The organism is Pseudomonas sp. PP3 (assembly GCF_905336995.1).
GTDB classification, from domain to species: domain Bacteria; phylum Pseudomonadota; class Gammaproteobacteria; order Pseudomonadales; family Pseudomonadaceae; genus Aquipseudomonas; species Aquipseudomonas reinekei.
The window spans coordinates 1,024,945-1,140,287 of the sequence record NZ_HG995459.1 but is presented as its reverse complement, the minus strand read 5'-3'; the positions used below and the strand labels follow the sequence as shown (position 1 = coordinate 1,140,287).

The 115,343-nt window shown below is 60.2% G+C and carries 103 protein-coding genes, 1 other RNA gene, 1 pseudogene and 1 riboswitch (2 of these 106 only partly in view); of the genes and pseudogenes, 46 read left to right on the top strand and 59 right to left on the bottom strand.

The window, feature by feature from the left end:
- Positions 1–1,068, bottom strand: partial view of a polysaccharide deacetylase family protein gene (locus KHO07_RS05250; protein ID WP_212626625.1) — the 5' portion only. 57 nt of this gene lie to the left of the window's left edge; 1,068 of the gene's 1,125 nt are visible here — the first part of the coding sequence; its start codon is at positions 1,066–1,068; its stop codon lies beyond the left edge, outside the window.
- 170 nt (positions 1,069–1,238) lie between these two features.
- Here KHO07_RS05250 and yaaA point away from each other — a divergent pair, with 170 nt between their 5' ends.
- The 16 genes from yaaA to KHO07_RS05170 all read left to right on the top strand — a co-directional run bounded on the left by yaaA (position 1,239) and on the right by KHO07_RS05170 (position 21,608).
- Positions 1,239–2,018, top strand: a complete 780-nt coding sequence (gene yaaA, locus KHO07_RS05245; protein WP_212626624.1) for a peroxide stress protein YaaA — start codon at positions 1,239–1,241, stop codon at positions 2,016–2,018.
- 810 nt (positions 2,019–2,828) lie between these two features.
- Positions 2,829–4,145, top strand: a complete 1,317-nt coding sequence (locus KHO07_RS05240) for a nucleotide sugar dehydrogenase (RefSeq protein WP_150733829.1) — start codon at positions 2,829–2,831, stop codon at positions 4,143–4,145.
- A 169-nt stretch (positions 4,146–4,314) separates the two neighbouring features.
- Entirely contained in the window at positions 4,315–5,799 is a 1,485-nt protein-coding gene (gene alg8, locus KHO07_RS05235) for a mannuronan synthase (RefSeq protein WP_191635235.1), read from the top strand.
- A gap of 36 nt (positions 5,800–5,835) precedes the next feature.
- Positions 5,836–7,005 (top strand): alginate biosynthesis protein Alg44, encoded by a 1,170-nt coding sequence (locus KHO07_RS05230; RefSeq protein WP_150733831.1) that lies wholly within the window; start codon positions 5,836–5,838, stop codon positions 7,003–7,005.
- Between the two features lie 9 nt (positions 7,006–7,014).
- Positions 7,015–8,526 carry an alginate biosynthesis TPR repeat lipoprotein AlgK gene (gene algK / locus KHO07_RS05225; protein WP_280519538.1) on the top strand — a complete coding sequence of 504 codons (1,512 nt, stop codon included), beginning with the start codon at positions 7,015–7,017 and terminating at the stop codon, positions 8,524–8,526.
- Positions 8,523–10,013: an alginate export family protein gene (locus KHO07_RS05220; RefSeq protein ID WP_150733833.1), complete on the top strand. Its 1,491-nt coding sequence runs from the start codon at positions 8,523–8,525 to the stop codon at positions 10,011–10,013. The genes algK and KHO07_RS05220 overlap by 4 nt, the downstream gene beginning before the upstream one ends.
- Positions 10,014–10,039: 26 nt before the next feature.
- Positions 10,040–11,629: a mannuronan 5-epimerase AlgG gene (gene algG, locus KHO07_RS05215; protein ID WP_212626622.1), complete on the top strand. Its 1,590-nt coding sequence runs from the start codon at positions 10,040–10,042 to the stop codon at positions 11,627–11,629.
- A 10-nt stretch (positions 11,630–11,639) separates the two neighbouring features.
- Entirely contained in the window at positions 11,640–13,091 is a 1,452-nt protein-coding gene (locus KHO07_RS05210) for an alginate O-acetyltransferase (protein ID WP_075945593.1), read from the top strand.
- Positions 13,092–13,099: 8 nt separating this feature from the next.
- Positions 13,100–14,212: a mannuronate-specific alginate lyase gene (locus KHO07_RS05205; protein ID WP_212626621.1), complete on the top strand. Its 1,113-nt coding sequence runs from the start codon at positions 13,100–13,102 to the stop codon at positions 14,210–14,212.
- A 207-nt stretch (positions 14,213–14,419) separates the two neighbouring features.
- Positions 14,420–15,985: an MBOAT family protein gene (locus KHO07_RS05200; protein WP_212626620.1), complete on the top strand. Its 1,566-nt coding sequence runs from the start codon at positions 14,420–14,422 to the stop codon at positions 15,983–15,985.
- 11 nt (positions 15,986–15,996) lie between these two features.
- Entirely contained in the window at positions 15,997–17,172 is a 1,176-nt protein-coding gene (locus tag KHO07_RS05195; protein WP_150733837.1) for an alginate O-acetyltransferase, read from the top strand.
- A gap of 17 nt (positions 17,173–17,189) precedes the next feature.
- A complete protein-coding gene (locus KHO07_RS05190) occupies positions 17,190–17,846 on the top strand; it encodes an alginate O-acetyltransferase AlgF (protein WP_150733838.1) in 657 nt (218 codons plus the stop codon).
- Between the two features lie 148 nt (positions 17,847–17,994).
- Positions 17,995–19,446, top strand: coding sequence for a mannose-1-phosphate guanylyltransferase/mannose-6-phosphate isomerase (locus KHO07_RS05185; RefSeq protein ID WP_150733839.1), 1,452 nt, complete (start codon positions 17,995–17,997; stop codon positions 19,444–19,446).
- 288 nt (positions 19,447–19,734) lie between these two features.
- On the top strand, positions 19,735–20,199 hold the full coding sequence (locus KHO07_RS05180; protein WP_150733840.1) for a multidrug transporter: 465 nt from the start codon (positions 19,735–19,737) through the stop codon (positions 20,197–20,199).
- A 45-nt stretch (positions 20,200–20,244) separates the two neighbouring features.
- Complete coding sequence (locus tag KHO07_RS05175; protein ID WP_212626619.1) at positions 20,245–21,069, top strand: SDR family oxidoreductase; 825 nt, start codon at positions 20,245–20,247, stop codon at positions 21,067–21,069.
- Between the two features lie 140 nt (positions 21,070–21,209).
- On the top strand, positions 21,210–21,608 hold the full coding sequence (locus tag KHO07_RS05170) for a DUF4440 domain-containing protein (protein ID WP_212626618.1): 399 nt from the start codon (positions 21,210–21,212) through the stop codon (positions 21,606–21,608).
- A 123-nt stretch (positions 21,609–21,731) separates the two neighbouring features.
- Here KHO07_RS05170 and KHO07_RS05165 read toward each other — a convergent pair whose 3' ends face one another.
- The 4 genes from KHO07_RS05165 to KHO07_RS05150 all read right to left on the bottom strand — a co-directional run bounded on the left by KHO07_RS05165 (position 21,732) and on the right by KHO07_RS05150 (position 26,663).
- Complete coding sequence (locus KHO07_RS05165) at positions 21,732–22,595, bottom strand: HlyD family secretion protein (protein ID WP_212626617.1); 864 nt, start codon at positions 22,593–22,595, stop codon at positions 21,732–21,734.
- Positions 22,596–22,605: 10 nt separating this feature from the next.
- A complete protein-coding gene (locus tag KHO07_RS05160) occupies positions 22,606–22,806 on the bottom strand; it encodes a DUF1656 domain-containing protein (protein WP_056853182.1) in 201 nt (66 codons plus the stop codon).
- Complete coding sequence (locus tag KHO07_RS05155; protein WP_212626616.1) at positions 22,796–24,988, bottom strand: FUSC family protein; 2,193 nt, start codon at positions 24,986–24,988, stop codon at positions 22,796–22,798. The genes KHO07_RS05160 and KHO07_RS05155 overlap by 11 nt, the downstream gene beginning before the upstream one ends.
- A gap of 175 nt (positions 24,989–25,163) precedes the next feature.
- On the bottom strand, positions 25,164–26,663 hold the full coding sequence (locus tag KHO07_RS05150; protein WP_212626615.1) for an efflux transporter outer membrane subunit: 1,500 nt from the start codon (positions 26,661–26,663) through the stop codon (positions 25,164–25,166).
- Positions 26,664–26,935: 272 nt separating this feature from the next.
- Between KHO07_RS05150 and KHO07_RS05145 the strand changes: the two genes are divergently transcribed.
- The 7 genes from KHO07_RS05145 (at position 26,936) to KHO07_RS05115 (ending at position 37,381) form a co-directional block, all read left to right on the top strand.
- Positions 26,936–27,904, top strand: a complete 969-nt coding sequence (locus KHO07_RS05145) for a LysR family transcriptional regulator (RefSeq protein WP_212626614.1) — start codon at positions 26,936–26,938, stop codon at positions 27,902–27,904.
- Positions 27,905–28,976: 1,072 nt separating this feature from the next.
- The gene (locus KHO07_RS05140; RefSeq protein WP_150733847.1) at positions 28,977–30,137 is read left to right on the top strand and encodes an efflux RND transporter periplasmic adaptor subunit; all 1,161 of its coding nucleotides are present in this window, start codon (positions 28,977–28,979) and stop codon (positions 30,135–30,137) included.
- Entirely contained in the window at positions 30,134–33,247 is a 3,114-nt protein-coding gene (locus KHO07_RS05135; RefSeq protein ID WP_212626613.1) for a multidrug efflux RND transporter permease subunit, read from the top strand. Before KHO07_RS05140 ends, KHO07_RS05135 begins: the two co-directional genes overlap by 4 nt.
- Positions 33,248–33,255: 8 nt before the next feature.
- A complete protein-coding gene (locus tag KHO07_RS05130) occupies positions 33,256–33,933 on the top strand; it encodes a heavy metal response regulator transcription factor (RefSeq protein ID WP_150733849.1) in 678 nt (225 codons plus the stop codon).
- On the top strand, positions 33,923–35,287 hold the full coding sequence (locus tag KHO07_RS05125) for a heavy metal sensor histidine kinase (RefSeq protein WP_212626612.1): 1,365 nt from the start codon (positions 33,923–33,925) through the stop codon (positions 35,285–35,287). The genes KHO07_RS05130 and KHO07_RS05125 overlap by 11 nt, the downstream gene beginning before the upstream one ends.
- A 176-nt stretch (positions 35,288–35,463) precedes the next feature.
- The gene (locus tag KHO07_RS05120; protein WP_212627589.1) at positions 35,464–35,682 is read left to right on the top strand and encodes a hypothetical protein; all 219 of its coding nucleotides are present in this window, start codon (positions 35,464–35,466) and stop codon (positions 35,680–35,682) included.
- A gap of 214 nt (positions 35,683–35,896) precedes the next feature.
- Complete coding sequence (locus tag KHO07_RS05115; protein WP_212626611.1) at positions 35,897–37,381, top strand: GGDEF domain-containing protein; 1,485 nt, start codon at positions 35,897–35,899, stop codon at positions 37,379–37,381.
- A gap of 91 nt (positions 37,382–37,472) precedes the next feature.
- Here the strand turns inward: KHO07_RS05115 and lpxC are convergent, their stop codons facing one another.
- The 18 genes from lpxC to rsmI all read right to left on the bottom strand — a co-directional run bounded on the left by lpxC (position 37,473) and on the right by rsmI (position 57,022).
- Positions 37,473–38,384, bottom strand: coding sequence for a UDP-3-O-acyl-N-acetylglucosamine deacetylase (gene lpxC, locus KHO07_RS05110; protein ID WP_075945611.1), 912 nt, complete (start codon positions 38,382–38,384; stop codon positions 37,473–37,475).
- Between the two features lie 112 nt (positions 38,385–38,496).
- On the bottom strand, positions 38,497–39,690 hold the full coding sequence (ftsZ, locus tag KHO07_RS05105; RefSeq protein ID WP_053154973.1) for a cell division protein FtsZ: 1,194 nt from the start codon (positions 39,688–39,690) through the stop codon (positions 38,497–38,499).
- Between the two features lie 71 nt (positions 39,691–39,761).
- Complete coding sequence (ftsA, locus tag KHO07_RS05100; protein ID WP_056853192.1) at positions 39,762–41,021, bottom strand: cell division protein FtsA; 1,260 nt, start codon at positions 41,019–41,021, stop codon at positions 39,762–39,764.
- Between the two features lie 15 nt (positions 41,022–41,036).
- Positions 41,037–41,903: a cell division protein FtsQ/DivIB gene (locus tag KHO07_RS05095; RefSeq protein WP_150733852.1), complete on the bottom strand. Its 867-nt coding sequence runs from the start codon at positions 41,901–41,903 to the stop codon at positions 41,037–41,039.
- 4 nt (positions 41,904–41,907) lie between these two features.
- Positions 41,908–42,864, bottom strand: coding sequence for a D-alanine--D-alanine ligase (locus KHO07_RS05090; protein ID WP_075945614.1), 957 nt, complete (start codon positions 42,862–42,864; stop codon positions 41,908–41,910).
- Positions 42,861–44,321, bottom strand: coding sequence for a UDP-N-acetylmuramate--L-alanine ligase (gene murC / locus KHO07_RS05085; RefSeq protein WP_150733853.1), 1,461 nt, complete (start codon positions 44,319–44,321; stop codon positions 42,861–42,863). The genes KHO07_RS05090 and murC overlap by 4 nt, the downstream gene beginning before the upstream one ends.
- The gene (murG, locus tag KHO07_RS05080; RefSeq protein ID WP_212626610.1) at positions 44,314–45,384 is read right to left on the bottom strand and encodes an undecaprenyldiphospho-muramoylpentapeptide beta-N-acetylglucosaminyltransferase; all 1,071 of its coding nucleotides are present in this window, start codon (positions 45,382–45,384) and stop codon (positions 44,314–44,316) included. Before murG ends, murC begins: the two co-directional genes overlap by 8 nt.
- Positions 45,374–46,585, bottom strand: a complete 1,212-nt coding sequence (ftsW, locus tag KHO07_RS05075) for a putative lipid II flippase FtsW (protein ID WP_191635236.1) — start codon at positions 46,583–46,585, stop codon at positions 45,374–45,376. Before ftsW ends, murG begins: the two co-directional genes overlap by 11 nt.
- A gap of 2 nt (positions 46,586–46,587) precedes the next feature.
- Positions 46,588–47,934: a UDP-N-acetylmuramoyl-L-alanine--D-glutamate ligase gene (gene murD, locus KHO07_RS05070; protein WP_212626609.1), complete on the bottom strand. Its 1,347-nt coding sequence runs from the start codon at positions 47,932–47,934 to the stop codon at positions 46,588–46,590.
- A 6-nt stretch (positions 47,935–47,940) separates the two neighbouring features.
- Positions 47,941–49,023, bottom strand: coding sequence for a phospho-N-acetylmuramoyl-pentapeptide-transferase (mraY, locus tag KHO07_RS05065; protein ID WP_008005012.1), 1,083 nt, complete (start codon positions 49,021–49,023; stop codon positions 47,941–47,943).
- Positions 49,023–50,390: a UDP-N-acetylmuramoyl-tripeptide--D-alanyl-D-alanine ligase gene (gene murF / locus KHO07_RS05060; protein ID WP_212626608.1), complete on the bottom strand. Its 1,368-nt coding sequence runs from the start codon at positions 50,388–50,390 to the stop codon at positions 49,023–49,025. The genes mraY and murF overlap by 1 nt, the downstream gene beginning before the upstream one ends.
- A complete protein-coding gene (locus tag KHO07_RS05055; RefSeq protein ID WP_150733858.1) occupies positions 50,383–51,846 on the bottom strand; it encodes a UDP-N-acetylmuramoyl-L-alanyl-D-glutamate--2,6-diaminopimelate ligase in 1,464 nt (487 codons plus the stop codon). The genes murF and KHO07_RS05055 overlap by 8 nt, the downstream gene beginning before the upstream one ends.
- Positions 51,846–53,585, bottom strand: coding sequence for a penicillin-binding protein 2 (locus KHO07_RS05050; RefSeq protein ID WP_191635237.1), 1,740 nt, complete (start codon positions 53,583–53,585; stop codon positions 51,846–51,848). Before KHO07_RS05050 ends, KHO07_RS05055 begins: the two co-directional genes overlap by 1 nt.
- Positions 53,585–53,878, bottom strand: coding sequence for a cell division protein FtsL (gene ftsL, locus KHO07_RS05045; RefSeq protein ID WP_075945622.1), 294 nt, complete (start codon positions 53,876–53,878; stop codon positions 53,585–53,587). The genes KHO07_RS05050 and ftsL overlap by 1 nt, the downstream gene beginning before the upstream one ends.
- On the bottom strand, positions 53,875–54,816 hold the full coding sequence (gene rsmH, locus KHO07_RS05040) for a 16S rRNA (cytosine(1402)-N(4))-methyltransferase RsmH (protein WP_150733938.1): 942 nt from the start codon (positions 54,814–54,816) through the stop codon (positions 53,875–53,877). The genes ftsL and rsmH overlap by 4 nt, the downstream gene beginning before the upstream one ends.
- Positions 54,817–54,818: 2 nt before the next feature.
- Positions 54,819–55,274 carry a division/cell wall cluster transcriptional repressor MraZ gene (gene mraZ, locus KHO07_RS05035; RefSeq protein ID WP_007917012.1) on the bottom strand — a complete coding sequence of 152 codons (456 nt, stop codon included), beginning with the start codon at positions 55,272–55,274 and terminating at the stop codon, positions 54,819–54,821.
- A gap of 446 nt (positions 55,275–55,720) precedes the next feature.
- Positions 55,721–56,074, bottom strand: an RNA gene (gene rnpB / locus KHO07_RS05030) — RNase P RNA component class A.
- Between the two features lie 75 nt (positions 56,075–56,149).
- The gene (rsmI, locus tag KHO07_RS05025) at positions 56,150–57,022 is read right to left on the bottom strand and encodes a 16S rRNA (cytidine(1402)-2'-O)-methyltransferase (protein WP_150733862.1); all 873 of its coding nucleotides are present in this window, start codon (positions 57,020–57,022) and stop codon (positions 56,150–56,152) included.
- Between the two features lie 209 nt (positions 57,023–57,231).
- Between rsmI and KHO07_RS05020 the strand changes: the two genes are divergently transcribed.
- The 4 genes from KHO07_RS05020 (at position 57,232) to KHO07_RS05005 (ending at position 60,675) form a co-directional block, all read left to right on the top strand.
- On the top strand, positions 57,232–59,043 hold the full coding sequence (locus KHO07_RS05020; RefSeq protein WP_212626607.1) for a penicillin-binding protein activator: 1,812 nt from the start codon (positions 57,232–57,234) through the stop codon (positions 59,041–59,043).
- Positions 59,043–59,405 (top strand): YraN family protein, encoded by a 363-nt coding sequence (locus KHO07_RS05015; protein ID WP_150733864.1) that lies wholly within the window; start codon positions 59,043–59,045, stop codon positions 59,403–59,405. Before KHO07_RS05020 ends, KHO07_RS05015 begins: the two co-directional genes overlap by 1 nt.
- A 101-nt stretch (positions 59,406–59,506) precedes the next feature.
- Positions 59,507–60,100 (top strand): phosphoheptose isomerase, encoded by a 594-nt coding sequence (locus KHO07_RS05010; RefSeq protein WP_007904374.1) that lies wholly within the window; start codon positions 59,507–59,509, stop codon positions 60,098–60,100.
- The gene (locus KHO07_RS05005; RefSeq protein WP_008147477.1) at positions 60,097–60,675 is read left to right on the top strand and encodes a BON domain-containing protein; all 579 of its coding nucleotides are present in this window, start codon (positions 60,097–60,099) and stop codon (positions 60,673–60,675) included. The genes KHO07_RS05010 and KHO07_RS05005 overlap by 4 nt, the downstream gene beginning before the upstream one ends.
- 99 nt (positions 60,676–60,774) lie before the next feature.
- On the opposite strand, the gene KHO07_RS05000 is transcribed toward KHO07_RS05005, so the two are convergent.
- From KHO07_RS05000 to rplM, 7 genes are all read right to left on the bottom strand, one after another.
- Positions 60,775–61,188, bottom strand: coding sequence for a ClpXP protease specificity-enhancing factor (locus KHO07_RS05000; RefSeq protein WP_212626606.1), 414 nt, complete (start codon positions 61,186–61,188; stop codon positions 60,775–60,777).
- Between the two features lie 17 nt (positions 61,189–61,205).
- Entirely contained in the window at positions 61,206–61,823 is a 618-nt protein-coding gene (locus tag KHO07_RS04995) for a glutathione S-transferase N-terminal domain-containing protein (protein ID WP_056853210.1), read from the bottom strand.
- Between the two features lie 150 nt (positions 61,824–61,973).
- Positions 61,974–62,756 (bottom strand): cytochrome c1, encoded by a 783-nt coding sequence (locus tag KHO07_RS04990; RefSeq protein WP_212626605.1) that lies wholly within the window; start codon positions 62,754–62,756, stop codon positions 61,974–61,976.
- Positions 62,756–63,967 (bottom strand): cytochrome bc complex cytochrome b subunit, encoded by a 1,212-nt coding sequence (locus KHO07_RS04985; protein ID WP_150733867.1) that lies wholly within the window; start codon positions 63,965–63,967, stop codon positions 62,756–62,758. Before KHO07_RS04985 ends, KHO07_RS04990 begins: the two co-directional genes overlap by 1 nt.
- The gene (petA, locus tag KHO07_RS04980; RefSeq protein ID WP_150733868.1) at positions 63,967–64,560 is read right to left on the bottom strand and encodes a ubiquinol-cytochrome c reductase iron-sulfur subunit; all 594 of its coding nucleotides are present in this window, start codon (positions 64,558–64,560) and stop codon (positions 63,967–63,969) included. Before petA ends, KHO07_RS04985 begins: the two co-directional genes overlap by 1 nt.
- 268 nt (positions 64,561–64,828) lie before the next feature.
- On the bottom strand, positions 64,829–65,221 hold the full coding sequence (gene rpsI / locus KHO07_RS04975) for a 30S ribosomal protein S9 (protein WP_003228056.1): 393 nt from the start codon (positions 65,219–65,221) through the stop codon (positions 64,829–64,831).
- A gap of 14 nt (positions 65,222–65,235) precedes the next feature.
- Positions 65,236–65,664 (bottom strand): 50S ribosomal protein L13, encoded by a 429-nt coding sequence (gene rplM, locus KHO07_RS04970; RefSeq protein ID WP_007917032.1) that lies wholly within the window; start codon positions 65,662–65,664, stop codon positions 65,236–65,238.
- Between the two features lie 245 nt (positions 65,665–65,909).
- Here rplM and KHO07_RS04965 point away from each other — a divergent pair, with 245 nt between their 5' ends.
- Positions 65,910–66,950, top strand: a complete 1,041-nt coding sequence (locus KHO07_RS04965; protein WP_212626604.1) for an NADP(H)-dependent aldo-keto reductase — start codon at positions 65,910–65,912, stop codon at positions 66,948–66,950.
- Positions 66,951–67,052: 102 nt separating this feature from the next.
- Here the strand turns inward: KHO07_RS04965 and KHO07_RS04960 are convergent, their stop codons facing one another.
- Complete coding sequence (locus KHO07_RS04960; RefSeq protein WP_212626603.1) at positions 67,053–68,189, bottom strand: acyl-CoA dehydrogenase family protein; 1,137 nt, start codon at positions 68,187–68,189, stop codon at positions 67,053–67,055.
- Between the two features lie 146 nt (positions 68,190–68,335).
- Here KHO07_RS04960 and KHO07_RS04955 point away from each other — a divergent pair, with 146 nt between their 5' ends.
- The 5 genes and pseudogenes from KHO07_RS04955 (at position 68,336) to KHO07_RS04935 (ending at position 74,861) form a co-directional block, all read left to right on the top strand.
- Positions 68,336–69,331: a GlxA family transcriptional regulator gene (locus tag KHO07_RS04955; protein WP_007989851.1), complete on the top strand. Its 996-nt coding sequence runs from the start codon at positions 68,336–68,338 to the stop codon at positions 69,329–69,331.
- 189 nt (positions 69,332–69,520) lie between these two features.
- The gene (locus KHO07_RS04950; protein ID WP_212626602.1) at positions 69,521–71,467 is read left to right on the top strand and encodes an FAD-dependent oxidoreductase; all 1,947 of its coding nucleotides are present in this window, start codon (positions 69,521–69,523) and stop codon (positions 71,465–71,467) included.
- Positions 71,468–71,676: 209 nt separating this feature from the next.
- Complete coding sequence (locus KHO07_RS04945) at positions 71,677–72,564, top strand: nitrilase family protein (RefSeq protein ID WP_150733872.1); 888 nt, start codon at positions 71,677–71,679, stop codon at positions 72,562–72,564.
- A gap of 17 nt (positions 72,565–72,581) precedes the next feature.
- A complete protein-coding gene (locus tag KHO07_RS04940; protein WP_212626601.1) occupies positions 72,582–73,787 on the top strand; it encodes a hypothetical protein in 1,206 nt (401 codons plus the stop codon).
- A 78-nt stretch (positions 73,788–73,865) separates the two neighbouring features.
- Positions 73,866–74,861 (top strand): annotated as a pseudogene (locus tag KHO07_RS04935) (asparaginase).
- 168 nt (positions 74,862–75,029) lie between these two features.
- On the opposite strand, the gene zapE reads toward KHO07_RS04935, so the two are convergent.
- The 3 genes from zapE to KHO07_RS04920 form a co-directional block, all read right to left on the bottom strand.
- Entirely contained in the window at positions 75,030–76,124 is a 1,095-nt protein-coding gene (gene zapE, locus KHO07_RS04930) for a cell division protein ZapE (RefSeq protein ID WP_212626600.1), read from the bottom strand.
- 90 nt (positions 76,125–76,214) lie between these two features.
- Entirely contained in the window at positions 76,215–77,570 is a 1,356-nt protein-coding gene (locus KHO07_RS04925) for a tryptophan--tRNA ligase (RefSeq protein ID WP_212626599.1), read from the bottom strand.
- A 24-nt stretch (positions 77,571–77,594) separates the two neighbouring features.
- Positions 77,595–78,224, bottom strand: coding sequence for an alpha/beta fold hydrolase (locus KHO07_RS04920; RefSeq protein WP_150733877.1), 630 nt, complete (start codon positions 78,222–78,224; stop codon positions 77,595–77,597).
- A 144-nt stretch (positions 78,225–78,368) separates the two neighbouring features.
- On the opposite strand from KHO07_RS04920, the gene KHO07_RS04915 reads away from it, so the two are divergent.
- Positions 78,369–78,803, top strand: a complete 435-nt coding sequence (locus tag KHO07_RS04915) for a DUF1043 family protein (RefSeq protein ID WP_047533043.1) — start codon at positions 78,369–78,371, stop codon at positions 78,801–78,803.
- Between the two features lie 85 nt (positions 78,804–78,888).
- Here the strand turns inward: KHO07_RS04915 and KHO07_RS04910 are convergent, their stop codons facing one another.
- The 8 genes from KHO07_RS04910 to KHO07_RS04875 all read right to left on the bottom strand — a co-directional run bounded on the left by KHO07_RS04910 (position 78,889) and on the right by KHO07_RS04875 (position 88,247).
- Positions 78,889–80,274, bottom strand: a complete 1,386-nt coding sequence (locus tag KHO07_RS04910; RefSeq protein ID WP_212626598.1) for an aspartate aminotransferase family protein — start codon at positions 80,272–80,274, stop codon at positions 78,889–78,891.
- An 11-nt stretch (positions 80,275–80,285) separates the two neighbouring features.
- Positions 80,286–81,758 carry an NAD-dependent succinate-semialdehyde dehydrogenase gene (locus KHO07_RS04905; protein WP_212626597.1) on the bottom strand — a complete coding sequence of 491 codons (1,473 nt, stop codon included), beginning with the start codon at positions 81,756–81,758 and terminating at the stop codon, positions 80,286–80,288.
- Positions 81,759–81,897: 139 nt separating this feature from the next.
- The gene (locus tag KHO07_RS04900; protein ID WP_212626596.1) at positions 81,898–82,377 is read right to left on the bottom strand and encodes an Lrp/AsnC family transcriptional regulator; all 480 of its coding nucleotides are present in this window, start codon (positions 82,375–82,377) and stop codon (positions 81,898–81,900) included.
- A 131-nt stretch (positions 82,378–82,508) separates the two neighbouring features.
- Positions 82,509–83,510: a N(2)-acetyl-L-2,4-diaminobutanoate deacetylase DoeB gene (gene doeB / locus KHO07_RS04895; protein WP_212626595.1), complete on the bottom strand. Its 1,002-nt coding sequence runs from the start codon at positions 83,508–83,510 to the stop codon at positions 82,509–82,511.
- A gap of 3 nt (positions 83,511–83,513) precedes the next feature.
- Positions 83,514–84,704 (bottom strand): ectoine hydrolase DoeA, encoded by a 1,191-nt coding sequence (doeA, locus tag KHO07_RS04890; protein WP_212626594.1) that lies wholly within the window; start codon positions 84,702–84,704, stop codon positions 83,514–83,516.
- A gap of 42 nt (positions 84,705–84,746) precedes the next feature.
- On the bottom strand, positions 84,747–85,739 hold the full coding sequence (eutC, locus tag KHO07_RS04885; protein ID WP_212626593.1) for an ectoine utilization protein EutC: 993 nt from the start codon (positions 85,737–85,739) through the stop codon (positions 84,747–84,749).
- A 36-nt stretch (positions 85,740–85,775) separates the two neighbouring features.
- The gene (eutB, locus tag KHO07_RS04880; protein ID WP_212626592.1) at positions 85,776–86,747 is read right to left on the bottom strand and encodes a hydroxyectoine utilization dehydratase EutB; all 972 of its coding nucleotides are present in this window, start codon (positions 86,745–86,747) and stop codon (positions 85,776–85,778) included.
- A 105-nt stretch (positions 86,748–86,852) separates the two neighbouring features.
- Complete coding sequence (locus KHO07_RS04875; RefSeq protein WP_212627588.1) at positions 86,853–88,247, bottom strand: PLP-dependent aminotransferase family protein; 1,395 nt, start codon at positions 88,245–88,247, stop codon at positions 86,853–86,855.
- A gap of 290 nt (positions 88,248–88,537) precedes the next feature.
- Between KHO07_RS04875 and ehuB the strand changes: the two genes are divergently transcribed.
- The 4 genes from ehuB to ehuA all read left to right on the top strand — a co-directional run bounded on the left by ehuB (position 88,538) and on the right by ehuA (position 91,658).
- A complete protein-coding gene (gene ehuB, locus KHO07_RS04870) occupies positions 88,538–89,395 on the top strand; it encodes an ectoine/hydroxyectoine ABC transporter substrate-binding protein EhuB (RefSeq protein WP_212626591.1) in 858 nt (285 codons plus the stop codon).
- A 75-nt stretch (positions 89,396–89,470) separates the two neighbouring features.
- Positions 89,471–90,130, top strand: a complete 660-nt coding sequence (gene ehuC / locus KHO07_RS04865; protein ID WP_212626590.1) for an ectoine/hydroxyectoine ABC transporter permease subunit EhuC — start codon at positions 89,471–89,473, stop codon at positions 90,128–90,130.
- Positions 90,127–90,783, top strand: a complete 657-nt coding sequence (gene ehuD / locus KHO07_RS04860; protein ID WP_212626589.1) for an ectoine/hydroxyectoine ABC transporter permease subunit EhuD — start codon at positions 90,127–90,129, stop codon at positions 90,781–90,783. The genes ehuC and ehuD overlap by 4 nt, the downstream gene beginning before the upstream one ends.
- A gap of 80 nt (positions 90,784–90,863) precedes the next feature.
- Positions 90,864–91,658, top strand: a complete 795-nt coding sequence (gene ehuA, locus KHO07_RS04855) for an ectoine/hydroxyectoine ABC transporter ATP-binding protein EhuA (RefSeq protein WP_244858300.1) — start codon at positions 90,864–90,866, stop codon at positions 91,656–91,658.
- 125 nt (positions 91,659–91,783) lie between these two features.
- Here ehuA and KHO07_RS04850 read toward each other — a convergent pair whose 3' ends face one another.
- The 7 genes from KHO07_RS04850 to KHO07_RS04820 form a co-directional block, all read right to left on the bottom strand.
- Complete coding sequence (locus KHO07_RS04850) at positions 91,784–92,515, bottom strand: OmpA family protein (protein WP_150733878.1); 732 nt, start codon at positions 92,513–92,515, stop codon at positions 91,784–91,786.
- Between the two features lie 104 nt (positions 92,516–92,619).
- Entirely contained in the window at positions 92,620–93,261 is a 642-nt protein-coding gene (locus KHO07_RS04845; protein WP_075945654.1) for an MBL fold metallo-hydrolase, read from the bottom strand.
- Positions 93,262–93,348: 87 nt separating this feature from the next.
- Entirely contained in the window at positions 93,349–96,087 is a 2,739-nt protein-coding gene (locus tag KHO07_RS04840) for a LuxR C-terminal-related transcriptional regulator (protein ID WP_212626588.1), read from the bottom strand.
- 279 nt (positions 96,088–96,366) lie between these two features.
- Positions 96,367–97,731 carry a DUF1329 domain-containing protein gene (locus tag KHO07_RS04835; protein WP_150733881.1) on the bottom strand — a complete coding sequence of 455 codons (1,365 nt, stop codon included), beginning with the start codon at positions 97,729–97,731 and terminating at the stop codon, positions 96,367–96,369.
- Between the two features lie 28 nt (positions 97,732–97,759).
- Positions 97,760–99,646 (bottom strand): DUF1302 domain-containing protein, encoded by a 1,887-nt coding sequence (locus KHO07_RS04830; protein WP_150733882.1) that lies wholly within the window; start codon positions 99,644–99,646, stop codon positions 97,760–97,762.
- A gap of 336 nt (positions 99,647–99,982) precedes the next feature.
- Positions 99,983–101,665 (bottom strand): fatty acid--CoA ligase, encoded by a 1,683-nt coding sequence (locus KHO07_RS04825; protein ID WP_212626587.1) that lies wholly within the window; start codon positions 101,663–101,665, stop codon positions 99,983–99,985.
- Positions 101,666–101,835: 170 nt separating this feature from the next.
- Positions 101,836–102,465, bottom strand: a complete 630-nt coding sequence (locus KHO07_RS04820; protein ID WP_150733884.1) for a LysE family transporter — start codon at positions 102,463–102,465, stop codon at positions 101,836–101,838.
- Positions 102,466–102,556: 91 nt separating this feature from the next.
- Between KHO07_RS04820 and KHO07_RS04815 the strand changes: the two genes are divergently transcribed.
- The 3 genes from KHO07_RS04815 to KHO07_RS04805 all read left to right on the top strand — a co-directional run bounded on the left by KHO07_RS04815 (position 102,557) and on the right by KHO07_RS04805 (position 105,392).
- Complete coding sequence (locus KHO07_RS04815) at positions 102,557–103,522, top strand: 2-hydroxyacid dehydrogenase (protein ID WP_150733885.1); 966 nt, start codon at positions 102,557–102,559, stop codon at positions 103,520–103,522.
- A 33-nt stretch (positions 103,523–103,555) separates the two neighbouring features.
- A complete protein-coding gene (locus tag KHO07_RS04810; RefSeq protein WP_150733886.1) occupies positions 103,556–104,554 on the top strand; it encodes a class I SAM-dependent methyltransferase in 999 nt (332 codons plus the stop codon).
- A gap of 40 nt (positions 104,555–104,594) precedes the next feature.
- Positions 104,595–104,717, top strand: a riboswitch (yybP-ykoY riboswitch).
- A gap of 90 nt (positions 104,718–104,807) precedes the next feature.
- Entirely contained in the window at positions 104,808–105,392 is a 585-nt protein-coding gene (locus KHO07_RS04805) for a TMEM165/GDT1 family protein (RefSeq protein WP_212626586.1), read from the top strand.
- 65 nt (positions 105,393–105,457) lie between these two features.
- Here KHO07_RS04805 and KHO07_RS04800 read toward each other — a convergent pair whose 3' ends face one another.
- From KHO07_RS04800 to KHO07_RS04785, 4 genes are all read right to left on the bottom strand, one after another.
- Complete coding sequence (locus KHO07_RS04800) at positions 105,458–106,276, bottom strand: M48 family metallopeptidase (RefSeq protein WP_150733888.1); 819 nt, start codon at positions 106,274–106,276, stop codon at positions 105,458–105,460.
- Positions 106,277–106,455: 179 nt separating this feature from the next.
- The gene (locus tag KHO07_RS04795; protein WP_150733889.1) at positions 106,456–107,079 is read right to left on the bottom strand and encodes an SOS response-associated peptidase; all 624 of its coding nucleotides are present in this window, start codon (positions 107,077–107,079) and stop codon (positions 106,456–106,458) included.
- A 35-nt stretch (positions 107,080–107,114) separates the two neighbouring features.
- Entirely contained in the window at positions 107,115–107,375 is a 261-nt protein-coding gene (locus KHO07_RS04790) for a DUF2007 domain-containing protein (RefSeq protein WP_212626585.1), read from the bottom strand.
- Positions 107,376–107,384: 9 nt separating this feature from the next.
- Positions 107,385–107,567: a CPXCG motif-containing cysteine-rich protein gene (locus KHO07_RS04785; RefSeq protein WP_150733890.1), complete on the bottom strand. Its 183-nt coding sequence runs from the start codon at positions 107,565–107,567 to the stop codon at positions 107,385–107,387.
- A 139-nt stretch (positions 107,568–107,706) separates the two neighbouring features.
- Here KHO07_RS04785 and KHO07_RS04780 point away from each other — a divergent pair, with 139 nt between their 5' ends.
- Positions 107,707–108,873 carry a 1-acyl-sn-glycerol-3-phosphate acyltransferase gene (locus tag KHO07_RS04780; protein ID WP_150733891.1) on the top strand — a complete coding sequence of 389 codons (1,167 nt, stop codon included), beginning with the start codon at positions 107,707–107,709 and terminating at the stop codon, positions 108,871–108,873.
- 60 nt (positions 108,874–108,933) lie between these two features.
- On the opposite strand, the gene KHO07_RS04775 is transcribed toward KHO07_RS04780, so the two are convergent.
- Positions 108,934–109,212 (bottom strand): hypothetical protein, encoded by a 279-nt coding sequence (locus tag KHO07_RS04775; RefSeq protein WP_212626584.1) that lies wholly within the window; start codon positions 109,210–109,212, stop codon positions 108,934–108,936.
- 193 nt (positions 109,213–109,405) lie between these two features.
- On the opposite strand from KHO07_RS04775, the gene KHO07_RS04770 reads away from it, so the two are divergent.
- Positions 109,406–109,612, top strand: a complete 207-nt coding sequence (locus KHO07_RS04770; RefSeq protein WP_034149566.1) for a hypothetical protein — start codon at positions 109,406–109,408, stop codon at positions 109,610–109,612.
- Positions 109,613–109,698: 86 nt separating this feature from the next.
- Here the strand turns inward: KHO07_RS04770 and KHO07_RS04765 are convergent, their stop codons facing one another.
- A complete protein-coding gene (locus tag KHO07_RS04765; protein WP_046818977.1) occupies positions 109,699–110,283 on the bottom strand; it encodes a YajG family lipoprotein in 585 nt (194 codons plus the stop codon).
- A 204-nt stretch (positions 110,284–110,487) separates the two neighbouring features.
- Here KHO07_RS04765 and KHO07_RS04760 point away from each other — a divergent pair, with 204 nt between their 5' ends.
- Both KHO07_RS04760 and mqo read left to right on the top strand, forming a co-directional pair.
- Positions 110,488–110,721, top strand: a complete 234-nt coding sequence (locus KHO07_RS04760) for a hypothetical protein (RefSeq protein ID WP_056853252.1) — start codon at positions 110,488–110,490, stop codon at positions 110,719–110,721.
- 738 nt (positions 110,722–111,459) lie between these two features.
- Complete coding sequence (gene mqo, locus KHO07_RS04755) at positions 111,460–112,968, top strand: malate dehydrogenase (quinone) (RefSeq protein ID WP_150733893.1); 1,509 nt, start codon at positions 111,460–111,462, stop codon at positions 112,966–112,968.
- A 175-nt stretch (positions 112,969–113,143) separates the two neighbouring features.
- On the opposite strand, the gene KHO07_RS04750 is transcribed toward mqo, so the two are convergent.
- The 4 genes from KHO07_RS04750 to KHO07_RS04735 all read right to left on the bottom strand — a co-directional run bounded on the left by KHO07_RS04750 (position 113,144) and on the right by KHO07_RS04735 (position 115,144).
- Positions 113,144–113,431: a PA4642 family protein gene (locus tag KHO07_RS04750; RefSeq protein WP_150733894.1), complete on the bottom strand. Its 288-nt coding sequence runs from the start codon at positions 113,429–113,431 to the stop codon at positions 113,144–113,146.
- A gap of 63 nt (positions 113,432–113,494) precedes the next feature.
- Positions 113,495–113,980, bottom strand: coding sequence for a hypothetical protein (locus KHO07_RS04745; protein WP_212626583.1), 486 nt, complete (start codon positions 113,978–113,980; stop codon positions 113,495–113,497).
- Between the two features lie 129 nt (positions 113,981–114,109).
- A complete protein-coding gene (locus KHO07_RS04740; protein WP_212626582.1) occupies positions 114,110–114,583 on the bottom strand; it encodes a WbuC family cupin fold metalloprotein in 474 nt (157 codons plus the stop codon).
- Between the two features lie 3 nt (positions 114,584–114,586).
- The gene (locus KHO07_RS04735) at positions 114,587–115,144 is read right to left on the bottom strand and encodes a hypoxanthine-guanine phosphoribosyltransferase (protein ID WP_056853257.1); all 558 of its coding nucleotides are present in this window, start codon (positions 115,142–115,144) and stop codon (positions 114,587–114,589) included.
- Positions 115,145–115,308: 164 nt separating this feature from the next.
- On the opposite strand from KHO07_RS04735, the gene upp reads away from it, so the two are divergent.
- Positions 115,309–115,343 carry the 5' end (the start) of a uracil phosphoribosyltransferase gene (gene upp / locus KHO07_RS04730; RefSeq protein WP_150733896.1) on the top strand. It continues 604 nt past the right edge of the window, so only the first 35 of its 639 coding nucleotides appear in the window; it begins with the start codon at positions 115,309–115,311; its stop codon lies off the right edge, out of view.

The window sequence follows — 115,343 nt, the reverse complement described above, 5'->3', positions numbered from 1 at the left end:
CATCAGCCAAGGCAGCGCCGTTTTCACGCCGTCCTGCTTCACATTGAAATCGATCACACCATGACGCCACAGCAGCATCAAGGTCAGTACCCGTTGCGCGCTCTGACTGGCCTTGAGTTTGCCGGCGCCGTCTTGTGCGTCGATATCCCATAGTGCCACCTGCAAGCCCTGGCCCTCGAAGAAACCTTCGGCATCGGAGCGACGCTGGCCATCGGGCGGGCGAAACAGCGGCACATAGTTTTCCGGCAGCTTGCTCTTGATCAGCTCGACGCTGCGCCGCACTGAATCCTGCCAGTCCTGCCAGTGGCTGTGGGAACGAAATTCCCAGCCTTGCACACCCACACACTGGGCCGAGTAAGTTGACTGCAGGCTGGCCACCGAGCGCTCCGTCAGGCGCGCCTGGATGTCCTTGCCGAGCACGAAGAACGTGCCGCTCATGTTTGCCTTGCGCAGGAATTCGCTGACCCAGGCCGTGTTATCCGGTAGCGCATTCGCGGCACTGTCGAAAGTCAGTAGAAAAAGCCGGTCATGCATCGCCTCGCCGTTGCGCTCATAGTCGCCAAAACGATCGACTTCACTGCTGGTCTGCGGGAACAGCGCAGCCTTGCGCAGTTGTTCGTCCAGATACTGGCTATGGAACAGGCGGCTCGGTTCGGCCCAGCGGATGTAATAGCTGTCTTCGCTGATCTGGAATTTGCCGGCCTGTTCACGCAGGGTCGGCATGTCCTCGACCAGAAAACAGAAGGACGCATCCTGATCGCAGCTCTGCTGGGCGAAGTTGTAGTTGGCCAGCAAGCGTTGCCACAGGCGTTGGCGAACCCTGTTGATCGACTCCATGTTGATCGTGCGCAGCCCCAAGCGCTGGGCCAGCGCCGGTTCGTCCAGGGATTCGCTGGCCAGCAGCACGCGGGCAAACATGAGGATTTCCGCGCGCGAGGCGACATCGAATAGCGTCGGGTTGCCGAGTTGTTCCGGCCAGGTGCTGCGATCGAGCGTGGCCACGTCCCCCGGTGCCGCCATGGCACCGAAGCTCAACAGCCAGGCCGATAATAGAAAAACGATGCGCAATGGGATGTCTCCATAACAAAACCCGCGCGGCACTATAGCCGATCCGACCGCAACTCCCGCAGCCACGCCGAACTCATTGTGGCAAACCACCGATCACCTATCACCTTGATAGCTGGAGTCATCGGGAACAACCCCCTAGAATCGCCGCCACGATTAAAGGAGACGACTTCATGCTGATGGTGATTTCCCCCGCCAAGACCCTCGACTACGAAACACCGCCGGCGACGCAGCGCTTCACCCAGCCGCAGTATCTGGATCACTCCCAGGAACTGATCATGCAGTTGCGTGACCTGACGCCGGCGCAGATCAGCGAGTTGATGCACGTCTCCGACAAAATCGGCGGTCTCAACGCAGCCCGCTTCGGCAGCTGGACGCCCGCCTTCACCCCGGAAAACGCCAAGCAGGCATTGCTGGCCTTCAAGGGCGACGTGTACACCGGGCTGAATGCGCAAACCTTCAGCGAAGCCGATTTCGATTACGCCCAGCAACACCTGCGCATGCTGTCCGGCCTGTACGGCTTGCTGCGTCCGCTGGACCTGATGCAACCGTATCGTCTGGAAATGGGCACCAAACTGGCCAATGCCCGCGGCAAGGACCTGTATGCCTTCTGGGGCACGCGGATCAGTGAATGGCTGAACGAATCCCTGGCCGATCAGGGTGATGACGTGCTGCTCAACCTCGCGTCCAACGAGTATTTCTCGGCGGTCAAACGCAACGCCCTGAACGCGCGCATCATCAATACCGAGTTCAAGGACCTCAAGAACGGTCAGTACAAGATCATCAGCTTCTACGCAAAAAAGGCCCGGGGCATGATGAGCCGCTTCGTTATAGAAGAACGCATCAACGACCCGGCTGCGCTTAAAGCGTTTGATGTGCAGGGCTACCGCTACAGTGCCGAGCAGTCGAAACCGGACAGCCTGGTGTTCCTGCGCGATCACGCACCAGAGTGATGCAACTGCACTGCGCATGAGGAAGAACCCCTCGTGCGCGGCTCACCTGATCGTCCGACAATCCCTCTCCAGATTGCCAGTCTATTGACGTCAAAAAACCATCGATCATTTATCTAACGTTAGTTTCACTCGACATCAATCATTTTTTTACGTAGTGGCACTGACTTTTTTTAACAGTAGTGGCACAAAAATATCCCTCTCGACGATCCGCCTATATATAAAGGGCGAAACGGCAAGTGCTATCAAAATGAAAGCAGTGCCATCTTTCTCAATATTTCAAAAAATTTCAGATTTGGCGATGGGCGGACTGGAACTATGTCCAAATGCACCGCTCATACCACCGGTAACGATTCTCGCCGAGGTTGTACGAGATAACTTACGCAGAGAAGTGATTCATGTAGCAAAGTTGTAATACAAACTTTAGCTAACTAATCCCTGATTTGGACAACATCGAACGGACAGGAGATAACGCATTAACACTATCCCCTACAAGGCCATGGCCGCGCCCCTATAAACGTGCTCACCCGAGCACCCAACCGCTTGATCCACGGGCCTTACGCCTGACATCAAGCGCGCAGAACCAGTGCACGAACATTCTCTGGAAAAGAGGATTGGCTGCATAACGGGGCAAGTCATAACAACAAGGCCTAGTTGCGCACACCTTGAGTGCACTTATTTAGACACTCGGAACTTATATGCCAGCACACGGCAATGTCGCGCCTGTAAGCCGCACTTCCGAGTGCACTATGACCGCTGAACACCATTAACTCCGGCCATGTAATGGCTTGATAAAACACAGAGGTAATTGCGATGCGCATCAGCATATTTGGTTTGGGTTACGTTGGCGCAGTATGTGCCGGTTGCCTGTCTGCACGGGGCCATGACGTCGTTGGCGTCGATGTTGCCAAAGACAAGATCGATATGATCAACGCCGGCAAATCGCCCATCGTTGAACCAGGCCTGGGTGAACTCCTGGCGCAAGGTATCCAGACGGGTCGCCTGCGTGGCACCACCAACTTCGCCGAGGCGATTCGCGACACCGATCTGTCGATGATCTGCGTCGGCACGCCGAGCAAGAAGAACGGCGACCTGGAACTGAACTACATCGAAGCCGTGTGCCGCGAAATCGGTTTTGTCCTGCGTGACAAATCCACTCGCCACACCATCGTGGTTCGCAGCACCGTGCTGCCGGGTACGGTCGCAAACGTTGTCATCCCGATTCTCGAAGATTGCTCCGGCAAGAAGGCCGGCGTCGATTTCGGCGTTGCCGTAAACCCTGAGTTCCTGCGCGAAAGCACCGCCATCGCCGACTACGACCTGCCGCCAATGACCGTCATCGGTGAGTTCGACAAGGCTTCGGGCGACGTTCTGCAATCGCTGTACGAAGAACTCGACGCGCCGATCATCCGCAAGGACATCGCCGTTGCCGAAATGATTAAGTACACCTGCAACGTTTGGCACGCCACCAAGGTGACCTTCGCCAACGAGATCGGCAACATCGCCAAGGCTGTCGGCGTCGACGGTCGTGAAGTGATGGATGTGGTCTGCCAGGACAAGACCCTGAACCTGTCCCAGTACTACATGCGCCCAGGTTTCGCATTCGGTGGCTCCTGCCTGCCGAAAGACGTGCGTGCCCTGACCTACCGCGCAGGCTCCCTGGACGTGGAAGCGCCGCTGCTCAACTCGCTGATGCGCAGTAACGAGTCCCAGGTGCAGAACGCCTTCGACATCGTCGAAAGCCACGACAAACGCAAAGTCGCCCTGCTGGGCCTGAGCTTCAAGGCCGGTACCGACGACCTGCGCGAGAGCCCGCTGGTTGATCTGGCGGAAATGCTGATCGGTAAAGGTTTCGACCTGCGCATCTACGACAGCAACGTCGAGTACGCCCGTGTCCACGGCGCGAACAAGGACTACATCGAGTCGAAGATCCCCCACGTTTCATCGTTGCTCAACGCTGACTTCGACGACGTGATCAACAACTCCGACGTGATCATCCTCGGCAACCGTGACGAGAAATTCCGCGCCCTGGTGCAGAACGTTCCTCATGGCAAGCAAGTGATCGACCTGGTCGGCTTCATGTCCAAGGCCACCAGCGTATCGGGCCGGACTGAAGGCATTTGCTGGTAACCGGCAGGTTGTAAGCGCTTCGCGCTGATCGCCGGCAAGCCGGCTCCCACAGGATCACCGCAAACCTGTAGGAGCTGGCTTGCCAGCGATGGCGCTCCTGAGATCGCCATCGCCGGCAAGCCGGCTCCTACAGAGGGGCGCGAGGCTTTCAACTGACTTTAGGATTCCGATTATGCACAGGCTAAAGCACGGCCTACTCCAGGCCGCCGGTTGGCTGTTTTATCTAAGTTTACTGATGGGCATCGCCATGGTGTTGCCTGCGTCCACGTTCGACTCCGAGTCGAAGGACTTCATTTTCCTGATCGGTATCGTCGGTATCTGGCGCTACTCGATGGGTGCCACGCACTTCCTGCGCGGCATGCTGTTTCTGTACGTGGTCTACCCGCACCTGCGGCGCAAAGTGCGCAAGCTGGGCAAAGCGGCGGACCCGTCCCACGTCTTCCTGATGGTCACCAGTTTCCGTATCGACGCCCTGACCACCGCACAGGTCTACAGCTCGGTCATTCGCGAAGCGATGGAATGCGGCCTGCCAACCACCGTGGTCTGCTCCATCGTGGAAATGTCCGATGAGTTGCTGGTGAAAAGCCTGTGGAAGCGGATGAACCCGCCAGCGCACGTGAAACTCGACTTCGTGCGCATTCCCGGCACCGGCAAGCGCGATGGCCTGGCCTACGGTTTCCGCGCCATCTCCCGTCACCTGCCGGATGACCGTGCAGTCGTTGCGGTGATCGATGGCGATACCGTGCTCGCCGAAGGTGTCGTGCGCAAGACCGTGCCGTGGTTCCAGCTGTTCGGCAACGTCGGCGGCCTGACGACCAACGAGTTCTGCGAAGTACGTGGCGGCTACATCATGAGCGAATGGCACAAGCTGCGTTTCGCCCAGCGTCACATCAACATGTGCTCGATGGCCCTGTCCAAGCGCGTGCTGACCATGACCGGACGCATGTCGGTATTCCGCGCCTCCGTGGTGACCAACCCGGAGTTCATCGCCGACGTGGAAAGCGACTCGCTGCAACACTGGCGACTGGGCCGCTTCAAGTTCTTGACCGGTGACGACAAGTCGAGCTGGTTCAGCCTGATGCGCCTGGGCTACGACACGTTCTACGTGCCGGACGCGGCGATCCACACCGTGGAGCACCCGCCCGAGAAGAGCTTCATCAAGGCCAGCCGCAAACTGATGTTCCGCTGGTACGGCAACAACCTGCGGCAGAACTCCCGCGCCCTCGGCCTGGGGATCAAGCGCCTCGGCGCCTTCACCTCGGTGGTGCTGTTCGATCAGCGCGTATCGATGTGGACTTCGCTGCTGGGCCTGACCGTAGCGATCATCGCCAGCTTCAAGTACGGCACCGCGTTCATCCTGGTGTACCTGCTGTGGATCGGCATCACCCGCCTGATCCTGACCCTGCTGCTGTCCTGCTCCGGTCACCGGATCGGCCCGGCCTACCCGGCGATTCTCTATTACAACCAGATCGTCGGTGCGCTGGTGAAGATCTACGTGTTCTTCCGTCTCGACCAACAGTCCTGGACTCGCCAGCCCACTTCCCTGACCCGTGATCTCGCCAGCTTTCAACGTTGGTTCAACACCTGGTCGTCTCGGACCATGACCTTCTCCGCCGGCAGCATTTTTGTCGCCGTGCTGCTGATGATGGTCTGACCGCCCCCTTATTGAATTAACAAGGAAATCGCCCCTATGAATACCGCCGTCAACGCCAACGTAGTCCATGAATCCGAAGCACAGCGCCAACACGCCCGAGTGAAAATCCCGGCCAAGCTGCGTTTCTTCGGCCCCGACCGCACGCCGGTCGAAGCGCGAGTGATCGACCTGTCCGCCGGTGGCCTGGCGTTCAACGCCGGGCAGTTGCCGCTCAAAGTGGGCGATGTGTACAAGGCCCGTCTGCAATTCGTGATCGACAACCTTGGCCTGGCCATGGACGTCGAATTGCAGGTCCGTTCCTTCGATCGCCAGACCGGCCGCGCCGGTTGCCAGTTCCAGAACCTGGAACCACAGGACATCTCGACCCTGCGCCACCTGATCACTTCGCACCTGGCCGGCGACATCGTCAGCATTGGTGAAATGTTGGCGACGCTGCAGCGCGATAACTTCACCAAGGCGCGCAAGAACAAGGACGGCGGCCACGGCATGAGCGCGTTCGGCCGCATGAAAGCCGTGACCTTCAGCATCGGTATTTTCATCGTTGGCCTGGCCGCCTTCGGTTTCATCTTCAAGTCGGTGTACGGCATGTATTTCGTCAGCCACGCCCAGGCTGGCCTGGTCAGCGTGCCGGGCGTGAACATCACCATGCCCCGCGACGGTACCGTGCAGAGCCTGGTGAAATCCGACGGCGTGGCCGCCAAAGGTGCACCGCTGGCGACTTTTAGCACCAGCATGCTCGACGTACTCAAGGGCCATCTGGAAGACGACCAGTTGTCGCCGGCCAAGGTTGAAGAACTGTTCGGCAAGCAAATGACCGGCACCCTGACTTCGCCATGCGATTGCACCGTGGCCCAGCAAATGGTCGCCAACGGTCAGTACGCCAGCAAGGGCGACGTGATCTTCCAACTGGTCCCGCGTAACACCGAAGCCAACGTTGAAGCCCGCTTCTCCTATCGCCAGTTCGGTGACGTGCTGCCAGGCACTGCCGTGCGCTTCCAGATCGCCGGTGAAGACAAGACCCGCACCGGCAAGATCGTCAGCAGCACCAGCCTGAAAAGCGCCGACCTGTCTTCCGACATCCGCGTCCTGATCCAGCCTGACGAAGCCCTGGACAGCACCCTCGCCGGCCGCCCGGTTGAAGTGAACAGCGACCGCGGTCCGAACCTGAACTGGCTGATCGACAAAGCCATGGCTGCTGGTCTGTAACCGGAGGACATGCCTGTGACCATCATCAGTCTTCTCAGAACTCCGCGATCCCTGTGGGAGCTGGCTTGCCAGCGATTGGATCACTGCGATGTTACTGAAAAACCGCGTCAAGCGGATCGCCGGCAAGCCAGCTCCTACAGGGGTCATATGGTGTGCTCGCTGGCTTTGGCAGTCAGCCTCGCCGGTTGCGCCGGCCTGCCCGATCAACGCCTGGCCAACGAAGCGCTCAAGCGTGGCGACACCGCCACCGCTGCGGCGAACTATCAGCAACTGGCGGACCTGGGTTACAGCGAAGCCCAGGTCGGTCTGGCCGACATTCAAGTTGACAGCCGTGACCCGGCGCAGATGAAACAGGCCGAGGCGACTTACCGCGCCGCCGCCAGCGTTTCACCGCGTGCCCAGGCGCGACTCGGCCGCTTGCTGGTGGCCAAGCCTGGCTCCACCGAAGCCGAGCAACATGAAGCCGAAACCCTGCTCAAGAAAGCCGCCGCCGCTGGTGAAGGCAATACCTTGATCCCGTTGGCGATGCTGTACCTGCAATATCCGCACAGCTTCCCGAACGTGAATGCCCAGCAGCAGATCAGCCAATGGCGCGCCGAAGGCAAGCCGGAAGCAGGCCTGGCACAGGTGCTGTTGTATCGCACCCAGGGTACTTACGATCAGCATCTGGATGACGTGGAAAAGATCTGCAAAGCCGCGATCAACACCACCGATATTTGCTACGTCGAACTGGCCACGGTCTATCAGAAAAAAGCCCAGCCTGAACAACAGGCCGAGCTGATCAAGCAGATGCAGGCTGGCCATGCACGCGGCACTGTGTCCGCTCAACGTGTAGACAGCGTCGCCCGGGTCCTGGCCGACTCGACCCTCGGCACACCGGATGAGAAAACCGCGCAGTCGCTGCTCGAACCTATCGCCCCGGGTTACCCGGCGTCGTGGGTCACCCTGGCGCAACTGCTCTACGACTTCCCCGAACTGGGCGATGTCGATCAGATGATGAAGTACCTGGACAACGGCCGCGCCGCCGACCAGCCGCGTGCCGAGCTGTTGCTGGGCAAGCTGTACTACGAAGGCAAGATGGTTCCGGCAGATGCGAAGGTCGCCGAAGAACATTTCCAGAAAGCCGTCGGCCGCGAAGTGGCCGCCGATTACTACCTCGGCCAGATCTACCGCCGTGGCTATCTGGGCAAGGTCTATCCGCAGAAGGCGCTGGATCACTTGCTGACCGCTGCGCGCAACGGCCAGAACAGCGCCGACTTTGCCATCGCCCAATTGTTCTCCCAAGGCAAAGGCACCAAGCCTGACCCGCTCAATGCATACGTCTTCAGCCAACTGGCCAAGACCCAGAACACCCCGCAGGCCACCGAGCTTGCACAAACACTCGAAGCCCAACTGCCGCCTGCGCAGCTGGCCGAGGCCCAACGCCTGTTGAAACAGGAACAGGCCGTTCGCGGCAACTTGAGCCAGAACACGCTGCCACTGCATGCCCTGCAAGAAGAAGATGGCGAGGAATCCCTATGAAATTGAATCCATTCATGAAGGCCGGTATCGGCCTCACCTTCGCGCTGATCTGGTCTTGCCCGACACTCGCTGCGATGACGGAAGAAACCAAGAATTTCGGCCTGGACGTGAAGATCACCGGCCAGTCCGAAGACGACCGTGACCTCGGCACCCAGAGTGGCGGCGACGTCAACGGCGTCGGCCTCGACCTGCGCCCGTGGGTCTATGGCGAAAGCGGTGCATGGAGCGGCTACGCGATGGGTCAGGCGGTGACGTCCACCGACATCATCGAGACCGACACCCTGCAGCAAGCCGGCAGCGACGGCACACAGAACACCGAAAACGATGACCGCAAGACCAAGAAGAACTACCTGGCGATGCGTGAGTTCTGGGTCGGCTACAGCGGCTTCACGCCTTACCCTGGCGAGATATTGAAGTTCGGTCGTCAGCGCCTGCACAACGACGACGGTCAATGGCGCGACACCAACATCGAAGCCCTGAACTGGACCTTCGACACCACCCTGCTGCGCGCCAATGTCGGTATCGCCGAACGCTTCAGCGAGTACCGTACTGACCTGAAAGAGCTGGCCCCCGAAGACAAGGATCGCCTGCACGCTTTCGCCGATGCCGAGTATCAGTGGACCCCGGGGCACTGGGCCGGTATTCGCGGTCATCACACCCACGATGACGGCAAGCTCGACTATGCCGAACCCGGCGTTCCTGCCGACACACTGGACAAGAAACAAAACGGCGACATCAGCTGGCTAGGCCTGCAGGCCAACAGCGACGCCTACAACTGGCGCAATACCAACACGGTCAATTACTGGGGCAGCATCACCGGCATGAGCGGCGACCGCGATACGGTCAACCCATTGAATGCTGATGGCACCGCACCCGCCGAAGCCAAGCGCAGCGGCGATGTAGACGGTTGGGCCACTGACCTCGGTGTGCGCCTGCGCCTGGATCCGCAATGGCAAGTCGGTGCCGCCTACGCCCGCGCCAGCGAGGATTACGAACAGAACGGCCTGGAAAGCAACCGCTCGAACTACACCGGTACCCGCTCGCGCGTGCACCGTTTCGGCGAGGCCTTCCGTGGCGAAATGAACAACATGCAATCGGCCACACTGTTCGGTTCGTGGATGCTCAATGACGAATACGACGCCAGCCTGATCTACCACAAGTTCTGGCGCGTCGACGGCAACAAACCGGTCGGCAGCAACGGCATCGATGCCGTGCAGAACAACACCGACGACGTCACCGGCGCCATCCTTTCCAGCACCTCCCTGCCACTGAACGATGGTGAAAAAGACCTCGGCCAGGAGATGGATCTGGTGGTCACCAAGTACTTCAAGCAAGGCCTGTTGCCGGCCGCGTTGAGCCAGAAGATCGATGAACCTTCGGCCCTGGTGCGTTTCCGTGGTGGCGTGTTCAAGCCGGGTGATGCGTACGGCAAGGAAGTCGACTCGTACATGCACCGCGCGTTCATCGACGTGATCTGGCGCTTCTGATGCACATTGCGAAGGGAGTCTCCCAGATGAATCATCAAGCCCGAAAAGGCTCGATCAGCCTGTTGGCCGGCGCGATGCTGCTGGCCAGCGCGAGCGCCTTCGCCAATGTCGAGCCGGCAGCGCCTCAAGCTGGCAAGCAGGCGACCGTGACCAAGGAACTGCAACAGGCCAAGACCTACACCGTCAGCAGCGCACCGACCGCGCCGCTGGAACTGGCCACGCCGAAACTGCCGGACGTGTCCGGCTACACCGCCGAAGCCATCGCCGCAAAAGTCGTGCGCAGCAAGGCCGGCAAAATCAGCGTGCGCCGGATGATGCAGGAAGACGCCCTGAAGGACTTCATCGGTGGCGATAACAAGATGGCCGAGTGGGTGGTGCGTCAGCACGGCATCCCGCAGGCGATCTTCGTCGACGACGGCTACATGAACCTCAAGGACCTGGCGAAGAAGCTGCCCAAGCAGTACTTCAGCGAAACGTCGCCAGGCGTATTCCTGGCGAAGTTGCCGATTGTGGTGGGTAACAAGGGCATTCTGGAAATCGACAAGCAGACCCAGGAACTGCGCCTGTCCCAAGAGGCCGGTTCGTTCCTGGTCAACGACGGCCAGCTGTTCGTGCGTGATACAAAAATCACTGGCTGGAGCGAGAAGGCAAATGGCCCGGCAGCGTTCAAGTCGCCCAAGGAATTCCGTCCGTTCCTGCTGGCCTGGGGCGGCACCGAGACCTACATCGCCAACAGCAAGATCGCCAGTTTCGGTTACGCCAACAGTAAGTCCTACGGCGTGAGTATTTCCCAATACACGCCGAACATGGCCAAGGTGCTCAAGCGTCCCGAGCCGACCGGCTGGATCGTCGGTTCCGAGTTCTCGGACATGTGGTACGGCTTCTACTGCTACGAAACCAGCAACTTCGTGGTCAAGGGCAACACCTACAAAGACAACATCGTCTACGGCATCGACCCCCACGACCGTTCCCACGGTCTGATCATTGCCGACAACACGGTGTACGGGACCAAGAAGAAGCACGGGATCATCATTTCCCGTGAGGTCAACGACAGCTTCATCTTCAACAACCGCAGCTACGACAACAAGTTGTCGGGCCTGGTGATCGACCGTAACAGCGTCAACAACATCATTGCCCACAACGAGATCTACCAGAACCACACCGACGGCATCACCCTCTACGAGAGTGCCGACAATTTGCTGTGGGGCAACAAAGTCGTGAGCAACCGCCGCCACGGCATCCGCATTCGTAACAGCGTGAACATTCGCCTGTACGAAAACATCGCCATGGCCAACGGCTTGACTGGCGTCTACGGCCACATCAAAGACCTGACCAATACCGACCGTGACATCAAGCTCGACCCGTTCGACGCCCAGGTGTCGCTGATCGTGGTGGGCGGTGAACTGGCGGCCAACGGCAGCGGCCCGCTGTCCATCGACTCGCCGTTGAGCGTCGAGCTGTATCGCGTGTCCATGCTCGCACCCACCAAATCCAGTGGCATCAGCTTCTCGGGGATTCTCGGCGAGCGCCAGGATGAAATTCTCGACCTGCTGGTGCGCCAGCAGAAAGCCGTGCTGATCGACCCTGTCGAACGCCAGACCGAAATGCAGGACTGAGGATAATTTTATGCACCCACACTTGATCAAATTACTCAGCCTGTCGGCCCTGACCGCTGGCATTCTCGCGGCCAGCGGTGGTGTTCGCGCCGACGAAGTGCAAGCGCCAAAATTCAGCGCCGAACCCTGCTGCAGCCTGTGCCCGGCGGCTCACGACGCGAAGAACTACACCACGCGTTATCAGCAGAACTTCACCACGCTGGTGCAGGCCCAGGGCGACTGGCTGTTCCGTACGCAGGAAGACTTGCGCACCGAATTCGACACCACGCCTGCCGGCTACAAACGCATGAAGCAACTGCACGATGCGTTCAAGAGCAAAGGCGTGGAACTGGTTGTGGTTTATCAACCGACCCGTGGCCTGGTGAACCGCAACAAGCTCAACCCTGCCGAGAAAGCCAGCTTCGATTTCGACAAGGCCCTGAGAAACTACAAGACCATGCTCGGCCGTTTCGCGCAGATGGGCTACGTAGTGCCGGACCTGTCGCCGCTGACCAACGAGCAACTGCCCGATACCCTGCCCGCCCACGATTTCTACTTCCGTGGCGACCAGCACTGGACCCCGTACGGCGCACAGCGCACAGCGAAAATCGTCGCCGAAAAGGTCAAGCAGATCCCGGCCTTCGCCGACATTCCCAAGCGTGAATTCGAGACCCATAAGTCGGGTCGCATGGGCAAGACCGGAACATTGCACAACATGGCCGGTCAACTCTGTGGCACCAGCTACGCGATCCAGTACATGGATCAATTCACCACCGAGCCGAAAGGCGAAGCAGGCGATGGCGATCTGTTCGGCGATTCCGGCAATCCGCAGATCACCCTGGTCGGCACCAGCCACAGTGGCAAGAACTATAACTTCGCCGGTTTCCTCCAGGAGGCCATCGGCGCCGACATTCTCAACGTGGCGTTCCCCGGCGGTGGCCTGGAAGGTTCGATGCTGCAGTACCTGGGCAGCGACGAGTTCCAGAAGAACCCGCCGAAAATTCTCATCTGGGAATTCTCGCCGCTCTATCGCCTCGACCAGGAAACCATCTACCGCCAGATGATGGCGCTGCTGGACAACGGTTGCGAAGGCAAGGATGCACAGATGTCCGGGAGCACCACCCTGAAGCCGGGCAAAAACGAATTGATGGTCAACAGCAAAAACCTCGACCTGCGTAACGGCAGTCACCAGGTCGACATCCGCTTCGCCGACACGTCGGTGAAAACCCTGCAAGCCACCCTCTGGTACATGAACGGTCGCCACGAGGACATCAAGATCGACAAACCGGAAACCTCCGACACTGACGGACGTTTCGCCTTCGAGTTGCGCACGGACGAAGACTGGGCCTCGCAGAATCTGCTGGCCGTCGAAATCCAGGGTCCTGAGAAAACGGATGCCGCGCCACAGAAAGTCGAAGCGAAAATCTGCAAACGCAACGTATTCCCGGGCGCTGAGCAACGTACCGCTTCAGCCGGGCAATGAGGTCTGCTATGCGAAATCCGAAACTTGCAACACTGACGCTTTTGAGCCTGGCGATGTTCGCCGGGGCGACCCAGGCTGCGGCGCCACTGCGCCCGCCACAGGGTTACTTTGCGCCGATCGAGAAAGTCAAAACCGGCGACAAGAGCGAAGGCTGCGATGCGATGCCGACGCCGTACACCGGCTCGCTGCAATTTCGCAGCAAGTACGAAGGCTCGGACAAGGCCCGTTCGACCCTGAACGTGCAATCGGAAAAAGCCTTCCGCGACAGCACCGCCGACATCACCAAGATCGAGCGCGGCACCAGCAAGCGCGTCATGCAGTTCATGCGTGACGGTCGCCCGGAACAACTGGAGTGCACGCTCAATTGGCTGACGGCGTGGGCCAAGGCTGATGCGTTGATGTCCAAGGACTTCAACCATACAGGCAAGTCGATGCGCAAATGGGCGCTGGGCAGCATGGCGTCCTCGTACATTCGCCTGAAGTTTTCCGACTCTCATCCGCTGGCCAACCATCAGCAAGAGTCGCAGCTGATCGAAGCCTGGTTCAGCAAGATGGCCGACCAGGTGGTCAGCGACTGGGACAACCTGCCGCTGGAAAAAACCAACAACCACTCGTACTGGGCCGCCTGGTCGGTGATGGCAACTTCCGTCGCCACCAACCGCCGCGACCTGTTCGACTGGGCGGTGAAGGAATTCAAGGTCGGCGCCCATCAGGTCGACGCCCAGGGCTTCTTGCCCAACGAACTCAAGCGCCAGCAACGCGCCCTCGCCTATCACAACTACGCCCTGCCGCCGCTGGCGATGATCGCCAGTTTCGCCCAGGTCAACGGTGTGGATCTGCGACAGGAAAACAACGGCGCGCTGAAACGCCTGGGTGACCGGGTACTCGCCGGGGTGAAAGACCCGGACGAATTCGAGGAAAAGAACGGCAAGGAACAGGACATGACCGACCTCAAGGTCGACTCGAAATTCGCCTGGCTCGAACCGTTCTGCTCGCTCTACACCTGCACCCCGGATGTGCTGGAGAAGAAGCATGACATGCAACCGTTCAAGACTTTCCGCCTCGGCGGCGACTTGACCAAGGTCTATGACCCGGCCAATGAAAAGGGCAAGGGTTCCTAGAACAACGCATCCCCCTGTAGGAGCTGGCTTGCCAGCGATGCGATGTGTCAGTCGACATCATTCTCGGATGTGCAGACGCCATCGCTGGCAAGCCAGCTCCTACAGGGATCGCTGTGGCTTTGAATGCAAGACATCCCCCGGTTTTCGGTGGGGGGTTTGGGGGGGCCGTTGGCCCTTGACTGTTGGTTCAAACAAGGAGAGATCGGGATGGTATTTTCGTCCAACGTGTTCCTGTTTTTGTTCTTGCCGATCTTTCTCGGCTTGTACTACCTGAGCGGGCAACGCTATCGCAATTTACTGCTGCTGATTGCCAGCTACGTGTTCTACGCCTGGTGGCGTGTGGACTTTTTGGCGCTGTTCGCAGCGGTCACCCTGTGGAACTACTGGATCGGCCTGAAAGTCGGTGCCGCCGGTGTCCGGACCAAACCGGCACAGCGCTGGCTGCTGCTCGGCGTGGCGGTGGACCTGTGTATCCTCGGCTACTTCAAGTACGCCAACTTCGGCGTCGACAGCATCAACGCGATGATGACGTCGATAGGCCTGGAGCCCTTCATCCTGACCCACGTGCTGTTGCCGATCGGTATCTCGTTCTACATTTTCGAGTCCATCAGCTACATCATCGACGTCTACCGTGGCGACACCCCGGCGACCCGCAACCTGATCGACTTCGCGGCGTTCGTGGCGATCTTCCCGCACCTGATTGCCGGTCCCGTCTTGCGTTTCCGCGACCTGGCCGACCAGTTCAACAACCGCACCCACACCCTCGACAAATTCTCCGAGGGCTGCACGCGGTTCATGCAGGGTTTCATCAAGAAAGTCTTCATCGCTGACACCCTGGCGGTGGTCGCCGACCATTGCTTCGCCCTGCAAAACCCGACCACGGGCGATGCCTGGCTGGGTGCGCTGGCCTACACCGCGCAGTTGTACTTCGACTTCTCCGGCTACAGCGACATGGCCATCGGCCTGGGCTTGATGATGGGTTTCCGCTTCATGGAAAACTTCAAGCAGCCGTACATCAGCCAGTCGATCACCGAGTTCTGGCGCCGCTGGCACATCAGTCTGTCGACCTGGTTGCGTGACTATCTGTACATCACCCTCGGCGGTAACCGTAAAGGTACGCTGACCACCTATCGCAACCTGTTCCTGACCATGCTGCTCGGTGGTCTGTGGCACGGCGCGAACATCACCTACATCGTCTGGGGCGCCTGGCACGGCATGTGGCTGGCGATTGAAAAAGCCATCGGCCTGAATACCGCGCCACGCAGTTTCAACGTGCTGCGTTGGGCCTTCACCTTCCTGCTGGTGGTGATGGGCTGGGTGATCTTCCGCGCAGAAAACCTGCACGTCGCCGGGCGCATGTACGGCGCGATGTTCAGCTTCGGCGAATGGTCGCTGTCGGAACTCAACCAGGCCAGCCTCACCGGCCTGCAGATCGCAACGTTGGTGGTGGCCTACGTGACCCTGGCGTTCTTCGGCCTGCGCGACTTCTACAGCAACCAGCCACCAGCCAAGACCCAACCTGCGGTGAACGTCGACAGCGATGGCCCTGCTGCCAGTGAACCGGGCCTGATCAAAGCCGCGCCTGGGGATAACCCGACGAGCATCCATCAGCCCGGCTACACCGTTGGCGTCGACGCCCAGGTGCAACCGGCCTATTGGACTGCTGACTGGTCCCGTTACGCCATGCGTGCGCTGGTGCTGCTGCTGTTCATCGCCTCGATTCTCAAACTCTCGGCGCAAAGCTTCTCGCCGTTCCTTTACTTCCAGTTCTGAGGGATCTGACCATGACCCGCTCATTACGCATTTTCTACATCGCACTGTTCCTGGTGACGCTGCTCGGCCTCGGCCTGTGGTCGGTTCGCAGCTTCATGGGCTTCAGTACCAACGCCGATGCGACGGTGCTCAACGGCCGCTGGACCAAGGCTGTGGAAACTCACTACGACGAAGAGTTTCCGATCAAGCGCCTGGGCACCAACCTCTGGGCGGCGCTGGATTTCAAACTGTTCAACGAAGGTCGTCCGGGCGTTGTGCTCGGCCGCGACCAGTGGTTGTACAGCGATGAAGAATTCCACCCGACCGTCAACGAAGAGCTGAACCTGCAAGGCAACTACGCGCTGGTCGAAGGCGTGCGCCAGACCCTCAAAGAGAAAGGCGTGAAACTGGTCATGGCCGTGGTGCCCGCCAAGGTGCGTCTGTATCCGGAGCATCTGGGAGAAGTGAAACCGGCCAGCATCCACGCCAATCTCTACCAGGATTTCCACAAGCGTCTGGCGGCCGATCACATCCTCGCCCCTGACCTGCTCGGCCCGTTGGAACAGGCCAAGCAGAACGGTCAGCAGGTGTTCCTGCGCACCGACACCCACTGGACACCGCAAGGTGCCGAGATCGCAGCCAACCGTTTGGCCAAGACCATTGCCGACAAGTACCCGCTGAGCGGCGAGCCACAGCGCTTCGTCACCGAGCCTGCGCAAACTGTTACGCATAAGGGCGACCTGCGACTGTTCCTGCCACTGGACCCGCTGTTCGAAAACCTGATGCCCAAGCAAGAACCTTTGCAGAAGCGCAACACCGTCGCGGCTGAAGATCAGCCGGCCGGTGACGACGCCCTGTTCGCCAACACCGAAGTGCCGGTGGCCCTGATTGGCACCAGCTACAGCGCCAACCCCAACTGGAACTTCGTCGGTGCACTCAAGCAAGCGCTGAACAGCGACGTGGTCAATTACGCCGAAGACGGCCACGGCCCGATTCTGCCGATGCTCAGCTACCTCAAGAGCGACGCTTTCAAGAACAGCCCGCCACAAGTGCTGATCTGGGAGTTTCCTGAACGATATCTGCCTGTGAATAACGAAATCGGTGACGCCGACCCGCAGTGGGTCGCAGAGCTTAAACAAGCCGGCGCCCGCCAACAAAACGTAGCCGCAAACACTAAATCCGAGACGCCCGACCGGGCGCAAAACTGAAAGAGAGAGGTACTACCATGACTTTCAAGACAACTCCTCGCCGTCTCGCCAAGACTTTTGCTCTGGTTGCCGGCATGACCGCGCTTTCGATGCAAGCGTTCGCCGGTGGCGATGCCGCGCTGTACGGCCCGACCGCACCGAAAGGCTCGTCCTTCGTGCGTATCTACAACGCCAGCAACGCCGAAGTCAGCGCCACCGTCGGCAGCACCAGCCTGAGCGACGTCGCGCCACTGTCCAGCAGTGACTTCAGCTTCATGCCGGGCGGCGACTACAGCGCCAAGGTCGGCAGCCAGACGCTGCCGGTGAAACTGGCCGGCGATCACTATTACACCCTGGTCAACAACGCCAGCGGCGCGCCGCAACTGATCGAAGAGCCACCGTTCAAGAACAAGCAGAAATCCCTGGTGCGCGTGCAGAACCTCAGCGACAAGCCGCTGACCCTGAAAACCGCCGATGGCAAGACCGACGTGGTGCCGAACGTTGCGCCCAAAGGTCGTGGCGAACGTGAAATCAACCCGGTCAAAGTCAGCCTGGCGCTATACGATGGCACCACGAAAGTCGGCGACGTGAAACCGGTCGCCCTGGAACGCGGCGAAGCCGCGGTGCTGTACGTCACCGGCAACGGCAGCAGCCTGTCGCCAGTCTGGGTCAAACGCCCGGTCTCGACGCGCTAATTAATTTCCCGAACTGCCCCGGCTCTCTGTGGGAGCCGGCCTGCCGGCGATGCAGGCCACTCGGTTTTACGCTGTACCGAGGTGATGCCATCGCTAGCAGGCTAGCTCCCACAAAGGCCTAACCAAACGAATTTCAAGGAGTAACAATATGATTCCGGTGATCTTGTCAGGTGGTAGTGGCTCACGTCTTTGGCCGCTTTCCCGTAAGCAGTTCCCTAAACAGTTCCTGGCCCTGACCGGCGAACACACGCTGTTCCAGCAAACCCTGGAGCGCCTGGTGTTCGAAGGCATGGACGCGCCGATTGTGGTCTGCAACAAAGACCACCGTTTCATCGTCAACGAGCAACTGACCGCCCGCAATCTGGACACCCAGCGCATCCTGATGGAACCCTTCGGCCGCAACACCGCGCCGGCCGTGGCCCTGACCGCGATGATGCTGGTCAATGAAGGTCGTGACGAACTGATGCTGGTGCTGCCGGCCGACCACGTACTGGACGACCAGAAAGCCCTGCAACGCGCCCTGGCCCTGGCCACCGTGGCAGCGGAAAACGGCGAAATGGTGCTGTTCGGCGTACCGGCCACCAAACCGGAAACCGGCTACGGCTACATCAAGTCGACCAACGACTCGCTGCTGCCTGAAGGCGTCAGCCGTGTTTCGCACTTCGTCGAAAAACCCGACGTGAAACGCGCCACCGAGTTCGTCCAGTCCGGCGGTTATTTCTGGAACAGCGGCATGTTCCTGTTCCGCGCCAGCCGCTTCCTCGAAGAGCTGAAAAAGCACGATCCGGACATCTACGACACCTGCCTGCTGACCCTCGAGCGCAGTGCCCAGGACGCCGACAGCGTGACCTTCGACGAAGCGACCTTCGCCTGCTGCCCGGACAATTCCATCGACTACTCGGTGATGGAAAAAACCCAACGCGCCTGCGTCGTTCCGCTGACCGCCGGCTGGAGCGATGTCGGTTGCTGGTCGTCGCTGTGGGAAGTGAATGAAAAAGACGCCAACGGCAACGTCACTAAAGGCGATGTGGTCATCCAGGACAGCAAGAACTGCATGATCCACGGCAACGGCAAACTGGTGTCGGTGATCGGCCTGGAAAACATCGTCGTCGTCGAAACCAAGGACGCCATGATGATCGCCCACAAGGACAAGGTCCAAGGTGTGAAGCAGATGGTCAACACCCTCAACGAACTGGGCCGCACTGAAACCCAGAACCATTGCGAAGTCTATCGTCCGTGGGGCTCCTACGATTCGGTGGACATGGGCGGCCGTTTCCAGGTCAAGCACATCTCGGTCAAACCGGGCGCCTGCCTGTCGCTGCAGATGCACCACCACCGTGCCGAGCACTGGATCGTCGTCAGCGGCACCGCCGAAGTGACTTGCGATGAAAACGTGTTCCTGCTGACCGAAAACCAGTCGACCTACATTCCGATTGCCTCGGTCCACCGCCTGCGCAACCCGGGCAAGATTCCACTGGAGATCATCGAAGTGCAATCGGGCAGCTATCTGGGTGAAGACGACATCGAGCGTTTTGAAGATATCTACGGTCGCTCGACCCCGGTTGAGCGCGGCGTGTCGGTGAAAACCATCGCGCAATAAGCATCCGTTACCTTAAGCCCCCGATCAGCTCGCTGCGTTCCCTATCCGCAGCGGGTTGACCGGGGGCTTTTTTTGTCCGGATTTTGTGTTGCCTCGGCCGGCCTCATCGCGGGCAAGCCCGCTCGCACAAGGTTATCGGTTGTTCACAGGTTACGTATTCGACGCCAATCACTGTGGGAGCGGGCTTGCCCGCGATGAGGTCAGTACAGTCACCGCCAAATCTCGCCCATCGCAACCTCCCCTACGCTTAGGTAGGATGCTCTTCTCTGCTTGCGAGGATTTCGCGTCATGTTCATCGGCATCCTGCTGGTCATTACCTGGCTGATCCTGCTCCTGCGCTATCCAGCCAAAGCCCTGCCCGTGTCCATGGCCGCCGCCGTGGGGCTGGGCATTGTTGCCACCTGGGTCATCTGGATGGACCACCGCGAACTCAAGCAGCTGCAACGTCTGGAGTTGCGCATTAGCTACGCGCCGCAGCATTGCCCTGCCGATCGGCCGCTCCAATTGACCATGAACAACGGCAACGACGTCCCCTTGACCGAACTGCGCTGGCGCGTCGCCGCCTATGCACCGGGCGACACGGTCAACCTGGCAGACAATCAATACACCGCCCCGCGTTATCGCGGCCCCGGCGAATTGCAGGCCGGCGGCAACTGGGAAGACTGTTTGCCGCTGCCCCCCCTTCGCCCCGGCTACCGCCCGGAAACCCTGGAGTTTCGCGCCGAGCGATTGCAGGGTAGCTTCTCCGACTAATGCTTACCCACTGAGCTTTCCCACTGATTGCACAAGGACCGCGCCATGCCCGTTGCGTTGATTACCGGTTGTTCCAGCGGCATCGGCCGCGCCCTCGCCGATGCGTTCAAGGCGGCCGGCTATGAGGTCTGGGCCAGTGCGCGCAAGGCCGAAGATGTCGCCCAGCTCAGCGCTGCGGGTTTTGTCGCCGTGCAACTGGACGTCAACGACGGCGTTGCGCTTGAGCAGTTGAGCGCGCGGATCAACCAGGAACGCGGCGGCCTCGACGTGCTGATCAACAACGCCGGTTATGGTGCCATGGGCCCCCTGCTCGATGGTGGCGTACCGGCCATGCAGCGCCAGTTCGAAACCAATGTGTTCGCCATCGTTGGTGTCACGCGCGCAATGTTTCCCGTGCTACGCCGGACCAAAGGGCTGGTGGTGAACATCGGCAGTGTGTCCGGTGTTTTGGTCACGCCGTTCGCCGGTGCCTACTGCGCATCCAAGGCCGCCGTGCATGCCTTGAGCGATGCCCTGCGCATGGAGCTTGCGCCGTTCGGTGTGCGGGTGATGGAAGTCCAGCCGGGGGCCATCGCCTCCAGTTTCGCCAAGAATGCCGGCCACGAAGCCGAGCAACTGATCAGCGAACAATCGCCGTGGTTCCCGTTGCGCGAAGGCATTCGCGCCAGGGCCAAAGCCTCTCAGGACAACCCGACCCCAGCCAACGAGCTTGCCGCCGGATTGCTCAAGGCTGTGCAGCAAGGCAAGCCGCCGCGCCTGATTCGCCTGGGTAATGGCAGCCGGGCGTTGCCGTTGTTGGCGGGGTTGTTGCCCAAGGGCTTGCTCGAATCAGGACTGATGAAGCGGTTCGGGTTGCGTGGGCAACTCTGAGACCGAATCGCCCGCATCGCTGGCAAGCCAGCTCCCACAGGATGAGCGCTATTTCAGAGTTTGCGCACGACCTTGTGGGAGCGGGCTTGCCCGCGATGGCGTCAGAACAGACATTGCAACTCTTTAGGTGAATTACTGACATGACCGACTACACCGAATACTTCGACGAAGTGATCCAGGCCCACGTCGCCATCGAACAATGGCTGGCCGAAGAGCGCGACGCCGCCGAACTCGAACAACTGCTGACGCGTTTCTCCCCGCACTTTTCCATGGTCTCGCCGCTGGGGCGAGTGCTGGATTTTGCTGCGCTGAACGAATTGTTCACGCTGGCGGGCGGCAAGAAGCTCGGCTTCCGCATCGAACTCAGCGATCTGCAAGGCATTGCCTTGCACGAAGGCGGTGCAACCGTCAGTTATCGCGAGCAGCAAACCGATGCCACCGGCCTGCACTCCGATCGCCGCTCGACCGCGGTGTTCGAGAAACAGGCGAACGGCAAGGTGCTGTGGCGACATTTGCACGAGACATTTAGCCAAGTCTGACCTTGTCGCTGTCTGTGGCGAGGGAGCTTGCTCCCGCTGGGCTGCGCAGCGGCCCCAAAAGCCACTGCTACGCACTTCAGCGGGAGCAAGCTCCCTCGCCACAAGATCGTTCCTGTCTCGGCGTTAGTCACCCGCCGCTGGATTCACCACCACCGTACACGTAATCCCCGCCGCCAACAGTACCCCCTCCGGCACCTCATCGATGTGAACCCGCACCGGCACCCGCTGCGCCAGGCGCACCCAGTTGAAGGTCGGGTTCACATCGGCGATCAGTTCACGACTTTCCGGGTTATCGCGGTCGTAGATGCCGCGCGAGATGCTTTCCACGTGGCCCTTGAGCACTTCACCGCTCATCAGTTGCATGTCGGCTTTGTCACCCACGCGCACATGAGGCAGTTTGGTTTCTTCGAAGAAGCCGTAGACCCAGAACGAATTCATGTCGATCACGGCCATCTTCGCTTCGCCGATGCGTGCGTAGTCACCGCGATGCACGTTGAGGTTGGTCACGTAACCGTCCACCGCTGCCCGGACTTCGGTGCGTTTGAGGTTGAGTTCGGCGGCCTCCAGTTGCGCTTGGGCATGTTGGTAATCGGCGAGGGCCGAGTCGGCGAGATTGCTGGCGTCGTCGCGGTTCTCACGGGAGATCACCAGGTTGTCCATGTCGGCGCGACGATGGGCGTTGACCTTGCGCATCTCCCAGGTGGCTTTGCGGGACGCCACCAGCGATTGCGCCTGTTTGACCGCCAGCCGATAGTGTTCCGGGTCGATTTGCATCAACAGGTCGCCTTTCTTCACCAACTGATTGTCGCGCACCGGCACGTTCACCACCTCGCCGGTGACGTCGGCGGCGACGTTGATGATGTCGGCGCGCACCCGGCCGTCGCGGGTCCATGGGGTTTCCATGTAATGCACCCACAGGGTCCGGCCGATCCATATCGCAAGGGCCAGCACCAACAAGGTCGCGAGCAGGCTGAACAGCTTTTTCATCAGGGCAATCTCAGTGGTAGACCGTCAGCGCCAAGGCGCCGAACAGACAGGTAAACAAACTCAGGCGCAGCAATGCCGGATGCCAGAAGAAGCGGTACAGGTCGAATCCGGAGAGGAAGCGGTCCAGCGCCCAGGCCACCACCGCTGCAATCAAAAACATCAGGGTCATGGTCGGCATGTACACGCCGTGGAAGGCGATTTCACGAGGCATGTTCAAGTCCTTCAGGCTTGGCAATCGAGTGGGCAACGAGTGGCGATTGCGGGTCGAGCAGTGACGTGCGGATGAAGTGCAGGTAGCTCTTCACCCGGCGCAACGCCGAGGTGTCGAAGTGCGGGGCAAAGGGTTCGTCGGTAGCCTGCACACGGCTGATCGCGTGGTCGACGGCGATCAGTGCACGTTCAAGGTTGCTGTGACTTGGTTGCAGAAACAGTCGCACCAGTGAGCGCCCCATCACGCGGATCGCCTGCCGCCACGGCTGGGATTCGGCGTACGCCGGATGCACCGGCAGAATCGCCTGTTCCTTGCGCAACTCGATGATCGCGTGACCGACTTCCAGCACCACGAACATCCAGCGCAGCAGACTGCGCTGCACCTGCGGCTGCCCCGCCGCGAAACCGTAGGCCTGGTGCACGAGGTCGCGGGTGCGGCTTTCGAAACTCGAGGCCAGCCCTTTGAGTTTTCCGCTGATGGCGTACACCACCTGGCCACGCAGATCCTGCTCCAGTCGGCGCCACAGCCAGCGACTGTTGGGCGGCAGGATGATCGCCCCCGCCGCTGCACACACCAGCATGCCGAGTACCATGGCGATGTAGTCGTTGATGAAGGTGTAGGGGTTGTAGACGGTGAGGTTGTCCGGCACCGAGCCGGTGCTGAAAAAAATCAGCAAGCCCAGACCGACCCCGGCATATTGCGGTCGCGATGCCAGGAACGAACCGAGCACGATGACCGGCGCGAGCATCACGCACAACAATGGAAAGCCGTCGATCCACGGGAAGATGAAGAACATCTCGACGAAGCCGATCAGCGCCCCCAACAGCGTGCCGCAGGCCATCTGAAACGCCATGCGCTTGGGGTTCGGCGTGGCAGCGGACAGGCCCACGGTAGCGGCGGCGATCAGGGTCATGGTCGCCCCGCTCGGCCACGCCGTGGCCACCCAATAACTGCCCAACACCACCAGGATAAACGCAGCGCGAATGCCCGATGCCGCCGACACCAGCCAGTTGGTCTGCGGCGTAAACGGCTCGTCCCAGCGCTCCCGTTCATGACTGTGATCGGCCAGGGACGCGTGGGTCTGCGCATAACTGTGCAAGTCATCGACGAAGCGATAGAGCAGTTCGTATGCGGTATGGAAGTCCAGCAGTTCGTCGTCGCTCGGTTCGCTCTCCTGAAAAGTCGCCCGCAGGCTGCGCACCCGCGCCGGCAACCCCGCCTTGTAAGCGTTCAGCGCGGTGACCAGGCGTGCCGCGTCGGCGCTGGTCAGCGCGCGGCCACTGAAGCCGTCGAGTAATTCGGCGAGGTCTTGCAAGCCTGGTTTGATGGCCGCCACGGCGTGATCCGTATCGTGGCTGCGCAGGCGCTCGAGCAATTGGTGCAGGGCGTTGAAACGCGTGGTGATGCCCATGAATTCACTGTTCAGGCGGCTGAGTCGGCCATTGCGCCGACGCATGTGCGGGTCTTCGAACACGGTGACGCTGCGCAGTCCTTCCAGGCCGACAGCCTCGGCGATGAAACGCACGTTGCCAGCCTCGAACGCCTCGCGTTGACTGCGGCCACGCAAGCCATCGGTGACGAACAGGGCGAACACACCGAAGCGCTGATACAAGGCGTTGCGCATGGCGGCGCTGGCGGTTTGCGGCAGGATCGCCGCACTGATCAGGGTCGAGCAGAGAATCCCCAGGGAAATTTCCAGCACCCGCCAGACCGCCGCCATGAACGCACCCTCCGGGTGCGCCAATGCAGGCAGTCCGACCATCGCCGCGGTGTACCCGGCCAGCACAAAACCATAGGCGCGAAAGTTGCGGCAGCGCGCCGCACCGGCGGTGCAGATGCCGACCCAGATCGCCAGCGAGCCGAGAAACAGTTCGGTGTTCTGCGCAAACAAGGCAATCAGCGCCACCATCACCGCCGACCCGGCCAGGGTGCCGAGAAAACGATAAAAACTCTTGGCGAACACCTGGCCGCTTTGCGGCTGCATGACGATGAACACGGTGATCATCGCCGTGCGCGGTTGTGGCAACTCAAGGCGCATGGCCAGCCACAGCGTGAGAAACGCCGCGATCAGCACCTTGAAGATGTACACCCAGGTCACGCCATCGCTGCGTGCCCAATCAAAGAAACCCCGACGCCATTCCAGGGAATACAGCCAACGCAAAGGTGCGGGCAAGGGAGTCATTGAATCCTGCTCACTGCGGAAAATCTGGAAACAACCGAATCCCTGTGGCGAGCGAACTTACTCGCGCTGGGTTGCGAAGCGGCCCCAGAACTCTGATAGCCCAAAGACCTTGTGAGTGCTTCGCACTCAAGCGGGAGCCAGCTCCCTCGCCACAAAGGTGGCCTTGCCTGACGAATCACCTCAGCAATACCGGAGTTTTCGGGGCTTTGGTTTGTTCGGTGCCCGGCACATCGTTACCGGCCCCAAGCCCACCGCCCAACGCCGTCACCAGCCCGGCATGGGCACTCAGTCGCGCGGCCTGCACCTGCTGCTGCACTTGCTGCTGTTTGAACAACAAGGTCTGCGCGTTGAGCACGTTGAGGTAATCGGTGAGCCCGCGTTGATAGGCGATCATCGCGATGTCGTAGGTCTTCTGCGCGGTGGCGACCGACTCGGCGGCGAAAGCCTGCTGCTTGTCCATCGACTCGCGGCGGATCAACTGATCAGAGATGTTTTTCAGCGCATTGACCAGGGTCTGGTTGTAGTGCGCCACAGCGATGTCATACCCCGCCGAAGCTTCACCCAGCTGCGCGCGCAAACGCCCGCCATCGAAGATCGGCAAGGAAATCGCCGGGCCGACGTTGTAGTTGAGTTTCTTGCCGGTCAAAAACTCCAAAGCCCCACCGCCGGTGGCCATGTAGCCGAGGCTGCCGACCAGATCGACGTTGGGATAAAAACCGGCGTGGGCGACATCGATGCCCCGCGCCTGCGCCGCTACCTGCCAGCGACTGGCGACCACATCCGGACGTTGACCGAGCAACTGCGCCGGCAACGTCGAGGGCAGCTTAAGGGCCGCGCCCAATGACAGTGTTGGTCGCTGCAGCTGCGTGCCCTCGCCCGGGCCTTTACCGGCGAGCGCCGCCAGTTGATTGCGACTCAGGGCAATCTCTTCGTCCAGCGCATCGATCTGTCGGTGGGTTTCCGGCAACGGGGTTTCGGCCTGGCTGACTTCGAAATGGGTGCCGATGCCACCGTTCAAACGCTTTTGCGCCAGCTCAAGAATTTGCTGTTGCTGCTTCAAGGTCGCTTCGGCGATGTCCCGATTCGCGTAGTGCAACGACAGCTCGATGTAGACGCGCACGATGTTGTTCTGCAATTCGAGCTGGGCCTGGCGCGCTTCGGCAACCGTCATGTGGGCCATGTCCACGGCGCGCTCGGCGGCGTTGCTTTCGCGGCCCCAGAGGTCGAGGGCATAACTGAAACCCAGCGCCGCGTTGTTGTCCCAGGTGGTGCTGTTGGCCAGATCACCGGGGCCGTAGAACGGATCGGTGGGCCAGTTGTGGCGTTTGAGGCTCGACTCGCCGTTGATCTGCAGCGACTCGGCGGCTTCGGCGACACCGGCCATCGATTTGGCCTGACGCACCCGCGCGGCGGCCATGGCCAGGGTCGGGCTGCCTTGCACGGCGAGGTCGATCCAGTGGTTCAGTTGCGGATCGCCATAAGCCTGCCACCATTGTGCGGTGGGCCAATGCGCATCCTGTGCGGCGCTGTGGATAGCTTCGTCGGTGACCAGTGAATTGGCCTCCAGCGCCTTGCCCTGCGGGGCAATACCTCCAGTTCCGATGCAGCCGCTGATTGCCAGGGTTAAAGCCAAAACACTGAGCGGCTGAAGCGCTCTGCTGATGCGACGCGGCACTGCTGCGATTTCCTGAAAAGAGGGGAAAAACGAGATCTCGTAGGAGCCGGCTTGCTGGCGATGCAGGCATCTCGGTAACTCTGGGTGACCGCAGCGACGCTATCGCCAGCAAGCCGGCTCCTACAGTCCGCGCAATTCTATGGGGGGGCTTTGATGGCGATAAGCTGGGAATCCTGTGAATCTTTGTTACCGTTAACGAGATAATCCGTTTGTAGGGGTCTCAGCCCCTGAAACTTCGTGTCACAATTTGCCATCGAACCCGAGTGCACCCCATGGACACATTGCAAAACATGCGCGCCTTCAGTTGCGTGGCCGAGGCCGGCAGCTTCACCGCCGCTGCGGTACAACTGGACACCACCACGGCCAACGTCTCGCGCGCGGTCTCCAACCTGGAAGCCCACCTGCAAACCCGTCTGCTCAACCGAACGACCCGCCGCATCGCCCTGACTGAAGCCGGCAAGCGTTACTTGCTGCGTTGCGAGCAGATTCTGGCCTACGTCGAAGAAGCGGAAGCCGAAGCCAGCGACGCCCACGCGCGCCCGGCCGGGCAGTTGAAAGTCCACACGATGACCGGCATCGGCCAGCACTTCGTGATCGACGCCATCGCCCGCTATCGCAAGACCCACCCGGACGTCACCTTCGACCTGACCATGGCCAACCGCGTGCCGGACCTGCTCGACGAGGGCTACGACGTCTCCATCGTGCTCGCCAGCGAACTGCCGGACTCAGGCTTCGTCTCCCAGCGCCTGGGTATCACCTACAGCATCGTTTGCGCCTCGCCGGCCTACGTCAAAGCCAACGGCTGCGCCCAGAAACCCAGCGACCTGCTCAACCACGCCTGCCTGCGCCTGGTGAGCCCGGTCATTCCCTTGGAGAAATGGGCCTTCGACGGCCCGGATGGCCAGGAGATGGTCACCATCAACAGCTCGCCGTTCCTGGTGAACTCCGCCGACGCCATGAAAACCGCGATCACCAGCGGCATGGGCGTTGGCGTCCTGCCGCTGTACGCCGCCATCGACGGCTTGCGCGACGGCACGCTGGTGCGTGTGATGCCCACCTACCGGTCCCAGGAACTGAACCTGTACGCCATCTACCCGTCGCGGCAATATCTCGATGCGAAGATCAAGACCTGGGTGGAGTATTTGCGCGGGTCGCTGCCGGAGTTGTTGGCGGCGCATCAGGCGGAGTTGGCGGCGTATGAATTGAGCGGGAGTCTGGGTGGGGTTCGTGTGGCGAATTGACGCTCTCCTCTAGGAACGAGCCTGCTCGCGATGCGTTTTCACATTCAATATCCCGACAACAGACAGACAGCTTTCGCGAGCAAGCTCGCCCGCAGCGATTGGGGGCATCTGCCAGGAAACGGGTCAGCTGAAAGGCCGCCATCGCTGGCAAGCCAGCTCCCACAGGGGGTTGAGGTGCGCTCAGACTCTTCACCACCCCACAGGCCGGGGGTTGGGGTGCGCTCAGGCTCTTCACTACTCCACAGGCCGGGGGTTGAGGTGCGCTCAGGCTCTTCACCACTCCACAGGCCGGGGGTTGGGGTGCGCTCAGGCTCTTCACCACTCCACAGGCCGGGGGTTGGGGTGCGCTCAGGCTCTTCACCACCCCACAGGCCGGGGGTTGGGGTGCGCTTAGGCTCTTCACCACTCCACAGGCCGGGGGTTGAGGTGCGCTCAGGCTCTTCACCACTCCACAGGCCGGGGGTTGGGGTGCGCTCAGGCTCTTCACCACTCCACAGGCCGGGGGTTGGGGTGCGCTCAGGCTCTTCACCACTCCACAGGCCGGGGGTTGGGGTGCGCTCAGGCTCTTCACCACTCCACAGGCCGGGGGTTGAGGTGCGCTCAGGCTCTTCACCACTCCACAGGCCGAGCGTTAGCTCGCCTGCCGCTCTTGATCTTGATCTTGATCCACCCGCCCCCTCGGCAGGCTGAGTGGAGGTTCTGCGCAGTGGGCAACCCGGCATGGATGCCGGGTTAGCCGCCCCCGGCCATGGATGGCCGATGGCGGCGGGCCCACGGAGCAGGACCGGAGCGAGGGCATGCCGAGCCCAGGCGAGGCACCGAACGAAAGGGGCAAGAGCCCTTTGGTTACTTTGGGGCTTTTCCAAAGTGACCCGCTGTAAGAGCGGAACCCAAAGCAGCCGTTACCGCAGCAATGGATATGTACTCGATCCCCCTACAGCCTGGTCGGCCCAGAGGCCGCCAAGGCGAGCCAAACTGACAGCGCCGTCAGTTAGCCGTCAGCGTCCCGACTACCAAACAGGTTTATAAAGGAACATACCCACCTGTAACCCAGCCCCGGCGCCCCACTCGCATGCGAATCCAGCAAAAGCCCGCCCTGCTCGTCGCCCTCCTGATCATCCTGGCAGCGCTGGGCGTGTGGTACGCCACCAAACCCGCCAAAGCAAAACCGGCCACCCCCACCGCCATCCCCGTGCGGGTGGTCAGCGTGACCGAAAAAGACGTTCCGCGCTTCGTCAGCGGCATCGGCTCGGTGCTCTCACTGCACAGCGTCGTGGTCCGCCCGCAAATCGACGGCATCCTCACCCAAATCATGGTCAAGGAAGGCCAACGGGTGAAAAAAGGCGACCTGCTGGCCACCATCGACGATCGCTCGATCCGCGCCAGCCTCGACCAGGCCCGGGCGCAACTGGGCGAAAGCCAGGCGCAGCTGCAAGTGGCGCTGGTCAACCTCAAACGCTACAAACTGCTGAGCGTCGACGACGGCGTCTCCAAGCAGACCTACGACCAGCAACAAGCACTGGTTAATCAGCTCAAAGCCACCGCCCAGGGCAACCAGGCCTCCATCGATGCCGCTCAGGTGCAACTGTCCTACACACAGATTCGTTCTCCGGTGACCGGTCGCGTCGGTATTCGCACAGTGGATGAAGGCAACTTCCTGCGCATGACCGACGCTCAGGGCTTGTTCACCGTGACCCAGATCGACCCGATCGCCGTAGAGTTCTCCCTGCCGCAACAAATGCTGCCGACCCTGCAAGGACTGATCAACGACCCGCAGCACGCCCGGGTGAAGGCCTACATCGGTGCCGACACCGACGGCGAAACCGGCAACCTGTTGGGCGAAGGCCATCTGACGCTGATCGACAACCAAATCAACGCCAACACCGGCACCATTCGCGCCAAGGCCGAATTCAACAACCCGGGACAGAAACTCTGGCCGGGCCTGCTGGTGACGGTAAAAATTCAGACCGCACTGGATAAAGATGCGCTGGTCGTGCCGCCCAACGTCGTACAACGGGGCCTCGATCAGCATTTTGTCTATCGCCTCAATGGCGACAAGGTCGAAACCGTCCCGGTGCAAATGGTCTATCAGGATAGCGGCCAGAACATCATCAAAGGCGTACAGCCTGGGGATAAACTGGTCAGCGACGGTCAGTCCCGCCTCAAGCCCGGCTCGACGGTACAGGTGCTGACCGAACCGCCGCAGGTGGTGCAATCGGAGCCAACACCATGAAGGGCCACGGCTCGATCTCCGCCTGGTGCATCGACCATCCGGTGGCGACCATTCTGCTGACCTTTGCCCTGGTGCTGCTGGGCGCGATAGCCTTCCCGCGCCTGCCCATCGCCCCGCTGCCGGAGGCGGAATTCCCGACCATCCAGGTGGCCGCGCAACTGCCCGGCGCCAGCCCGGAAACCATGGCCTCGTCGGTGGCCACCCCTCTGGAAGTGCAATTCAGCGCCATTCCCGGCGTGACCCAGATGACTTCGAGCAGCGCCCTCGGCTCGACCAACCTGACCCTGCAATTCACCCTCGACAAGAGCATCGACACCGCCGCCCAGGAAGTGCAGGCCGCGATTAACACCGCCGCCGGCAAGCTGCCCAAGGACATGCCCAACCTGCCGACCTGGCGCAAGGTCAACCCGGCCGACAGCCCGGTGTTGATCCTCAGCGTCAACTCGTCGCTGATGCCCGGCCCGGAGCTCAGCGACCTGACGGAAACCCTGTTGTCCCGTCAGCTCAGTCAGGTCGACGGTGTAGGACAGGTCTCCATTACCGGTCAGCAACGTCCGGCGATTCGCGTTCAGGTGTCCGCCGATAAACTGGCGGCCATCGGCCTGACCCTGGCCGACATCCGTCTGGCCATCCAGCAAACCAGCCTCAACCTGGCCAAAGGTGCGCTTTACGGCGAGTCGAGCATCTCAACGCTGTCGACCAATGATCAACTGTTCCATCCCGACGAATACAGCCAGCTGATCGTTTCCTACAAGGATGGCGCACCGGTTCACCTCAAAGATGTCGCCAAAGTCGTCAACGGTTCGGAAAATGATTACGTTCAGGCCTGGGCCGGATCGCAGCCGGGCGTAAACCTGGTGATCTTCCGCCAGCCCGGCGCCAACATCGTCGAGACCGTGGATCGCATTCAGGCGGCACTGCCGGCGCTGGAAGCGATGTTGCCGGCCTCGGTGCAGGTCAAGGTGCTGATCGACCGCACCCAGACCATCCGCGCGTCGCTGCATGAGGTGGAAATCACCTTGCTGATCGCCGTGCTGCTGGTGGTGGCCGTGATGGCGCTGTTCCTGCGTCAGTTGTCGGCCACGCTGATTGTGTCGGCGGTGCTCGGTGTGTCGCTGATCGCCAGTTTTGCCCTGATGTATATCATGGGCTTCAGCCTGAACAACCTGACGCTGGTGGCGATCGTGGTGGCCGTGGGGTTTGTGGTCGACGATGCGATTGTGGTGGTGGAGAACATTCACCGCCATCTGGAGGCCGGCGACGGCATGCGCGAGGCGGCGATCAAGGGTGCCGGGGAAATCGGCTTCACCGTGGTCTCGATCAGTTTCTCGCTGGTGGCGGCGTTCATTCCGCTGCTGTTCATGGGTGGCGTGGTCGGGCGGCTGTTCAAGGAATTTGCCTTGACCGCCACCTCGACCATCATGATTTCGGTGGTGGTGTCCCTGACATTGGCGCCAACCCTGGCCGCGCTGTTCATGCGTGCGCCGGCGCATCATGCCCACGACAAACCGGGCTTTGGCGAGCGCTTGTTGGCGTGGTACGAAAAAGGCCTGCGCCGCGCCCTCGCCCATCAGAAAACCATGATCGGCGTGTTCGCGCTGTCGCTGGGGCTGGCCGTTGCCGGCTACATCTTCATTCCCAAGGGCTTCTTTCCGATTCAAGACACCGGTTTTGTCCTGGGTACCACTGAAGCCGCTGCCGATATTTCCTACGGCGACATGGTGAAAAAACACCTGGCGATGGCCGAAATTGTCGCCGCCGATCCAGCGGTCGAAACGTTCTCGCATTCGGTCGGGGTGTCGGGCAGCAACCAGACCATCGCCAACGGACGGTTCTGGATCACCCTGAAAAAACGCGGTGACCGTGACGTCTCGGCCAGCGAGTTCATTGACCGGATTCGCCCGCAACTGATGAAAGTGCCGGGCATCGTCCTGTACCTGCGTGCCGGGCAAGACATCAACCTCAGTTCCGGTCCGAGCCGCGCCCAATACCAATATGTGCTCAAGAGCAACGATGGCCCGACCCTGAGCACCTGGACCCAGCGCCTCACGGAAAAACTGCGCGCCAACCCGGCCTTCCGCGACATTTCCAACGACCTGCAACTGGGCGGCAGCATCACCCACATCAGCATCGACCGCAGCGCCGCGGCCCGTTTTGGCCTGACCGCCAGCGATGTCGACGAAGCGCTGTACGACGCGTTTGGCCAGCGGCAGATCAACGAATTCCAGACCCAGGTCAATCAGTACAACGTGATTCTGGAACTCGACACCCGGCAACGCGGCAAAGCCGAAAGCCTCAACTATTTCTACCTGCGCTCGCCGCTGAGCGGGGAAATGGTGCCGCTGTCGGCCCTGGCCAGATTCGATGCGCCGACCATCGGCCCGCTGTCCATCGCCCACGACGGCATGTTCCCGGCCGCCAACCTGTCGTTCAACCTGGCCCCTGGCGTGGCGTTGGGCGATGCGGTGATCATGCTCAATCAAGCCAAGGTCGACATCGGCATGCCGGCGGCCATCAGCGGTAATTTCCAGGGGGCGGCGCAGGCCTTCCAGAGTTCGCTGGCCAACCAGCCATGGCTGATTCTCGCGGCACTGCTGGCGGTGTACATCATTCTCGGCGTGCTCTACGAGAGCTTCGTGCATCCGCTGACGATCATCTCGACATTGCCCTCGGCCGGCCTCGGCGCGGTGATCATGTTGTGGATCTGCGGCCAGGATTTTTCGATCATGGCGCTGATCGGGCTGGTGTTGTTGATCGGCATCGTGAAGAAGAACGGCATCCTGATGATCGACTTCGCACTCGAAGCCCAGCGCAACGGTGGCCTGTCGCCGGAAGAGGCGATCTTCAAGGCTTGTATCACCCGTTTCCGGCCGATCATCATGACCACCCTCGCCGCGCTGCTCGGCGCCCTGCCGCTGATGCTCGGCTACGGCACCGGAGCCGAACTGCGCCAGCCGTTGGGGATCGCCGTAGTCGGCGGCTTGCTGGTGAGCCAGGCGCTGACGCTGTTCACCACGCCGGTCATATACTTATGGCTGGAGCGGTTATTTCACCGGCACACTCTCTCACCAGCGCCTCCGCCCGTACCGGCGGTGGCGACCACAGACTGAGGCGGGTCATGCGCGTTCTGATTATCGAAGACGAAGAAAAAACCGCGGACTATCTGCACCGCGGCCTGACGGAACAGGGTTACACCGTGGACCTGGCTCGCGATGGCGTGGAAGGTCTGCACATGGCGCTGGAAAGCGACTACGCGGTGATCGTCCTCGACGTGATGCTGCCGGGCCTCGACGGCTTTGGCGTCCTGCGTGCCTTGCGTGCGCGCAAGCAAACCCCGGTGATCATGCTCACTGCCCGCGAGCGGGTGGAAGACCGTATCAGAGGCCTGCGCGACGGGGCCGACGATTACCTCGGCAAACCATTTTCCTTCCTTGAACTGGTGGCGCGCCTGCAAGCGCTGACCCGCCGCAGTGGCGGCCATGAACCGGTGCAAGTGAGCATCGCCGACCTGTGGATAGATCTGATCAGCCGCAAGGCCTCACGCGCCGGCACGCGACTGGACCTGACCGCCAAGGAGTTCTCGCTGCTCAGCGTCCTGGCCCGGCGCCAAGGTGAAATCCTCTCGAAAACCGCCATCGCCGAAATGGTCTGGGACATCAATTTCGACAGCGACGCCAACGTCGTCGAAGTCGCGATCAAACGCCTGCGGGCCAAGCTCGACGGGCCTTTTGAAGAGAAACTGCTGCACACGATTCGTGGCATGGGTTATGTGCTGGAGAGCCGTGGTGTCCAGTAATTCCATTGCGCTGCGCCTGAGCGGGATGTTCACGCTGGTGGCGCTGTTGGTGTTTTTGTTGATCGGTTGGGCGCTCTACCAACAGGTCGACAAAGGCCTGGGATTGTTGCCCGAAGCCGAACTGGATGCGCGCTACAGCGTGCTTGAATCCACCGTCGGCCGCTACGGCACGCCCGAGCATTGGGTGAAGATCAACAACAAGCTCAAGCTGCTGGGCGAAGAAGACAAGCGCATCAGCTTCTGGATCGTCAGCGGCGATCCGCGCTACGAATACGGCAATCCAACGCCGCAGATCCGCGCTTTCGCCGAAGGATCGCTGGGCATGCGCGACATGCAACTGCCGGATCAGCCCTACCCGCTGAAAGTGCTGGTCAGCGAATTCCCGGCCAAGGATCAGCGCCCGCCACTGCGCTTCATGATCGCCATCGACACCGAGACGTTTCACCAGACCCAGCATCAACTGCTGATTGCCTTGATCGCCCTGGCGATCGTTGGCGTGCTGATGGCCTCGGCGCTGGGGTACTGGGTGGCGCGCATTGGCCTCAAACCGTTGATCAAACTGTCTCACGAGGCCCAGCGGCTGGCCCCGCCCCTGCGTTCCGGGCGCTTGCGCCTGTCGCCGTTACCGCCGGAGCTGGATCAGTTCGTCAACGCCTTCAACTCCACCCTGGAGCGGGTCGAACAGGCTTACTCGCGCCTGGAGTCGTTCAACGCCGATGTCGCCCATGAATTGCGCTCACCGCTGACCAATCTGATCGGCCAGACCCAGGTGGCACTGACTCGTGGACGCTCGGCGGAGCATTATTTCGAAGTGCTGCAATCGAACCTCGAAGAGCTTGAGCGGCTGCGCTCGATCATCAATGACATGCTGTTTCTCGCCAGTGCGGATCAGGGCAGCAAGGCGACCAAACTGACCTCGACTTCGCTGGCCGATGAAGTGGCGACCACCCTGGAGTACCTGGATTTCATCCTCGAGGACGCCCGGGTCGAAGTGCAGGTCAGCGGGGATGCCCGGGTGCGCATCGAGATCGCGCATTTGCGTCGGGCCTTGATCAACCTGTTGAGCAACGCGGTGCAGCACACCGAGCCCGGGCAAGTGATTGAAGTACGCATCGAAGCCGAGGAGCATCAGGTCAGCATCGGTGTGGCCAATCCCGGTTCGCCGATTGCCAGCGAACATCTGCCGCGCCTGTTCGAACGCTTCTACCGCGTTGACGCCTCGCGCAGCAACAGCGGCAACAACCATGGGTTGGGGCTGGCGATCGTCAAGGCGATTGCGTTGATGCATGGGGGGGATGTGTTTGTGCGCAGTGACCACGGGATGAACACGTTCGGCATTCACCTTCCTGTCTGAGACAGACAAAATCCCGTGGCGAGCGAGCTTGCTCGCGCTGGGCTGGGCTGGGCTGGCATCACCACTATTGCCGTAACCGCAACAGTCCTTTCATGAATCCGCGCTTTTTCCCAACGCCCGACATCCTTATCTTTGCCCGCACCAAACAGCACTTGCCAAGCAAGAAGGTTTTAAAGATGTCCAACAGTATGGGTATTGCCAGCGCTTTCGTTTTGTCCTCTTTGTTCCTGTCGCCGTTCGCCATGGCTGAAGAGTCGCAGGCCTTTGTTGCACAAAACAGCACTCGTGCCGCTGCGTACAAAGAGCACCAAAGCGAGATGACAGCCAAAGCTCAGGAAGCCACCCAAGCTCCGCAAGCATCGAGCATTCAGTCCCGAGTCGACAAAGACAGCTGATTTTCGCGCATCGCTCCACTTTCCCTCGACACTTTTCATCGGCTCTTCCCTTTGAAAAGTTGTCTTCAAAGCCGCTACTATCAGCGGCTTTTTTTCGTTGTGGCTTTGGAACTCCAGTAACCGATCAAACAACCAGCCCTGTCGCTGGCCTCCAGATCGACTGCTAGGGTTATGGGACTACGCTTACTCAGTCATTCAAGCAGACGTCCTCTCCATGACCGAACGCCGTACTTCACACCGTTCACCGGAACTCCTGGTGATTCTCGGCAGCAGCCTGACGGTCATCGCGATACTCAGCATCGTGGCGTTTCTGCTGATTCGCGAACACGCCAACGCCCAACAGGCCGCTACGCGCGGCGCGACCACCATCGCGCAATTGATCGACGCCGACGTATTGCGCACGGTGGAACTCTACGACCTGACGCTGCGGGGCCTGATCGCCGCCGCACAGCGCGACGACCTCAAGCAGGTTTCCGCGCAGATCCGCCATCTGGTGCTCTTCGACCGCTCCACCACGGCGCGCTTCAAGGGTGACATCCTGTTGCTGGACAAACACGGCGAGGTGGTGGCCGACTCGTCATTGATCACGCCTAAACCCGGTAACTTCGCCGACCGCGACTACTTCCTCGTCCACGCCTTCAATCGCGACACCGGCATGTTCATCAGCCGGCCGTTCAAGCCTCGCTGCGATTGCGCCTACAGCGATGAATGGCAAATCAGTTTCAGCCGACGCATTTCCTCGTCCACGGGTGAGTTTCTTGGCGTGGCGGTCGCTTCGATGCGCTTGGCGTATTTCGATCAGTTGTTCAACAGCCTGGACATCGGCACTGACAGCACGCTGACCATCATCAACGACGACGGCACCCTGCTGGCGCAAAAACCGTTTCTTGCCGACAACACAGTCGGCAAAAGCTTCGCCGGCCGGCCCAACGTCGTGCGCATGCTGCGCGAGGGCAGCGGCAGCTTTGACGGAGTCTCGAGCGTCGACCAGCGGCCGCGCCTTTACACCTTCAGCCGCGTCGGCAACCTGCCGTTGACGGTCATCGTTGCGCTTTCCAGTGATGAAGTATTTGCAACCTGGTACCGCACCGCACTGGTCATCAGCGGCGCCACCGGGTTTCTGTGCATCGCGCTGTTGTGGCTGAGCGGGTTGCTCTGCCGCGAATTGCGCCTGCGCCACAACGCCGAGCAGGAACTGGCGCAACTGGCGGCGACCGATGCCTTGACCGGGGTGGCCAACCGTCGAACCCTCGACCAGACCCTGCGCCATGAATGGTTTCGGGCGCAACGATCCGGCCAACCGATGTCAGTGTTGATGATCGATGCCGACCACTTCAAAACCTTCAACGATCGCCACGGCCATCAGGCCGGTGACCAGGCTCTGTGTGCGCTGGCCGACGTCATTCGGGCCAACGTTCATCGCCCGGCGGACCTGGTTGCACGTTACGGCGGCGAAGAGTTTTCGGTGATCCTGGCGGAAACCGACAGCGAAGGTGCGCGGCAGATTGCCGAACATATCCGGGAGCAGGTCGAACAATTGCCGCCGGTGGCGCCTGATCAACCGCCGATGACCGTCAGCATTGGCATCAGTACCTGGACCACAGCGAAAGACTTGAGCCTGGAGCAATTGCTGTTCCTGGCGGACAAGGCGCTGTATCAAGCCAAGGAGCAGGGGCGCAATCGTGTGGTAGTCAACTGAAATGATCGTTCCCACGCTCTGCGTGGGAACGATCAGGCATAAAAAAAGGCCACCCGAAGGTAGCCTTTAAAAAACTAGAGAGGTTTTTTACTTACACGGCCGCAACAGGACGCATGTAAGAGATCGGTGCAGTGCTGGCGTCTTCGAAAGTCACGACTTCCCAAGCATCTGTCTGCTCAATCAACTTGCGCAGCAGCTGGTTGTTCAATGCATGTCCGGACTTGAAGCCCTTGAACTCACCAATCAGGCTATTGCCCAGCAGGTAGAGGTCACCAATTGCATCGAGGATCTTGTGCTTCACGAATTCGTCTTCATAGCGAAGGCCGTCTTCGTTCAGTACACCATCCGCGTCGACCACAATAGCGTTTTCAACGCTGCCGCCGAGTGCGAGGTTGTGCTTTCGCAGGTACTCGATGTCACTCATGAAACCAAAGGTACGGGCGCGGCTGACTTCTTTTACGAACGAAGTGCTGGAAAAATCCACGCTTGCACTTTGTGTGCGGTCACGGAAAACCGGGTGATCGAAATCGATCTCGAAGCTCACCTTGAAACCTTCGAAAGGGACGAAAGTGGCGCGCTTGTCGCCGTCTTCCACTGTCACTTCACGCAGGATGCGGATGAACTTCTTGGCGGCGTCCTGTTCTTCCAGGCCAGCCGACTGAATCAGAAATACGAAGGGTCCAGCGCTACCATCCATGATCGGGACTTCGGACGCGGAGAGCTCGACGTAGGCGTTATCGATGCCCAGGCCAGCCATGGCCGAGAGCAAGTGCTCCACCGTATCCACTTTGGTGTCACCGTTGACCAACGTGGTCGACATCGTGGTTTCACCAACGTTTTCCGCGCGGGCCGGGATCTGCACCACAGGGTCCAGGTCGGCACGAACAAACACGATGCCGGTGTCGACAGGCGCAGGCTTGAGGGTCAGGTAGACCTTCTCCCCGGAGTGCAGACCTACACCTGTGGCACGGATAATATTTTTCAGTGTGCGTTGTTTAATCATGGCTTGGGCCGCTTCAGCGCAAATTGCGAACTGGTATCAACAAAGGCTGGCGATGATAGCAGACCATGCCTTTGCTGAACACCAATCACCTTCATAGCCCTGATACATTTCATCAATCGGCCTGACGACGCAGGAATGCCGGGATGTCCAGGTAGTCCAGATCATCTTGCGGATTCATCTTCGCGGCAGCCGCAGCACCGGCCTGAGCCTGGTTGCGCATGACGGTCGGACGGTCCAGGTCACGGTAGTTAACCGCTGGAGCTTCCTGACGAACAGGGGCTTGTTGTTGTGGCTGCGAAGCCATCGAAGTGTGAACGGTATTGTCGATGACCTTCACAGGCTTCTCGATTTTAGCGCCCAGACCGGTTGCAACGACAGTCACGTGCAGCTCGTCGCGCATGTCCGGATCGATAACGGTACCGACCTTGACCATCGCGTGCTCGGAAGCGAAGGCTTCGATGATGCTACCCACGTCGGAGTACTCACCCAGGGACAGGTCAGGACCGGCGGTGATGTTCACCAGGATGCCGCGTGCACCTTGCAGGTTCACGTCTTCGAGCAACGGGTTGCGAATCGCCGCTTCAGTGGCTTCACGTGCACGGTTCGGACCGCTGGCGCAGCCAGTGCCCATCATCGCCATGCCCATTTCGCTCATCACGGTACGCACGTCGGCGAAGTCGACGTTGATCATGCCCGGACGCTTGATGATGTCGGAGATACCGCGAACGGCACCGGCCAGTACATCGTCAGCCTTGGCGAAAGCCGACAGCAGGCTGGCGTCTTTTCCGAGGATGGTCAGCAGTTTCTCGTTGGGGATAGTGATCAACGAGTCGACGCTTTCAGACAGCAGGCGAATACCTTCGTCGGCCAGCTGCATGCGCTTGCGACCTTCGAACGGGAATGGACGGGTCACCACCGCAACGGTGAGGATCCCCATTTCCTTGGCCACTTCGGCAATGATCGGCGCAGCACCGGTACCGGTACCACCGCCCATGCCAGTGGTGATGAACACCATGTTGGTACCCTGCAGGACTTCGGCAATGCGCTCACGGTCTTCGAGAGCGGCCTGACGACCTACTTCAGGGTTGGCACCAGCGCCCAGACCTTTGGTCACGCCGGTACCCAGTTGCAGGATGGTCCGCGCGCTGATGCTTTTCAGCGCCTGGGCATCAGTGTTGGCGCAGATGAACTCAACGCCTTCAATGTTGCTCTTGACCATGTGATTCACAGCGTTGCCGCCGCCACCGCCAACACCGATAACTTTAATAACCGGGCTTGCGGGGATGTTGTCTACGAGTTCGAACATTTTCCCTCTCCTTTACGTTCTCTAGTTTTTTCGCCTACTGCGTGTATCTACAACGGTGCTGCGGTAAATCTTTAGAAGTTGCCCTGTACCCAGCTCTTGATGCGATCGAGCAAGGCGCCTTTGGGCTCTTCGTTGCTGTAGCTGTCGCGACTGCCGATGCCCGAGAACGAAATGCCGTCGGATTGCTTCTGCAGGCCGTACATCAACAGGCCAACGCCGGTGGAATAAATCGGGTTGCGGACCACGTCATCCAGGCCCCTCACGCCGTGCGGAACGCCCAGGCGTACTGGCATGTGGAAGATTTCCTCGGCCAGTTCGGTGGCGCCTTCCATCTTCGACGTACCGCCGGTCAGCACGATGCCGGCCGGGATCAGGTCTTCGTAGCCGCTGCGACGCAGCTCGGCCTGGATCAGCGTGAACAGCTCGTCGTAACGCGGCTCGACCACTTCGGCCAGGGCCTGGCGGGACAGTTCGCGCGGCGGACGGTCGCCAACACTCGGCACCTTGATGGTTTCACCGGCACCCGCCAGCTTGGCCAGGGCGCAGGCGTAGCGAATCTTGATTTCTTCGGCGTACTGGGTCGGGGTGCGCAACGCCATGGCGATGTCGTTGGTCACCTGATCGCCCGCAATCGGGATCACCGCGGTGTGGCGGATCGCGCCTTCGGTGAAGATCGCGATGTCGGTGGTGCCGCCGCCAATATCCACCAGGCACACGCCCAGCTCTTTCTCGTCGTCGGTCAGGACCGAATAGGCCGAAGCCAGTTGCTCGAGAATGATGTCGTCGATTTCCAGGCCACAGCGGCGCACGCATTTTTCAATGTTCTGTGCGGCGTTGACGGCGCAGGTGACCACGTGAACCTTGGCTTCCAGACGAACGCCGGACATGCCCAGTGGCTCGCGCACGCCTTCCTGGTTATCGATCACGTAATCCTGCGGCAGGGTGTGCAGCACACGCTGGTCGGCCGGGATCGCCACGGCCTGCGCGGCGTCGAGCACGCGCTCAAGGTCGGCGGAGCTGACTTCGCGATCACGAATCGCCACGATGCCGTGGGAGTTCAGGCTGCGGATGTGATTGCCGGCCACGCCGACAAATGCCGAGTGAATGCGGCAACCCGCCATCAGCTGCGCTTCTTCAATCGCGCGCTGGATCGATTGCACGGTGGACTCGATGTTCACCACCACGCCTTTTTTCAGGCCACGGGACGGGTGCGTACCGATCCCGACGATTTCCAGCGTGCCGTCGTCCGAAACCTCGCCCACCAGCGCCACCACCTTGGAGGTGCCGATATCGAGACCGACGATCATTTTGCCGCTTTGCACGTTTGCCATGGGTCCTGCCTCTTCTTAATTCTTCGCGACAGCGGGTTGGGCTGCCGTCGGCGCTACTGGTTCCCGCCAGCCAACAGCAAGGCCGTTGGCGTAGCGCAGATCGATGCGCGCAATGTTCGTAATCTGTTCTTTGAGCGTCTTGTCATAGATGGCAATGAAACGGCGCATCTTTTCCACCTGGTTGCCGCGCCCCAGCAGCAGTTCGATCCCGGGGCCCGCACTGCCTGGGCCGGTGGTCAGGAACCAGCTGCCTCGTTCACGCAGCTCCAGGCGCGCAATCGAGAAGCCCAGCGGTCTGAGCATCTGGCTCAGGACCTGGTATTGCTGCATCACCTGCTGTTGCGCCCGTTGTGGACCAAACAGCTGAGGCAAGTGTTCGTAGTTCGCCAACTCACGCGGGGTGAAAGCCTGGCCCTGGTTGTTCAACAGCGATTCGTCACCCCAACGGGCGACCGGCAGTTGCTCCTCCAGGCGGATCACCACCTGATCCGGCCACACCCTGCGCACTTCGGCGTGGGCAATCCATGGCATCTGTTCCAGCTCGGTGCGCATGCTCGCCAGGTCGATGGTGAAGAAACTCGACGCCACATACGGGGCGATTCGCTGCTGCACCGCTTGCTGGCTGATGTAACTCAAGTCGCCCTGCACATTGACCTTGGTGATCGGCCGGTCGGCGTACGGCAGCAAACGCTGCGCGCCTTCGTAGGTACCGAACCCCAATGCCACCAGCAGCACCGGCCAGAACAGGCTTTTCAGAAAGCCAAAATTGGCTTTCGGCAGGCGCGCAGACATCGGCTCTTTGGCAACCATTCGGCTGGCACCCCGCGGCACCGGCTTGCGGCCGGGAACGGGTGGCTGATGACGAAGCTGAGCGCCTTGCATGGTCTTAACCTCTTGCCTCAATACTTGCGGCCAGGATCGCCAGAACCAGTTGCTGGAAATCCAGACCGGCCGCACGGGCCGCCATCGGAACCAGACTGTGATCGGTCATGCCCGGTGCGGTATTCACTTCCAGAAACCAGAACTGCCCGTCGGCGTCCTGCATCACGTCTGCCCTGCCCCAACCGGCGATACCCAGCGCTTCACAGGCTTTCGCCGTGAGGTCCATGAGTTCCTTTTCCTTGGTGCTGTCCAGCCCGCATGGAATGCGGTACTGGGTATCGTTGGCGATGTACTTGGCGTCGTAGTCGTAGAAACTGTGCGTCGTGCCCAGGGCGATAGGAGGCAACACCTGGTCACGCAGGGTGGCGATGGTGAACTCCGGACCTTGAATCCATTGCTCGACCAACACTTGCGAATCGTAGGTACTGGCCGCTTTCCAGGCGTCGATCAATTCGGACGCGGAAGTCACTTTGGCCATACCGATACTTGAACCTTCATGGGCCGGTTTGACGATCAAAGGGAAGCCCAGTTCCGTCGCTGCCGAAATACAATCGGCCTCGCTGCGCAGTACTGCGTGACGCGGCGTCGGAATCCCGAGGCTGTGCCAGACCTGCTTGGTACGCAGCTTGTCCATGGCCAGTGCCGAGGCGAGGATGCCGCTGCCGGTGTACGGAATGCCCAGACATTCGAGCAGGCCCTGCATGCTGCCGTCCTCACCACCGCGACCGTGGAGGATGATGAAGGCGCGGTCGATTTTTTCACTCTGCAGACGCTGCAACAGGTCATCACCCACGTCGAGGCCGAACGCATCCACGCCCGCGCTTTGCAGCGCATCGAGAACGGCATTGCCCGACTTCAGGGACACTTCGCGCTCGGCACTCTTGCCGCCGAACAACACGGCGACGCGGCCGAAGTCCTTCGGCGCAAGGGTGGAGACGAGGTTGGCGTAAGCAGCAGTCATTTCAACTTCCCCTCGACCGGTGCTGCAACGGCACCGGCGAACAACGGACTATTCAACAGTTTTGGCGCGAGGCCACCGATATCACCGGCGCCCTGGCACAGCAGGATGTCGCCGGCACGCAGCAGCGGCTTGACCACTGGCGCGAGGTCGACACCGCGCTCGATGTAGATCGGGTCGAGCTGACCGCGCTGACGGATGCTGTTGCACAGCTTGCGGCTGTCGGCACCCGGGATCGGCTCTTCGCCGGCCGGATAGACTTCCATCAGCAGCAGTACGTTGGCGTCGGCCAGTACATTGACGAAGTCGTCGTACAGGTCGCGGGTACGGCTGTAACGGTGCGGCTGGTAAACCATCACCAGTCGGCGCTCCGGCCAGCCGCCGCGCACAGCCTTGATCACCGCTGCCACTTCGGTCGGGTGATGCCCGTAGTCGTCGACCAGCATCACGCTGCCGTCGTCCACCGGCAGTTCGCCGTAGACCTGGAAGCGTCGGCCGACACCCTGGAATCCGGACAGGCCCTGGACGATGGCTTCATCGCTGACGCCTTCGTCGGTGGCGATGCAAATGGTCGCCAGTGCATTCAATACGTTGTGGTTGCCCGGCATGTTCACCGAGACATCCAGCGGCTCGCGATCCGGACGCAGCACGGTGAAGAAGGTCTGCATGCCTTGCTGACGCACATTGATGGCGCGCACGTCGCAGTCGTCGCCGAAACCGTAAGTGACGGTCGGACGCTTCACCTGTGGCAGGATTTCACGCACCACCGGATCGTCCAGGCACACCACGGCCAGACCGTAGAACGGCAGGTTGTGGAGGAACTCGACGAAGGTTTTCTTCAGCTTGTTGAAGTCGCCGTCATAAGTCGCCATGTGATCGGCGTCGATGTTGGTGACCACGGCCACCAGCGGTTGCAGGTGCAGGAAGCTGGCATCGCTTTCGTCGGCTTCGGCGATCAGGTAACGGCTGGTGCCGAGTTGGGCATTGGTGCCCGCGGCATTCAAACGACCACCGATTACGAACGTCGGGTCCAGGCCACCGGCGGCGAACACCGAAGCGATCAGGCTGGTGGTGGTGGTTTTGCCATGAGTACCGGCGACGGCGATGCCGTGGCGATAGCGCATCAGCTCAGCCAGCATTTCGGCGCGCGGTACCACTGGGATGCGGCGTTCCAGTGCGGTCGCGACTTCCGGGTTGGACGTGTTCACGGCACTCGACACCACCAGCACGTCGGCGGCGGCAGCGTTCTCGGCACGGTGACCGATGAAAATCTTTGCGCCGAAGGTTTCCAGGCGCTCGGTGACCGGCGAAGCCTTCAGGTCGGAACCGGACACTTCATAGCCCAGGTTCAACAACACTTCGGCGATCCCGCACATGCCCACGCCGCCGATACCGACGAAGTGGATGCGGCGGATGCGGCGCATTTCCGGTTGCGGCATGGCTTTCTGATTCTCAACCATGGGCCACCTCCAGACAGGTATCGACCACGTTACGGGTAGCGTCGGGTTTGGCCAGACGGCGGGCCGCTTGGGCCATTTCTTCGAGTCGTTGCGGTTGCATCAGGACCTCTGTCAGGCGCGCGGCAAGATCCGCTGCACCAGTCGTTCTTTGTGGCATCAGGAAGGCAGCGCCTTCACGGGCCAAATAATCGGCGTTGCGGGTCTGGTGATCGTCGATCGCATGGGGCAAAGGCACCAGCAACGAAGGCAGACCGGCGGCGGCCAGTTCACTGATGGTCAGCGCGCCTGCGCGACATACCACCAGGTCGGCCCAGCCATAGGCTTGGGCCATGTCTTTGATGAAAGGCTGCACTTGCGCCTCGACGCCAGCCGCGCGATAGCGCTCTGCAGTCACTTCATCGTGGTTTTTGCCGGCCTGATGGAACACGTCCGGGCGCAGGTCAACAGCGACTTGCGACAGGGCTTCAGGCAGCAACTTGTTCAACGGTTCTGCGCCCAGGCTTCCGCCGAGGATCAGCAAACGTGCCTTGCGGCCAGCCAGGGCTGGTCGCGATGTTTCGAGGAACAGCTCGGTGCGCACCGGATTACCGGTGGTCCGACGGCTGCTCGACAGGGTAAAGGTGTCGGGGAACGCTTCACAGACTCGGGCGGCGAACGGCACCAGCAACCGATTGGCGGTGCCGGCCACGGCGTTCTGTTCGTGAACGATCACCGGCACACCGGCCAGTTTGGCCGCAACGCCACCAGGACCGGTCACATAACCACCAAAACCGACCACGCAGGCTGGCCGCAGCTGACGAATGATCGCCCGCGCCTGCCAGACCGATTTGAGCAACATGAACGGCGCCTTGAGCAGGGACAATTTGCCCTTGCCCCGCAGACCGCTGGCGTTGATCCGGTGCAATTCAATGCCGGCTGCCGGGACCAGATCGTTCTCAATGCCGCGCGGCGTACCGAGCCAGTGCACGGTGTAGCCACGGGCCTGGAATTCACGGGCACAGGCCAGTGCCGGGAACACGTGCCCCCCGGTGCCGCCTGCCATGATCAATACGTTAGCGCCCATGGTTCGGCTCCTCGGCGAAGTCGCTCTCATGGAACTCCATCTCTTCACTGCCCAGGTGGGTTCGGCTCTCCCACTCAATGCGCAACAACAACCCGAGACAGGCACAGCAGATCACCAGCGAGCTACCGCCATAACTGAGGAACGGCAAGGTCAGACCCTTGGTCGGCAGCAGGCCCACGTTCACGCCGATGTTGATCAGGAACTGGCCGATCCACAGGAACGACAACCCGTAGGCAACATAGGCGGCGAAGAACTGCTTGGCCTTCTCGGCCCACAAGCCGATGTACATGCCACGGATACACACGAAGCCGAACAACGCGACGGTGCACAGGGAGCCGACCGCACCCAGCTCTTCGGCGAGCACCGAGAACACGAAGTCGGTGTGAGCTTCCGGCAGGTAGAATTGTTTCTGCACGCTGTTGCCCAGGCCAACGCCCAGCCATTCACCACGGCCGAAGGCGATCAGGGCCTGGGACAGCTGATAACCGGCACCGAACTGGTCAGCCCACGGGTCGGCAAAGTTGGTCAGACGCGCCATTCGATAAGGCTGCATCTGAATCAACAGCACCACGGCCCCGACGGCCAGCACCACCATCAAGGAGAAACGGAACAAGCCGACCCCGCCAAGGAACAGCATCGCCGCCGCAGCCCCCATCATCACGACGGTGGCACCGAAGTCCGGCTCCATCAGCAACAGGCCCGCCATGGGCAGCAACACGATGAACGGCTTGAAGAAGCCCATCCAGCTTTCACGCACTTCTTTCTGGCGACGCACCAGATAGCCCGCGAGGTAGATCACCACGAATACCTTGGCGATCTCGGACGGCTGGACGTTGAAGAAACTGAAGCCGATCCAGCGCATCGAACCGTTCACTTCACGGCCGATGCCCGGGATGATCACCATCACCAGCAAGCCGAACGCACCGATCAGCATCAGCCAGCCCAGGCGTTGCCACGTAGCGATCGGGATCATCATGGTGACGATGCAGGCGCCCAGGCCCAGCACCACATATATAAGGTGGCGAATCATGTAATACAGGGCACTGCCCGATTGCACCGCCGCCACTTCGGTGGAGGCCGATGCGATCATGATCAGGCCGAGACCGAGCAGCGCCAGGCAACCGGCAAGCATCGGGAAATCGAGGTCGATGCCGCGCCCGGTAATGAGCGGCGAAGGATACGGCTTGATGATGTTAAGCAGACTCATGCCAGTTCCTCCACGGTTTGGACGAACTGGTGACCACGGTCTTCGTAGTTCTTGAACATGTCGAAACTGGCGCAGGCCGGCGACAGCAGCACCACGTCACCCGGTTGGGCAGCGGCACGGCATTGCGCCACGGCTTCGACCAGGGAGTTCGCACGAATCAGCGGCGCACCATCACCGATGGCCTCGCCGATCTTGTCGGCGTCACGGCCCATCAGGATCACGGCGCGGCAGTTGGCCGCCACCGGATCGCGCAGGTCCTTGAACTCGGCACCCTTGCCGTCGCCACCGGCGATCAGCACGATCTTACCGTCGATGTCCGCACCCAGACCTTCAATGGCCGCCAATGCAGCGCCGACGTTGGTGGCCTTGGAATCGTTGTAGTAACCCACACCATCCAGGTCGCGTACCCACTGGCAGCGATGCTCAAGCCCGGCGAACGTCCGCAGGGCTGACAGCATGGCATCGAACGGCAAGCCGACCGCATGGCCCAGGGCCAGGGCTGCCAACGCGTTGGACTGGTTGTGTGCGCCACGAATTTTCAACTCGCGCACCGGCATCAGGTTCTGGAACTCGAAGGCCAGGTACTTTTCGCCGTCTTCTTCGCGAATACCGAACGCCTTGAAATCGGGCTTGCTCAAACCGAAGGTCCAGCACGGCTGGCCCTCGCCCATCAGGGGACGGCTCAGGGCATCCTGACGGTTGACCACGAACTGCCTGGCGCCACGGAAGATCCGGTGCTTGGCCAGGTGATAGGCCGGCAGACCGCTGTAACGGTCCATGTGGTCTTCGCTGATGTTGAGCACGGTCGCCACTTCAGCGTTGAGCTGATCGGTGGTTTCCAGTTGAAAACTCGACAGCTCCATCACGTACAACTCGATGTCGTCGCTGAGCAAGTCCAGCGCCGGCGTACCGAGGTTGCCACCGACGGCGACACGCTTGCCGGCCGCAGCCGCCATCTCGCCGACCAGGGTGGTCACGGTGCTTTTCGCGTTGGAACCGCTGATGGCCACGATCGGCGCCTTCGCGTTACGCGCGAACAGTTCGATGTCGCCGGACAATTTCACGCCACGGGCGGCGGCAGCCTGCAGGGCCGGGGTCGCCAGGGCCAGGCCGGGGCTCACGTAGAGCTCGTCGGCACGGCACAGGAATTCGACGTCCAGCTCGCCACAACGCACTTCCACGTGCGGATAGTCACGCTTGAGCGTGGCCAGTTCCGGTGGATTTTCCCGCGTATCGGCCACGGCAAACGCCACGCCCCGGTTCGCCAGGAAGCGAACCAGGGACATGCCGCTCTTGCCGAGGCCGACAACGATGCGGAAGTGGTCAGAAGCGATCAGAGACACGAGTTTCTACCTCAGCTTCAGGGTGGCAAGGCCGACCAACACGAGAATCACGGTGATGATCCAGAAACGGACGATCACGCGCGGCTCGGGCCAGCCCTTGAGTTCAAAGTGGTGGTGAATCGGTGCCATGCGGAACACACGGCGACCGGTCAGCTTAAAGGAGGCAACCTGTATGACGACTGACAGGGTTTCCATCACGAACACGCCGCCCATGATGAACAGGACGATTTCCTGACGGACGATCACTGCAATGGTGCCCAGGGCCGCGCCCAGCGCCAGTGCGCCGACGTCCCCCATGAAGACTTGCGCCGGGTAGGTGTTGAACCACAGGAACCCCAGGCCCGCACCGATCAGTGCGCCGCAGAACACGATCAGCTCGCCCGCGCCGGGTACATAAGGAATCAGCAGGTATTCGGCGAATTTCACGTTACCCGACAGGTAGCAGAAAATGCCCAGGCCACCGCCAACCATCACGGTCGGCATGATCGCCAGGCCGTCGAGGCCGTCGGTCAGGTTGACCGCGTTGCTCGAACCGACGATCACGAAATAGGTCAGGACGATGAAACCGGCGCCCAGCGGAATGCTGTAGTCCTTGAGCATCGGCAGGATCAGCGTGGTTTCCACCGGCGTGGCAGCGGTCATATAAAGGAAGATCGCCGCACCCAGGCCGAACACCGACTGCCAGAAATACTTCCAGCGGCTCGGCAAGCCACGGGAGTTCTTCTCGATCACTTTACGGTAGTCATCGACCCAGCCGATGGCGCCGAACAGCAAGGTCACCAGCAATACGACCCAGACGTAGCGGTTGGTCAGGTCGGCCCACAGCAGGGTGCTGACGCCGATCGACGACAGAATCAGCGCGCCGCCCATGGTCGGGGTGCCCGACTTGGACAGGTGCGATTGCGGACCATCGTTACGAACGGACTGGCCGATCTGACGGTTCTGCAAAGTGCGGATCATCCACGGGCCATAGCACAGCGACAAAACCAGCGCGGTCAGTACACCGAGAATCCCGCGCAGGGTCAGGTACTGGAAGACCGCGAAGCCTTTGTAGAACTGTTGCAGATACTCCGCTAGCAGCAGCAGCATTAATGTTTCTCCAGACTGGTCCCGCACAAAGCGGCGACGATGTTTTCCATCGCAGCGCTGCGCGAGCCCTTGATCAAAATAGTGGTGTTTGTATCTTGCTCGGCGCCCAAGGCGTTGATCAGTTCAGCCTGCGTGCTGAAATGAAAGGCCTGTGGACCGAAAGCGTTGACGGCGTGAACCATCATGGGTCCGACGGCGTATAGCGCAGAAACCTTGCCACGGGCGTACTCGCCCACGTCGCGGTGCCCCTGCTCCGCCCAATCGCCCAACTCGCCGATATCCCCGAGCACCAGAACGGTGCGGCCGGAAAAGCCGGCGAGTATATCAACGGCGGCGCACATCGAGGTGGGGTTCGCGTTGTAAGTGTCATCAATGACGCGCATGCCATTAGTGGCCAGTTGCGCGACGGTACGGCCCTTGACCGGCTGCACGGCGCCAAGACCGGCGGCGATACCGAACAGCGACACGCCCAGGGCATGGGCAGCAGCGGCGGCAGCCATCGCGTTGGCCACGTTATGGGTGCCGAGCAGGTTCAATTGCACGCGCTCCACACCTTCAGGCGTGTGCAGATTGAACGCCGGGCAACCCCGGGCATCGGTGGTCAGGTCACTGGCATAGAAGTCGGCGCCGGTGTTGCTCAAGGCGAACGTCAGTACTTTGCGTTCGCCTGCACGCGCCTTCCAGATAGCGAATGCCTTGTCGTCAAGATTGAGAACGGCGACGCCATCGGCATCCAGCCCTTCGATAATCTCGCCCTTGGCTTCGACGATTTTTTCCGGCCCGCCGAACTCGCCAACGTGTGCGGTCCCGGCGTTATTGAGAATGGCCACGTGGGGTTTGGTCATGCCCACGGTGTAGGCAATTTCACCCAGACGCGAGGCGCCGAGCTCAATCACTGCAGCGGTGTGTTCCGGCGCCAGTTCGAGCAGGGTCAGCGGAGCGCCGAGGTCATTGTTCAGGTTGCCACGGGTCGCCAGCACCGGACCGCGGGTGCGCAGGATGCTCGCGAGCATTTCCTTGACCGTGGTCTTGCCGCTGGAACCGGTAATGGCGGCGACCGGTTGAGTGAAGGCCTGGCGGTTCAGGGCTCCCAACTGGCCGAGGGCCTTGCGGGTATCGCTGACCAGCAATTGCGGCAGCGTGCTATCGGCGACTTCGCGCTCGACCAATGCCGCCACGGCGCCTTTCGCCGCCACGTCATTCAGATAATCGTGACCATCGAAACGCGGACCGGTCAGGGCAATGAATAGCTGGCCCGGCCTGATCGCACGGCTGTCGATGCTGACACCGTCGAAGCTTGCATCGGCGCCAATCAGACGAGCATTCAGCGCGCCGGTCAGTTCGCTCAGTTTCAAGGCTTTAAGCATGGGCCACCTCCCACGCGGTCAACGCATGATCGGCTTCGACCAGATCGGAGAAGGCATGGCGCTCGCCGTTGATTTCCTGATAGTCCTCGTGACCTTTACCCGCCAGCACGATCACGTCGTCCGCAGACGCGGCGGCGATCAATTGGGCAATCGCCTGGCCACGGCCAGCCACGAAGGTAACTTTATCCACAGCCGTGAAACCGGCACGGATGTCATCGAAAATAATCGCCGGGTCTTCGGTGCGCGGGTTGTCGTCAGTCACCAGCACGCCATCGGCCAGGCGCTCGACCACTTCGGCCATCAGCGGACGCTTGCCGCGATCGCGGTCACCGCCACAGCCGAACAGGCACAGCAGCCGACCTTTGACGTGCGGACGCAATGCCGTCAGGACTTTTTCCAGGGCATCCGGGGTGTGGGCGTAATCGACCACCACCAACGGCTGAGTACCGCCACCGAGACGCTGCATGCGTCCGGCGGGGCCTTCAAGTTTCGGCAGCACCTTGAGAATTTCGTCCAGCGCGTAGTCGAGGCCGAGCAAGGCACCCACCGCCGCCAGAACATTGCTCAGGTTGAAACGACCGAGCAAGGTGCTGCGCAGATGGTGCTCGCCCTGAGGCGTGACCAGCGTGGCGCGCACGCCTTCGTCGTCGAACTGGGCTTCGCGGCAATACAGGTAGGCGCTGCTGTCGAGCAGGCTGTAGGTGATCAACCGCGACTCGCGTTTTTCAGCAGCCAGTTGCCGGCCGAAATCGTCGTCGAGGTTAACCACCCGGCACTTCAAATCGTTCCAGGCGAATAGCTTGGCCTTGGCTTCGCCGTAGGCCTGCATGGTGCCGTGGTAATCCAGATGATCGCGGGACAGGTTGGTCATCACCGCCACATCAAATGCCAAGGCAGTGACACGGCCCTGATCCAGGCCATGGGACGACACTTCCATGGCGACAGCTTTGGCACCGGCCTTTTTCAGGTCGCCCAGAGTCGCTTGCACAGCGATCGGATTCGGCGTGGTGTGCAGGCCGCTTTCCAGCGCGCCGTAGAAACCGGAACCCAGCGTGCCGACGATGCCGCAGTGCTGACCGAGCAGATCCAGCGCCTGGGCAACCAGCTGGGTCACGCTGGTCTTGCCGTTGGTGCCGGTCACGCCGACCAGATTCAGATGATGACTCGGCTCGCCATAAAAGCGTCCGGCGATGTCCGACAGCTGCGCAGCCAGGCCTTTGACCGGAATCAATGGCACGTCAGTGATCGGCAGCACGGTGGCGCCTTCTACTTCATACGCCACGGCTGCGGCACCGCGCTGCAGCGCATCGCCAATGTGTGCACGACCGTCGAATTTGCCGCCCGGCACAGCGAGGAACAAATCACCCGCGCGCACGTTGCGGCTGTCGAGCGCCAATTCACGGATCAATAGATCGTGGCCGGCGTGGGGGAAAATCTTGTTCAAACTTAGAGACATCAGCCGCGCCCTCCATTGGCTTTCAGTGGAACGACCGGCGTCGCGTTCGCTTGTTGAGTGGGTGGCAGGTTGTCCGGCGTGACGTTCATCAGGCGCAGAGTGCCGGACATCACGCGGCTGAACACCGGCGCCGATACCAGGCCACCGAAGTAACCGGCCTTGGTCGGCTCGTCGATGACTACCACGATGGCGTAACGCGGATCGCTCATCGGGCCGAAACCGGCGAACAGCGAGCGGTAGGAGTTTTCGGCGTAGCCCTTGGCACCCACCGAGGTTTTGCGTGCAGTACCCGACTTGCCGCCCACGTGATACGCCGGCACCTGCGCACGGAACACGCCGCGCGGTGCTTCGATCACTTGTTGCAACATGGTTTGCATGGTTTTTGCGACCGCTTCGGGCAGCACTTGCGTCGTTTGCGGCGCTTTGTCGGTTTTGATCAGTGTCAACGGCGCGAGGCGACCGTTGTTGGCCAGCGCCGAGAAGGCGTGAACCAACTGGATCGCGGTCACGGAAACGCCGTAGCCGTAGGATAGCGTCGCGGTCTCGGCCTTGCGCCATTCGCGATAGTTCGGCAGGTTACCGACGCGCTCGCCGGGGAAACCGAGGCCGGTGTCCTGGCCGAGGCCGACTTTCTGTGCCAGACGGAAAATCGTCTCGCCACCGATATCGAAGGCGATCTTACTCATGCCCACGTTACTGGAATTGATCAGAATGCCCGTCAGGTCGAGCACCGGACCTTCGGTCTTGGACACGTCCTTGATGGTGTACTTGCCGATCTGCAAGGAGCCCGGGTACACCTCGACAGTGTCGGTCGGTTTCCAGCGGCCGGTTTCGATCGCGGCGCTCATGGAAATCGCCTTCATGGTCGAACCCGGTTCGAACACGTCGATCATTGCGCGGTTACGCATCATCGCTGGCTGCAGGTTGCGGCGGTTGTTCGGGTTGTAGGTCGGCTGGTTGACCATGGCGAGAATCTCGCCGGTCTTCACGTCCATGATCACCAGGCTGCCGGCCTTGGCGCCGTTCTCGATGATCGCGTTGCGCAATTCGCGGTTGGCCAGGTATTGCAGACGCAGGTCAATGGACAACGCCAAGGGCTTTCCGGCCTTGGCGTTTTTAGTAACCTGGACATCTTTGATCAACCGGCCGCGCCGGTCCTTGATCACCTGACGCTTGCCCGGCACCCCGGCCAGCCATTCGTCGTAAGCCAGTTCGACACCTTCTCGACCGTGATCGTCGATGTCGGTAAAGCCGACCATATGCGCGGTGACTTCACCGGCCGGATAAAAACGGCGGAATTCTTCGATGCCATAGACGCCCGGCACTTTCAGATCGAGCACAGACTGACCCTGCTCAGGCGTCAGCCCGCGCACCAGGTAAATGAATTCTTTATTGGCTTGGGCCTCAAGACGCTCGGCCAGGGCTTTCGGGTCTTGCCCGAGCGCGGCGGCGAGTGCCGGCCACTTCTCTTTGGCCTGTTGCATTTCCTTGGCGTTGGCCCACAGGGTGGTCACCGGCGTACTGACGGCCAGCGGCTCGCCGTTACGGTCGGTAATCAGACCGCGGTGAGCCGGAATAGGAATATGTCGAACGCTGCGCGCGTCGCCCTGACCTTTAAGGAAGTCACGGTCAACCACTTGCAGGTCGATGATGCGCCAGCAAATCGCAGCCACCATGACGCCGAGCAAACCCAGCACCAGACGGAAACGCCACGGAAAGAGTGCGCCTTCGAGTTTCATCATGGCGCCACCATCTGCACGTCGGCGGCGCCGGGAATGCGCATTTTCAGTTGTTCGGTGGCCAGCACTTCGATACGGCTATGGGCGGTCCAGGTGCTCTGTTCCAGAATCAACCGGCCCCATTCAGCCTGCGCCTTGTCGCGCACGCTCAACTCGTTGTACAGCGAGTTCAACAATTGGCGATTCCAGTGCGCGCTGTAGGACACGCCGATGGCCGACACAAGCACGCCGACAAACAACAGCAGCATGAAAAAGCTTCCGCCGGGAAGTGGCTTGGCGAAAAGCTTGCTCACCGCAACTTCTCCGCCACACGCATGACAGCGCTACGGGAACGTGGGTTGGCTTTGAGTTCGGCGTCGGAGGCCGTCTGCGCTTTGCCATGGACTTTGATTTTCGGTTCGAAGGCGACGTGCCGAACCGGCAGGTTGCGCGGCAGGTTGTCGGCTTCGCCTTTCACCAGCTTGCGCATGAACAGTTTGACGATGCGGTCTTCCAGCGAATGGAAACTGATGACCACCAGCCGACCACCGACCTCCAGGCACTCCAGAGCAGCTTCGAGGCCGGTTTCCAGATCACCCAGTTCGTTGTTGACGTGAATACGCAGGCCCTGGAACGCGCGGGTTGCAGGGTTTTTACCTTTTTCCCAGGCAGGGTTGGCGACTTTCAAGACTTCGGCCAGATCGGCAGTGCGCTCGAACGGCTTGATATCACGACGCTCGGCCACGGCACGGGCCATGCGACCAGAGAAACGCTCTTCGCCGTATTCCTTGAATACGCGGGCAATTTCTTCCACCGGTGCGGTGTTGACGAACTCGGCAGCGCTGATCCCGCGGGACGGGTCCATGCGCATGTCCAAAGGTCCATCGTTGAGGAAACTGAAGCCGCGCTCCGGGTCGTCGAGCTGCGGCGAAGAGACGCCGAGGTCGAGCAAAATACCGCTGACTTTGCCGGTCATGCCGCGCTCGGCCACTTCGGAACCGAGCTCGGCAAAGCTGCGCTGCACAACGACAAAGCGGCCGTCTTCGGCCGCTAGCGTTTGCCCGGTGGCAATCGCTTGAGGATCTTTGTCAAATCCGAGCAACCGACCATCGGGACCGAGCTGGCTGAGGATCAACCGGCTGTGCCCGCCGCGCCCGAACGTGCCATCCAGATAGCAGCCATCAGGACGTACGGCGAGAGCCTCGACGGCTTCGTCAAGCAGTACGGTGATGTGGTTAAAGCCGCTATCAATAGTCACAGAATCAAATCACGCAGTTCATCAGGCATCGCGCCCGGTTGTTGAATAGCAGCCAGGTCAGCGGCAGAAACCGCATTCCAGGCATCCTCGTCCCACAATTGGAACTTGTTCAGTTGGCCTACCAACATCGCGCGCTTATCCAACTTGGCATATTCACGAAGACGCGGCGGAACCAGAAAACGACCACTGCCATCGAGCTCGAGGTCGACGGCATTACCAATCAGTAAACGTTGCAGGCGGCGGTTCTCTTCGCGAAGCGAAGGCAGTGCGCGCAGTTTGGTTTCAATAATTTCCCACTCATCGAGGGGGTAAACACACAAACACGGATCAACGGCATCAATGGTGACGATCAATTGCCCGGAACTACGCGAATCGAGCTCGTCACGGTACCGGCTCGGCATAGCGAGACGGCCCTTTGCATCGAGACTGATTGCGTTGGCTCCGCGAAACACGTCAGCGTTTCTCCAAATATTAGCGTTTTGCGTTCAAAAAACCCACTTCATGCCACTTTCCGCCACTTGCGCACACTATAGGAATGCGCCCACCACACCGTCAAGGCGCGCATTAAAGGAAAACCCTTACAGAACTGAGATTTAGGAGCATAAAAGGAGGGGTAACGAGAATCTGGCGGATGAAACCGACCAATAACTTGAATCAGCACGGAAGGCTGCGTTCGAAAGTTAAAGTAATTTATTAAGAGTAAGATTTTTTTGGTATTACGAAAGTGCTTCTGCCGACGATTCTTAAAGGAGGGAAACCTGTGCTGCGTGGAGTTATTGCGATCACTAAATGCGTGGGCTAATCGATATCACAAAAGCGCTTCTCCTGGCGACTCCGAGAGGAGGGAAATTGCTATCACCAGGACCCTGCTCAATGTTTAAGCAGAGGGAAGAAAAAGGTGGAGAGTCGATCTGTAAGCCGGGTTCTGTCTTGAACAGTCATTCGTCTACGATGGCCATCACTGGACATCTTTAGCAACCTACCCGGTCCCAGCGCGGGCCACGCCTTGGGACCCTATTTGGTCTTGCTCCAAGTGGGGTTTACCTAGCCACGAACTGTTGCCAGACGTGCGGTGCGCTCTTACCGCACCTTTTCACCCTTACCGGCGCCGAAGCGCTTAGGCGGTTATTTTCTGTGGCACTTTCCGTAGGCTCACGCCTCCCAGGCATTACCTGGCACTTCGCCCTATGGAGCCCGGACTTTCCTCCCCCCCCTAATTTTCATAGAGGGCAGCGACTGTCCGATCGACTCTCCGCCGCGCAGGTTAACGGCAGAGCGCCCGAAGAACAAGCGCTAAAAGCCTTCGAGGACGCCTGCGCGTCGGGTTTCACTCGCTTTTCTGTTTATCCAGTGCGACCTGATAAAGAACATTCTTACGCTCGCCGGTAATTTGCGCCGCCAATGCCGCCGCCCGCTTGAGCGGCATTTCTTCGAGCAACAGGTTGAGAACGCGCATGGCCTCGCTGCTGACCGCGTCTTCTGACTCGGGCGCCGTCCAGCCAGCGACCAGCACCACGCATTCGCCGCGCTGCTGATTGCTGTCCGACTCGACAAACTCGCGCAATTGAGCCAGCGGCAACCCTTTGAGCGTTTCAAAGGTTTTAGTCAATTCGCGAGCCAGCAATGCCGGACGCTCAGGTCCAAACACCAGTTCCATGTCCTGCAAACATTCCAGGATGCGGTGCGGCGCTTCGTAGAAAATCAGTGTGCGCGGCTCTTCCTTTACCAACTCAAGACGCGCACGCCGCCCCACAGCCTTGGCCGGCAGAAAGCCTTCAAAGATAAAACGGTCAGACGGCAACCCGGCTGCTGACAACGCCGCCACCAGAGCGCAGGCGCCCGGCACCGGCACCACGTTGATCCCGGCAGCGCGGGCCTGGCGCACCAGATGATAACCAGGGTCGGAAATCAGCGGCGTGCCGGCATCGGAGATCAGCGCCACATCGTCACCCGCGAGCAGACGGGTAATAAAGCGACTACCTTCATCGCGCTCGTTGTGCTCATGGCACGCCGCCAGCGGCGTCGGAATACCGAAGTGCTGCATCAAACGCTGGGAATGGCGAGTGTCCTCGGCGGCGATCAAGGCAACTTCGCGCAGGATCTTCAGCGCGCGCGCACTGATGTCGTCCAGGTTGCCGATGGGCGTCGCCACCACATAAAGCGAGCCAGCAGCGGAATTCAAAGCACCTGGAGCAGTCAAAGCGCACACCTCATGATCGATAAAGCGGCCATTGTAACCCGTAGCGACACTCGCGATGCGCGCGAGCAACACTCGCTTTTGCCGCCTTTTGTGCCGCACGGGAACATTTGCGCAAGCTAAATTGATCGATTCACGCCACTAACATCGCGCCCCGGCCAGTGCTTGGGTACAATTCCACGCTAATTTGATCGAGTATCAGGAACACTTACATGATCGCTTGCCTGCGGCTGTTTACTGCCCTCTGCCTCGCTGCCTTGCTGGCGGCTTGCGCCAGCTCGCCCTCCTCCAGCCTTGGCGAACTTCCACGGACCCCGGATGCCAGCATCGAGCAACTGCTCGAGAAGGCCGCTCAAAGCAAATCGCCGGAAGACGCTGCGCTGTTGCGCCTGAGCGCTGCTGACCTGACCTACCGCCAGGGCAATGCCGCCCAGTCCGCGCAAATCCTGCAGCAAGTACCCGTGGAACAACTCAAGCCCGGCCAGCAGGTATTCGCCAGCACACTGGCCGCCGAACTGGCGATGACTCGCAACCAGCCGAAAGCCGCGCTGACGGCCTTGAGCCATCCAAGCCTGCAACGCCTGGGCGAACTGCCGGAAGAGCAACAGATCCGCACCGGCACCGTTCGTGCCCGCGCCCTTGAAGCCGACGGCCAGACCCTGGCCGCCGCACGGGAGCGAATCTTCATCGCACCGATGCTCAAAGGTGAGGCTGCCAGCAAAAACCACGAAGCGATCTGGACACTGATCGCCTCGCTGCCGACCGATCAATTGCAGCCCAATAGCACCAACGACCTCGGCGGCTGGATGGGCCTGGCGCTGGCAGTGAAAACTGCCGGCACCCTGGAACAGCAACAGGCTGCCATCGACAACTGGCGCGAGCAGAATCCTAAACACCCGGCCGCCGTTCAGTTGCCGCTGCCATTGACCAAGCTCAAAGAGCTGGCCAGTCAGCCCCTGGGCAAAATCGCACTGTTGCTGCCGCAGGACGGCCCGTTGGCCTCCGTGGGCAAAGCACTGCGCGAAGGTTTCATGGCCGCTCACTATCAGGCGCAACAAGCCGGGCAGAAGCCGCCAGCCATCGAGTTCTATGACAGCTCGCGCCTGACCTCCCTCGACGAGTTCTACCGCAAAGCCCAGGCAGACGGCGTGCAACTGGTCGTCGGCCCGCTGGAGAAGCCGCTGGTCAAACAGCTGAGCACTCGCCCGCAACTGCCGCTCCCTACCCTGGCGCTGAACTACAGCGAAGGCGAACAAGGTCCGGCGCAGCTGTTCCAGTTCGGCCTTGCCGCTGAAGACGAAGCCCGCGAAGTGTCCCGCCGCGCTCGCGCCGACGGCCTGCATCGTGCTGCCATCATGGTGCCGAAAGGCGAATGGGGCGACCGCGTACTCAGGGCGTTCAGCCAGGACTGGCAAGCCAATGGCGGCAGCATCGTTGCCACCGAGCGTGTTGACCAACCCGTTCAACTGGCCCAGCAGATTGCCGACATGTTCCAGCTGCGCCAGAGCGAAGGCCGCGCCAAGAGCCTGCAAAGCACCGTAGGTTCTACGGTCGCTGCCCAGCCTTCGCGTCGTCAGGACATCGAGTTCATCTTCCTCGCCGCCACGCCGCAACAAGCGCAACAGATCAAGCCAACCCTGAACTTCCAGTACGCCGGTGACGTTCCGGTCTACGCCACTTCCCACGTGTTCAGCGCCAGCGGTGATGTGAACCAGTACAACGACATGAACGGCATTCGCTTCTGCGAAACCCCATGGCTTTTGGACGCGAATGATCCGCTGCGCCAACAAGTCACGGCGCAATGGCCACAAGCCGCCGGCAGCCTGGGTCGTTTGTATGCAATGGGTGTCGACGCCTATCGCCTGGCGCCACGCCTGGGCCAACTCAAGGCCCTGCCGGACAGCCGCATCGAAGGCCAGTCGGGCAGCCTGAGCATGACCCAGAACCAGCGCGTCGTGCGGCAGTTGCCGTGGGCCGAGTTCGTCAACGGTCAGGTTCAACGCCTGCCGAACACGCCACGCTGATGCCTGACAGGTCACGCCAGCAAAGCGGTAAAGATGCCGAGCGCCATGCGCTCGAGCATCTTCTACAACAAGGTCTGCGCCTGCTGGCGCAGAACTGGTTGTGTAAACGCGGCGAGCTTGATCTGGTCATGCTTGATGGCGATACAGTAGTATTCGTTGAAGTTCGCTACAGAAAAAACACTCAATGGGGTGGCGCGCTCGATAGCATTGATGAGCGCAAACGGCAGAAACTGATTTTTGCCGCGCAGTATTTTCTTCAGCGCGAGTCGCGCTGGGCCAATTCCCCTTGCCGTTTCGACGTGGTTGCCATCGACAGCAACCTCGATCAACTGAACTGGTTGCAGAATGCCTTCGACAGCTGATCGCCTGCGCCACGAAGCGGATACAATCCAACATTTTTGCTCTTTGTTTTGCGGGCTGCACTTTCACGTGCCGGACAGCCGCGCTCATTAAGGTCACACAGATGGACATGCAATCCAGAATTCGCCAGCTTTTTCAGGCCAGCATCGACACCAAGCAACAGGCGATGGACGTACTTGCACCGCACATCGAGCAAGCCAGCCAGGTCATGGTCAACGCACTGCTCAACGAAGGCAAAATGCTCTCCTGCGGCAATGGCGGTTCTGCCGGTGATGCCCAGCACTTCTCGTCGGAGCTGCTCAACCGCTTCGAACGCGAGCGCCCGAGCCTGCCGGCCATCGCACTGACCACCGACAGCTCGACGATCACCTCGATCGCCAACGATTACAGCTACAACGAAATCTTCTCCAAGCAGATCCGCGCCCTGGGCCAACCGGGCGACGTATTGCTGGCGATTTCCACCAGCGGCAACTCGGCAAACATAATTCAGGCGATCCAGGCCGCACATGATCGCGAAATGATTGTCGTAGCATTGACCGGTCGCGATGGCGGCGGCATGGCGTCGCTGCTGTTGCCCGAGGACGTGGAGATTCGCGTACCCGCCAACGTCACCGCACGCATTCAAGAAGTCCACCTGCTGGCGATCCACTGCCTTTGCGACTTGATCGACAGCCAACTGTTCGGGAGTGAAGAATGACCCCTAATCGCCTCGGCCTACTGGCCCTGACCCTGTGCCTCGGCATCAGCGGCTGCACCTCGGTGGTTAATGCCAGCCGAGAAGCCCCCATTGAAGACGACCGCGGTACCCGCACTTTCGGCAGCAAGATCGACGACTCGCTGATCGACACCAAGGTCGGCGTGAACATCGCCAAGGCCGACCCGGCCCTGGATAACGACTCGCACATCGTCGTGACCAGCTTCAACGGCGTAGTGCTGCTTGCCGGCCAAACCCCGCGTGCCGACCTCAAGGCCAAGGCCGAACAGGCCGCCGCGGCTGTTCAGCGCGTGAAGACGGTGCACAACGAACTGCAGGTTCTCCCACCCTCCGGCTTCCTGGCCCGCCAGAACGACACCTGGCTGACCTCCAAGATCAAGACGCAGATGCTCACCGATCCGAACATTCCGGGCTCGCGGATCAAGGTTGTCACCGAGAACGGCATCGTTTACCTGCTGGGCTTGCTGACCAAACAGGAAGCCGCCCAGGCGACCAATCTGGTGCAGGGCGTCTCTGGCGTGCAGAAGATTGTGAAACTGTTTGAGTACATCGACTGACCCTCTCGGCGATGGCGATGGCGATCTTGAAATCGCTATCGCCAGCAAGCCGGGTCCTGCAGTAATAAAAAAGGCGATCCATTCGGATCGCCTTTTTTATTACTTCACCACCTTCAAACTGGGTCGACCGCTGGGACGCGGCGGCTCGCTGTCGGGCGGCGGAATATCATCATCCGGCTCGATCTCTTCCTCGTCGTCCATAGGCGATTCCAGATCAAACACCATGCCCTGGCCATTCTCCCGGGCGTAGATACCCAGGATCGATGCGATAGGCACGTACAGCGTATGTGGCACACCACCAAAGCGGCCTTCGAAGCTTACCGCCTCGTTATCCATGTGCAGATGACGCACCGCTTGTGGCGATACGTTCAGGACAATCTGCCCGTCACTGGCAAAACCCTGCGGAACCTGCACCGAGGGATACTCGGAGTTCACCAGCATGTGCGGGGTGCAATCGTTATCAACAATCCACTCGTAGAGCGCGCGGACCAGATAAGGTCGACTGGAGTTCATAGCGGCTCCTTAAGCCTTTAGCGCATATCGCGTTCGACACCAGACAGACTCGCCTGGAAAGCCTCACGCGCAAACTGGCGCTCCATGTAATCAAGCAGCGGCTTGGCTGGCCGCGGCAGTTCTATACCCAGGATCGGCAATCGCCAGAGTATTGGTAATAGGCAGCAATCCACCAGACTTTGTTCCTCACTGAGGAAAAACGGCTTGTCGGCGAACAACGGCGAAACGCCCGTCAGGCTTTCACGCAGTTCTTTGCGCGCCACGACACGCGCCGCTTCTTTGGTCCGCGAATCCAGAATCAGATCCACCAGACCACACCAGTCCCGCTGAATGCGGTGCATCAGCAGACGGCTATTGGCACGCGCCACAGGATAAACCGGCAGTAGCGGCGGGTGCGGGTAACGCTCATCCAGATATTCCATCACCACCGTTGACTCCCACAACGCCAGGTCACGATCGACCAGGGTGGGCAAGCTGCCATAAGGGTTCACTTCGATCAGTTTAGGCGGCTGACGGCCAGCTTCAACGTAAATGATCTCGGCGCTGACACCCTTCTCTGCCAGTACGATTCGCACTCGGTGGGAATAGTGGTCGGCGGGGTCGGAGTAACAGGCCAACCGATTGGTCACGCCCATGGCGATCCTCCTCGCTTGTAGAAATTATCGGAAGCGGAAAAACGAGCGCGCCCAGAGGGCGCCTCCCGTAACGCCTGGAACACCAGGCTCGTTACATTTTCAGAGGCGCCCTTGGGCGCGCGCGATTAACAGCAATTGCTTAAAGCTTTATCAGTGCACATCTTTCCAGTATTCGCGCTTGAGCAAGTAGGCGAATACGAAGAAGAACGCGAGGTACAGCAATACATACGTACCGATGCGCTGATGTTGCAGCTTAACCGGGTTAGCCGAGTAAGCCAGGAAGGTTACCAGATTCTTGACCTTCTCATCGAACTGCTCTTCGGTCAAAGCACCACTTTTCGGCACAATGGTCAGCTGATCGCACGCTTCATGAGTCAGCGCGGTACCGGTCAGCGGATCATATTGCTTCTTGCCGTCTTCGACGATCTGAACCTGTTTGCAACCGACCACCTGACGACCTTGCAGCCCAACCAGAACGTTAGGCATACCGACGTTCGGGAAAACCTTGTTGTTCACACCCCAAGGACGCGACGGGTCTTCATAGAACGACTTCAGGTAACCGTAGAGCCAGTCGGTGCCGCGAACACGGGCAACCAGGGTCAGGTCGGGCGGAGCCGCACCGAACCAGGCCTTGGCGTCAGCCGGCTGCATGCCGATGTTCATGTGGTCGCCGATCTTGGCGCCGGTGAACACCAGCTTTTCGAGCATCAGTTCGTGAGGAATGCCCAGGTCATCGGCAACACGCTCATAACGCTGGAACTTGGCGCTGTGGCAGCCCATGCAGTAGTTGGCGAACGTGCGCGCACCATCCTGCATGGCAGCTTTGTCGGAGACGTCGATGTCGACTTTTTCCAGCTCCGGACCACCGCCCCCAGCAGCGAAAGCGAATACCGGCAGCGCCGCAAGCATCAATACAGCAAATAGTTTTTTCATCAGCCAGTCACCCTTTCCGGAACCGGTTTGGTCTTCTCGAGCCTGGTGTAGAACGGCATCAGAATGAAGTAGGCGAAGTACAGGAACGTGCAGACCTGCGACAGCAACGTACGACCTGGAGTCGGAGCCAGTACACCCAACACGCCCAGGATCACGAACGAGATGCAGAACACCACCAGCCAGATCTTGCTCAGCCAGCCTTTGTAACGCATCGACTTGACCGGACTGCGGTCCAGCCATGGCAGGACGAACAGCACCGCAATGGCCGCGCCCATGGCGATAACGCCCAGGAGCTTGTCCGGAACCGCCCGCAGAATCGCGTAGAACGGGGTGAAGTACCAGACCGGAGCAATATGTTCAGGCGTCTTGAACGGGTTTGCCTGCTCAAAGTTCGGTTTCTCGAGGAAGTACCCGCCCATTTCCGGGAAGAAGAACACGATCGAGCAGAAGATGAACAGGAACACCACCACGCCGACGATATCTTTAACGGTGTAGTACGGGTGGAAGGCAATGCCGTCCAGCGGTACGCCGTTTTCGTCTTTGTGTTTCTTGATGTCCACGCCGTCAGGGTTGTTCGAGCCCACTTCATGCAGCGCCAGAACGTGCAGCACCACCAGGCCTAGAATCACGATCGGCAAGGCAACCACGTGCAGGGCGAAGAAGCGGTTCAGGGTAATACCGGAAATCAGGTAGTCACCACGAATCCACTGGGTCAGGTCGTTACCGATGACCGGGATCGCACCGAACAGCGAGATGATCACCTGGGCCCCCCAGTACGACATCTGACCCCAAGGCAGCAGGTAACCCATGAAGGCTTCGGCCATCAGCGCCAGGTAGATCAGCATGCCGAAGACCCACACCAGCTCACGCGGCTTCTGGTACGAACCGTAGAGCAAGCCACGGAACATGTGCAGATAGACCACGATGAAGAACGCCGAAGCGCCAGTGGAGTGCAGCAGACGCAGGATCGAGCCGTACTCGACGTCGCGCATGATGTATTCGACGGAAGCAAATGCCTCTTCAGCCGACGGGGTGTAGCTCATGGTCAGCCAGACACCGGTGACGATCTGGTTGACCAGAACGAGCAGCGCCAGGGAACCAAAGAAATAGAAGAAGTTGAAGTTCTTCGGGGCGTAATACTTGCTGAGATGGTCTTCCCACATTTTGGTTGCGGGAAAGCGCGCATCAACCCAATCCATGAACTTGCTCATCACGCTTTCTCCGTATCGACGCCAATGACAATGACGTCATCGGTCTCATAGGAATGCGGGGGAACTGGCAGGTTCAAAGGCGCAGGTTGCGACTTGTAGACGCGGCCAGCCAAATCGTAGTGGGAGCCGTGGCAAGGGCAGAAATAACCACCGACCCAGTCCTTGCCCAGATCAGCAGGCGCCACTTCGGGACGGAATGTCGGCGAGCAACCCAGGTGGGTGCAGATACCGATCAGCAGCAGGATTTCAGGTTTGATCGACCGCATTTCCGGGTCGACATAGGTCGGTTGTGTCGAGTTCTTGGAGTCCGGGTCAGACAGCTGGCCCTCGATCTTCTTCAGATTCCCCAGGATTTCCTGTGTACGGCGGACGATAAATACCGGCTGACCGCGCCACTCAGCAATCATCTGCTGGCCTGGCTCGATTTTGCTGACATTCACTTTCACCGGTGCACCTGCGGCTTTCGCCTTGGCACTGGGAAACCATGACCCCACGAACGGGACCGCAGCCCCCACCGCTCCTGCAGCACCCACCACGGATGTGGCTGCTACCAAGAAGCGACGCCGGCCTGCATTCACGCCGTCATTGCTCATTCAGTCCTCTCCCATCAGCTTTGTGGCCTGTTAAATCAGGCATCTACTAAGTAAATCTATGCACTTATAAAAATTTTGCCGAATGGTAATGAAAAGCCCCAATTCTGACAAGGTAATTACCCTGAGGCACCACTGCCAAGCCTTGCAGTATAGGGGGTCTACGGATGTGGCAAGTTGTCACAGCGCAATTCTTTGATAAATCGCACACATAAAAAAACGCCCGGTTCCGTGAGGAATCCGGGCGTTCTTTTTTGAACGTGGAAGCGAATTAACGCTTCGAGTACTGCGGACGCTTACGCGCTTTACGCAGACCAACTTTCTTACGTTCAACTTCACGTGCATCGCGGGTTACGAAGCCGGCTTTACGCAGAGCGCTGCGCAGAGTCTCGTCGTAATCCATCAGAGCGCGAGTGATGCCGTGGCGGATTGCGCCAGCTTGACCACTTACACCACCACCGATCACGGTGACGTAGATGTCGAATTTCTCGACAGTCTCAGTCAGCTCCAGCGGCTGACGAACTACCATGCGGGCAGTTTCGCGGCCGAAGAAGTTATCCAGCGAACGGTTGTTGATGGAGATGTTACCAGTACCCGGACGCAGGAAAACGCGTGCGGTTGCGGTCTTGCGACGGCCAGTGCCGTAATTTTGAGTCGCCGACATAATGTACTATTCCGTTAAAACTTCAGTTCTTGGGGCTGCTGAGCAGTATGTGGGTGTGCAGCGCCCGCATAGACTTTCAGCTTACGGTACATGTCGCGACCCAGTGGGTTTTTAGGCAGCATGCCTTTAACCGCGGTCTCGATCACGCGCTCAGGGGCCTTGGCGATCAGCTTTTCAAAGTTGATCGACTTGATGCCGCCCGGGAAACCGGAGTGGGAGTAGTACATTTTGTCAGTGGTTTTAGCACCGGTAACACGGATCTGCTCAGCGTTGATTACGACGATGTAGTCGCCGGTGTCAACGTGAGGAGTGTACTCAGGCTTGTGCTTGCCACGCAGACGGCTCGCGATTTCGGTGGCCAGACGACCCAGGGTCTGACCAGCAGCGTCGACGACAAACCAGTCGCGCTTTACTGTTTCCGGTTTAGCAGTAAAAGTTTTCATTCTTTATAGCCTCAGGGGCCGCCCTGTAAATTAGACGGCGGATCTTACTGAATAGTGCGTACTTTGACAAGTCAAAGGCAGCCGGATACAGACGCTTTCGGGGGCTCGGGTCGGCGCGTCCGTTCAACGGCAAGATTCTTCGGCGGCGGCGCATCACTTCCACTGCAGAAAGAGGTGCGCAATTATGCAGATTGCGAAAAATAATTCAACCTGCTTTTATGATTGTTTTGCCCAAGGAGCACCCGATGGACTATCGCCAGCTAGGCCGGACCAATCTGAATGTGAGTGCCCTCTGCCTCGGAACCATGACCTGGGGCGAGCAAAACAGCGAGGCAGACGCCTTCGCCCAGATCGAGCGGGCCAAGAGCGCCGGGATCAACTTCATCGACACCGCCGAGATGTATCCGGTGCCGCCCAAGGCCGAAACCTACGCCACCACCGAACGCTACATCGGCAATTACTTCAAAAGCCGCGGTGATCGTGCCGACTGGATCCTGGCCAGCAAGATCGCCGGCCCCGGCAACACGATCGACTACATCCGCGACAAAAACCTGCGTCACAACCGACAGCACATCACCGAAGCCGTGGATGCCAGCCTCAAGCGCTTGCAGACTGACTACATCGACCTGTACCAGTTGCACTGGCCGGAACGCAGCACCAACTTCTTCGGTCAGCTGGGCTACAAACACAAGATCGAAGCCAACCTGACGCCACTGGAAGACACCCTCGAAGCGCTGGACGAACAGGTCAAGGCCGGCAAGATCCGCCATATTGGCCTGTCCAACGAAACACCGTGGGGCACCATGCGTTTCCTCGCCCTCGCCGAAGCCCGTGGCTGGCCGCGCGCGGTGTCGATCCAGAACCCGTACAACCTGCTCAACCGCAGCTTCGAAGTCGGCCTCGCGGAAATCGCCATCCGCGAACAATGCGGCCTGCTGGCCTATTCGCCGCTGGCGTTCGGTTTCCTGTCGGGCAAGTACGAAGGTGGCGCGCGTCCGCCAAAAGGTCGCCTGAGCCTCTACAGCCGCTTCAGCCGCTATTTCAACCCACAGTCGGAAGCCGCTTGCAGCCGTTATGTGGCTTTGGCCCGTGAGCACGGCCTGGACCCGGCGCAGATGGCGCTGGCGTTTGTGACCCAGCAACCGTTCGTGACCAGCAATATCATCGGCGCCACGACGCTCGAGCAACTGGACAGCAACATCGCCAGTTTTGATCTGATACTTTCGGATGAAGTGCTGGAAGGGATCGAGGCGATACACAAGGATCATCCGAATCCTGCGCCTTGATTGATTCATCGATCCAATCGCGGGCAAGCCCGCTCCCACAAGGATCAAGCTGTACCTGTGGGAGCGGGCTTGCCCGCGATGGCATCGGTCCTGCCGCCCCGATCAAAGCGACCGGGCAATGATCTCCTTCATGATCTCGTTGGTCCCCGCATAAATCCGCTGCACCCGCGCATCCGCCCACGCCCGTGCAATCGGGTATTCCCACATGTACCCGTAGCCGCCATGCAGCTGCACGCATTCGTCGAGTACTTTGCATTGCAGGTCAGTGCCCCAGTACTTGGCCATCGCCGCCGTCGGCACGTCGAGCTTGCCTTGCAGGTGCAGCTCCAGGCAGCGATCGACGAAGACCCGGCCGATCTGGATTTGCGTCGCCATTTCCGCCAGTTTGAATCGAGTGTTCTGGAAGTCGGCAATGGCCTTGCCGAATGCCTTGCGATCACGGGTGTAATCCAGCGTCCATTGCAGCGCCGCCTCGGCCGAAGCCAGACCGCCAATGGCCACATTGAGGCGTTCCTGCGGTAATTCCTGCATCAAGTAGGCGAAGCCCATCCCGGCCTGGCCCAGCAGGTTCTCCTTCGGTACGCGGACATCCTGGAAGAACAGCTCCGAGGTGTCCTGAGCCTTCATCCCGACTTTTTCCAGACGCTTGCCCTTTTCGAACCCCGGCGTGTTGGCTTCAACCAGGAACAGACTTGTGCCTTTTGCCCCCGCCTTCGGATCGGTCTTGGCCACGACAATGACCAGGTCCGCAAGAAAACCGTTGGTGATAAAGGTTTTGGAGCCGTTGATCACGTACTCATCACCCTCCAGCACCGCCGTGGTTTTCACCCCTTGCAGGTCAGAGCCCGCGCCCGGCTCGGTCATGGCGATGGCCGTGACCATTTCCCCGGAGACCAGTTTCGGCAGGTATTTGTGTTTCAGCACTTCACTGCCGTAATGCAGGATGTACGGTGCCACGATGTCCGAATGCAGCGAGAAACCGATACCGGTCAGCCCCAGGCGCCCCACCTCTTCGATGACGACGGCGCTGTAAAGAAAGTCTGCCCCCAGGCCTCCGTATTCTTCCGGCAGGTGCGAGCACAACATCCCCGCCTCCCCTGCCTTGTTCCAGAGCTTGCGATCGATGTAGCCCTGTTTTTCCCATTGACCATGGAATGGCACCGCCTCTTTTTCGAGGAAAGTCCGCACGCTGTCACGGAAAAGTTCGTGCTCGGAACTGAACAGGGTTCTCGGGATCATGCGGCACCTTTTCATTGTTTTTAGAAGGAGTTGACCTTCAGAGACTATGCCTCGCTTCCGATACAGGACACTGGACACATCCGACAAAAAATAAGACGATCCAGCCGTCTGGTGACCACTTCCCCCTATAAAAATAAAGTTGAATTATGTCTAACCAAGCCTCCACGCCATTACGGCGCGTCAGCATCCTGGCCATTGACCGGGTTTTCGCTTCCACCCTCCTGCAAGCCAAGGATTTCTTCCATCTCGCCAGCCTGCGCTACGGCAAACAACTGGGCCAGGGCCTGACACCGGCGTTCGAGACCCGTCTGGTCAGCCCCGACGGCAAACCGGTCAGTACCTTCAGCGACGTGTTGATCCCGGTAGATGGCGGACTGGAAAACGCTGACATCATCGTTCTTCCCGCGTTCTGGGACGATTTCGACAGCCTCTGTAAACGTTATCCGCAAGTCCTGCCCTGGTTGCGCCAGCAGCATGCGCGCGGCGCGGTACTGTGCGGCGAAGCGACCGGTGTGTTCTGGCTGGCCGAAGCGGGATTGCTCAATGGCAAGGAAGCGACCACTTACTGGCGCTTCTTCAATGCCTTCGCCGAACGCTTTCCGCAGGTTCAACTCAATCAGGACAAACACCTGACCGACGCCGACAACCTGTACTGCGCCGGCGGCACCACGTCGGCATGCGATCTGTACATTTACCTGATCGAGCGCTTTTGCGGCGCCAATGTGTCCCAGGCCGTGGCGCGGGACATTCTTTACGAAGTGCAACGCAGCTATTCGCCGGGGCGCATCGGCTTTGGCGGGCAGAAGTTGCACCAGGACGTGATCATCCTGCAGATCCAGCATTGGCTCGAAGAACACTTCGCCGACAAATTCCGCTTCGAAGACGTCGCCCGCGAGCACGGCATGAGCATCCGCAACTTCATGCGCCGCTTCCAGACCGCCACCGGCGACAAGCCGTTGCATTACCTGCAACGCCTGCGCATCGAAACCGCCAAGGGCCTGCTGTCCGGTAGCCGCAAGAGCATCAAGACCATCAGCTACGAAGTCGGCTATGACGATGCGAGCTTCTTTGCGCGGCTGTTCCGCCAACACACGGAACTGTCGCCGAACCAGTATCGGCAGCAATTCCAGCAAGCGGCTTAAACCCATAGCCCGCCACCTGCGGGAGCGAGCCTGCTCGCTCCCGCAGGGCACCTCGGTGTACTCACTTTCCTACGCAAAACCCGGAATACGGAGCGCCGACGAACCCGTTTTGGCTCATGTACGCCCACCCCCCAAATCCCCAACATACGTCCCTGCAAACATCATCAATGCTGACAAGGACGTTCAACAATGACTATCGGATCAAGCTACAACTACCCCGCATTCGTGGCCAAGGCTGCCACCCGTACAAAGCGCGCCACAGCCAACAAGTGGGCTGCTCGTTTTCCCAGTCCACCGGACTTGTGCTTCGACTATCGAGCACTGGTCGAACAGCAAGATGGCATCGCCAGGGCAACAGACCCCAGCCATAGAATCTGCATCATTGGCGCCGGTGTAACCGGCCTGACCGCCGCCAGGGAACTCTATCGCTGCGGCTTCACCCACATCACCCTCATCGAACAATCCACGCGCATTGGCGGCCGGCACCTGACCGTTCCCGGCAGCCGGCATTCATCGCAAAGCCACACACCGTTTGAGATGGGCGCCATGCGCATGCCCTTCTTCAATCGGGCGGACGAGCCGCCGACGGCAGGTCGTTCGTTGATGGCTTACTACGCCCAGGCTTTCGATTTGTCGTTTTCTGATTTTGCCAATCCGGGCAGCCAGTGGGTGGCCTCCACCGGGATTTATCTGCGTGAAGGCAGCATGGGCGACGACCCCGACCCGCAGATGCTGATCTGGAAAAACCTCGATGGCCTCACCCCGCCGCCCGGCGAAGACCTGCAACGGGTGTATGCCAAGTGGAAGGCTTTTGCCGATCGCATGACGCAACAGGTTGCCGAGATTTATGCCAGTCCTGAGTGGGAGTCGATGTGGGCGGCCATCGTCAAGACGTATCAAGGCGTTTCATTTCGAGATTTGGTCAGCATGCCGGTCTTGCGGACCTGGGACAGGCACGCGCCGGGTGATTTTGGCGGGATGGGCATGTCCCCCGAGGAGTCGGCGATTTTCTATGCCATCGGTATTGGCGACGGCAGTTGGGGGGCCTTTTACGACGTTTGTTGCCTCTATCCCCTGCGTACCGCCATTTTTGGTTTTAGCAGCCAGTTGCAACTGATCCACGGCCGAGTGGACTCAATGGGAAACCCGCTGGATGCACCGCACCTGAACAGCGAAGCCGTTTTTGATTCAACGGGACGGCGTTTCGACCGCCCCCGCTACATCGGCCTTGCCGCGCTGGACGAATGCCTGTTGTTCATGAAAATCGATGAAACCGGACAGTCCGTCTACGAACATAGCCGTGAACGAACCCATGGTTTGCTGACGGACTCATCCGTCACCAGACTCAAAAAACTGGCTAACCAGCAAACCCGCGTTTACTTCAACGGCAATCACAGCCAACCAAAAGAAACCCGGGAACACTTCGAAGACTTTGATTCAGTCATCGTGACCCTTCCGTCCTGGTTGATCGAAACCCGGATCAGGCTTGAAAACTTCACGGAAGAGATGCTGCCGTTCGAGACGATCAACGCCTGGAAAACCGCGCACTGGGAAACCAGCTGCAAAGTCTATGCACCGCTGAAAAAATCATTTCTTTCAAAAAACACCACCATCCCGCAAGCCATCGTCACCGACAGTTTTATCCACGACGTCTACACCTACCGCTACAACGAGAACTACAGCTATGACTGCATCCTCCTGAGTTACACATGGGAGGACGACGCCACCAAACTCGCCTCGTTCAGCGATAAAGAGTTGGTCACCAAGTGCGCTGAAGAGCTGGACCGCATCCTGATGAACGCCGCCAACATCCAGGAAAAAATCTCCCCTTACATCGGCATTGATCAAGCCGTGGTCCAGCGCTGGATCACCGATAAAAACTCACTGGGCTGCGCAAAGCTTTACCGGCCCGGCACCTATTACGATGCGGTCGGCCTGATGAAGTACAACAGGGACTACGCGCATGTGTCAGGCCTGTATTTTTCCGGTGAATCATTTTCGGTTGACGCCGGATGGACCGAGCCGTGCTTTCGCGGCGCCGTCGATGCGGTTATTCACATTTGCAACAAAACCGCTGCGACGTTCAACGGCGGGTTTGCCATGAGCGACTATCCGCACTACCAGCTCAAAGCCTGATTCCATCGCATCTCCAGAGCCTCTCCAGAGCCATGCACGACCTGCATTGGCTCTGCCTCCGATCCAATATCAAAAACCCCGCCCATGCATCTTCGGACATGGACTACACCCTTAACGGAAGCTGCTGACTTACGAGCACAGCCCGATTCAACTCTTATAAACACGCAGTTCAACAGCGTGAAAAAACAATAAAAAAGAGGTTATCGGGAATGAGCGAGCCAACGAGTCCTGTTCGTGTAGCAGTCGTGCAATTCGATCCACAAGTGGGCGTTGAGAAACGAGAAGGCAATCTGCGGCGCAGCCTGGAATTGGCGCTGGAAGCGGTAAACGGCGGCGCGAATCTCATCGTGCTGCCCGAGCTTTCCAGCACCGGGTATTTCTTCAGCAATCGGCAGGATGCCTTCGATCATTCGGAGGCCGTTCCCGAAGGGCCTGGCGTGCAGGCCTGGATGGACTTCGCCCGCGAGCACAAGGTTTACCTCGTGGCCGGCCTGACCGAGCGCGACGGCATGCAGCTGTTCAACACCGGTGTTCTGGTCGGCCCGGAGGGGTTTATCGGCAAGTATCGCAAAGCCCATTTGTGGAACCTGGAGAAGCTCTGGTTCACACCGGGCAACCTCGGTTTCCCGGTTTTCGACACGCCCATCGGCCGTATCGGTTTGTTGATCTGCTGGGACATCTGGTTCCCGGAAGTGCCACGAATCCTCAGCCAGCAAGGCGCGGACATCATTTGCAGCCTGAACAACTGGGTGTGGACGCCACCGCCGCTGTTCGATGATGCCGGCAAGTGCATGGCGTCGTACCTGACGATGACCGCGGCCCACGTCAACAACGTGTTTATTGCAGCGGCCAGCCGGATCGGCGAGGAGCGTGGCGCTCGCTATCTCGGTTGCTCGCTGATTGCCGGGACCAACGGCTGGCCGATTGGCCCGGTGGCATCGGCGGACCAGCAGGAAATCCTGTTTGCCGATATCGACCTGACCAGCTCCCGCAGCGCGCCGATCTGGAACAGCCTGAACGATCTGCATCGTGACCGTCGAGCCGATCTCTACGATCAGATGCTCGGTTACACCCAGCACCCATGTCTCCCACGCTGATACAGGAGACATAAAACATGGAGATCACCCCTGAGAAAAACCGGCTTGCACAGCGATCGCCGGTTGATACCGCGATCATTCTGCTGATGATTGGCACGGCGCTGCTGATCATCTGGCTGTCTTTCACCAACCGTACTTTCTGGTCGGCCCACTGGCCAGGCTACAGCGACATGGTGTCTGCGCTTCCGCAGCCGAGCGCCTGGTTACGCTGGGTACTTGGCGACATCAGCGAAGTCGCCTTCTATAAACACGAGTTCGCCTCAATCGGGTTGCTGGCGGGCGCCTATCTGGCCTACTGGGCGAACCGGACGGGAAAATCCTGGCAAGGTTTTGCCATCTGCTATGGGACCGGTTTGTGGCCATGGCTGATCACCAGTTCACTGCTGGGGCTGCTGCTGAGCAATCTGCTGTGGGGCTGGACGGTGACGGCCGACAGTTGGCAACCGACCTTTGTCGCGTTCGTTTCACTGCCGGCGGCGATGGTGTTGATGTTTGGCGGTGGCTGGAAGGTCACGATCAATGGCGCAATCATGGGGGCCGTACTCGTCACGCCGATCTGTCTGCTGATCGTCAATTACGTGTGCAACCCGCTGGGCTTGCCCGTGGTAATCGGCAATGTCTCGGGCATGGCGATCGCCAGTGTGATTGCCTTTCTGCTCTGTCGTTACCTGCCGAGCCTGGTGAAGTCCGCGGAATCGGACCTTGCCGAGAAGCCCAGCGAAGCGCCACCCGCCAACACCCGGACGCCGGATTACGGCGTCATCTGGACCCTGCGCCGGATCCTCGCCGACTTTTCCGAGGCACCATTCTTCGGCAATGAACTGGCCAGCATCGGGTTGATCCTGGGGGCATTACTGGCCTACAGCTTGAACCCCTCGAGCCCGGTCTACGGTTCGGGCTTGCTGCCGCAACTGATCGGCGCCCAGGCGTTGACCTCGGCCATCGGCATCATGATCTGGCGTCGACAGTGGATGTTGCGTGGCTGGTACCCCACCTACATTCCACTGGTGTCCGTGGTGCCGGCGGCACTGTTGACCCATGGCGGCAGTTGGCAGGTCATCGCCTCAAGTGCATTGTTGGGCGCGTTGATCGCCCCGCCCCTGGCCTGTGCGATCGCCAAGCGGTTGCCGGCCGATATGCACGCCTACATCGGTAATGTCCTGTCCATGGCCATCAGCACGTTGCTGATCATCCCGCTGATTGGGTGGCTGATCGCCAACTGACGCACTCTGCCATTCGGCTGTATCGCGGCCTCAACAGCGGATACAGCCCTTTCTCATCACAACCATGCGAGGTATCAAATGGACCTGCCCAAACTGGCCATCGCGGCGCTCGGCGGCACGGTGAGCATGCAAGCCAGGAATGCCGGTGAAGGCGTCATCCCGACCGTCAGCGGCGAAACCCTGCTGGCCTCCGTGCCGGAGTTGGCGACACTGGCCCGGGTCAGCGTCGAAACGCTCGGCCTGCTGCCCAGCGCCTCATTGAGCTTCGAGGTATTGATCAGCGTCCTGTCCTGGGCGAAATATCAGGTGGAGCAAGGCGCCTGTGGCGTCGTTATCACCCAGGGCACCGACACCCTTGAAGAAACCGCCGTGTTTTTTGATTACCTGTGGGATTGCGATGAGCCGCTGGTCCTGACCGGTGCCATGCGTTCGGCAAAACAGGCCGGCGCCGATGGGCCGGCCAATCTGCTGGATGCCTGCCGTGTTGCCCTGGCCGATAGCAGCTGAATGCGCGGCGTTCAGGTGGTGATGAACGGGCAGATTCATCAGGCTGACTGTGTACGCAAAACCGATTCGCTGGCCTTGCAGGCGTTCTCCTCCCCGGTCTTCGGCCCTGCCGGGCTGCTCGTGGAAGGCGTGGTTCGCTATTCCCGTCCGCCGGCCGAGCGCCGATGTTTACCCTTGCCGCAACACACCACGCAGAAGGTGGCCCTGCTGGAGGCGTCGCTTTCTGCCGATACGCTGTTATTGGAAAACATCCTGAAGCTCGGTTACGACGGGCTGGTGATCGCCGGTTTCGGCGCCGGGCACGTCTCGGCTAGCTGGGCCGAAGTGATCGAGCAGCTTGCCGAAAAAATCCCGGTGATCATTGCGACCCGCACCGGTTCCGGTTCCACGGCACAATCCACCTATGGTTTTGTCGGCAGTGAGATGGACTTGATTCGCAAGGGCGCACACATGGCGGGATTTCTCTGCCCGCGCAAAGCGAGAGTCCTGCTGTGGTTGCTGCTGGGCTGTGACCGGCAGCACGAGTTGGCGCGCTATCTGAAACATGAAAGCCGCATTCAAAATTGACGCATGACCCTGTGGGAGCGAGCTTGCTCGCGATAGCGCTGTGACTGACCCACCGCGTCGTCGAAATCGCCAGCAAGCCGGCTCCTACAGACCTTTTCGAGTCAGCAGCAAGGGTGAAAGCCATAAAAAAGGCCTGCAATCGCAGGCCTTTTTTTGTCATCCGAAATCCTACGGCTTGTGCGCCCGGGACAGGAATTCGTGGGACTGCATTTCCAGCAAGCGACTCAACGTACGCTGGAACTCGAAGTTCAAGCGGCCGCCGGTGTACAGATCCTTGAGCTCGACTTCAGCAGAAATGATCAGCTTCACGTTACGGTCGTAGAACTCGTCGACCATGTTGATGAAGCGTCGGGCGATGTCGTCGGTGGTGACGCTCATCTGCTCGACACCGCTAAGCAACACGGCGTGGAAAATCTTGCCCAGTTCGATGTAGTCGTTCTGGCTGCGCGGGCCGTCGCACAATTCGCGGAACTCAAACCACGCCACGTCATCGCAGGTGCGCAACGCACGGATTTCGCGGTTCTCGATCATCAGCACGTCGTTCTCGACCGCGGCGGTGCATTCCGGCGTCAGTGCGCGGAAGCTCTTGCGCAGGCTTTCGTGGGAAGCTTCGTCGAGCGGGAAGTGGAACAGTTCCGCTTGTTCGAGGTGACGCAGACGGTAGTCGACGCCGCTGTCGACGTTGACGATCTCGGTGTTCTGCTTGATCAACGCGATGGCCGGCAGGAAGCGCGCACGTTGCAGGCCGTCCTTGTACAAGCCGTCCGGCACGATGTTCGACGTTGCGACCAGGGTCACGCCGTTTTTGAACAGTTCTTCCATCAACGTGCCGAGGATCATGGCGTCGGTGATGTCGGAAACGAAGAATTCATCGAAGCAGATCACCCGGGATTCGGTGGCGAAGCGCTTGGCGATGATGGTCAGCGGGTTCTTCTCGCCGCCGAGGGTCTTCATCTCTTCGTGTACACGCTTCATGAAGCGGTGGAAGTGAGTGCGAGTCTTTTCCTTGAACGGCAGTGCTTCGAAGAAGGTGTCGACCAGGTAAGTCTTGCCGCGACCTACGCCGCCCCAGAAGTACAGGCCCTTGACCGGGGTCTGATCCTTTTTGCCAAACAGTTTGCCCAGCAGGCCCGGCTTGTTTTGCTCGGCTGCGACCAGATCGTCGTACAGGCGCTGCAAATGACGCACGGCAGTTTCCTGCGCGGCATCATGGAAGAATTCCGGGCGTTTCAGATCAGCTTGATATCGTTCTAGGGGCGTCATAATTCGTTAGCAAGGCAACAAAAACGGGCCGTCACTGTAGCGACGGCCCGCAGGAATGGCAATCGGCCCTTGGTATGGCCGTGCCGCTGTTTATTCCTGAACCGGGGTCAGGGCAATCCGCAAAGCTGCAATGGCCGCGTCACGAGCAGTGCTCTCGGCGAAGGCCGGGCTGTCGGCGACACACTCGTCTTCGAGCCAGACGCTAAAGCTCAGGTCTTCATTGCGCACGTCCAGAGGCTGGCCCGATTGCAGTTGCTTGGTCACCTGACCGGCGGTTTTGCCGTCGGCGAAATGGCGCGACAACAGCAGTTGTTCGCCATCGGCCGCCAGCAGACGGAAGCGGAAACTGCCGTCGTCTTCGCGGAAGCTGACAAAACGTGCCGCTTTCGCAGCTTTTTTCCTGGTGGTGGCTGCAACCTGAGTCTGAGCGACGAACGAACGCAGGCCCACGGCTTCACGCAATTGGTTGAGGAACGGCGTCGCCACCGCACGAGCTTTTTTCGCGCCGTGTTGCAGGATGTCTTCCAGGTCCGCCGGGCGCTCGATCAACTGGTGATAGCGCTCGCGGGACTCGCCCAGATCGCTGTCGAGCAACTGGAACAGACGATTTTTCGCCTCGCCCCAACCCAGGCCGCCCAGCAGTTCACTGCGGAACTCGTCGGCTTGTGCTGGAGTGGCGAACGCCTGGAACAGAGTGAACAGATGCGAGTTGTCCGGATCTTTCGCTTCGCCCGGCGCACGGGAGTCGGTGACGATCCGCGAAATCGCGTCCTTCATCTCTTTGGCGCTGCTGAACAACGGAATGGTGTTGTCGTAGCTCTTCGACATCTTCCGGCCATCAAGACCCGGCAGCGTGGCAACGCTTTCTTCGATCAACGCCTCAGGCATGGTGAAGAATTCTTTGCCCTGACCGAACAGATGGTTGAAACGCTGGCCGATATCACGGGCCATTTCCACGTGCTGGATCTGGTCGCGACCGACCGGCACTTTGTGCGCGTTGAACATCAGAATGTCGGCGGCCATCAGCACCGGGTAGCTGTACAGGCCCATGGTGATACCGGCATCCGGGTCTTCGCCGGTTTCGACGTTCTTGTCCACCGAAGCCTTGTAGGCGTGGGCGCGGTTGAGCAGGCCCTTGGCGGCGACGCAGGTCAGCAGCCAGGTCAGTTCGGGAATTTCCGGAATGTCGGACTGGCGATAGAAGGTCACGCGGTCCACATCCAGGCCACCGGCTAGCCAGGTCGCGGCGATTTCCAGACGCGAGCGCTGGATGCGCAGCGGGTCATCGCACTTGATCAGGGCGTGGTAGTCCGCCAGGAAGTAGAACGAGTCGGCATTGCTGTCACGGCTGGCCAGGATCGCCGGGCGAATGGCACCGGCGTAGTTGCCCAGGTGCGGCGTGCCGGTGGTGGTGATGCCGGTGAGGATACGGGTACGAGTCGTCATGGGTAATCGCTTGTCAGACTGCAATCAATTCGAGAGACGCGGCAGGATCAGATCCTTGAGATCGGTCAGCTTGCCATGAAAAAAGTGTCCGCATTCTGCCACTTTCAGCAGCTCATGGGGACGTTCAAGCGCGTCGGACCATTGGTAAACCAACTGCGGATCGATCACTTCGTCGGTTTCCGGCTGGATCAGGGTCAGTTCGCCGTGCTGTGGCAGTGGATCCTGCGCGCCCAGACGCATGACCGCCGGTGCGACCATGAACAGATGCTTGATCTGTTCGCCCTGCGCCTCCAGGCGTCCGCCGAGACTTGCTGCAACAAAACCGCCAAAGGAAAAGCCGAACAGGGTCAGCGGCAAATTCGGGTGTTGGCTGCGAAACCATTCAGCCACGGCCTGGGCATCGTCGACTTCACCGGTGCCCATGTCATGGCTGCCTTCGCTGGCGCCGACGCCACGGTAGTTGAAGCGCAAGGTAATCAAACCGGCATCGCGCGCGGTGCGTTGCAGGGTCGAGACCACTTTGTTGAGCATGGTGCCGCCCTGCACCGGGTTCGGATGGCAGATCAGCGCCAGGCCGCGCGGCTGCTCGTTGTCGAGGTAAAGGGCTTCCAGTTGGCCGACTGGGCCATCAATCACTACAGGGGTTTCACGCATAAGCAAGGAAGGAACTCCGTGACCTCGGATCGGGTCGACTCGTCTAGCAAATTGTCTGTGGCTGTCTATTGCGAGCGAATCGCGGTATACAGCGCAGGTTCGAGCCGTTAACGTAAAGCAAAGCCGTTTATAGAGGAAGGACTCGTGGAACACTCGCTCTTAGTTTGGTTGTTGCCGACTCTTGCCCTGGTTGTGGGTGTCGCCATTGGTTTCCTGATCGCTCGCCTGGCGCCGAATGCCGCGCCGAGCAGCACACAACGTCAGCTGGACGATATTCAGGAACGTTTCGACAGTTATCAGAACGAAGTGGTGACCCACTTCAACAGCACTGCGACACTGGTCAAGAAACTGACTCAGAGCTATCAGGAAGTTCAGGATCATCTCGCCGAGGGCGCCAACCGCCTGGCCCTGGACGAGCAGACCCGCCAGCGCCTGCTGGCCTCCCTGCACGCCGACGCGGCGCAGGCCCCACGGGAACGCCTGACGCCACCGCGCAATCAGGAACCACCGCGCGACTACGCGCCAAAAGCCCCGAACGCACCGGGCATGCTCGATGAGCATTACGGCCTGAAGAAGTAATCAGGTTTTGCGCGACACAAAAAGCCCCCGGACAAATGGTTGTCCGGGGGCTTTTTTGTTTTGATGCGGTTTCGCGAGGCCGGGATCAGCCAAGCACTTCACTGGCGACCTGATCAATCGCGCCTTGGGTGATCTCGACAATCAGGTCGGCCTCGGCCTCGGTCAGGATCAGCGGCGGGGCAAAACCCAGGATATCGCCATGGGGCATCGCCCGCGCAATCATTCCGCGTTCCAGGCAGGCCGCGGACACTTTCGGACCGACCTTCAAGGCCGCATCGAACGGCGTGCGCTGTTCACGATCGGCCATGAACTCGACCGCCGCCAGCATGCCATCACCGCGCACTTCACCCACCAGCGGATGGCCCTCGAGGGTTTCGCGCATCCGCCGGTTCAGATAAGCGCCAACCTTCTCGGCATTGGCCGTGAGGTTTTCCCGCTCCAGGATATCGAGGTTCGCCAGTGCCGCTGCCGCGCAGATCGGATGCCCGGAATACGTCCAGCCGTGGCCCATGGCACCCTGGGATTCGGAGGCTTTTTCGATCACATCCCAAACCTTTTCGCCGACGATCACCGCCGACAATGGTGCATAGGCGCTGGTCAGGCCTTTGGCAGTCGTGATCAGGTCCGGACGCATGCCATAACGCTGGCTGCCCATCTTCGAACCCAGGCGACCAAAGGCGCAGACCACTTCGTCGGCAATCAACAGCACGTCGTATTTGTTCAACACCGCCTGGATCGCCGCCCAGTAACCGGCGGGTGGAACGATGATGCCGCCAGTGCCCATCAGGGGTTCGCCGATGAAAGCCGCCACAGTGTCCGGGCCTTCGGCGAGGATCATTTTTTCCAGCTCGTCGGCGCAATAACGGACGAATGCGGCTTCATCCATGCCGGTCGGCGCCTTGCGATACCAGTGCGGGCACACGGTGTGCTTGATGCCTTCGGCCGGCAGATCGAAATGCTGATGGAAACTCGCCAGGCCCGTCAGGCTGCCGGTCATGATGCCCGAGCCGTGATAACCGCGATCGCGGGAGATGATTTTCTTCTTCTGCGGGCGACCGAGCACGTTGTTGTAATAACGCACCAGTTTGATCTGGGTTTCGTTGGCGTCGGAACCGGAGAGGCCGTAATAGACCTTCTTCATGCCTTCGGGCGCCCAGTCGATGATGCGGCTCGACAGCTCGATGATCGCTTCGGTCGAGTGCCCCATGTAGGTGTGGTAGTAGGCCAGTTCCTTGGCCTGCTTGTAGATCGCATCGGCCACTTCGGTGCGGCCGTAGCCAATGTTCACGCAGTACAGGCCGGCGAAGGCGTCGATCAGTTCACGGCCTTCGTGGTCGCGGATGCGGATACCCGAGGCCCCTTTGATGATGCGTCCCTTGAGTGCGCCGCTGGCGTGGTCATGGGCGTGAGTCGAAGGGTGCATGAAGTGCGCACGGTCTTGTTCGAACAGCGAGTCGAATTCTTGGTTCATGGCATGTCTCCTTAGAACTGGCCTTGATGGTGCAGGCAAAAGTATTTGGTTTCGACAAAGGCTTCGAAGCCCTCGGTGCCGCCTTCACGGCCCAACCCGGAGGCTTTCATGCCACCGAACGGAATCGGATGGCCGGTGAACTTGACGCCATTGACGGCGATCATGGCGTGGTCGAGTCGACGGATCAGCGGGTAAATCAGGTCCAGGCGATTGGAACAAAGGTAGGCCGCCAGACCGTATTCGGTGTCGTTGGCCATCTCGACGGCCTGATCAAGGGTGTCGAACGGCATCACCCCGGCAATCGGCGCGAAGTTTTCTTCGCGGTAGATGCGCATCTGCGGCGTGACGTCAGCCAGCACCGTCGGCTGGTAGAACAAGCCGCCAAGGGCATGAGCCTCCCCGCCCACCAGGCGTTGCGCACCGTGTTGCAGGGCATCGGCGACACGCTCGGCGGTGACATCGAAAGCGGCCTGATGCATCAACGGGCCGACATCGACCTGCTGCTCACGGTCGTCGACCATGGCCGGGCCGACCCGCAATTCACGCACCGCCGTGGCAAAACGGCTGAGAAACTCCGGGTACACAGCGCGATCGACCATGATGCGATTGGCCGCACAGCAATCCTGGCCGGAGGTCTGGAACTTGGCGGCCACCGCGACTTTCACCGCCAACTCAAGGTCGGCATCGGCGCAGACAATGAACGGCGCGTTGCCGCCCAACTCCAGCGCAACCTTTTTCACATCCTGGGCTGCGGCTTGCAGCACCAACTTCCCGACACGGGTCGAGCCGGTGAAACTCACCGAGCGCACGCGACTGTCCTGCACCAGGGTTTGCATGGCCATTTGCGGTTCACCCAGCACCACGTTGAACACGCCGGCAGGGAACCCCGCTTCCTCAGCGAGTTGCGCCAGGGCGAACGCCGAGTACGGTGTTTCATGGGCCGGCTTGATCACCACCGTGCAACCGGCGGCCAGGGCCGCAGCGGCTTTGCGGGTGATCATCGCTGAGGGGAAATTCCACGGTGTCAGCAAGGCGCAAACGCCAACCGGCTCCTTGACCGTGCCCAGATGCGCCCCCGGAATGTGGCTGGGGATGTTTTGCCCGTACAAGCGCCGGGCCTCTTCGGCAAACCACGGAATGAAACTGGCCGCATAGGCGATTTCGCCACGGGACTCGGCCAGGGACTTGCCCTGCTCCAGGCTGAGAATCCGCGCCAGGTCTTCCTGATGTTCAAGTATCAATGCCGCCCAGCGCCGCAGAATCACCCCGCGTGCCTCCAGGCTTTGTTCGCGCCAATCAGCGAACGCACGGTGCGCGGCATCGACGGCGGCGACGATTTGCGGCGGGTCGAGCATCGGCACATGGCCGATCAGTGTTTGATCAGCCGGGTTATGCACGGCGATGCTGTGGCCGCTGTCACTGTGCACCCAATGGCCATCGACGTAGCAAAGGGCCTTGAACAACAGTGGATGTTTGTAAGTCATGGCGTTCACTCCAATCCGTGTGCGTGGAACCATGCTAGGGCAGCTGAGCCATGGGGATTTGCGGTTTGAACGGGGTCAGGCAGGTGGTTTTTTCTGAATGGGCGGGGTCAATCGTGGATTTTTGTGGTTTGCGGTGATTTCAGGATTCTTGCGACAGCTCGGCCGGCAAGGCGCCGCCGGTCTTGATGGTTTTGGTGACGATGTAGGTGAAGTAGCGTTCGATCCCCAGATCATCCAGCAGCAGCTGGTCGATAAAACGCTGGTAATGATCGATGTCCGGTGCCTGGATCATAGCCATGTAGTCGACACCTCCGCCGGTGGCATAACAGAACGCGACTTCGGGCGCTTCACTCATGCGCAGCTCGAAACGCCGCATGTCCTGCGCGGTGTGTCGGGCCAGGGTGATTTCCACCAACACCTGCTGGCTCTTGAACACCGCCCCCCAGTCGATCTGCGCGCGGTAACCCTTGATCAGGCCGAGGGCTTCAAGTTTGCGCACCCGTTCCCAGGCCGGGGTCACCGACAGATTGATCGCATCAGCCAGGCTCGATTTGGTGATACGCCCGTCGTCAGCGAGGATTCGCAGGATTTTCAGGTCATAGCGATCGAGTTTGTGCATGGGCCGATGATCTCCTGATTGGATGGGAACCCCTGTGGGAGCGGGCTTGCCCGCGATGGCGGCGGTACATTCACCATTGATGTGACTGACCTACCGCTATCGCGGGCAAGCCCGCTCCTACCGTTGGGTGTTTACAACAACACATCGGCGATGACCGCAATGGTATCGCCACAGCCCACCAGCCCCGGGAAGTGCCGCGCCGCCAGTAAACCGCTGCGCGCCGCGCGGTATTCCACCGGGGCCGCGCCGCTGCGGGTGACGTCGTAGATGCGGGCGATCACTTCGCCCTGGTCCACGTTATCGCCCAGGTCACGGCACATTTCCAGCAGACCGTCGTGCTCGCTGGCGATGAAGCAATCGCCGTCGGGCATGTCGAGCATGATTGTCGGTGCGGCCTGCACTTCGCCCTGGAGAATCCCGGCATGCACCAACAGATTGCGCACCCCGCGTTCGGCTATTGCCACGCTGCGCGCTGTCGACGAACCACCGCCGCCCAACTCCGTGGTCACGAAAACTTTGCCTTGCGACTCGGCGGCGGTGTCGTACATCGCCCCGGCATCGAGTTCGAGCATGCGCATGCTGTACGGCGCATTGAACGCACGCATGCCGGCCTCACATTGCGCCTGTTGCTGCTTGTCCGGCAGCACATGACACGCGGCGAACGGCAGGAAATCCAGGGTGCGCCCGCCGGAATGAATGTCCAGCACGATGTCGGCCAAGGGCAGCAAGGTGCGAGTGAAATAGTCGGCGATTTTCTCGGTCACCGTACCGTCCGGCTTGCCGGGAAAGCTGCGGTTGAGGTTGCCCTTGTCGATCGGCGATGTGCGCCGCCCGGCGTGGAACGCCGGGGTGTTCATGAACGGAATGATGATCACCCGCCCGCTGACGTCGGCGGCCGTCAGGCGTTGTGCCAGTTTGCTCAGCGCCACCGGGCCTTCGTACTCATCACCGTGGTTACCGCCGGTGAGCAGCGCGGTCGGCCCACGACCGCGCTGGATCACCGTGACCGGGATCATCACCGCGCCCCAGGCGGAATCATCCCGGGAATAGGGCAACTTGAGAAAACCGTGCTGCACACCTTCGCGGCTGAAATCCACAGTGGCGCTGATCGGGTTGTCAGGCAGTTCACTCATGGCTCAATCCTTCACGAACAATTGGCGAGGCACGTTGCACAACGTCTCGACGCCGGTTTCGGTGATCAGAATGCTCTCGGTGATTTCCAGTCCCCAGTCATCCATCCACAGGCCCGGCATGAAGTGGAAAGTCATGCCCGGTTGCAACACGCTGGTGTCGCCGGGACGCAGGCTCATGGTGCGCTCGCCCCAATCCGGCGGATAACTGATACCGATCGGGTAGCCGCAGCGGCTGTCCTTGTGAATGCCGAATTTCTCCAGCACCTTGAAAAATGCCACAGCGATGTCGCCGGTGGTGTTGCCAGGCTTGGCCGCTTCCAGTCCGGCTGCGATGCCTTCGACCACGGCTTTTTCGCCGTCGAGGAAATGCTGCGGCGGCTTGCCCAGGTAGATCGTGCGCGACAACGGGCAGTGATAGCGTTTGTAGCAACCGGCGATTTCGAAGAAGGTGCCGGCGCCCTTTTCGAACGGAGAATCGTCCCAGGTCAGGTGCGGTGCGCTGGCGTCGGCACCGGTCGGCAACAGCGGAACGATGGCTGGGTAGTCGCCGCCATGCCCGTCGGCACCGAGGATGCCACTGCTGTAGATCTCGGCCACCAGTTCGTTTTTGCGCATGCCCGGTTCGATCCGTTCGAGGATCCGCCCGTGCATCTTTTCGACGATGCGCGCGGCGATGCGCATGTAGGTGATTTCCTGCGGCGACTTGACGGCCCGCTGCCAGTTCACCAGCCCGACCGCGTCGATCAATCTGGCCTTCGGCAGGTTGTTCTGCAGCGACAGGTAAGCGGCGGCGCTGAAGTAATAGTTGTCCATCTCCACGCCGATGGTCAGCGCATCCCAGCCCCGGGCGCTGATCACTTCCCGCGACAGGTAATCCATGGGATGACGTTCGCGCGATTGCACGTAGAAGTCCGGGTAGCCAACGATGTTTTCTTGCTGCATGAACACCGTGCGCCTGGCGCCGTTGGCGTCCTGGCCGCGACCGAACCACACCGGTTCGCCGTCGAGCGCCAGCAGCACGCACTGATGAACGTAGAACGACCAACCGTCATAGCCGGTCAGCCAGGCCATGTTCGACGGATCGGTGACAAGCAACAGCTCGATGCCCTGCGCCTGCATGGCCACTCGCACCTTGGCCAGACGCTGGGCGTATTCCTCCCGCTTGAACGGAAGATTGACGACTATCTGAGACATGCACATGCCCTCTGATAAATGACGCACGGATGAAAAAACGGTTTAACTGCCGAACTGAAAACCCTTGCCCGCCGAACGTGCACGCTCGAAGGCCAGGTTGGCCATGGCCGTATCCTGGGCGCCGGTGCCGGTGAGGTCGCACAGGGTGATTTGCTTTGAATCGGTACGACCGGGCCGTTGGCCGGCCAGCACCTGGCCCAGTTCTGCGAAGCCCGATTCGTCGCTGACCACGCCCGCAGCGAGGGCGTGATGCAGCTCGCCGAGGAGGCGTGTCTGGCTCAAGCGATCTGCCACGTAGCGGTCGACCTGCGCCAGCGCACGGGGGGAAATTTCGTTCTTGTGCTCGGCGTCCGAACCCATCGCGGTGATGTGCAGGCCGGGGTGCAAATGGCGCACATCGATCAGCGGCTCACGGCTCGGCGTGCAGGTGATTGCAATGTCGACCCCGGCCATCGCCTCGTCGATGCTGGCGCAGGGTTTGACCGCCAGACCGGTGTCACGGGCCAGTTCAACGCTGAGATCCCGGGCTTTGGCGGCATCCCGCGCCCAGACCCTTACGCTGTCGATCGGCCGCACCAGACGCAGGGCTTGCAGTTGCAACGCGGCCTGCTCACCGGCACCGATCAGCGCCACGCTGCGGCTGTCTTCCCGCGACAGCGCCCGCGCCGCCACGGCACCGGCCGCCGCTGTACGCACAGCGGTGAGGTAACCGTTATCCAGCAACAGGGCATCCAGCAGACCGGTGCGGGCGGACAGCAACATCATCATGCCGTTGAGGCTGGGCAAGCCGAGTTTCGGGTTGTCGAAAAAACCCGGGCTGACCTTGATCGCAAAGCGTTCCAGGCCCGGTAGGTAAGCGGTTTTTACGTCCACCTCGCCGTTATGTTCCGGAATGTCCAGACGCAGGATCGGCGGCATGGCCACGGCAGCGGTGGCCAGCAACACGAAGGCCTGCTCGATGGCTTCGACGCTGGGCAGGTCCAGTGACACGCAGGCGCGCAGGTTCGCTTCGTTCAGCAAGGTGATGTCACTCATCAACGCGGCACTCCATGGAGTCGTTATTGTTGGAATTCATGCGTCGGCACCGGCGAGCACGCGCAGGTGCTGATCGATATCGACGTTGCGTCCGCTGACCACCACCACGATCGGCCCGCGCGCCTCGATCACGCCTTCGAGCAACGCGGCAATCCCCACCGCCGCCGCGCCTTCCAGCACCAGACGCTCTTCGCGATAGGCATGGCGGATGGCGTTGGCGATGGCGGCTTCACTGAGCAGGTGCAGGTGATCGCAGGTGTCGCGGGTCATGGAGAAGGTGTAACGGTTGTCGAGGCCGATGCCGCCGCCGAGCGAGTCAGCCAGGGTCGGCAGCTCTTCGACCTCCACCGGTCGCCCGGCCGCGAGGCTGGCGTGCATGGCCGCACCGCGATGCATGCTGATGCCGTGGGTGACGATCTGCGCACTGGCACTTTTCAGCGCCAGCGCCACGCCGGCGAACAAACCGCCGCCAGACAATGGAATCAGTACTTGAGAGACGTCTGGCTGCTGTTCAAGGATCTCCAGCCCCAGCGTGCCTTGCCCGGCGATGATCGCCGGATGGTCGAACGGCGGCAGCAGCGTCGCGCCCTGCTCATGGGCAATGCGCTCGGCTTCACGCTGGGCGTCATCCTGGGACTGGCCGACGATGCGCACGTGTGCACCAAGATCGCGAATGGCCTGAACCTTGTTGCCCGGCACCAGGTGCGACAGGCAAATTGTTGCCTTCACGCCTTGTTGCGAGGCGGCGTACGCCAGCGCCCGCCCATGATTGCCGGTCGACGCGGCGACGACACCACGGGCCTTTTGCTCGGCCGTGAGTTGCGCCACGGCATTGCTCGCGCCGCGTAACTTGAAGCTGCCGGTGATTTGCTGCGACTCAAGTTTGAGATACACCGGCACGCCCAATCGTCGCGACAGGCTGGGTGAATGTTCCATCGGTGTATGCCGCACCAGCGCTTCGATGCGCTGGCGGGCGAGGTAAATATCGTTGAGCTGGAGCGCTGACATGACCGCATCCCGATGAGGTGTTGGGCGCAGTCTAAGAGGGCTGGATTGTCACGCTGAATGTACTAGGGCAATTTAGTCGACAAATTTTTCCACGTCTTTTCCAGCTCAAAAATCGTGGATTTGCGGGTACTGGCCAAAAATTTCGCGCATCCCCATCAACGCATCGCGCATTTCCTCGTTACTGCATTCAGCCCCCACGCACACCCGCACCGCCCGTGGCCGCGGCGTGCCGCGCACGGTGAACGGATCGGGCGAGGTCACCGCAATATGCTTGTGACGCAGGGCACGAACCAGGCTGTCGAGTTCCCAATGCGGCGGAATACCGATCCAGGCATTCAAGGCGTGGGGATGCTGACCGAGCAGGTATTCGCCGAGGTATTCGCTGACCATCGCCTGACGCCCGCTCAACAGCTTGCGCTGCAGTCCCACCAGCGTGTCGGCGCGCCCATCGCGAATCCAGCGCGCGGCGATCTCCGACACCATGGGCGTGGCCATCCAGCTGTTGACCCGCAAAATGCTTTCGGTGCGCAACGCCAGGCGCTTAGGCATCACCAGATAACCAATGCGCAAACCGGTGAGCACCGATTTGGTCATGCTGGTGCAGTAGAACGACAACTCCGGCAGGTAATGGCTGATCGGCGGCGCTCGGCGCTCATCCAGCAGCGGTCCGTAGACGTCGTCTTCGATGATGTGCACACCGAAGCGCCGGGCAATCTCGGCGATTTCCCGACGACGGTTGTCCGGCATCAGGCTGGTGGTCGGGTTGTTCAGGTTCGGCGTACAGACCAGCGCAGTGATGCGCTCATTGCTGCACATGTCCTCGAAATGTTCCGGGTCAATGCCGTAGCGATCCATTTCCAGGCCTTTGAGGGTGAAGCCCAGCACCTGGGAATTGCCGATCACGCCATGGTCGGTGATGCCTTCGCAGAGCACCACGTCATCGGGGCCGGCCAGGGAGGCCAGGGCGAGGAAAATCCCGTGGGCCGCGCCATTGGTGATCAGGATGTCATCGCGCTCGACGCGCAGGCCTTGTCGTCCGATCCAGTGCATCGCCGCTTCACGGTGCGACTCGAACCCGGCAATGGGACGAAAGGCGTGAATCCACGGCTGGTCTTCTTCAGTGCTGAGTTCGCGGCAGGTTTCGCGCCAGAACTGGTCGTGCTCGCGGGTGTGCATGATCCGCGTGATGGAGAAATCCACCAAAGCGCGTTCGGGACTGTCGAGAATATAAGTGGCAACCCGGTCGCTCATGCGCCGCGATACGAAGCTGCCGCGCCCCACTTCGCAACGCACCAGGCCCTGGCGCTCCAGTTCCTTATAGGCGTTGGTGACTGTCTGCACGCTGATGCCCACGGCATCGGCCACCTGTCGTTGCGGTGGCAGGCGCTGATCGTTGACTAGCACGCCCTGCTCGATGTCATCGGCAATCGCCTGCACCAGGATCTTGTATTTCGACTCGCCGCTGCGGGCGATTTCCAATGCTGCCTTCCACTTGTCCATCGGCGCCGAACCCACGTGTTTGCCAGTGCCGACAGCATCCCGCGAGAAACCATGCAAAGCAATTGTCCTAGTGCAATGCAATGTGGCACAGGGCTTTTGTATGCTCGGTCCAAGGTCGATGCACAGGCAGGCGAACCCGCCGCCAACAACAACCAATCGATCTGTACCGGAACTGTGCCACCGGGCTTCGGCTCAACTGGAAACGGCTCTCGTACGCTTTGCTCTTGTCACACTGCCTCCTACCACAGAGCCGTCACCGACGGGTCCACAAGAAACAGGAGATTTTATCGATGAGCAATTCCATTCCCCGCAGTTCCCATGTCTTGCGTCACCTGTTCGTGGCTTGCGCGATGTTCGGTCTGGCCGCCAGCGCCCATGCCGCCACGACGCTGGAAACCATTACGAAAAACAGCACCATTCGTATCGGCTATGCCAACGAAACCCCCTTCGCCTTTACCGAGACTGATGGCCGGGTCACCGGCGAATCGCCGGAAATCGCCAAGGTCATTTTCGCCAAAATGGGCATCAAGCAAGTCGATGGCGTACTGACCGAGTGGGGCTCGCTGATTCCGGGCCTGCGCGCGGGGCGTTTCGATGTGATTGCCGCCGGCATGTACATCACCCCCGAGCGCTGCAAACAGGTGATCTTCACCGATCCGCAATACCAATTGCCCGACGCCCTCCTGACCGCCAAAGGCAACCCGAAAAACCTGCACAGCTATGAAGACATCGCCAAGAACCCGGACGTGAAACTGGCAATCATGGCCGGCACGGTCAATCTGAAATACGCGCGGGACTCCGGCGTGAAGGACACGCAGATCCTTCAGGTGCCCGACACCACCGCCCAGTTGCAAGCCGTGCGTGCGGGCCGCGCCGATGCTGCCGTGGGCACCCAGCTGACCATGAAAGGCCTGGCTGCCAAGGGTGGAGAAAAGGTCGAGGCGGTCACCGAATTCAAGGATGACCCGTCGCATATCGGTTACGGCGCCCTCGCCTTCCGCCCGGAAGACAAGGACCTGCGAGATGCGGTCAATGCCGAACTGAAAAAGTGGCTGGGCTCTGAAGACCACCTCAAGACGGTGGCCCCGTTTGGCTTCGACAAATCCAACGTGACCAGCAAAACGGCTGCCGAGCTCTGCGCTCAATAGTCGAGACAGGCATGGCGCTATAAGCGCGATGCCTATCCTGCCGACTCCGGATGTTGAACCACGCAGGTGTAAACAATGGGTGAATTACTTCCGCTATTGATACAAGGCGCCTGGGTCACGCTCCAAGTGACCTTCTTCGGCTCGATCCTGGCCATCGTCGCGGCCATTCTGGCGGCGTTGGGGCGCATGTCACCATGGCGGGCGCTGAGCTGGTTCTCGGTCGCCTACATTGAAGTGTTTCGCGGCACGTCGTTGCTGGTGCAACTGTTCTGGCTGTTTTTCGTGTTGCCGCTGCCACCGTTCAATCTGGAACTGAGCCCCTACAGCGTCGCCATCGTCGGCCTCGGCCTGCACATCGGCGCTTATGGCGCCGAGGTGATGCGCGGTGCAATCAGTTCCGTGGCGAAAGGTCAGTACGAAGCGGCCACTGCGCTGAACTTCAGCAGCTACAAGCGTTTTCGCCGGATCATTCTGCCTCAAGCCTTGCTCGCCGCTATTCCACCGGGCACCAACCTGCTGATCGAACTGCTGAAAAACACCTCGCTGGTGTCGCTGATCACCTTGTCCGACCTGAGCTTCCGCGCCCGGCAACTGGATCAGGCAACGTTCCAGACCCTGGAAATCTTCAGCCTGGCGCTGCTGATGTATTTCATCCTGGCGCAAGCGATCAACCTCGGCATGCGCAGCATTGAGCGTCGCCTGGCGCGCGGCCGCATGCGTGGAGGTCTGTCATGACCCTGTTCGACTGGACCTATGCCTGGCAGATCCTCCCCGATTTGCTGCGCGCTTCGCTCAACACCGTGGGCATTACCCTGATCGGTTTCCTGATCGCCATCGTGCTGGGGCTGTTCCTCGCCATCGGCCGACGCAGTCGCCTGTATTGGCTGTCGTGGCCGATCGCCGGGATGATCGAATTCATCCGCAGCACGCCGCTGCTGATCCAGGTGTATTTCCTCTATTACGTGCTGCCCAACTACGGCGTCAGCCTGTCCGCCATGCAAGTGGGGATCATCGGCATCGGCGTGCACTACGCCTGCTACATCGCCGAGGTCTATCGCGGCGGGCTTGATGCCGTGCCACGTGCGCAATGGGAAGCAGTGACCGCGCTGAACATCGCGCCGTACAGCGCCTACCGCAACATCATCCTGCCCCAGGCCCTGCGGCCGATCCTGCCGCCGCTGGGCAACTACCTGGTGGCAATGCTCAAGGACACGCCGGTGCTGTCGGCCATAACCGTGGTTGAAATCATGCAGCAGGCCAAGAACATCGGCTCCGAAAACTTCCGCTACCTGGAGCCGATCACCATGGTCGGCCTGTTCTTCCTCGCCCTGAGCATCGCCCTGGCTTATCTGGTACGGCGCCTCGAACTGCGCCTGGAGCTACGCTAATGACTTCTCCACTCTCGACCTCCAACGACCTTTCCCGGCGCGGCAACCTGACGCCGCTGCATCCGCAAGAGGCCACGACCATGCATCAAACGAAAGCGGTCAAGCCGATTGTCAGCTTCCAGGACGTCACCAAAAGCTACGGCAATTTCACCGTGCTCGACCATTTGAACCTGGACGTCTCGCCCGGCGAGAAAGTCGCGATCATCGGCCCCAGCGGCTCGGGGAAGTCCACGCTGTTGCGGGTCTTGATGACCCTCGAAGGCATTGATGACGGACTGATCCGCATCGAAGACGACTTGCTGACACACATGCCCAATCGCAACGGCGTGCTGGTGCCGGCCAACGACCGGCACATCCGCCGCGTGCGCGGCAAGATCGGCATGGTGTTCCAGAGTTTCAACCTGTTCCCGCACATGACGGCGTTGCAGAACGTCATCGAAGCGCCGGTGCAGGTACTGGGCATGAAAGCCGCCGAAGCACGGGAACGCGCGGCGGATCTGCTGGAATTGGTGGGGCTGGGCAGCAAGCTGGGGCATTACCCTTCGCAGTTGTCCGGTGGGCAACAACAACGGGTGGCGATTGCCCGCGCCTTGGCCATGCGGCCCAAGGTCATGCTGTTTGACGAAGTGACCTCGGCGCTCGACCCGGAACTGTGTGGCGAGGTACTCAACGTGATCCGCAAGCTCGGCGCCGAACATAACCTGACCATGCTGATGGTCACCCACCAGATGGGTTTCGCCCGGGAATTCGCCGATCGCGTGTGCTTCTTTTACAAAGGCCAGATCCACGAGCAGGGCACCCCGGCGCAGATCTTCGAACATCCGCAGCAGGAACGGACGTGTGCGTTCCTCAGTGCGGTGAAAGAGGCCAACTAAAAAGCAACACATACAAATGTGGGAGCGAGCCTGCTCGCGATGGCGGTGTATCAGTCAGCATTAACGCTATCTGACACACCGCCATCGCGAGCAAGCTCGCTCCCACAGGTTTTTTCTTACGGGTGTTATGGGTACTGCTGAACAGTGCCCGGCTGTTGCTGACCACCGTACTGCTGACCCGGAATCGCCTTGAGGTTGACCTCTACACGACGGTTCTGCGCACGGCCATTGACGTCCGCGTTGCTGGCAACCGGGTTATCCGGGCCGGCGCCACGGGCGCTCAGGTTGGTCCCGCTGACGCCTTGCGAGGTCAGGTAAGTCGCCACGCTCTGGGCACGACGCTGGGACAGGTCCATGTTGTGCTGGCGGCTACCGGTGCTGTCGGTGTAGCCGACGATTTCGATCTGGTTCTGGTTGAACTCTTTCAGCGAGCCCGCCAGGTTGTTCAGCGGTTGGTAGAAGCTCGAAGCAATGTTCGCCGAATCGGTCGCGAAGGTGATGTTACCCGGCATGATCAATTTGATCTGATCGCCCTGGCGCTGCACTTCGACACCGGTGTTGGCCATGCTGGCCCGCAGTTTTTTCTCTTGCTGGTCGGCGTAGTAGCCGTAACCGGCGGCGGAAGCACCCACCACGGCGGCGCCGATCAGCGCGCCCTTGCCACGGTTGTTGTGGTCAATGGCGGCACCCGCCAAGGCGCCGGCCAGCGCACCGAGGCCACCATACTTCGCGGTTTTGCTCATGCCAGTGGAGCCGCTATCGGCCTGACCCTGGTTGTCGTAAGGGTTGGGCGATGCGCAACCGGACAACAGCGCCACGGCAGTAGCAACAATAATCAAACGACGGGTGGTGAACATGAAGAGCTCCTACTTTTTTGCATTCTGTGGTGCAACGGACTTAAGCATCGAACCTTTGCGGGCGTTGGATCGTTTGTGCCGATAAAAATTCCGCTGGTTACAAATCAGGCCCGAACAAACGGATTCTCACGCATTTCATCGCCGAGGCGGGTATCCGGACCGTGCCCGGCCACCACCGTTGCTTCTTCGTCGAGGGTATACAAGCGCTGCTTGATGGAACGCACGATAGTCGCCTGATCGCCACCCCACAAATCCGTACGCCCTACCCCACGCTTGAACAGCGTGTCACCGGCAATCAGCAGCTTGGCGTCGGCAAACCAGAAGCTCATCGACCCCGGTGTGTGACCCGGGGTGTGCAGCGCTACGCCACAGCCGCAAGCCAACTCTTCATCATCGGCCAACCAGCGATCCGGCGACGGCACTGGCGTGTAGGGAACGCCGAACATCTGGCATTGCATTTCCAGATTGTCCCAGAGGAATTGATCTTCCTTGTGCAGGTGCAAGGTCGCGCCGGTTTTCTCCTTCAACTGCCCGGAAGCGAGGAAATGATCGAGGTGGGCATGGGTGTGGATGATGCTGACCACTTTCAGGCCCAAGGCATCGAGGCGAGCCAGGATCAACTCATGATTGCCACCCGGATCGACGACGATAGCCTTTTTCGTTACGGGATCGCCGATGATCGTGCAGTTGCACTGCAGCGGGCCGACAGGGAAGGTTTCGCGGATGAGGGCGGGCTGTTGGGACATCGGGGTCTGCTCGGTAAACGGGGACGGGCAATGTTCGCACAAATCAGTATCCCGCCAATGTCAGCGATGTGTAACGTGAAAAATTTCTTAACCCAGAACGCCCAGTTCCTTGGCTCGTGCGACGGCTTGGGTACGCCGCTCAACCCCCAGTTTGCTGTTGATGTGGCTGGCGTGGGTCTTGACGGTGTGCAGGGAAATGAACAACTGGTCGCTGATTTCCTGATTGGAACAGCCTTGGGCAATCAGTCGCAGAACCGCCAGTTCTCGTGTGCTGAGTTGTTCGGCGGCAGAGGTAGCGTCCGGTACCAGTCGGGCAGGCGCAGCGGGAAGTTTCTCTGTCAGGCTTTGTGAAACGCTGGTCGACGCGCACAGTTGCAGTTGACCACGCAACCAGTCCGGATGCCCTGCCAACAACCCTTCGAACGCTTGCAGTACGCCCCCGGCCGCAGCATCCATTGCCTGGACCAGTGCCTTGCGGGCCTCAGGCTCGCGTCCGGTGTTGAGCAACAACGAAACTTTTTGCGTCAACGCCATCGCGCTGAGCATTTGCCGACCGGATTGCTGACCCTGTTCGAGCAATGCATTCAAACGCCCTTCGGCCAGCATCGGCTGGCCCTGGATCACCTCCAGCAAGGCTTGTTGCAGTTCGATGTGCAACGGCAGCTGCGGGTGGAATTCCGGTGGCGCTGCGGCGTGCTCACCGTTGTAGGTCTGGCCCAGTCGCGCCAGCCACGCTTCGGCAAGATCGATGCGTCCCTGAGCCAGCCAGAGTTCGCATTTGACCAGGGTGATCATCGCCAGATAGTAAATCGGCGGCACGTCCCAGATGTGCATCAGCCGTTCCGCTTCGGCAAGCTCGGCAAAGGCTTTGGCAAACTCGCCACTGCCACCGTCGAGCCGGGCGATAACGCAATGGCCGATCAACACACTGATGTCGCGGCAGGCGCGGGCCTCGTTCAACCCTGCCTGCAAGCGCCCTCTCGCCGCCTGTGGTTGCAGGCGCAGCGCCAGCAGAAATCCTTCGTACAACGTCAGTCGGGCGCGGACGGCGTAGAGCCGTTGCGGTGACAAGCCTTGCAAGCGTTGCAGGCCCTGGCGAACTTCAGCGAGCGCGCGGAGGATTTCCCCACGCGCTTGCAGCACACGGGCGCGGTCGTAGTGGGCCAACGCTTCGAACAATGGATTGCCGACCCGTTGCGCCAACTCCAGAGAGTCGCGGTTCAACCCGCGCGCACGCCACAGATCGCCATCGGCAATGGCCAGGTTGGACAACGTTGAGAGACACATCAGCCGCTGGCCGTAACGCTTGCACGGAAGGCTTTCGAGCGCTTCGGTGCAATAGAGCAGCGTGAGTTCACGGTTGCCACGCCCGCGAGCGATGATGCCGCTCAAGGCCAGCCATTGCGCCAGCATCGACTTTTGCGCCGTCGCCGACGGGGCCGGCAGGAAGCGGCTCAGATGACTGGCCAGCTCTTCGGCGGCGTCCAGTTGGCAGGCCAATCCCAGCGCCCAGCTGTAGAGCACGATCAAGCGCGGCGTGCTGATCAGCAGGCTGTCGGGCAAGTCCATTTTCCAGCGCAGCAACATGCCGACATTCTGTTCAGCGAGCAGTTGTTCTTCCGAGAGGTTTTGCACCAGGTTTGCCGCGACGTCCAGATGCCCGGCGCGCAATGCCTGCTCCACCGCTTCGTCGAGTAGCCCCTGGGCATTGAACCAGCGACAGGCGCGCAGATGCAGGGTGGCGGCCGGAACCATCGTCTGCGCGGTGGGACGGGTCCGCAACAAGTCGGAGAACAGGTGGTGATAACGAAACCAGTGGCCATGCTCGTCCAGCGGCACCAGGAACACCTGGTGCGCCGCCAGGAAACGCAGGATCTCAGCACTGTCATGGGCGTCGCGAACGGCGTCGCACAACTCACTGCAGAAACGTTCCTGAGGGGCGGTGTCGTAGAGAAAAGCCTGGACCTCGGGGGGCAGGCAATCGATGACTTCCTCAAGCAGATAATCGCGAATCAGCCCTTCCCCCCCGTGCAACGCCTGGGGCAATGCGCCGTCTGTGCCGGCCTCGGACGCCGCCAGCAGCCAGAATCGCAAGCCGGCGACCCAGCCTTCGCTGCGCTGGATGAGGTTTTCCATCGCCTCGCCGCGCAGTGAGCTGCTGTGCCGGTCGAGCAGGCTCAGGGCTTCATCGTGGGTTAGACGCAGATCCTGTTCGTGCAACTCAAGCAGTTGTCGCGACAGGCGAAGCCGCGCCAGATGCCAGTCCGGGCGCTGGCGGCTGGTGACCATCACCAGCAATCCATCGGGAAGATGATTGAGGAAAAACTGCAGGCATCGGTCCAGAACGGGCCCCTGCGCCAGATGATAATCATCCAGCACCAGCAGCAGTGGCGCCTCATTCGACAAGTGCTCGGCCAGCTCATCGAGCAAGCCGTCCAGCCATTCTTCGAAGGCGAACGGTTGATGGCGCTGGCGCATTTTCAGCAAGCCGAGGGATTGACCGCCCAACTGCGGAAAAAAATCTTGAAGACCTTCGAGCAGTCGCTCGAGGAATCGCCCTGGATCACTGTCGCGCGGGCTCAGGCCCAGCCAGAGACTTTGCCAATGAACCGGCAACGACTGACAGAACTCCACCGCCAAAGAACTTTTTCCGAACCCCGCTGGTGCGCTGACCAACAGCAACCTGCCACCGAGACCCGCACTCAGGCGCTCGCACAGTCGAGGTCGCAGCACATGGCCGTCGGGCAATGGCGGTCGGAAAAAACGCGCGTCCAGCGCAGCGACAGCGACGCTTGCAGGACCGGGTGATGGGGACAGATCAGTCATGGCCGGCTCTTGTTTGAATTGCGGGTGGCGGCGTTGCAGATGTCCGCAGACTAGCTGTAAACGAAGAGGTAATGAAGGTTATTGCTACAAATGGCTACAAAAAGTCTACGAACGAAAGATCGCAGCCTCGTCTCACTCGACAGCGCCTACAGGTTCTGTGTTGATGAAATTCTGTGGGAGCCGGCAAGCCGGCTCCTGCAGGTATTGCGTAAACGCAAAAAAAAACGCCCCGAACCAGTCGGGGCGTTTCTTGAGGATGCGGCCTCTTTTCAGTGCCGTTTAGCGAACACCATCCTGACGCAATGCAGCCGGGGTGAAGTCGCTGGTGGTGGCTGTGAAGCCGAAGTCATACGCGGACTTCTCTTCGTTCTTCATGCCCAGCGCCAGGTAACGGCCCGATTGCAAGTCATACAGGGTTTCGAGGGCATACCAAGGCACTTGCTTGTCGTAGTAGTTCTCGGCATGGGCCTCGGCAACGCGCCACAGTTGACCGCGACCGTCGTAGTGATCGATCACCGCCGCTTGCCAGGTGTCTTCGTCGATGTAGAAGTCACGCTTGGCGTAAATGTGGCGCTGACCTTCCTTCAGGGTTGCAACCACATGCCAGACGCGACGCAGCTCGTAACGAGCCAGGTCCTGGTTGATGTGACCGGCCTTGATGATGTCGGCGTACTTGAGCTTCGGATCGTCGAGCTTGTAGGCGTCGGAGGCGATGTACATCTCTTTCTTGCCTTCGAGCTTCCAGTCATAGCGGTCCGGAGCACCGTTGTACATGTCCAGGTTGTCGGAGGTACGCAGGCCGTCGGCAGCGGTACCCGGGCCGTCATAGGACACTTGTGGCGCACGACGCACGCGACGCTGACCGGCGTTGTAGACCCACGCCGAACGCGGCTCCTTCACCTGGTCGAGGGTTTCGTGCACCAGCAGCACACCACCGGCCAGACGTGCCGGGGCGGTCACTTTCTGCTTGAAGTAGAACAGGATGTTGCCCGGGTTCGCCGGATCATAGTCCTTCATCTTGTCGCGGAACACGAACTGGTCCTGGAAGTACACCAGGCTGAACGAGCCGTTCGGCTGTGGCGTGGCCTGGGTGACCAGACGGGTCACGCTACCACCGCGATAACGGGTGATGTGGTTCCAGATGACTTCAACACCGCTCTTCGGAATCGGGAACGGAATGGCGGTTTCGAAGTTTTCCAGGCCGTTGCCGCCGGACACCAGCTTGGTGTTGGTGGCGTTCTTCTTGATGGCGGCGAACACGTCATCCGGCACGGTAGCGCCGCGATGGGACGGGTATACCGGCATCTTGAAGGTTTCCGGGTAGCGCTTGAACATCGCGTACTGGCCCGGCGCGAGCTTTGCCTTGTACTGGTCGACGTTCTGCGCCGTGATGGTGAACAGCGGTTTTTCACCCGGATACGGATCGGACAGGAAGCCTTTGCTGTCGACAGTACCGGCGTTTTTCGGCAGTGGTTTCCAGGCCGGGATCGAACCGTCGGCATTACCGGCCATTTCGGCACCCATCGGGGTCAGGCTCTTGCCCAGCTTGTCCGCTTCGGCCGCAGGGACCGCCGCCATGACTCCGGTCGCCAACAGCGAAAGCCCCAGGACACCGACGTGGAACAGACTCTTGGTTATTTTCATATTTGTGTTCGTCCTGAAAATACAGTGCTTAGAAGTTCACGCCGAAGCTGAGCGCAACGAAGTCGCGGTCATCCACAGTGGTGTACTTGCCGTCGAAGAAGTTGGTGTACGCCAGGCTTGCGGTGTAGGTGTTCTGGTACTCGGCATCAACACCCAGGCTGACCGCTTTACGACCTTCCTCGAAGTTGCCGCCAGGACCAGGCGAGTAACCGTCGACGTCGTGGGACCAGGCCACGTTCGGCTTGAGGTTCACACCGGCGAACACGTCGTTGTATTCCCAGATGGCACGACCGCGATAACCCCAGGAAGTGGCAGTGGTGAAGCCATCGTCGTTGCAATTGCGGTTGAGGTTGTTGGTCGGCGTACCAGGACCGGCGCCGGCGATGGTGCTGGCGTTAAGTGCCTGGCAGGTATTCTGGCCACCGGTAGCCGGCAGTTCACCCGGACCGTAGACCGGATCGCGGCCATAACGAACGTCGGAGGTGCTTTCCAGGCCGCCAACGTGGGTTACGCCCACTTCGCCCACCAGGGTCAGACGGCTGGCGCCCATGACCTGATCGAAGAAGTGCGTCAGGGTGGTCTGGAACTGGGTGATTTCCTTGCGGCGATAACCGTGCAGGTCCGAACCCGGTGGCGCGGAGAGCAACGAAGCGTTGGTCAACGCGCCGCCCAACGGACGAACGCCAGCGAACAGGATGTCGGTGGAGTTGAGCTGCACCGGTGCGTTCGGACGGTAGCTGATTTCACCGCTCCACGCCGTACCGGTAGGCAAGGTGGTGGAGAAGCTCAGGCCATACAGGCGGATGTCTTCCGGATACTCGATAAAGTAGTTCGAGTTACCCGCGACAATCAGCGGCGCCAGAGCACGCAACTGCGCCGGCAAGGCTGCAACACCTGCGAAGGTCGACGCTGGAGCACCGGTGGCGCTGAAGATCGGCGCACGGCTGTGATAGTTCATGAAGTAGGCACCGAACTCGGTGTCCAGCGGGTCAAACATGTACTTGAGAGACGCGCCCCACTGGCCGCTGTCGCGCGCATCGCGATCCGGACCACGGCGTACCAGCACACCTTCGTTGTCCACGTCGACGCCCAGTCGGGTCAGTGTAGGCAATGCAGCGGCCGGAATGGTCGAACGCTTGTTCAGCACGCGCAGATTATTGTCGCAACCGTCGGCAACGATGTCCGGCTGGGAGAAGAAAGTGCCGCAGTTGTCGACGACGGTCTGGTCCCATTCGATCTGGTAAAAGGCTTCAGCCGACAGGTTGTCGGTGAGGCTCTGGGACACGTAGAACATGTTGACCGGGATCAGGCCTTCCTTGATTTCGGCGCCTGGACGACGGAACGCGGACACGTCGATCGGGTTGATCGAGTTGATGCCGCTGCCGATGAAAGTACTTTCACCCCAGCTCACTACTTGCTTGCCCAGACGAACCGAACCCGGCTGATCGGCAATCGAGTAGTTGTGGTAAACGAATGCATCGAGGATCTGGCCGCCAGCGGACTTGGCGCCTTCCTTGCGGTTGCTGTCGCTGATGTCCTTGAACGGACGGCTTTCGTCCTTGAGTTCAAAGTCGTACCAGTATTTGCCACGGACGAACACGCCGGTGTCGCCGTACTTCAACTCAAGGTCATGGATACCCTTGAAGATCTTCGAGAAGGTCTCACCGCTCTTGAAGTTCAGGTGACCGTCATCGGAGGTCTGGGACAGGCCACGGCCGCCGTTGTTGACGCCGATGAGGTTCTTGTTGGCGCTTTCAGTAGACCAGCTCGCACCGATCGACAGCGAAGAGTCGAACTGACCTTCGATTTCACCAACGTTGAAACTGACGCCGAATGCAGGCCCGGCGAGCGTAGAGGCAAGGCTGACGGCCAAAGGCAGTTTAGCCCGGCGCCAGAACTGGTTTACTGATGTCATCGACGCTACTCCATGTGCATTTTATTGTTATGGCAGTGAGCACTTTTAAAAACGCTTGGATAACAGGGAGCCATGGCATCCCAAAGTCACTCCAAAGTTGCATCGCCCCGGTTTGTGCGTTTGCCCCGTTCTTAAAAATCCTTGAGCGGACTATAGCCAGCAGGTAGTAGTGCTTGATCCCTCTAAAGTGTGATTTGCAGCTGCCAGCCACTCTGGAACAGTCCTTTGCCAAGCCGACACCTGTCGGCACGGCAAGGATGGCTGAAAATTCAGATTTGACAAGGCAAGCGCTTGCTTGGTGGGGTTGGCGTGCCTTTTCGGCACGCCAGAAGACACTTAAAGCGTCGAGAGGAAGGTGCTATTGGTGGCCTGCCATTCGGTGATGTCGACGCGAATTTTCTTCTTGTCGAGCTTGCCGACGCTGGTCTTGGGAATTTCAGTAACAAGGGCGATTTGACTCGGGATCGCCCACTTGCTCAGGTGCCCCAGTTCGACAAATGGCTTGAGGTGTTCCTTGAGTTCCCGGGCCCCAATCACATGGCCTTCACGGACCACCAGCAAGGCAAACGGACGCTCGCCCCACTGCGGGTCGGCAATCCCCACCACTGCTACTTCGCGTACCGCTACGTGGCGACTGATCAGGTCTTCCAGGTCCAGGGAGGAGATCCATTCGCCGCCAGTCTTGATCACGTCCTTGATCCGGTCACGAATATCGATCACGCCCATGCTGTCGAGCGTGGCCACGTCACCGGTATGCAGCCAGCCCCCGGCCCAGAGCTCGGCGCCCTTCTGCGGTTCGTTGAAATAGCCTTCGGTGAGCCATGGCGCGCGCAGTACCAACTCCCCTTGGGTTTCGCCATCGGCCGGCAGGAATTTGCCCTCGGCATCGACAATGGCGGCTTCCACCAATGGCCCGGGCACACCGGCCTTGATCCGGTAGGTGGTGCGTTCATCCTCGCTGCCGGCCATCAGCTCGTCGTTGAGGTGCGCACAGGACACCAGTGGCCCGGTTTCCGACATGCCATAGGCGGCGGTCAGCTGGATACCCCGGGCCTTGGCGGCTTCGTACAGCGAACGGTTCAGCGCGCTGCCACCAATGACGATTTTCCAGCCACCGAAGTCGGTGTTTTGCGCCGCCTTGGCGTTGAGGACCATTTGCAGAATGGTGGGTACACAGTGCGAGAAGGAGACCTTTTCCTTGCACCACAGCTCCACCAGGAATTCCGGGTCATAGCGGCCGGGGTAAACCTGTTTAAGCCCGAGCATGGTCGCCACATAGGGCAGTCCCCAGGCATGCACGTGGAACATCGGGGTGATCGGCATGTACACGTCGTTGGTGCCCAACAGACGCACGCTGTCGATGGCGCCCATGATCGTCGACACGCCCATGGTGTGCAGCACCAGTTGCCGATGGGTGAAGTACACGCCCTTGGGATTGCCCGTGGTGCCAGTGGTGTAGAACGTGGTCGCCACTGAGTTTTCGTCGAAGTCCTGGAAGTCGTATTGCGGGCTCGCGGCGGCCAGCAACTGCTCATACTCGCCGACGAGATTGGGCAGGTCTGCGGTTTTTTCCGGCAGGTCGGTCAACAGCAGGGTTTTCTCGACTGTGGTCAGGTGTCCGGCAATCGCGTTGTAGAGGCCCACGAACTCGCTGTTGACCAGCACAAAGCGGTCCACGGCGTGGTTCATGGTGTAGAGGATCTGTTCCGGCGAGAGACGCACGTTGATGGTGTGGATCACCGCTCCGATCATTGGAATGGCGAACATGCATTCCAGGTAACGATGGCTGTCCCAATCCATGACCGCCACGGTGTCCCCGGGCTTGACCCCGGCGGCCGTCAATACGTTGGCCAGCCGCGCGACCCGTTCGATCAGGGTCGGATAGCTGTAGCGCAACTGGTCGCGGTAAACGATCTCGCGGGTTTTCTCATAACGCGCGCCGGACATGAGCAACCGTTTGATCAGCAGCGGATACTGGTAAGCGCCTTCGGCTGGGGGGATAACGCGTGTCTGCAACATAAGAATCCCTTTTCTGACTGCACGGTCGTGGCTGTTAAGTACGCACTGTAGTGCGCCTGAACGCCCGCCAAATCAGCCAAAGGAATGATTTGCAGAGCCGCGCAAATGCTAGCGTTGCGCCAGCATTTGCGGGTAAATGAGGAGCTGCCGAAGCCTGCTCCTGCAAAGGATCAGTGCATCTCGGTAAACGCCAGCTTGACGCCGATTGCGACCAGCACCGCCCCCATCGTCCGGTCGAACCAGTGGCCCATGCGGGCGAAACCGGCGCGCACCCGTTGCTGGCTGAACAACATGGCCACCAGGCAGAACCAGATCGCCGTCGCCGCCGCCAGGTAAACACCATAACCGGCTTGCACCGCCAGCGGCGTATGCGGATTGATGACCACGGTGAACAGCGACAGGAAGAACAGCGTAGCTTTCGGGTTCAGACCATTGGTCACGAAACCCGAGGTGAAAGCGCCGCGGGCAGTGCGCTCGCCAGCTTCCTTGTGCAAATCGTCGGTCACCGCTTTGGCCGGCTGCGCTCGCAGCGCCTTGAAGCCGATGTACAACAGGTATGCAGCGGCGGCCCATTTCAAGGCGTTGAACAGCACGATTGATTGAGACACGATGAGGCCGATGCCCAGCAGCGAATACCCTACATGCAGGAAAATCGCCGAACCAACGCCCAGCGCTGTCCAGGTGCCGGCGCGACGACCGTGGGTCACGCTCTCACGCACCACCACGGCGAAGTCAGGCCCGGGGCTGGCCACGGCCAGCAGGTGGATGAGGGCAACGGTCAAGAACTCGGTCCAGTACATGGGGGCTCCTTCAGGCCAAGCGTAACTATTTATTTCATCTGGTAGGCTCGGCAGATTACGCCTTCAGTTCATTGCACAAAAGGTACAGTTGATGACGAACACTCGCCGCGCCGTTTTCCTCGACCATCCGTCCCTCGATCTGGGTGACCTCGATCTCAGCCCGCTACGCGATTGCTTCAGCGAGTTGCAACTGTATCCCCAGACACTGCCGGATCAAGTGATCGAGCATCTCAAGGGCGCTACCGTGGCAATCAGCAACAAAATCCTCATCGATGCCGCGGCCATGGCGGCGAGCCCCGAGCTGAAGCTGATCCTGATCACTGCCACCGGCACCAACAACGTCGATCTCGCGGCCGCGCGGGCCCACGGCATTACCGTGTGCAACTGTCAGGGCTACGGCACGCCGTCGGTGGCGCAACACACCCTCATGCTGCTGCTCAACCTGGCGACGCGCCTGGCCGACTATCAGAAAGCCGTGGGTGAAGGTCGCTGGCAGCAAGCCAGGCAGTTCTGCCTGCTGGACTACCCGATCGTCGAACTGGAAGGCAAAACCCTCGGTTTGCTCGGCCACGGCGAATTGGGCGGTGCGGTCGCACGGCTGGCTGAAGCCTTTGGCATGCGCGTGTTGCTGGGCCAGATCCCGGGGCGCCCTGCCCGCCCGGATCGTTTACCACTGGACGAACTGCTGCCGCAAATCGACGCGTTGACCCTGCACTGCCCGCTCAACGAGCACACCCGCCATTTCATTGGGGCCCGTGAACTGGCCTCGATGAAACCCGGCGCGTTCGTGGTCAACACCGCTCGCGGCGGCCTGATCGACGAACAGGCCCTGGCCGATGCATTGCGCAATGGCCACCTCGGCGGCGCCGCTACCGACGTGCTCAGTGTCGAGCCGCCGGTCAACGGCAATCCATTGCTGGCCAACGACATCCCACGCTTGATCGTCACCCCGCACAACGCCTGGGGCAGTCGCGAGGCGCGTCAACGCATCGTCGGCCAAGTGACTGAAAACGCCCTCGGGTACTTCAGCGGTAAGGCGCTGCGGGTCGTCAGTTGATAGACTGCGGCACTTTTTTTCACAGGAGCAGTTATGGATCCGCGCAGTGAAGTACTGCTTCGTCAGGCTGAATTATTCCAGGGCTCGGTGTTGTTGGCCGGTCTGCCCGCCGACGACTTGCTAGGCCGCCTGCCCGCCGCCCGCGGCTGGTGCTGGCATGCCGGTGATCAAGCCGCGCTGGACGCGCGTTTCGCCGAGCGCAGCCATTTTGGCGTGCACGTGCCGGAACACGAATTCGAAGCCGCCGTGGTGTTTTTACCCAAGTCCAAGGATTTGACCGATTACATCCTCAACGCCCTGGCCTCGCGGCTGGCCGGCCGCGAGCTGTACCTGGTTGGCGAGAAAAAAAGCGGCATCGAAGGCGCCGCCAAACAACTCAATCCATTCGGCAAGCCACGCAAGCTCGACAGTGCACGGCACTGCCAGCTGTGGCTGGTGACGGTGGCCAATGCGCCTGAAGCGAAACCGTTGGAAAGCCTCGCGCAGACCTACGAACTGCCACTGGCTGAAGGCCCGCTAAAAGTCATCAGCCTGCCGGGTGTTTTCAGCCACGGCCGACTGGATCGCGGCAGCGCGCTGCTGCTGGAACATCTGGACAAACTGCCCAGCGGCCACCTGCTGGATTTCGGTTGCGGTGCGGGTGTTTTGGGCGCTGCCGTCAAACGCCGCTACCCACACAACCAGGTGACGTTGCTCGACGTCGATGCGTTTGCCGCCGCCAGCAGCCGCCTGACGCTGGCTGCCAACGGTCTGGAAGCTGACGTGATTACCGGCGATGGAATCGATGCCGCGCCGATGGGATTGAGTGCGATCTTGAGCAACCCGCCCTTCCATGTCGGCGTCCACACCGATTATTTCGCTACCGAGAACCTGCTGCGAAAAGCGGCCAAACATCTGAAAAACGGCGGCGAACTGCGCCTGGTGGCGAACAGCTTCCTGAAGTATCAACCGCTGATCGAAGAGCATCTGGGCGTATGTGCGATCAAGGCCGAAGGTCAGGGTTTCAGAATCTACCGGGCTAAACGCGGATAGAAATTTGTACTTGCCGAAAGGATTTTGCCTAGGCAGAATCCGCTCCGTCCTAGGGGAGTAGTCTCCCACGAGCGCCATGCTCGTCCGGCATACGTCAACATACTTGGTCCTCAGACCATGGCGTATGCGACCCAAGCGTCCGCATCAGACGGATTGCAGGGTTTGACAAGACCTATGACACGAACACCTTACCCGGGGCGGGAAGGCTGTACGTGTCATAGCCGTGTCGACCCGCCCCTTAGGAAAACCCCTGATGCTGGATTCTTTACTCGTTCCGACCGCAATCGTTGCCTTGGCCGAAATCGGCGACAAGACGCAACTGCTCGCGCTCATTCTCGCTGCCCGCTTCCGCAAGCCCTGGCCGATCATCGCCGGCATCGTCGCCGCGACCTTGGCCAACCACGCGGCCGCTGGTGCGGTAGGCGCCTGGGTGGGCAGTTTCTTCTCGGATACGTTGCTGCACTGGATCCTGGCCGTGAGCTTCGCCGCCACCGCACTGTGGACCCTGGTGCCGGACAAGATGGACGACGACGAAGCCAGCACCGCCCGCAAGTTCGGGCCATTCGTGACCACGCTGATCGCATTCTTCCTCGCGGAAATCGGTGACAAGACCCAGATCGCGACCGTGATGCTGGCGGCGCAATATCCGGAATTGTGGCTGGTGATCATCGGCACCACGCTCGGCATGTTGATTGCCAACGTACCGGTGGTTCTGGCGGGTAACTTTGCCGCAGACAAACTGCCTTTGACGCTGATTCGTCGCCTGGCGGCGTCTGCGTTTTTCATTCTGGCGATTGTTGCGGTGTACAAGGCGATGCAGGCGAGCGGGTGGGTTTGACGGGGTAAGGCAGTCATTGTGGCGAGGGAGCTTGCTCCCTCGCCACACGTGTCATCGCGCGCAGATCAGGACTTCCTGGCCTGCTCGTAAAGCGGCATCACTTTCGGAATCGCTGCCTGCAACGCCGCAATTCTACTGGTGGAAGCCGGGTGAGTGCTCATGAACTCCGGCGGCGAACCTTCCGAAGCCTTGGTCATCTTGTTCCACAAGGTAATCGCCGCATTCGGGTTGTAGCCGGCGCGAGCCGCCAGTTCCAGGCCGATCAGGTCTGCCTCGTTTTCATTGGCGCGGCTGTTGGGCAAGGTCATGCCGTAGTTGGCCACGGTATCGGCCAGCGCCATGCTGCCTTGGCCCAGACCGAACAACGCACCCGCGCCCTGCTTGGCCATTTCGATGCCGTAAGCCTTGGACATTGCTTCACGACCATGCTCGCGCAGGGCATGGGCAATTTCATGGCCCATGATCGCGGCGATTTCATCGTCGGTCAGTTTCAGGGTGTCGATCAGCCCGGTGTAGAAAAAGATCTTGCCGCCCGGCCCGCAGTTGGCGTTGAGTTCGTCACTCTTGATCAGGTTGACCTCCCACTTCCACTGGGCCGCATCAGGACGGAAGGTCGGCGCCTGGGCAATCAGCCGGTCGGCAATTACCTGCACGCGCTTGGCATCGTTGCTGGTTTTGTCCAGCACACCTTTACTGGACGCTTCGCCCACGGTCTTCTGATAAGACTGGGCGTACATCTGGTCGACCTCTTGCGAGGACAACATGCTGAACATGTACTGCTTACGCTCAACGCCCACAGCGCCACCGCTGGTGGTGTTGACAGACTGGCAACCGGCGAGCAACAAACCTGCGCCCAGCGCACACGAAACCAATGTCTTGTTCATCAAAAAGCTCCCTGAAAACATGACCGTATCCTAGGCGCGGAAATGTATCGACGCCAGATACAACGGCACATATGACGCGCATTTCAGACAAAGCTCTCTTCGACGCAGGAAAAAATTCACAAACCCGGGCAATCCACCTCCCACGCTCTGCGAGAGAACAATCGGCAAACGATCTGTCTTCAACCGGGCGTCAGACATTCCGGCCCATTGAGCTTCGGATCATTGACCATGTTGGCCAGCACCCGCTCGCGCAACGCAGCGGGCTCGCTGGCCAGCAGGGCTTGCAGGGTGTGCAACGGCGTCTCGGGATTGAGCCATGCCGCCTGACCCGCTTCATCCAGAATCAACGGTCGCCGCTGGCTGGCCGCTGGCTGCGTGATCACTGCCGTACTCAACCACACCTGCTCCTGCACCGGGTACGCTTCCCAGATCGCCGCGAAAAACAGCGAAGAGCCCTCCCCCGGCGTCAACCAATAAGGCCTTTTGCGGGTGGTGCCGCGCCATTCGTAGAAACCGTTGGCCGGCAGCAGGCAGCGGCGCTCGCGCAGGGCCTGGCGAAACATTGGCTGCTCGGCCACGGTTTCGGCGCGGGCATGGGCCGGGGTTCGGGACAGATCGGTCAGCCACGGCGGGGTCAGGCCCCAGCGCGCGCGCGCCAGTTCACGCTGGCCGTCCGCGCCGGCACGCAGCATCAACACCGAATCATTGGGGGAAATGTTCCACTGCGCCTGTTGATCGGCGGGAAAACCTGGCAGGGTCGCGAAATCGCGATTCCAGCGAAACAGGGCATAACGTCCACACATGGGGCAGCACGACTCTTGATCAAACGAACGCCAGCCTAACAGACCAGCGTGCCGGGAAAACTCTCCGGTTCATCGCCGGACAGCGGCAGCGCGGCATTGTACGCGCTGATCAGCTCGCGGGCGTAGGCGGCCTGGTCGTCATCTACCGCCAACCCCAGCAGCCCGTAGATTGGCAATTCACCGGTGGCCCCGACCAGATCGCGGCCCACCAGGTGCGCCTCAATGCCTTCGCTGGCGAGCATGCCTTGCAGCAACTCGCCTTCCATTAGGTTTTCCGGCTCGTAGATTCGCTGCATATGCGCCCCTCATTCGTTTTCGCTGAAGACTTCCAGAAACCAATCCTCTTCGTGAACCTGCAACACGAACGTGATCGGCCGACAACACACCTGACAGTCCTCGATGTAGGTCTGATCGCCGCCGGACAAGTCGACAGTCGTTTCGACTGATTCACCACAATACGGGCATTCATACTGCGTAGTTTCCAGCATCGCGGTCTCCCAGGTGACTTGTGCGTATAATCGCCGGTCTATTTGCAGGGCTATTTTTGTCTGGCTACTTTTTCAGACCGTACCCCGCCGGTTTTCGATCAAAACCTTTACTTACCCTAGCCGTTTCTAACAAGAGAGCATGATGGGCGAATTCGATGCCATCCGACCTTACGACGACAGCGAAGTCCCAGCGGTGCTGGACCGGCTGCTCGGCGACAAGGCGTTTCTAGATATCCTCACCCACTTCCGCTTCCCGCGTTTTGCCGGTGCTTTGGGCTGGGCGCTCAAACCTCTTATAGCTCATCGACTGCGCCGTGAGTTTGCCGGCATCACGTCGGTGGCCACTTTGCAGGATAAAGTCGAGTATTACGTCGACCACACCATCGAGCGCGCCACCGACGGCGTCACCTACACCGGCGTCGAGCAGTTCAAGTCCGGCAGTGCCTACCTGTTCATCGCCAACCACCGCGATATCGTGATGGACCCGGCCTTCGTCAACTATGCCGTGTACCACGCCGGCCTGCCGACCCCACGCATCGCCATCGGTGACAACCTGCTGCAAAAGCCCTTCGTCAGCGACCTGATGCGTCTGAACAAGAGTTTTATCGTGCACCGCTCGATCACCGGTCGCCGCGAGAAGATGGCGGCGTATCAACTGTTGTCGGCGTACATCAACCATTCGATCCGCAACGATTGCGCCTCGATCTGGATCGCTCAGGCCGAAGGCCGCGCCAAGGACGGCGACGACCGTACCGAATCGGCGATCCTCAAGATGTTCCACATGAGCCGCAAGGACGAGCCCTTCGGCGAAGTCATCCGCTCGCTGAACCTCACGCCTGTGTCGATCAGCTACGAATATGACCCGTGCGACCAGGCCAAGGCCCGCGAGCTCTACATCCGAGCCACCACCGGCACCTACACCAAGGAACCGGGCGAAGATGACGTGAGCATCGCCAAGGGCATCACCGGCTACAAGGGCCGGGTGCACGTGAACTTTGCCGCGCCGATCACCGAGCTGTTCGAAGACACCAAACAATTGGCCGTCGAGATGGACAAGCAGATTCTGGGCGGTTACCGCTTGTTCCCGGTGCACTACCTGGCCTACGCGCAGTGGCAAGACGCCGACCCGCAGTTGCAGGTGCCGAGCGCCGCCGAGGTATTCGCGGCCGACGAATTGGCCAAGGCCCAGGAACAATGGCAGCAACGCCTGGACGCTTGCCCTGCCGAGCATCGTCCGTTTCTGGTGCTGCAATATGCGACGCCAGTGCGCAATCAGTACCGGGTGAAGGCTGGATTGCCGCTGTAAGCGGTTTCGACCGGATACAAAAACGGCGCCCAGGGCGCCGTTTTTATTGATTCGAAGACATTAAACCTGCGTGCTGATCCACGACACCAACAACGCCAGCCCCATGCAGGCGAAGCCGAAGCTGTAGAAAAACCGGTTCATGCGCAGGGTAGCCCAGTCCAGCGTGGGTTCTTCGCTGGGACGGCTCTCGCGCTGCGCTTGCAGACTGGCCTTCGCGCGCTGCTCACGACGACGGGTCGCGTGCAGCAACCAGCCGCCCGGAAAGGCGAAGAACAGCGCCAGCAGGTTGATCAATTTGGCGGGATGGGCAGTAAACAGCGTCATCAAATGCAGCGACATCACGAACCTCAGACAAAACCGGTGTGGCGAGCGCCGGACCGACGACCGCGGCGCGGATTTTACCGAAAGCCTCTGTGCCTGCACTCCCCTTTGCGATAAATAACCCGACAAATGACCAATGGCTGTCCTGCGTCACAGCTTCGTCATCTGCATCGGCCAACATGCGCGCCTCGAAACCGACACGGACTGCGTCATGCTTCACGCCGAAAACCAGGATCGCCTCTATCTCATCGCTCACAACGACGAACAACAAACCCTCGTCGGCAGCCTCGCCTTCAATGTTCAGGACCGCCACTGGCTGGTGTATTGCGCACTCGGCGGTCACCAACATGCGGATTTGCCGGAGGCGGACTTGCTGACGGGCGTGAGCGTGCTGGACTTTTACTCCCAAGCCGCCTGACACCCCTGTAGGTGCTTGCCGTGCAGAAGGCATGAAAAAGCCCGGGACCATTGCTGGCGCCGGGCTTTTTTGCATCGGGCGAACGCTTACTCGCCGAGTACCTGACCTACAGTCGGGTCCTTGAACAGACGGGTCAACGCGTCGCTCAACACGTCGCTGACCAGCTTGGTGTTGGTTTCCTGGTTCGGCGCCATGCCGAAACGCTGGTCCAGTGACGCACCGTAACGACCGCTATAGCGACGGTTGGCGTTCTGCACATCGGAGCGGAAGGTCGCGCCGATGGTCGCTTCGGTCACATACATGCCTTCTTTAGGCGACTGATACTTCAGCTCGGCCAGGGTCACGGTGATTTGCGGCGCGTTCGCTGCATTGGCGGTCGGGGTGAAACCCAACAGACGCACGGCGGCTTCAGCCTGAGCCTGCAGTTTTGGCAGGATCTGCGCGCCCTGCACGGTAATGGCGCTGGTTTCCGGGTACAGGCCGCCGCGGGTGCCCAGGGTTGGCGACGGACGACCGTCCACCACACGCACCACCACCGGCTGACCGCGGCCGACCGGTGCCAGTTGAGCCGTCAACTTGGGTTCCGGGTTCAGTTGTTGCGGGCTGTGGGCGCAGCCAACCAGCGTCAAACTGGTCACAGTGATCAAACCGAACAACAGGCGTTGCAACATGCTCTTCTCTCCAGAATCAGGCACAAACAGGCCGGCAGTATAGCGGTGGGCCACTGCGGCTAACTAGGGTCATGCAACGATTACTGAAATCTCTGACAAACCCGCTGGACCGCGGTTCCTGTCACAGATTTTTCACTCGCCCTTCACTTGCTCGTCACGAGTGGCTGCGAACGTAGTCGGTAATCACCCAAAAGGTATGTCGCCATGCGTTTTCTCGTTTCGCTGTTCGAAGCACGCCCACACCACCGCAGCTTCGCCCTGCTCGACCGCAACGGCCATTGCCAGGCTTTCAAGCAATGCAGCCTGCAGCCCATGGGCGATGGCTGGGTCGAAATCGAAGAAATCCGCCTCAACTGGCTGCACAAGCCCTTGCCTGCCAGCGCCCGCGTCATTGCACGCCAGCCACGCTCGCGGGCACAGCAACTGCTGACCACCTGACCGAACGCCTAATAAAAGTCATTAAACACGACCAATTCCCTACGTTTCTTCGCTACAATCTCCCCCCGATTATAAGGACGTCTCCTGATCGGGCCTCGCAGCATCGTCAATGCTTCGGTTTTGGCACCCCGCACCGCCCACAGAGAGCCGCCCACACAGATCGAGTGAAGCTGGCGCGCTTGCTGTTCATCAAGCAAAACCTCCACTTTTCGCGAATCTGCAGAGCTGTCATTACGCTCGGTCACTGCTGTTTGCCCGTTTTGCCTGCCATGAACTCCCTGGCGGCAAAGCATTCGGGCACGGTGCCAGGCTGGGACAGCCCTTTTTGAGGTTCACGTCTTCAAAAGAGCGTGAAAAAAACGGGTTTTCACAACTTCACAAGAGTGTGGCGAGCAAATGAATAGTTTTGCGTCTGAACATGCACCATTAGCGTCCAGTACAGCCCAACGACACAGGACCGAATACTCCTCGAACACCGGAGCCTGAAGCCTGTCCGCTACGGATTTGGTTGCACAAACGGATGTATCGACCATAAGTCGAATTGCCAGTCGCCCGTTGAAATGAGTTCATATGACTCTGATTAGACCCGGCCGGAAGCGTCCGTCGAAGTTGCGAAAAATTGCGAAGATTCGGACATGGCGATCCTGCCATGGGTACTTGGGGCAACACTGAGACGCCCCCGGAACGCCTGGCAGCCATGCCGTCAATTTGGTGCTGCAGATTTTGGAGACGCGTTAAATGGCGCATAACGAAGCAGTCGACGTAGTACTGGTTGGGGCCGGCATCATGAGTGCCACCCTTGCCGTACTGCTCAAAGAGCTCGACCCCGCGATCAAGCTGGAAGTCGTCGAGCTGATGGATTCCGGTGCCGCGGAGAGTTCCAACCCGTGGAACAACGCCGGTACCGGTCATGCCGGCCTGTGCGAGCTGAACTACACGCCGCAGGCTGCCGATGGCTCCGTCGACATCAAGAAAGCCGTGCACATCAACACCCAGTTCGAGGTGTCGAAGCAGTTCTGGTCGTACCTGACCAAGAAAGGCACGTTCGGCTCGTGCAAATCGTTTATCAGCCCGGTGCCACACCTGAGTTTCGTGCAGGGCGAGAGCGGCGTGTCTTTCCTCAAGGAACGCTTCAAGGTGCTGAGCAAGCACCACGCCTTCGCCGACATGGAATACACCGAAGACAAGGCCACAATGGCCGAGTGGATGCCGCTGATGATGCCTGGCCGCGATCCTGGCGAAACCCTCGCCGCGACCCGCGTGATCAACGGCACCGACGTCAACTTCGGCGCGCTGACCAACCAACTGCTCAAGCACCTGACCAGCGCACCCGATGCCCAGGTCAAGTACTGCAAGCGCGTGACCGGTCTGAAGCGTAATAACGGTGGCTGGACTGTCAGCATCAAGGACGTCAACAGCGGCAATAGCCGTGAAGTCGACGCCAGGTTCGTCTTCCTCGGCGCTGGCGGCGCGGCATTGCCGCTACTGCAAGCTTCGGGCATTGAAGAGAGCAAAGGCTTCGGCGGCTTCCCGATCAGCGGCCAGTGGCTGCGTTGCGACAATCCGGAAGTGGTCAAGCACCACCAGGCCAAGGTCTACAGCCAGGCGGCCGTGGGTTCGCCGCCAATGTCCGTGCCGCACCTGGACACCCGTGTCGTCGACGGCAAGAAGTCCCTGCTGTTCGGACCTTACGCCGGTTTCACCACCAAGTTCCTCAAGCACGGCTCCTTCATGGACCTGCCGCTGTCGGTTCGCGCCGGCAACATCGGCCCGATGCTGGCCGTGGCGAAAAACAACATGGACCTGACCAAGTACCTGGTCAGCGAAGTGATGCAGTCCATGGAGCAGCGCCTGGAATCCCTGCGCCGCTTCTACCCTGAAGCGAAAGCCGAAGACTGGCGCCTGGAAGTGGCTGGCCAACGGGTGCAGATCATCAAGAAAGACCCGAAAAAAGGCGGCATCCTGCAGTTCGGTACCGAACTGGTCGCGGCCAAGGACGGTTCCCTTGCCGCCCTGCTGGGCGCGTCGCCAGGGGCTTCGGTGACTGTTTCGATCATGCTGGAACTGATCGAAAAATGCTTCCCGAGCCAGGCCAAAGGCGAGTGGGCCGCCAAACTGGCGGAGATCTTCCCGGCCCGCGAGAAAGTCCTGGAAACCGACGCTGCGCTGTATAGCAAGATCAACGCGCAGAACAACGTTGCCCTGGAACTGGTTGAAGCCAGCAGCGAGACCGAAAGCTACGCTTGATTCGGCCCGCAAAAAAAACGCCCCGTCCTCATTGAGGGCGGGGCGTTTTTATTGTCGCTGAATATCTTCTGTGGCGAGGGAGCTTGCTCCCGCTGGGCTGCGCAGCGGCCCCAACATCTTGTGAGCGCTGCGCACTCAAGCGGGAGCAAGCTCCCTCGCCACAGGGAAAACGTGATTAGCCGCGAGCCTTTTCGATCAGCTCGATGTAGTCCGGCGCATTACGCTGATCCTTGATCAGGGCAATGAAGTCATTGCCGTGCTCGTCCTTGCCATCAACGTCAAAACCGGCCTCGACGAAGAACGTCAGGAAACGCTCGAAATCGTCGATGCGCAGGCCACGGTAGGCCTTGATCAGTTTGTGCAGGGACGGAGAAGTCGCGTCGACCGGTTCGAAATCGAGGAACAACTTGATCTGCTCATCGCCGATCTCGTCACCAATCACTTGTTTCTTATCTTTACGCATTGCCGACTCCAGCTCGCAGACATTTCACGGGGCGGGCAGTTTACCCCTGCGCAGGCGCCGGGCTCAACGCGGACGAACAGCCCCGGTGTGCAGATCGGCCCAAACGTGACCGTTGGCGTAACTCAGAAACTGGCAATACACCGTTTCATTGCGCAGCAGATCGATCACCACCCGGTATTGCGCCAGCGGGTAATAGAGGTTGAGGGTCTTGGTTTTGTCGTCGTAGACCGGTTTTTTCAGGCTTTTGCTTTCGCCATCGAAATTGACCAGCACCTGATTAATGGTGGCGCCCTTGTTCAAGGATTTGCCCTTGAGGCGAACCAACAGCGGCGAAGTGACCGGAATCGGCTGCTGATTGGACTGGCGCTGGCTGCCGACCACCACCGAGTACTCGGTGACTTGCAGCAATTGTTGCTGCTCAGGCTCGGCGTCACGCAGGGTCAGGTCATCCGGCGGCAGGAACTGCCCATGCATCGGCGCCGGCGCGGCGGCCAGCGGCAGGCTGAGGGTCAGCAACAGAGCGGCGCAGCTGCGAATCAAAAAGCTCATGACAGGCTCCGGAGGGCGGGTGTAGGAGCGAGCTTGCTCGCGATGGTCGTCAACGATAACGCCGGGAGCCTGATACCCCGCGGCGTTACTGCGTTCATCGCGAGCAGGCTCGCTCCTTCAGCGTAGGGATCAATCGAATTGCGCGCGCATCCAGGCCTGATAATCGGCAACACCGGGCTCGCCTTCGCGCGGCGCCCAATGCGCCAGCTCACCCTCACCGACCGGACGGTACGGACCGGCCTTGCATTCGAACATCAGGCTGTCGGCCTCCAGCACCACCAAACCGTGGAACACACCAGTTGGCAAGTCTACGCCAACACAGCCCCCACCAGCCTGCAGTACGGTCTTGCTCAACACCGCACCGACCTCGTCAAAGATCAACACACCCAGCCGCCCCTTGAGGACCAACAGGGTTTCGGCCTTGTTGTCACCCAAATGCCGGTGAGGCGGGATATACGTCGAAGGTTGCAACCCCACCGCCATGCGATGGCAAGCGTCTTCCATCTGATGGAAATTGTGGTGCTGGCGCCCACGAGGATTGGCCGCCGCTTTCCCGGCCAGCTCGGCGAACAAGGTCTGATCCAGAAAGCGAGGCGTATCCATTTCTTACATTCCTTTAACGGCAAAAATCCCGTTGGCATTGCGCCAGTAGCCTTTGTAGTCCATGCCGTAACCGAAGATGTAACGGTCGATGCACGGCAGGCCAACGAAATCGGCTTTCAGGTCCGGGCGGGCCTTGCGGTCGTGGTCTTTGTCGATCAGCACGGCAGTGTGCACTTTGCGCGCGCCGGCGTGTTTGCAGAAGTCGATGATCGCGCCCAGGGTGTGACCTTCATCGAGGATGTCGTCGATGATCAGCACGTCACGGTCGATGAACGACACTTCCGGCTTGGCTTTCCAGAACAGCTCGCCGCCGCTGGTTTCGTTGCGGTAACGGGTGGCGTGCAGGTAGGACGCTTCCAGCGGGAACTGCAGATGAGTCAGCAGCTTGCCGGCGAAAATCAGCCCGCCGTTCATCACACAGAACACCACCGGGTTGCTGTCCGCCAGTTCTTCGTTGATGTGCGCACCGACGCGGGCGATAGCCGCCTCGACTTCAGCTTCGGTGTACAGGCAGTCAGCCTCTCGCATGATTTGACGGATATGCTCGAGATCAGCGGACATGGTGCTCTCCAAGGGGGGTAGCGGACAGGAAAAGCGGGCAAAGGTACGCATCCCGCACGGCCAGATCAAGCGTTTGTGGACTAACGTACTGTATGTCTATAGGACAACACCCTCGGATAGATTAATCTAGGCCGGTTTTTTTGCCCGCCGCCGGAGCCTTTCCCATGCCCATCCTCGAGATCCGCCACCCGCTGATCCG

Excerpts from the sequence above, each read along its gene's own strand:
- KHO07_RS05120 (WP_212627589.1), top strand. The coding sequence starts at position 35,464 with ATGTCCAACAGTATGGGTATTGCCAGCGCTTTCGTTTTGTCCTCTTTG.
- KHO07_RS04815 (WP_150733885.1), top strand. The coding sequence starts at position 102,557 with ATGACGAACACTCGCCGCGCCGTTTTCCTCGACCATCCGTCCCTCGAT.
- lpxC (WP_075945611.1), bottom strand. The coding sequence starts at position 38,384 with ATGATTAAACAACGCACACTGAAAAATATTATCCGTGCCACAGGTGTA.
- algG (WP_212626622.1), top strand. The coding sequence starts at position 10,040 with ATGAATCATCAAGCCCGAAAAGGCTCGATCAGCCTGTTGGCCGGCGCG.
- murF (WP_212626608.1), bottom strand. The coding sequence starts at position 50,390 with ATGCTTAAAGCCTTGAAACTGAGCGAACTGACCGGCGCGCTGAATGCT.
- KHO07_RS04740 (WP_212626582.1), bottom strand. The coding sequence starts at position 114,583 with ATGGATACGCCTCGCTTTCTGGATCAGACCTTGTTCGCCGAGCTGGCC.
- KHO07_RS04810 (WP_150733886.1), top strand. The coding sequence starts at position 103,556 with ATGGATCCGCGCAGTGAAGTACTGCTTCGTCAGGCTGAATTATTCCAG.
- KHO07_RS05155 (WP_212626616.1), bottom strand. The coding sequence starts at position 24,988 with ATGACTCCCTTGCCCGCACCTTTGCGTTGGCTGTATTCCCTGGAATGG.
- KHO07_RS04845 (WP_075945654.1), bottom strand. The coding sequence starts at position 93,261 with ATGTCCCAACAGCCCGCCCTCATCCGCGAAACCTTCCCTGTCGGCCCG.
- KHO07_RS04875 (WP_212627588.1), bottom strand. The coding sequence starts at position 88,247 with ATGGACAAGTGGAAGGCAGCATTGGAAATCGCCCGCAGCGGCGAGTCG.
- KHO07_RS05160 (WP_056853182.1), bottom strand. The coding sequence starts at position 22,806 with ATGCCTCGTGAAATCGCCTTCCACGGCGTGTACATGCCGACCATGACC.
- KHO07_RS04950 (WP_212626602.1), top strand. The coding sequence starts at position 69,521 with ATGACTATCGGATCAAGCTACAACTACCCCGCATTCGTGGCCAAGGCT.
- KHO07_RS05185 (WP_150733839.1), top strand. The coding sequence starts at position 17,995 with ATGATTCCGGTGATCTTGTCAGGTGGTAGTGGCTCACGTCTTTGGCCG.
- KHO07_RS05095 (WP_150733852.1), bottom strand. The coding sequence starts at position 41,903 with ATGCAAGGCGCTCAGCTTCGTCATCAGCCACCCGTTCCCGGCCGCAAG.
- KHO07_RS04770 (WP_034149566.1), top strand. The coding sequence starts at position 109,406 with ATGCTTCACGCCGAAAACCAGGATCGCCTCTATCTCATCGCTCACAAC.
- KHO07_RS05010 (WP_007904374.1), top strand. The coding sequence starts at position 59,507 with ATGGACATGCAATCCAGAATTCGCCAGCTTTTTCAGGCCAGCATCGAC.
- ftsA (WP_056853192.1), bottom strand. The coding sequence starts at position 41,021 with ATGGCAAACGTGCAAAGCGGCAAAATGATCGTCGGTCTCGATATCGGC.
- KHO07_RS04905 (WP_212626597.1), bottom strand. The coding sequence starts at position 81,758 with ATGACTTACAAACATCCACTGTTGTTCAAGGCCCTTTGCTACGTCGAT.
- KHO07_RS05220 (WP_150733833.1), top strand. The coding sequence starts at position 8,523 with ATGAAATTGAATCCATTCATGAAGGCCGGTATCGGCCTCACCTTCGCG.
- zapE (WP_212626600.1), bottom strand. The coding sequence starts at position 76,124 with ATGACGCCCCTAGAACGATATCAAGCTGATCTGAAACGCCCGGAATTC.
- KHO07_RS05205 (WP_212626621.1), top strand. The coding sequence starts at position 13,100 with ATGCGAAATCCGAAACTTGCAACACTGACGCTTTTGAGCCTGGCGATG.
- KHO07_RS04765 (WP_046818977.1), bottom strand. The coding sequence starts at position 110,283 with ATGTTGCAACGCCTGTTGTTCGGTTTGATCACTGTGACCAGTTTGACG.
- KHO07_RS05005 (WP_008147477.1), top strand. The coding sequence starts at position 60,097 with ATGACCCCTAATCGCCTCGGCCTACTGGCCCTGACCCTGTGCCTCGGC.
- murG (WP_212626610.1), bottom strand. The coding sequence starts at position 45,384 with ATGGGCGCTAACGTATTGATCATGGCAGGCGGCACCGGGGGGCACGTG.
- KHO07_RS05165 (WP_212626617.1), bottom strand. The coding sequence starts at position 22,595 with ATGAAAAAGCTGTTCAGCCTGCTCGCGACCTTGTTGGTGCTGGCCCTT.
- KHO07_RS05170 (WP_212626618.1), top strand. The coding sequence starts at position 21,210 with ATGACCGACTACACCGAATACTTCGACGAAGTGATCCAGGCCCACGTC.
- KHO07_RS04825 (WP_212626587.1), bottom strand. The coding sequence starts at position 101,665 with ATGTTGCAGACACGCGTTATCCCCCCAGCCGAAGGCGCTTACCAGTAT.
- rpsI (WP_003228056.1), bottom strand. The coding sequence starts at position 65,221 with ATGTCGGCGACTCAAAATTACGGCACTGGCCGTCGCAAGACCGCAACC.
- KHO07_RS04830 (WP_150733882.1), bottom strand. The coding sequence starts at position 99,646 with ATGACATCAGTAAACCAGTTCTGGCGCCGGGCTAAACTGCCTTTGGCC.
- KHO07_RS04920 (WP_150733877.1), bottom strand. The coding sequence starts at position 78,224 with ATGCGTGAAACCCCTGTAGTGATTGATGGCCCAGTCGGCCAACTGGAA.
- KHO07_RS04990 (WP_212626605.1), bottom strand. The coding sequence starts at position 62,756 with ATGAAAAAACTATTTGCTGTATTGATGCTTGCGGCGCTGCCGGTATTC.
- KHO07_RS04735 (WP_056853257.1), bottom strand. The coding sequence starts at position 115,144 with ATGTCCGCTGATCTCGAGCATATCCGTCAAATCATGCGAGAGGCTGAC.
- ehuB (WP_212626591.1), top strand. The coding sequence starts at position 88,538 with ATGAGCAATTCCATTCCCCGCAGTTCCCATGTCTTGCGTCACCTGTTC.
- ftsZ (WP_053154973.1), bottom strand. The coding sequence starts at position 39,690 with ATGTTCGAACTCGTAGACAACATCCCCGCAAGCCCGGTTATTAAAGTT.
- doeB (WP_212626595.1), bottom strand. The coding sequence starts at position 83,510 with ATGAGTGAACTGCCTGACAACCCGATCAGCGCCACTGTGGATTTCAGC.
- KHO07_RS04750 (WP_150733894.1), bottom strand. The coding sequence starts at position 113,431 with ATGCGTAAAGATAAGAAACAAGTGATTGGTGACGAGATCGGCGATGAG.
- KHO07_RS04965 (WP_212626604.1), top strand. The coding sequence starts at position 65,910 with ATGGACTATCGCCAGCTAGGCCGGACCAATCTGAATGTGAGTGCCCTC.
- KHO07_RS04790 (WP_212626585.1), bottom strand. The coding sequence starts at position 107,375 with ATGCAGCGAATCTACGAGCCGGAAAACCTAATGGAAGGCGAGTTGCTG.
- algK (WP_280519538.1), top strand. The coding sequence starts at position 7,015 with ATGCCTGTGACCATCATCAGTCTTCTCAGAACTCCGCGATCCCTGTGG.
- KHO07_RS04760 (WP_056853252.1), top strand. The coding sequence starts at position 110,488 with ATGCGTTTTCTCGTTTCGCTGTTCGAAGCACGCCCACACCACCGCAGC.
- KHO07_RS04995 (WP_056853210.1), bottom strand. The coding sequence starts at position 61,823 with ATGGGCGTGACCAATCGGTTGGCCTGTTACTCCGACCCCGCCGACCAC.
- KHO07_RS04795 (WP_150733889.1), bottom strand. The coding sequence starts at position 107,079 with ATGTGTGGACGTTATGCCCTGTTTCGCTGGAATCGCGATTTCGCGACC.
- KHO07_RS05000 (WP_212626606.1), bottom strand. The coding sequence starts at position 61,188 with ATGAACTCCAGTCGACCTTATCTGGTCCGCGCGCTCTACGAGTGGATT.
- KHO07_RS05195 (WP_150733837.1), top strand. The coding sequence starts at position 15,997 with ATGACCCGCTCATTACGCATTTTCTACATCGCACTGTTCCTGGTGACG.
- KHO07_RS05115 (WP_212626611.1), top strand. The coding sequence starts at position 35,897 with ATGACCGAACGCCGTACTTCACACCGTTCACCGGAACTCCTGGTGATT.
- KHO07_RS05190 (WP_150733838.1), top strand. The coding sequence starts at position 17,190 with ATGACTTTCAAGACAACTCCTCGCCGTCTCGCCAAGACTTTTGCTCTG.
- KHO07_RS05090 (WP_075945614.1), bottom strand. The coding sequence starts at position 42,864 with ATGACTGCTGCTTACGCCAACCTCGTCTCCACCCTTGCGCCGAAGGAC.
- doeA (WP_212626594.1), bottom strand. The coding sequence starts at position 84,704 with ATGTCTCAGATAGTCGTCAATCTTCCGTTCAAGCGGGAGGAATACGCC.
- KHO07_RS04960 (WP_212626603.1), bottom strand. The coding sequence starts at position 68,189 with ATGATCCCGAGAACCCTGTTCAGTTCCGAGCACGAACTTTTCCGTGAC.
- ehuA (WP_244858300.1), top strand. The coding sequence starts at position 90,864 with ATGCATCAAACGAAAGCGGTCAAGCCGATTGTCAGCTTCCAGGACGTC.
- KHO07_RS04900 (WP_212626596.1), bottom strand. The coding sequence starts at position 82,377 with ATGCACAAACTCGATCGCTATGACCTGAAAATCCTGCGAATCCTCGCT.
- KHO07_RS04945 (WP_150733872.1), top strand. The coding sequence starts at position 71,677 with ATGAGCGAGCCAACGAGTCCTGTTCGTGTAGCAGTCGTGCAATTCGAT.
- KHO07_RS05130 (WP_150733849.1), top strand. The coding sequence starts at position 33,256 with ATGCGCGTTCTGATTATCGAAGACGAAGAAAAAACCGCGGACTATCTG.
- KHO07_RS05200 (WP_212626620.1), top strand. The coding sequence starts at position 14,420 with ATGGTATTTTCGTCCAACGTGTTCCTGTTTTTGTTCTTGCCGATCTTT.
- KHO07_RS04780 (WP_150733891.1), top strand. The coding sequence starts at position 107,707 with ATGATGGGCGAATTCGATGCCATCCGACCTTACGACGACAGCGAAGTC.
- KHO07_RS04835 (WP_150733881.1), bottom strand. The coding sequence starts at position 97,731 with ATGAAAATAACCAAGAGTCTGTTCCACGTCGGTGTCCTGGGGCTTTCG.
- KHO07_RS04840 (WP_212626588.1), bottom strand. The coding sequence starts at position 96,087 with ATGACTGATCTGTCCCCATCACCCGGTCCTGCAAGCGTCGCTGTCGCT.
- ehuC (WP_212626590.1), top strand. The coding sequence starts at position 89,471 with ATGGGTGAATTACTTCCGCTATTGATACAAGGCGCCTGGGTCACGCTC.
- KHO07_RS05175 (WP_212626619.1), top strand. The coding sequence starts at position 20,245 with ATGCCCGTTGCGTTGATTACCGGTTGTTCCAGCGGCATCGGCCGCGCC.
- KHO07_RS05050 (WP_191635237.1), bottom strand. The coding sequence starts at position 53,585 with ATGAAACTCGAAGGCGCACTCTTTCCGTGGCGTTTCCGTCTGGTGCTG.
- KHO07_RS04785 (WP_150733890.1), bottom strand. The coding sequence starts at position 107,567 with ATGCTGGAAACTACGCAGTATGAATGCCCGTATTGTGGTGAATCAGTC.
- KHO07_RS05140 (WP_150733847.1), top strand. The coding sequence starts at position 28,977 with ATGCGAATCCAGCAAAAGCCCGCCCTGCTCGTCGCCCTCCTGATCATC.
- KHO07_RS05015 (WP_150733864.1), top strand. The coding sequence starts at position 59,043 with ATGCCTGACAGGTCACGCCAGCAAAGCGGTAAAGATGCCGAGCGCCAT.
- mqo (WP_150733893.1), top strand. The coding sequence starts at position 111,460 with ATGGCGCATAACGAAGCAGTCGACGTAGTACTGGTTGGGGCCGGCATC.
- KHO07_RS04985 (WP_150733867.1), bottom strand. The coding sequence starts at position 63,967 with ATGAGCAAGTTCATGGATTGGGTTGATGCGCGCTTTCCCGCAACCAAA.
- KHO07_RS05230 (WP_150733831.1), top strand. The coding sequence starts at position 5,836 with ATGAATACCGCCGTCAACGCCAACGTAGTCCATGAATCCGAAGCACAG.
- KHO07_RS04850 (WP_150733878.1), bottom strand. The coding sequence starts at position 92,515 with ATGTTCACCACCCGTCGTTTGATTATTGTTGCTACTGCCGTGGCGCTG.
- KHO07_RS04745 (WP_212626583.1), bottom strand. The coding sequence starts at position 113,980 with ATGAGCTTTTTGATTCGCAGCTGCGCCGCTCTGTTGCTGACCCTCAGC.
- KHO07_RS05180 (WP_150733840.1), top strand. The coding sequence starts at position 19,735 with ATGTTCATCGGCATCCTGCTGGTCATTACCTGGCTGATCCTGCTCCTG.
- KHO07_RS04910 (WP_212626598.1), bottom strand. The coding sequence starts at position 80,274 with ATGAACCAAGAATTCGACTCGCTGTTCGAACAAGACCGTGCGCACTTC.
- KHO07_RS04940 (WP_212626601.1), top strand. The coding sequence starts at position 72,582 with ATGGAGATCACCCCTGAGAAAAACCGGCTTGCACAGCGATCGCCGGTT.
- KHO07_RS04805 (WP_212626586.1), top strand. The coding sequence starts at position 104,808 with ATGCTGGATTCTTTACTCGTTCCGACCGCAATCGTTGCCTTGGCCGAA.
- rplM (WP_007917032.1), bottom strand. The coding sequence starts at position 65,664 with ATGAAAACTTTTACTGCTAAACCGGAAACAGTAAAGCGCGACTGGTTT.
- KHO07_RS05020 (WP_212626607.1), top strand. The coding sequence starts at position 57,232 with ATGATCGCTTGCCTGCGGCTGTTTACTGCCCTCTGCCTCGCTGCCTTG.
- KHO07_RS05240 (WP_150733829.1), top strand. The coding sequence starts at position 2,829 with ATGCGCATCAGCATATTTGGTTTGGGTTACGTTGGCGCAGTATGTGCC.
- KHO07_RS05145 (WP_212626614.1), top strand. The coding sequence starts at position 26,936 with ATGGACACATTGCAAAACATGCGCGCCTTCAGTTGCGTGGCCGAGGCC.
- KHO07_RS04820 (WP_150733884.1), bottom strand. The coding sequence starts at position 102,465 with ATGTACTGGACCGAGTTCTTGACCGTTGCCCTCATCCACCTGCTGGCC.
- yaaA (WP_212626624.1), top strand. The coding sequence starts at position 1,239 with ATGCTGATGGTGATTTCCCCCGCCAAGACCCTCGACTACGAAACACCG.
- KHO07_RS04955 (WP_007989851.1), top strand. The coding sequence starts at position 68,336 with ATGTCTAACCAAGCCTCCACGCCATTACGGCGCGTCAGCATCCTGGCC.
- KHO07_RS04800 (WP_150733888.1), bottom strand. The coding sequence starts at position 106,276 with ATGAACAAGACATTGGTTTCGTGTGCGCTGGGCGCAGGTTTGTTGCTC.
- eutC (WP_212626593.1), bottom strand. The coding sequence starts at position 85,739 with ATGAGTGACATCACCTTGCTGAACGAAGCGAACCTGCGCGCCTGCGTG.
- KHO07_RS05210 (WP_075945593.1), top strand. The coding sequence starts at position 11,640 with ATGCACCCACACTTGATCAAATTACTCAGCCTGTCGGCCCTGACCGCT.
- eutB (WP_212626592.1), bottom strand. The coding sequence starts at position 86,747 with ATGTCAGCGCTCCAGCTCAACGATATTTACCTCGCCCGCCAGCGCATC.
- KHO07_RS05055 (WP_150733858.1), bottom strand. The coding sequence starts at position 51,846 with ATGTCTCTAAGTTTGAACAAGATTTTCCCCCACGCCGGCCACGATCTA.
- KHO07_RS05135 (WP_212626613.1), top strand. The coding sequence starts at position 30,134 with ATGAAGGGCCACGGCTCGATCTCCGCCTGGTGCATCGACCATCCGGTG.
- petA (WP_150733868.1), bottom strand. The coding sequence starts at position 64,560 with ATGAGCAATGACGGCGTGAATGCAGGCCGGCGTCGCTTCTTGGTAGCA.
- murC (WP_150733853.1), bottom strand. The coding sequence starts at position 44,321 with ATGGTTGAGAATCAGAAAGCCATGCCGCAACCGGAAATGCGCCGCATC.
- mraY (WP_008005012.1), bottom strand. The coding sequence starts at position 49,023 with ATGCTGCTGCTGCTAGCGGAGTATCTGCAACAGTTCTACAAAGGCTTC.
- KHO07_RS04775 (WP_212626584.1), bottom strand. The coding sequence starts at position 109,212 with ATGTCGCTGCATTTGATGACGCTGTTTACTGCCCATCCCGCCAAATTG.
- ehuD (WP_212626589.1), top strand. The coding sequence starts at position 90,127 with ATGACCCTGTTCGACTGGACCTATGCCTGGCAGATCCTCCCCGATTTG.
- KHO07_RS04925 (WP_212626599.1), bottom strand. The coding sequence starts at position 77,570 with ATGACGACTCGTACCCGTATCCTCACCGGCATCACCACCACCGGCACG.